This is a genomic window from Nitrincola lacisaponensis (assembly GCF_000691225.1).
Classification (GTDB): Bacteria; Pseudomonadota; Gammaproteobacteria; order Pseudomonadales; family Balneatricaceae; genus Nitrincola; species Nitrincola lacisaponensis.
Genome location: NZ_JMSZ01000030.1, coordinates 1 through 85,250, shown reverse-complemented (window position 1 = coordinate 85,250; position 85,250 = coordinate 1). Strand labels below are relative to the sequence as shown.

The window sequence follows — 85,250 nt, the reverse complement described above, 5'->3', positions numbered from 1 at the left end:
CGTTGGGTGGCCCTTTTTGCTTTTATGCTCCAGTCAGTGTTAAATAGCCAGCTGTTTTCATTAGGTGGATGAGTGCGCATGTATACTGAAGACGATATCAGACGTTTAGCCTGGCAATGCCGCCGTGGAATGCTGGAGCTGGATATCCTGCTAGAGCCTTTTGCCAAAGAGGCTTTCAGAGGGCTGGCATTTGAGGATCAGCAGCGATTTGTTAAGTTGCTATCTTGTGAGGATCAGGATCTGTTCGTTTGGTTTATGGAGAGAGAACAGCCTGAAGATCCAGACTTGCAACGGATTGTGAGGATTATACTTGAACGGGTTCAGCCATCTTGAAATTCTGATAGGTGATTCAAGAGCTCTACTGGTAGCACTGTTTGTACTTCATCTGTCGGCAGTGCTTGCCCTGGCTTTGACTGCTTTGCCATTTTTGCTCTGCATCACTCTCATTCTGCTGATTTTTTACAGCTACTTCTATACCTTATATGATCTGTGGAGTGCTCCCGGGACGATAATAGCAGTGGGCTGTTGCCCAGATCATCGTCACTGGTGGATAACCGATCGTCTTGGACAGCAGTATTCGGTGGAGGCTATCCGTCATTACACGTGTTTGCCATTTTTGCTGATATTGTCTGTAGAAGATGAGCAGGGGCGTCACCATTGGGTGATCATCCCCCGGGATGCGGTTGAGTGGTTCCTGTTTAGACGTTTATCGGTGCTTCTGCTATATCAGCTTCCCTTATCGAATCCGGCCAGGAAAAGTTCGTCGGCGTGATGATGGTGTCAGCCGACTCTGCCGCCTGGGCAGGGAAGTCTTGTGTGAAGTGCAGACCACGGCTTTCTTTGCGTTGCATGGCACAGGTGATGATCAGTTCTGCGACTGTTGCCAGATTACGCAGTTCGATGAGATCTCTGCTGATTTTATAGTTGGAGTAGTATTCAGCGATTTCCTGTTTCAGCAGATGAATACGATGCATGGCGCGTTCAAGTCGTTTGCTGGTGCGTACAATACCCACATAGTCCCACATAAAACGACGTAGTTCGTCCCAGTTATGTGAAATAATAACGTCTTCATCGGAATCTGTGACTTGCGACTCATCCCAGTCAGGTAGTCTGCAGTCAGCTCTGTCCAGTGCATCCAGTGATTGTGCAAGGATGTGTGTTGCAGCTGAACGCCCATAGACGACGCACTCCAGCAGAGAGTTTGATGCCAGACGATTTGCACCATGCAGCCCGGTAAAAGCTGTTTCGCCAATGGCATAGAGACCGGGAATGTCCGTACAGCCCTGCTGATCTGTTACCACGCCACCACAGGTGTAGTGTGCTGCAGGCACGACGGGGATAGGTTCCCGTGTAATGTCGATACCGAAGCCCAGGCAGCGTTCATAAATGGTTGGGAAGTGCTCCTTGATGAAGTCAGCCGGGCGATGCGATATGTCCAGGTAAACGCAATCACACCCGATACGTTTCATTTCATGGTCAATGGCGCGTGCAACAATGTCACGAGGTGCCAGTTCTTCGCGTGAATCAAACTTGTGCATGAAACGAGTACCATCGGGTAAACGCAGTACGCCGCCTTCGCCCCGAACGGCTTCGGTAATCAGAAATGATTTGGCCTTAGGGTGATACAGGCAGGTTGGATGGAACTGATTGAACTCCATATTGGCAACCCGGCAACCAGCACGCCAGGCCATGGCAATGCCATCACCGGTAGTTCCGTCATTGTTGCTGGTGTACAGATAGGCTTTGGATGCTCCACCTGTGGCCAGTACAACAGTCGGCGCTTTGAATGCAATGACATGTCCTGTCTGATGATTGAGTACATAGGCACCGATACAGCGGTTATGTTTCAGTCCCAGCTTGCGTCGAGTGATCAGGTCGATGGCAATGTGGTGCTCGAATATAGTGATATTCGGATGCGCGAGTGCGTTGCGGATCAGGGTTTCATGGACGGCTCTACCGGTTGCATCAGCCGCATGTATAATACGACGATGGGTATGTCCGCCTTCGCGTGTTAAATGGTACCCCTGCTCATCACGAGTAAAGGGGACGCCCTGATCGATAAGCCAGCGAATTGCATCGGGACCATTACGTATAGTGTGCTCTATGGCAGGAGGGCGGCTCAGATAAGCACCCGCAACCCAGGTGTCATGGATATGACTTTCACAGTCATCCTGTGGGTCCAGGACAGCGGCAATACCTCCCTGTGCCAACCAGGTCGAGCCTGCCTGAAGCGTGCTTTTACTGAGCAGGGCTATACGGGCCTTGTCGGCCAGTTGCAGTGCCAGTGTCAGTCCGGCAGCACCGCTGCCGATTACCAGAACATCAAAATGTTGTGCTTCTGTCATTGCTTGTCCTGTTGCCTTGGTTGCACTGTGGTCCATTATGCCTGATACCTTAGTCTTGTGTGAAAAAAATCATCTGCTGTGGAACTTCATCAACACAGTTGAATCGAATGAGTACAGTGAAAAACTGTGACACTGGGGTTGAATGACGGTTAGCTTAACCACATACTGATTTTGAAATGAATGAACAGGTTACATTAACCGGCTTGTAAGGATTCCAAGTGTCTATAGAGAGCCAGGTCAACACTGATCAGCTGCTGGTCGAGCGTGTCCAAGCGGGTGATAAAAGAGCCTTTGATCTGTTGGTGAAAAAGTACCAGCACAAGATCATCGGGCTGATCTCCCGTTATATATACGACCATCATGAAGCAATGGATGTCGCTCAGGAGGCATTTATCAAGGCCTACCGTGCCTTGCCAAATTTTCGGGGTGACAGTGCGTTTTATACCTGGCTATACCGGATCGCGATCAATACGGCGAAAAACCATTTGGTTGCGAGAGGACGGCGTCCACCGGATACGGATGTCGATGCTGAGGATGCGCAGTATTTTGAGTCAGACTCGGACCTGCGAGATATTGAGAACCCTGAAAATGCGCTCTACAAAGATGAGCTGGAACGGGTGATCAACCAGGTACTGGATCGACTGCCGGAAGATTTGCGCGTGGCATTAACCCTTCGTGAGTTTGAAGGGTTAAGTTATGAAGAGATTGCCAAGGTTATGGATTGCCCTGTTGGTACGGTGAGATCCCGTATATTCAGAGCCAGGGAGGCCATTGATAATGAGATCGCACCGCTGCTCAGGAATGACTGAGATGCGCGCAGTAAACGCTGAGGTGACAGCATGAGTGAGCATAAAGAATCGCTATCCGCGCTCATGGATGGTGAAGCAAATGAACTGGAATTGAGACGTCTGCTTAAGCAGACGGAGGACAATAATGAGTTGTCAGACAGCTGGCAGCGTTATCACCTGGCCAGTGCATTGATGAAGCGTGAGCCGGTCAGTTTCCCAAGCCCGGATTTCAGTCAGCGTGTGATGCAGTCTCTGGATCAGGATATGCCGTCTGATGCCGTATCGATGCAATCTGCCGGAGCCGAAGCGGCTAGCCCCGTATCCGGCATGATGAGGTCTTTGATCAGTATGGCAGTGGCAGCCTCTGTGACGGCTGTCGTTATTCTGGGACCTGGCTGGCTGACTCAGGATACGCCAAGGGTACAGACTCCAGCTGTTGCTTCAGCGACTGTTTCTGACTCGATACAGCGTAATCAGCTGGCTCAACCGGTCACCTTTGGTCAGCGTTCACTCAGCTCGAATTATAGCGGTTCGCTGTTTCAGGATGACGATATGATTCGTGCACCTGCAAACATGCAACGCTACATCGATCAGCATTTGGCAATGGTTGAACCGCGCCCGTTACAGTGGGGGTTGGCCTGGTTGCCTGAGGGATATCAGAATATTCGTCATGAATCGACCCGCGCGGGTGAGGTGATGGTGTTTTCCAATGGTCACAAAGCGTTTTCGGTCAGTGTGGAAAAACTGGGCTTGCAGTCCATGCCGGAAGGGGTTACCGATGCGGGTAATTTTATTGCACTGGGAAAAGCGACTGAAGATCGTTTTGTAACAGTGGTGGGTGATATGCCAATCATGGTGGCTGAGCGCATTGCGGCAGCTGTCACTCAGAGTCGTTGATCGCGCATGCTGGAAGAAATTGCAGAGGTGGTTGAGGTGCATCCCGACCACCTGCTGGTTTCCAGTTCCCGATTAAGTGCCTGTCAGTCCTGTCAGGCGAGCCAGGACTGTGGTCAGCGCAAGCTGGCAAGTCTGTTCGGCAATAAGCAGGTGATTGTGCGCATAGAAAACCCGGATCATTGGCCTGTTGAAACAGGGCAGTCGGTGGTGATTGGCTTGCATGAAGGTGCACTGCTCAGGTCATCGTTATTACTCTACTTGTTTCCATTGTTGCTGATGATGCTGGTTGCTCTGCTGGTGAGCTATTTCACCGGAAAGGAGGGCATGGTGATCCTGTCGGGGTTACTGGGGTTGCTGCTTGGTTTTTGGCTGGCACGGATATTTTCTGCACAGCTTTTGTCAAACCCGAAGTATTATCCGGTGCTGTTAAAGGCACACCACTAAACACACAACTAGCGTTGAAAAGGTCTCAGTATGAAAAAAGTACACTTGTCCTTAGGGGGCTTGCTGCTACTGCTGCTGGTCTCTGTGCAGACTTGGGCTCAGCAGCTACCTGATTTCAAGACCCTGGTTCGTGAAACGTCTCCAGCGGTCGTTAACATCAGTACAGTACAAAAAGCGCCTGATGAGGCCAGTGACCCTTTTGGTCAGTTTCGTGGTCCTGGCGGTGAAGAATTACCGGATATCTTCAGGCATTTCTTCCGTGGATTCCCGGAAATATCGCCCTCCCCTCGACGTGGTAATCCCGCACCGCGCTCACTAGGTTCCGGTTTTATTCTTTCTGAAGACGGTTATATACTCACTAATCATCATGTTATCCGTGATGCTGATCAGGTCATTGTGCGTCTCAGTGATCGTCGCGAGCTGGAGGCTGAGGTCATAGGTTCTGACCCTCGCTCAGATGTGGCGCTGTTGAAAGTGGATGCACAAGGTCTCCCAACAGTTAAAACAGGCCGGTCCGCTGATGTTGAGGTAGGTGAATGGGTGCTGGCTATCGGCTCACCATTCGGTTTTGACCACAGTGTTACCGCCGGTATTGTCAGTGCAACGGAGCGTTCGCTGGCAAATGATACCTATGTGCCCTTTATACAAACCGATGTGGCGATTAATCCGGGTAACTCCGGCGGACCGCTGTTTAATCTTGACGGTGAGGTGATCGGTATCAACTCGCAGATCTATACCCGTTCGGGTGGTTTCATGGGGCTGTCTTTCGCAATTCCAATTGATGTTGCCATGGAAGTTGCTGATCAGTTACGAGATACTGGCAGCGTGACGCGGGGCTGGCTGGGCGTTGTCATCCAGGAAGTGAGTCGTGATCTTGCTGAATCATTTGGTCTGGACAAGCCTGCTGGAGCATTGGTGGTCAATGTTATGTCTGACAGTCCTGCGCAGGCAGCCGGCTTGCGTGAAGGTGATGTGATCGTGCGCTTCAATGGCAATGACATTACACTCTCGTCTGATCTGCCTCATCAGGTCGGGCGCATCCGTCCTGGTGAGAAAGCAGACGTTGAAGTGATACGTGATGGCCGCTTGCAGACATTGACTGCGACCATTGGCTTGTTGCCTGATGAAGATCAGTTGGCACGCCGCAGTCGTGGTGAGCCGGATGCTGACCCTGCTGATACGTCGCTGGGATTGGTGGTGACACCCTTGACCCAGGAGCAACGTAGTCGCTGGAATCTCTCTTCAGGTGTGCTGGTGACCCAGGTTAACGAGGGGCCTGGTGCGCGTGCAGGCCTGGTCAATGGCGATGTTATTACCATGCTGAATGGTGAACGCATAGAAACGGTTGATCAGTTTCATCAGGTTGTGCAGGCGCTTCCTGAGGATCGTGCAGTGCCCATGCGAATAGTGCGTCGTGGTAGTGCCATGTTTATTCCTTTACGTCTGAATCCCTGACCATTAACGCCCCGCTTCGTTACCGCAGCAGGGTGTCTTCCCTGCTGCGGAATTGCTTTCCGCTAATGGCTGTAATCACTGGAATAGGGTAGACTACGGCCCCTGTCCGGGCATTTCTGCCCCTTTTGGCAACTGATTTGAGACACTGACACGTGAGTAATCTGGACCACATTCGCAACTTCTCCATTATCGCCCATATCGATCATGGAAAATCCACTTTGGCTGATCGTTTTATCCAGGTTTGTGGTGGCCTGAGCGAACGTGAAATGGCTGAACAGGTTCTCGACTCGATGGATATTGAGCGTGAGCGTGGTATTACCATCAAAGCGCAGAGTGTCACCCTGAACTACACAGCGAAAGACGGTAAAGTCTATCAGCTGAATTTCATTGATACCCCTGGACATGTGGATTTCTCCTATGAAGTTTCGCGTTCTCTGGCAGCCTGTGAAGGTGCGCTGCTGGTGGTGGACGCCGCTCAGGGGGTTGAAGCTCAGTCGGTGGCGAACTGCTACACCGCGATTGAGCAAGGCCTGGAAGTTGTGCCCGTACTGAACAAAATGGACTTGCCACAGGCGGAGCCGGAAAAGGTCAAGCATGAAATAGAAGAAGTCATTGGCATTGATGCCACACATGCAGTGGCCTGTTCGGCGAAAACCGGACTGGGTGTCGATGAAGTGCTGGAAGAGTTAGTGCGTTTGATCCCGCCACCTGAAGGTGACATAGATGCGCCTTTGCAAGCGCTGATTATTGACTCCTGGTTTGATAACTACCTGGGTGTTGTGTCTCTGGTGCGCGTGAAACATGGCCAGCTACGCAAGAAAGACAAGATTCTGGTGAAATCGACCGGCCAGATGCATCTGGTAGACAGCGTCGGTGTATTTACCCCCAAACGCCTGGTAACTGATTCGTTGAAAGCGGGTGAAGTAGGGTTTGTGGTCGCAGGCATCAAGGATATTCATGGTGCTCCGGTCGGCGATACTCTGACGCTGTCAAAAACACCGGATGTTGCCAGTTTGCCTGGTTTCCAGAAAGTACAGCCACAGGTTTATGCTGGCCTCTTTCCAACCAGTGCCGATGACTATGAAGACTTCCGCGAAGCACTGGATAAATTGACCCTCAACGATGCGTCGTTATTTTTTGAGCCTGAAAGCTCTGATGCACTGGGGTTTGGTTTCCGCTGTGGTTTCCTCGGCATGTTGCACATGGAGATCATTCAGGAGCGCCTGGAGCGAGAGTATGATCTTGATCTGGTGACTACTGCACCGACGGTTGTCTATGAAGTAGAACTCAATAGTGGCGAGATTATCCACATTGACAGCCCGTCGAAAATGCCTGACCCAGCCACCATGAAAGAGATGCGTGAGCCTATTGTCCTGGCCAGTATTCTGGTACCACAGGACTATCTCGGTCAGGTAATTGGCTTGTGTGTTGAAAAGCGAGGCGTTCAGAAACATATGCTGTTCGTCGGTAACCAGGTACAGCTGCAGTATGAGTTGCCCATGGCAGAAGTGGTACTGGACTTCTTTGATCGACTGAAGTCTGTCAGCCGTGGTTATGCATCCCTGGAGTACAACTTTATTCGCTTCGATGCAGCCAGGTTGTGTCGTCTTGATATTCTGATTAACGGTGAAAAGGTCGATGCACTGGCGGTTATCCTGCATAAGGATAATGCGCAGTACAAGGGTCGTATGCTTTGTGAAAAGATGAAAGACCTGATCCCGCGTCAGATGTTTGATGTGGCTATTCAGGCTGCGATTGGTGGCAAGATTATTGCCCGTACGACTGTCAAGGCGCTGCGTAAAAACGTACTGGCGAAATGTTACGGTGGTGACGTCAGTCGTAAGAAGAAACTCTTGTCGAAGCAGAAAGAGGGTAAAAAACGCATGAAGCAGGTGGGGCGTGTAGAAATACCCCAGGATGCTTTCCTGGCTGTATTGAAAGTCGATAGCTGAGGCTGATATGGATTTTGATTTTTCATTGGTATTGGTAACGCTGACGGCGGTGACGGGGTTGCTGTGGTTAGTGGATAGTCTGTTTTTTGCGCCGGGCAGGAGAGCCTGCTTGCAGGCGGCTGAAGCAGAAAGTGCAGAACCCTTGCCAGAGTCCACCCGGACTAAAATTTTGCAGCAGCCGGGTTGGGCCGATTTGGGAAAATCAATGTTTCCTGTACTGGCCGTTGTGCTGGTATTGCGTTCCTTCCTGTTTGAGCCTTTCCAGATTCCGTCAGGTTCCATGTTACCTACTTTGCAGATCGGTGACTTTATTCTGGTGAACAAATTTCACTATGGCGTACGTCTTCCGGTAGTAAATACCCGGGTACTGGAAGTGAATGACCCTCAGCGTGGAGAGGTGGCTGTATTTCGCTATCCCAACAACCCTTCGATCAACTATATTAAAAGAGTGATCGGGGTTCCCGGCGATGTGATTAGCTATCACAATAAAACCTTCTATATTAATGGTGAAGCGCTAGAACCTGAATTGTTGGCACGCTTGCCGCCGGTGAATCCGGAAGTGCTGTTGTTGCAGGAAACACTGGGAGAGCATACCTATACAACCTATCAGGATGTAGGGCGTCCATCCCTGTCAGCTCAGTGGGTTGTCCCTGAAGGGCATTACTTCACAGTAGGTGACAATCGCGATAACAGTAATGACAGTCGTTACTGGGGCTTTGTGTCGGAAAACCTGTTGGTGGGTAAGGCGGTTGTTGTCTGGATGCACTGGGATAACTTCTTCAGTCTGCCCGATTTCAGTGTGATGCGTAAAATCAGATAGGAATCTAACCATGGAACATCATGCAAGTCACAGGCAAGCGGGTGCATCTTTCTTTGGTGTGCTGAGCATATTGATCGTTTTGGGTGTTGTCCTGACGGTCGCCTTCAAGCTGTTTACGCCTTACTGGGAGTATCGGACGATCACCTCAGTGGTGAAAGCAACTACGGAAGATCGTGAAGAGCTGGCGCGCCCGATTGCACAGATTCGTACCAATCTGGATCGCCGTTTTCATATCAATCAGGTTTCTTTACCTGACCGGGATGCCTTAACGATCACTGAAGATGCGGGCATGATTTTCTTTAATCTGGATTATGAAGTCAGGGTACCGATGTTTGGTAATGTTGATGCGGTGATCATGTTCCAGGATAGCTACGAAGCCAGAAAGCCTTGAAAAAACCTGTATCTGAGCTGGCCCGGCGTTTAGGGCATGCCTTTAAAGACGAGTCACTGTTTGAGTTGGCACTGACCCATCGTAGTTGTGGAAAGCGAAATAACGAGCGCCTGGAGTTTCTGGGTGATTCAGTGCTCAACTTTGTGATTGCAGCGGATCTCTATCAGCGCTTTCCTGCAGCTCGTGAAGGGCAGTTAAGCCGGTTGAGAGCCTTGATGGTGAAGGGTGAAACGCTGGCCGAAATTGCCCGTGAGTTAGGGTTGGGTGACTATCTTCGACTGGGTTCCGGTGAGCTGAAAAGTGGCGGCTTCCGCCGTGATTCAATTCTGGCCGATGCGGTTGAAGCCATTATCGGAGCCATCTATCTCGATGCCGGTTTGCAGACAGTCGAAGGCTTTGTGCTGGGCTGGTACGAGAAACGTCTGGATGAGTTGGACCTGGACGGCTCAATCAAGGACTCGAAAACCCGCCTGCAAGAATTCCTGCAATCGCGGCGCTTGAATCTGCCGGATTACGAGCTGGTCAGTGTCGAGGGCGAAGCCCATGCGCAGACTTTTAATATTCAGTGCCACACGGTGTTGCTGGACAACCCGACTCAGGGGCAGGGCAACAGCCGCCGTCAGGCCGAACAGAATGCAGCCAAGGCCGCATTGATGCAGTTACGACAGGAGGTAAGCCGTGGCTGAGACAACGCGTTGTGGTTTTGTGGCGATTGTTGGGCGTCCCAATGTTGGCAAATCGACCTTGCTGAATCATATTCTGGGGCAGAAACTCAGTATTACATCACGTAAACCTCAGACGACCCGGCACCAGATACTGGGTATCAAGACAGAAGGTGCGGATCAGGTCATTTATGTCGATACCCCCGGGCTGCATAAAGATGAAAAAGGCAAGGCGCTGAACCGCTTCATGAATCAGGCGGCTTCCGATGCGTTGCGCTATGTGGACCTGGTGGTTTTCCTGGTGGATCGCACCCGCTGGACTGAAGAAGATGAGATCGTACTGGAAAAGCTGCGTTATGTGACCTGCCCGGTGATTCTGGTGGTTAACAAAATTGACCAGTTGAAGCAGAAGCATGAGTTGTTGCCGCAGATCGACGAGCTGGCCAGCAAGCGAGAGTTCGTCGCCATCATGCCGATGTCTGCCAAGCAGGGACATAATGTTGCTGAACTGGAACAGTTGGTGAGTCGTTACTTGCCGGAAGGGCCGCACCATTACCCAGAAGACCAGATTACAGATCGCAGCTCACGCTTTGTGGTTGCTGAAATTGTGCGCGAAAAACTGATGCGCAACCTGGGCGATGAAGTTCCTTACGGGGTAACCGTCGAGATTGAAGCCTTTGAACATGACGGTCAGCTGCTCACAATCAGTGCGTTGATACTGGTTGAACGTGATGGACAAAAGCGCATCGTCATCGGTGATAAAGGCAGTGTATTGAAAACCATAGGTCGTGATGCGCGTATCGATATTGAAAAAATGTTCGAATGCAAAGTCATGCTGAACCTGTGGGTCAAAGTGCGTCGGGGATGGTCGGATGATGAGCGTGCCCTGCGCAGTCTGGGATACAGGCACGAGTAATGTTTCAGCGTGCTGAACAGGCCGCAGCCTTTGTTCTGCATACCCGCCCCTATCGAGAAACCAGCCTTCTGGTAGACCTGTTTACGCTGGAACAGGGGCGTATCAGTGTAGTAGCGCGAGGTGCCCGGCGTTCGGGTTCCTCGCGACGTTTTACACTGCAGCCCTTTCAGGCTTTGCATGTCAGTTGGTCGGGCCGGCATGAACTGAAAAACCTGACTCAGGCAGAGGTGCCTCAAGTCATGGCACCGCCCCAGGGTAATGCGTTGTTATGTGGTCTCTATGCCAATGAATTGCTGCAACGCCTGCTGCCACCTGCTGATCCGCATCCAAGACTTTATCTCTACTATACCTACCTGTTACGCGAGCTGTTGCAGCCAGATGACCTCGAAGGTGCGTTGCGTACTTTCGAGCGACAATTGCTGGAGAGTCTCGGTTATGGCTTGATGCTGGCAACATGCCATGCCAGCCACTATTACCGTTTTGATCCCGAATTAGGTTTGCTGACAGATATCGAACATCCGGACAATTATCCGGGACACTGGCTCTTGGCGATAGCCGAAGACCGTTACGATCAGCCTGAGGTGCGGCGTGCTGCCAAACGGCTGATGCGTGAAGCCTTGTCCGTACTGCTGGGTGGAAAGCCCCTGAAAAGCCGAGAACTTTTTATGAAAACCAGGAGAAGCTCATGAACCATGTCAAGCCAATACTGTTAGGCGTCAATATTGATCATATTGCCACGCTGCGGCAGGCGCGTGGTACCCGTTATCCGGACCCTGTGTATGCAGCTCAGCTGGCTGAAGCAGCCGGAGCGGATGGTATTACTGTTCATCTGCGTGAGGATCGTCGACATATTCAGGAACGGGATATACGTTTGCTGGCAGAGGTGTTGCAAACCCGTATGAATCTGGAAATGGCTCTGACGCCGGAAATGCTGGCATTTGCGCAGGAAATCAATCCGGCACATATCTGTCTGGTACCGGAAAAACGGGAAGAGCTCACCACAGAGGGTGGACTGGATGTCATCACCTATGAAAGCCAGGTCAGCCATTTCTGTCAGGTGCTGAGCGCCAAGGGGGCTGAAGTTTCACTGTTTATTGACCCTGAGCCGGCTCAAATCGATGCAGCCGTGCGTTGTGGCGCGCCTGCGATTGAACTGCATACTGGCGCTTATGCAGACGCAACGTCTCCGGTACAGCTTCAGGCTGAATTGCAGCGTATTCGTACAGCAGCAGCTTATGCTGCAGAGTGTGGACTGATCGTCAATGCAGGGCATGGCTTGCACTACCACAATGTTGATGCGATTGCCGAAATTCCACAGCTGCATGAGCTGAATATTGGTCATGCGCTGATCTCGCATGCGTTGTTTGTGGGTTTGACCGCTGCAGTGAAAGAGATGAAACAGCAGATGCAAACAGCTCGGCAGCAGAGTTTATTGGCGGGGCGGATCAATACGCCATGATTTACGGCCTGGGTGTTGATATTATTCAGATCGTACGCGTGGCCAGAGCACTTGAACGCACTCCGGCCCTGGCGACCCGAATTCTGACACCGGCTGAATATCAGTTGTTTCAGCAAACCCGTGATCCTGTCCGCTTTCTTGCCAAGCGCTTTGCCGCCAAGGAAGCGGTTGTAAAAGCACTGGGTACCGGCATTGGTCAGGGTGTCGGGTGGCAGCAGATGCAGATTGACAAAACGCCTCAGGGAAGGCCCTGTGTGGCCTTGACGGGACATGCACAACAGCTGGCTGAGCAGTTCCAGATTCGAGCCTGGCATCTCTCATACAGTGATGAAAAGGATTACGTGGTGGCTACGGCGATCGCGGAAAGTTGAGACGAACAGCCTGAGCCGTTACCATCCGTAATGCGTAACGCTTCAGCATATTTTATTCCATTGGCACAGGGTTGTAATGATGACAGCACCACACTATCCCACCATTGCAGAATGTATTGGCAATACACCGCTGGTACGGCTGCAGCGAATCAGGGTTCCGAACAACAATACCCTGTTGTGCAAGTTGGAGGGAAATAACCCCGCCGGGTCAGTCAAGGACCGTCCTGCATTGAGCATGATTGAGCTGGCTGAATTGCGTGGTGATATCCATCCTGGAGATGTACTGATCGAGGCTACTTCGGGAAATACCGGTATTGCATTGGCAATGGCGGCGGCGATTAAAGGTTATCCGCTCAAGTTGATCATGCCCGCGAATATGAGTCAGGAGCGCAAGTCTGCCATGTCAGCATATGGCGCGGAGCTGATTGAAGTCAGTAAAGAGCAGGGTATGGAGGGCGCACGAGATCTGGCATTGCGCATGCAGTCAGAAGGGGTTGGCAAGGTACTGGATCAGTTTTCCAATCAGGATAACCCTGAAGCACATTATCGTAGTACCGGGCCTGAACTCTGGCGTCAGACCGCTGGTCAGATCACCCACTTTGTCAGTTCCATGGGGACTACCGGAACCATTATGGGCGTGTCACGCTTTCTGAAAGAGCAAAATCCTGATGTGAAGATTGTCGGGCTTCAGCCTGCTGAAGGGGCGGCAATCCCCGGTATTCGCCGTTGGCCTGAAGCGTATCTGCCGACCATTTTTGAAGCAGCTCGTGTCGATCAGGTGCTGGATATTACCCAGACTGAAGCGGAACAGATGATGCGTCGTCTGGCTCAGGAAGAAGGGATCTTTGCCGGTGTATCTTCGGGTGGCTCGGTGGCGGGTGCCTTGAGACTGGCCGAACAGGTGGAAAATGCAACCATCGTTTGCATCATCTGTGATCGTGGAGATCGTTATCTGTCTACGGGTGTTTTTGATCCACGTTAGAAAGGTCTAAGGAGTTACTCTCTCAATGGTCAAGGTACGTGATGAACACCCCATCCGAGAGGATGGATCTGTCGATCTTGAACTCTGGTTACAGCGTTTGCAGATGCAAACCGATATTGTTGATCTGGAGCCGATTCGCAAGGCCTGTGAAACAGCCCGGCAGGCACAGGAAAAAGCGGCCAATACGGACGGTGATGATTGGGCCAGTGAGCATAAAAACAGTTATCTGATTGGTCTGGAAATGGCCCAGATACTGGCCGAGTTGCAGCAGGATCAGGAGTCGCTGATCGCGGCGATCCTGTATCGTGCTGTGCGGGAAGAAAAGCTCAGCCTGGCCAAGGTGCAGCGTGATTTTGGCAGCACTATTGAAACCCTGATTCAGGGTGTGTTGCAGATGGCGGCGATTGGTAGTCGCAAGAATCCGCGTCATGACTCGGCGGTTCTGGGTGACAGTGAAGGGCAGGTCGATAACCTGCGCAAAATGCTGGTGGCCATGATCGATGACGTGCGTGTTGCACTCATCAAAATCGCTGAGCGTACTTGTGCCATTCGTCGGGTCAAGGATGAAAGCCGCAAGAAACGCTATCTGGTGGCGCGGGAAGTATTTGATATCTATGCCCCGCTGGCTCATCGGCTGGGTATTGGTCATATCAAGTGGGAACTCGAGGACTTGTCCTTTCGTTACCTGAAGCCGAATGATTATAAAAACATTGCCCGTTTGCTGGATGAAAAGCGCCTGGATCGCCAGCTGTTTATCAACGAAGTCGTAGACCAGCTGCGGCACCGTCTTGAAGATGCCAGCATTGCCGGTGATGTACACGGCCGGGCCAAACATATCTACAGCATCTGGCGCAAAATGCAGCGCAAAAATATCGAGTTTAATCAGGTATTTGATGTGCGTGCTGTGCGTATTCTGGTGCCTGAAGTACGTGACTGCTACACCGTTCTGGGTATTGTGCACGGGCTGTGGCGCAATATCCCCAACGAATTTGATGACTACATCGCATCACCCAAGTCGAATGGTTATCGTTCTCTGCACACCGCCGTGTTTGGGCCGGAAGGCAAGGTGCTGGAAATACAGATTCGTACCTTTGAAATGCACGAAGAGGCAGAGCTGGGTGTCTGTGCACACCATCTTTACAAAGGTACTGATGTACGCGCACGTCGTGATGGCTATGAAGAAAAAATATCCTGGCTGCGGCAGGTGCTGGAATGGCATGAAGACCTGGGTGAAAGTGAAGGGCTGCGCGAAATTCTGCGCGGTGATGTCACACAGGATCGTGTCTATGTCTTTACCCCGGATGGTCATGTCATCGATATGCCTTCTGGTTCGACCCCTGTCGATTTCGCTTACCGGGTACATACCGAAGTAGGCCATCGCTGCCGGGGTGCCAAGGTCAATGGCCGTATTGTTTCATTAAACCGGGTGCTGAAAACCGGTGATCAGATCGAGATCCTGACCAGTGGTGAACAACGCCCCAGACGTGATTGGCTGAACGTTAACCTGGGGTATGTCACTACATCGCGTGCCCGTGCCAAGGTTGCCCATTGGTTTAAACAGCAGGCGCGAGACCAGAATGCCGACGCAGGTCGGGATATGCTGGAACGTGAGTTGCGGCGTCTGGCGATTGATCTGCACCAGCTGAACCTGAAAGTCATTACGCAGGCACTTAATTTCAAAACCAGTGAAGACATGTTTGCCGCGATAGGTGCTGGCGACTTGCGTCTGTCTCAATTGCTCAATGAAGCACAGAAGCAGACAGAGCCTGCCCACGAAGAACAAATGGATCTGCAGTTGCAGCCTGCACAACACCGTCATGTCCCTCCCGGACAGGGCGACAGTGTCAGAATACAGGGTGTGGGTAACCTGCTGACCGTCATTGCCAGCTGCTGTAAACCGGTACCGGGTGATCCGATTGTCGGCTTCATTACTCAGGGACGTGGCGTCTCGATTCACCATGAAAACTGCAGTAACCTGCAAACACTTCGTGAAACAGAACCGCGTCGTATCGTCACGGTGGACTGGGATGAGGCGGGTGAAAATACCTATCCGGTCGACATCATGATTGAAGCGTACGACCGGTCCGGGCTGTTGCGTGATGTGATGATGATTATGGCGAATGAAAAGCTGAATATTTTGTCGGCTAATACCCGTACCGATAAAAACAGTAATATTGCCAAAATGTCGCTGACTGTTGAAATCTCGCGTCTGGAACTGCTGGGACGCCTGATGGATAAGCTGAATCAGCTGCCCAACGTGATTGATGTACATCGGGAGCGTGATGGCAAACACTGAACGCTATACACTGGATGACCTGCTCTACCTGATGGCGCGTCTTCGTGGTCCCGGGGGCTGTCCCTGGGATCAACAGCAGACCTTCCAGACAATTGTGCCGCATACTCTCGAAGAGGTGTATGAGGTGATCGATACGCTGGAGCGCGAGGATTGGTCTCATCTCAAGGATGAGCTGGGTGACCTGTTATTCCAGGTGGTGTTTTATGCACGCCTGGCAGAAGAACAGCAGCTGTTTCACTTTTCCGAGATTATCGATCAGCTGGTTACCAAGCTGCTCCGCCGTCATCCTCATGTGTTTCCAACCGGACGACTGCGTGACTCGATGGCAACCACCGAGGCTGCCGTGGCGGATGTCAATCAGCAATGGGAGCGGATCAAACAGCAGGAGCGGGGTGCACGTGAACGTCATTCAGTGATGGATGAAATACCCCAGGCCTTGCCCGCACTCAACCGAGCTGCAAAGCTGCAGAAGCGTGCTGCCAGTGTCGGTTTTGACTGGCCTGATGTCAGTGGTGTGCTGAATAAGCTCGAAGAAGAAATTGCCGAATTGCGAGAGGCGCTGGCTTCAGGGGATCCTGCTGCAATTGAAGATGAAACAGGTGACTTTCTGTTTGCCCAGGTCAATCTGTGTCGCCACCTGAATCTGGATCCGGAACAGGCGCTGCGTGGTGCAAACCGAAAGTTCGAGCGACGTTTTCGTGAGGTTGAAAAACAGGTAGCTGCATCCGGCGCTGACTTCAGTGACTATCGCCTTGAGCAGCTTGATGAGTTTTGGGAACTGGCCAAGAAGGGAGAAGGGGAGCATGAGCGTTAATCTGCATGAGGCGCTGCGTGATGATGTCCGTATGTTGGGTGACAGCCTGGGGCGTACCATTGCGTCGGATCTGGGTGATGACTTCCTGGACCGGGTAGAACAGATTCGCCAGCTGGCGAAAGAGGGACGCAGTGCAGCCAAGCCGGATCATGAGGAGTTACTGGCAGCGATTGAAGCCCTGGATAAAACCGATGTACTGCCGTTGGCACGCGCATTTACCCAGTTCCTGAACCTGGCCAATATCGCCGAGGAACATCATCGGGTCAGACGTCATCTGGATGCTGATGAACAGCATGAGCCGGATGATCTGGCTGTGCTGATAGAGCAGTTGCATCAGCAGTCACACAAAACACCAGAGCAGATTACCGAAGCCCTGACGCAGCTTAAGGTTGATCTGGTACTGACGGCGCATCCGACAGAAGTGAATCGCCGTACCCTGATCCAGAAATATGATGCGATTACCGACTGCCTCAAACGGCTCGACAGACAGGAACCTGTCAGTGAGCGACTGGATCAGTTGATTGCACAAATCTGGTATACAGATGAGATCCGTAAGCAGCGCCCCACGCCGGTGGATGAAGCCAAGTGGGGGTTCGCGGTCATCGAAAACTCGCTGTGGAAGGCAATCCCGCGCTTTTATAAGCGTCTTGATCAAACACTGCAGGCAGGTCTCGGTACCGGGCTGCCGTTGCATTGCTCTCCCGTACGCTTTTCATCCTGGATGGGAGGGGATCGTGATGGTAACCCGAATGTTACCGCGCGAGTAACTGCCGAAGTACTGCAGCTGGCACGCTGGATGGCAGCCGATCTGTTTGTCCAGGATGTGGATGAGTTGCGCAAAGAACTCTCCATGTATCGAGCCAGTGCGGAATTGCGTGCCCAGGTAGGAGATCAGACGGCGGAGCCTTATCGCGCGTTGCTGGGTGATCTGCGTGCCCGGCTGGAGGCAACGCGTGATGGTATTGAGGCACAACTCAAAGGTTATCCCTGTGACAGCAGTCAGTGGCTGCTGGACGATCAGGCACTGCTGGAACCATTAATGCTTTGTCACCGCTCTCTGTGTGAGTGTGGTATGGAGAAAATCGCGGCTGGGCTGTTAGAGGATATTATCCGTCGGGCGGCCTGTTTTGGGCTGGCGCTGGTGAAAATCGATATCCGCCAGAATGCCGAACGTCATACTCAGGTTCTGGATGAACTGTGTGATTTTTATAACCTGGGCAGCTATGCCAACTGGTCTGAAGCGAACAAGCAGACTTTCCTGTTAACCGAGTTACAGTCCAAGCGCCCACTGATACCGCGTGACTGGAAGCCTTCAGCTGAGGTGCAGGAGGTTCTGGATACCTGTCGGGTCACCGCAAATGCCTCCCCCGACTCACTGGGCTCCTATGTGATTTCCATGGCGAGCAAACCTTCCGATGTGTTAGCGGTCATTTTGCTGCTGAAAGAGATGGGTATCGGCTGGAATATGCGCGTGGTACCCCTGTTCGAAACCCTGGCGGATCTGGATGGCGGACCTGACTGTATTGCTGCACTGTTGAGTATTGACTGGTATAAAGCCTATACCGAAGGTCGTCAGGAAGTGATGATCGGTTATTCAGACTCATCCAAGGATGCGGGCCAGTTGGCTGCAGCCTGGGGACAATACCGAGCACAGCAGGCATTAACCCAGGTCTGTCAGCAGCAGGGCATACATCTGACGCTGTTTCATGGCCGCGGGGGTACAGTCGGGCGTGGCGGTGGTCCGAGCCATACGGCTATTCTGTCTCAACCGCCCGGTTCTGTGGCAGGTGCACTGCGTGTCACTGAGCAGGGTGAAATGATACGCTTCAAGTTCGGGGTGCCTGAAATTGCTGTCCGCAATCTGGAGCTCTATACCGGTGCGGTACTTCAGGCTACGCTGTGTCCCGGAGCACCTGCCGAATCCGAGTGGTGTCAGTATATGGACCAGCTGGCGGCGGCTGGCTTGCGAGGCTATCGCTCGGTGGTGCGTGAAGATCCACAGTTCGTACCCTACTTCCGCTCCACAACGCCTGAGCAGGAGTTGGCCAAGCTGCCGCTTGGATCGCGGCCGGCCAAGCGTCGTGTCGATGGCGGAGTGGAAAGCCTGCGTGCAATCCCCTGGATATTTGCCTGGACACAAATCCGGCTGTTACTGCCGGCCTGGCTGGGGTCGGATACGGCGCTGGGTGAAGCGATTGATCGGGGAGAGCTGCAACGTTTACAGCAGCTGTATCGTGACTGGGCGTTTTTCCGAACCAATATCGATATGCTGGAGATGGTGCTGGCCAAGACGGATGTGAGTATTGCCGCATATTACGAAAAACGTCTGACATCGGAAGAGTTGGGTGTGCTGGGAGCCAGCTTGCGGGATCGTTTGCAGCAGACTGTTGCGCTGGTTAAGCAGATTAAACAGGAGTCACAGTTGCTGGAAGATCATCCGATTATCCGTCAGTCGATTGAAGTGCGTAATCCTTATCTGGATCCCTTGCATTTCCTTCAGGTTGAGCTGCTGTATCGTGATCGCAACCAGCCTGATCAGTGTCTGGAGCAGGCGCTGATGGTGACTATGGCAGGTATCTCTGCGGGGATGCGCAACACCGGTTAGTGCTAATGTCGAATTGTGACAGTATCCCCGGTAACGTTACCCTCGGGGACTATTTTTTGTGTGTTCCGGCTCAATGCAGATAGCTGGCGAAAAACTTATTAGAAATCAATCAGGAGTAAACCCTCAATGCGAATCATTCTGCTCGGCGCACCCGGTGCCGGTAAAGGTACCCAGGCCCAGTTTATTACTGAGAAGTTCGGCATTCCGCAGATCTCCACCGGTGATATGCTGCGTGCAGCTGTCAAAGCCGGTACACCACTGGGTGTGCAGGCGAAAAAAGTCATGGATGAGGGTGGTCTGGTGTCGGACGACATTATTATTGGCCTGGTTAAAGAGCGTATTACCGAAGCGGATTGTGCCAAGGGTTTTCTGTTTGACGGTTTTCCGAGAACGCTGCCCCAGGCCGATGCATTGAAAGATGCCGGTGTCAAAATTGATGCGGTGGTTGAGATCGATGTGGATGATGAAGAGATCATCAAGCGAATGAGTGGTCGTCGTGTGCATCCGGGATCAGGACGGACTTACCATGTTATTTTCAACCCGCCCAAGGTAGAAGGCGTGGATGATGTCACAGGTGAGGAACTGGTTCAACGTGCAGATGACCAGGAAGACACCGTACGTCAGCGTCTGAATGTGTATCATGATCAGACCAAGCCGCTGATCAACTATTACAAAGGCTGGGCTGAGCAGGATGCAGCCAATGCACCCACCTATGTCTATGTGGCGGGTGTGGGTAGTGTTGAAGAGATCCGTGACAAGGTGTTTGCCAGCCTTCAGGGCTGATTAACCGGCAGCCCTGCTGTGTCAGGGCTCAATTTATCGGGTCGGTGAACCCATGGCGATGATAAAAGCGCTTGAGTTCACTATCCGATGGGCCGTGACCGGTAAATACCCGCACATAGTTTTCGATACGTGTCATGCGCACATCCAGACTCTCCCGGGTCCGCATGGACACATAGCCTATTTGAGTCAGATAAAGGGTGCGAGCCCGAATGTCCGCTTCCTGTCCGGTATAACCAAAACGCTCGAACAGACTGCGCAATGCGTGTAAACGACGTTGATCAGCCTGATCGATTTCTGTCGCTACCTGCTCGGATTGCAGTGCCCAGTGGCGCATTGCAAACTCGAAAGCATCATCAAACAAATCCGGATCCAGCCAGCAGTCAAACACATTGAGTACAGCTTCACTGACTGATTCAGCATAGGCTTCGGTTTGCTGAATCAGATTGCCAGTATTTTTGTCCTTCCAGCGCTGTACCAGCGCATCCAGCAAGGCTTCCCGATCTTTGAAAAACCAGTAAAAACTGGTACGTGAAAGCCCCAGCTGCTTGGCCAGCGGTTGTATGCGTACAGATTCCACTCCACGCGAAATCAGCATGTCATAGGCAATATCTATCCAGACTTCTGGCGAGCCGCGCCAGCCGGTTTCAGGCATATTCATGTCGCGAAGAATACGGGCTTTGGTCGTTCAAGGCAATCTTGTGTTCATTGATGTACCTATAATTGACACACATGTACATTTTTACTAGTCTGCTGAATATAACAACACACCGGGAGCCTGTCGCCATGTCCAACGATTCACGGTCCAAAGATCCACTGTTGCAACCCTATCAGTTAAAGCATCTGACGTTGAAAAACCGTATCATGACCACGGCGCATGAGCCGGCTTACCCGGAAGATGGTATGCCGAAAGCCAAATACCGTGCCTACCATGCTGAACGGGCAAAAGCGGGTATTGCCCTGACCATGACAGCAGGCTCGGCGACGGTGTCTAAAGACAGCCCTCCGGTGTTCAACAATATTCTGGCCTACAAGGATGAAGTGGTGCCCTATATGCGTGATTTGGCCGATGCTTGCCACGAGCATGGAACGGCCGTCATGATTCAGCTGACCCATTTGGGACGGCGGACCCATTGGGCCAAAGGGGATTGGCTGTCTGTCGTGTCTCCGTCACATCATCGTGAAGCCAGCCATCGGGCTTTTCCGAAAAAAATGGAAGACTGGGATATTGAGCGGATTATCAAAGACTATGCGGATGCTGCCGAGCGCATGCATGCGGCTGGACTGGATGGTATCGAGCTGCAGGCCTATGGGCATCTAATGGATCAGTTCTGGTCACCCTTGACCAATACGCTGGAGGGGCCCTATGGCGGCTCACTGGAAAACCGCCTGCTGTTCACCTTTGATGTATTGCGCGAAATTCGTAAACGTGTGGGTGAGCAGTTTATTGTCGGAATACGTTATACCGCCGATGAACAGCTGCCAGGCGGGATTTCCGTTGAAGACGGCTTGTGGATCTCCGAGCAGTTGAAAGCCAGTGGTATGGTCGATTTCCTCAACGTGATTCGTGGACATATCGATACCGATGCCGGGCTGACGGATGTGATTCCGGTGCAGGGCATGCGTAATGCACCACATCTCGATTTTGCCGGAGAAGTACGAAAACTGACGGGTATGCCGACGTTTCATGCGGCCAAAATCCCGGATATTGCGACGGCACGTTATGCTATCGATTCCGGCAAACTGGATATGGTAGGCCTGACCCGCGCGCACATGGCGGACCCACATATTGTTCGGAAAATTCTGGCCGGTGAGGAAGATCGCATTCGTCCGTGTGTCGGGGCCAATTTTTGCCTGGACCGCATCTATCAGGGCGGGGACGCCTACTGTATTCATAACCCCGCGACCGGACGTGAATTGACCATGCCGCATGATATACCTGCAGCGGCAGAACCCAAAAAAATGTTAATCGTCGGTGCAGGTCCAGCCGGTCTGGAGGCCGCCAGAGTGGGAGCAGAACGGGGGCATCAGGTTACGGTCATGGAGGCTGCTGCCCTGCCGGGCGGACAGGTACGCCTGACTGCGCAGAGTGAGCGTCGTCGGGAGATGATCAGTATTATCGATTGGCGTATGGCTGAGTGCGAGCGTCTCGGGGTGCAATTCCGTTTTAACACCTGGGCAGAAGCCGCGGATGTGCTGGCTGAAGAAGCCGATGTGGTAATTCTGGCCACAGGTGGCTTGCCGCATACGGATGTGCTAAGCCAGGGGAATGAACTGGTGGTATCGACCTGGGATATTATTGCGGGTGATGTGAAACCGGGGCGCAATGTACTGATTTATGATGATGCCGGGGATCATGCTGCGTTGCAGGCAGCCGAGACGATTGCGGCCAGTGGTGCCAAAGTGGAAATCATGACGCCGGATCGCACCTTTGCACCGGAAGTTATGGCGATGAACCTGGTGCCCTATATGCGCAGCTTGCAGGCACAAGAGGTGACCTTCACTGTCACCTATCGTCTGGCGTCTGTGGAACGCCATGAGGGCGGGTTGCTGGCGCGATTGAGCAGCGACTATGGTGGCGTACTCAATACTCGCCATGTTGATCAGGTGGTGGTGAACCACGGAACCCTGCCGCTGGACGAGCTATATTTTGAGCTGAAGCCCCATGCCCTGAATCTGGGAGCTGTGGATTATGATGCGCTGATTGCCGGACAGCCGCAAACAGCGGTTCGCAACCCTGAAGGGCGCTTCCGTCTCTATCGGATTGGGGACGCGGTATCCGCACGTAATACCCATGCGGCTATCTATGACGCGTTGCGACTGGTCAAGGATATTTGATCGGTTGAGTGCCCGGTATTGCCGGGCACTCAGATGTTTTCAGTTTTCTCTTCAGCTTCTGCACTTTCTCTCCTTGCTTGACCCGCACCTGGTCTCGAATAACGCCCGATCCGGAAGACGGATTGCCTATTCAGAATAGGCGGTTTATGCTTCTTTACACTCCAAAAAAATAATAATCAGGAGATCGTACACTGACAGAAATTGCCAGAGAATCTCGCATTAATCGCTTGCCGCGGTTAACGCGCATCAATTACATGCCACGGGTGTTCGGATTTGTTGCGATTTTTGTTGCCATTTCCTGGCTGACGTATGTTCGTGACTGGTCCGCCTGGATCTATTTTTCTGCGGCTGTCTATTTTTTGCTCTATCCCCATGGTGTGTATTGGTTCGACCGTTTACGTGAATCACGCAAGGGGGTCGAAATTCCTGCCATGATGTTCGATGCGTTTATGCTGGCCTTATGGACAGTTGTGATCGAATTTTCCGGCTGGGTCAGCTTTACGTTTCTGGCTGCGGTTATTCTGAACAACACGATGACCGGTGGCTTGTCTCAGTTTATACGTGCGGCTTGCTGTTATGGTGCGGGCCTGCTGGTTGGCGCTTTGTTGTTTGGAACTCACTGGTCACCCGAGGCCCCGCTGGGTATCGAAGTCATGACCATGATTGCACTGCTGGTCTATATTTTTCTTGTTGCCAGAGTACTGTCCATACAGAACCGGCGTCTGTTCTGTACCAAAACAGACGCCGAAAAGAAGAATGTTATTTTTTTAACCATGCTTAAACTGACTGATTTGGGAGATCAATCAGAAACCCTTGAACGCCTGATTGATGAGGCCTTGAAAGTGCTGCAAGGACTTTATCCGAATCAATCCTTTGGATTTGTACTTAAAGATCCAGAGGTGTCTGCCCTGCACTTTGCCGCTTATACCCAGGATCTGGACGAGGAGCAGCGTGACCGTTTGCAGTGCCAGTTGTCTCGGGTGAGTGAGTATTTACCTAAAGGGCATTTTGTGAACATCACAGATCAGGGTAATGATAGTTATGTGTTTCCGTTGAAGCAGCGCTTTGATCGTTTTCAAGGGCTGTTGCTGATTCATGGGCAGAAGCTGCCTGAGGATGAGCGTCAATCGATGAAGTTGCTACTGAAACAGCTCAGTACCACGATTGCCAACAAGTTGCTCTCCCTGGAGTTGAAATCCGCTGCTGAGCGGGATGCGCTAACCGGTATCTATAATCGTGGTCGGTTGGAGCAGGAAATCGCCAAGGCTCAGTTAAGGCTCCGTGATAATGTGAATGCACATTTTAGCGTTATTTTGATCGATCTGATTGGCTTAAAACAGATCAATGATCAATACGGCCATATCGCGGGTGATCAATTGATTTGCAGCGCAGCCGATGCTTTGCGTGCGATCTGCAGAGAAGATGATCGTTTATTTCGATTTGGTGGTGATGAATTTGTCATCCTGTGTATGGATGAAACAGGGCAAGGTGCCAGGGCCCTGATGCAGCGTATCCACGACAACGTCAAGGGGCGGGTGGTATCTTTGCCCACTGATCAAGGTGACACCCTGGCTGTACCTGTTGAACTCAGTGTTGGTCTGGCCTGCTCTGATCAGGTACCGCCGGATGAGGTCCTGAAGTGTGCTGATGAGCGGATGTATGAAGACAAAAAACACTGGTATGCGGAACATGATCGATACCGTTAGATGGGTTCCGATAGCGGGTTACTCGTAGATAATTTCGCCGAGTTGCAGGTGTATGGGTTGAACACCTGCCCAAACCGGCAGTTGCATATCCTCCGGATCATCGACCGGGCCTCCGGTTCTGATTTTGGCGGCAATGTTGCTGAGCGTGAATGCCAGAACGCTGGTGGCTTTGAGTTCCGTCGCATTGGCAGGGCGTGCTTCTTTTGAGCGGCCGCTATGGAACTTTTCCATCAATGCATCCAGTGATGCACACTTTTCTGCTTCATCGGTTACCAGTCTGGCCTTGCCATACAGAATCACACTACGGTAGTTCACCGAATGGTGAAAGGCAGAGCGTGCAAAGACGATCCCATCCAACAGCGTAATCGCAATGCTGCCTTCCGCGCCATTAATCAGCCGCTGAAACAGCCCGTTTTTGGCAGAGCCATGTACATAGAGGGTCTCACCTACCCGCCAGTGCAGTGTGGGCTGAATATAAGATGCCTGTTCATCACCACAGGCAAGGTGGCATACCAAGGCTTCATCAATAATGGCATGAATAACAGCCTGATCATAATTGGCTCGCTTGGGGCCGCGGATAACGCGGTTTCGATCATTGATTGGATAGGTGCTCATGGTCGTGTCCTTTACTGTGGATAAATCTCAGTGTAGGGGGCTAAAATGGGTAGTAAAAGATCCAATTTCTGTAAAATTAATAGGCCCAATATTGACACGCTTGCCTCTGACTCCGTTTAATCCTTTAACCCATCCCGGCTTGCCTCGTTATCGACAGGTGTTTGTCTGGTTGCAGCAAGCCATACTCGCTGCCGAGCTGAAAAGCGGTGAGCAACTACCGGCTACGCGGGAGCTTGCCCATCAGTTGAATGTGTCCCGTAATACGGTGAAAAGCGCCTTTGAGTTGTTACAAGCGGAAGGCTATATTGAAGCCCGTCAGGGGGCCGGCAGCTTTGTGATTGATTTGCCTGCCCATCTGTTGCGGCATGCGCCTGTAACCCACTCAGATGCTTTGGCTCAATCATCGCTACCGGGTTTAAATCACCGCCTGGATGCTTTGCAGGCATTTCGTATACCGGAAACACGTGCCCCTCAGCGTCTACAGCCGGCGGTTCCTGCTTTGGATGCGTTTCCATTACAGCAGTGGAAACGCTGCCTGGGTCAGTCGGTCTCCCGGCATCAGCTTCAGCACACCCCTTTGGCGGGAGATGGGTTGTTGCGAGAGGAACTGGTCATGCATCTGGCGAGCCGTCGGGGTATTCAGGTGGATGCATCACAGCTGCTGATTACTTCAGGTTCGCAGCAAGCCCTGCATCTGGTAGCTGAGTTGCTGTTATGTCCGAATGACAGGGTATTAGTTGAATCGCCAGGTTATCCGGGAACAGCGGCAGTGATGCGAGCAGCCGGTGCGAAGGTTGAATCAATCAGTTGGCAGCTATTACAACAAGGGTTGCCGACTGGGTTGAAGGCAGCGTGTTTGTGTGTGACGCCCTCACGTAATTTTCCATTGGGACACACGCTGACTCTACAGGCTCGGCTGGCGTTACTGAACTGGGCTGAACAGCAAGACTGCTGGATTATTGAAGATGATTTTGACTGCGAGTTTGCCACCGGGCAGCCCATCACAGCCCTCTATGCATTAAGTCGAGAACAGCGGGTGATCTATACCGGGACCTTCAGCCGCACCATGTTTCCAGCGTTGCGCTTGGGCTATCTGGTACTCCCGCCAGCCCTGGTACCGGGCATGCTCAAGTTACGTGGCTATCAGGATGGTGGGCTGACGCGCCTGTCTCAGCATGCGCTTGGTAAATTCATGGCTGAGGGCTATTACAGTCGGCATTTGAAAAAAATGCGCCAGCTTTACCAGCAACGCCGTGAGGCGCTCATCACAGCTATCGCGGCTTCGCCTTTATCTGAATTGCCTGTGATTGATGCAGGTGGCGGTATGCATCTGGTTCAGGCTTTGCCATCGGGTCGTGCGGATCAGGCTCTATGTCAGCGCCTCAATCAGGAGGGCATAGGAGCCCGTCCTTTATCGGCCTACGACCCCTTGAACCAACAGCAGGGGTTAATTCTGGGTTTCAGCGCAGATACGGCCGATCAGATAGACGATGCCGTATCACATCTGGGGTTGGTATATCGTCAAACCTTGTGTTGATAGGGTCTGCTGGACTACTGGCTAAGTGCTGGGTTTTTACAGGCACTGGAGGATGTATATAGTCGCGCAGACGTCTGTATTAGATGTTGCTGTTTGATTTTTGATCAGTTGTTATGCTATAGGTTAGTATTATGGTTGACAAAGTCAGCCGATTTGAGCCATTAGAATAATTACAAAGGCCTATGTCCTCATTAGCAGCTGAACCTTCCCAGGACAACACTGCTGCAAATCAGTCTCTGGTTTCAGCGGTTTTGTTCACTTTCGATCCAGACACCCGGTCCGTACTGGCAACACTGGAGTCCTCTCCGGCTGCGCATAAAATAGACTTACCCATGCTTCAGGCACTTTTGGACGCTCAGGGATATGGTGCGTTTTATACATCTCATTCTGCGATAGACGAACTGATTCTCCAGGCCAGCCAGGGCAATGCGTGCAGTAAAGTCATAGCGTATCAACGAGATGCTGAGCTGGAATGGATGGTCAACCCCGATAAAATGGCCGTGTATCTAACAGTGCTGCCATCTTGTGGCGGTAAAGCAATAACCCGTGACTGGTTGATTGAAGAGCTGCAAGCGCAGGGGATCGATGAAACCTGTGTGGATCAGGCTGCCTTGGATCAGGTGCTGACGGTTGGTCAGGCGGAACGTCTCTGTGTGGCGCGTGGTATTGAACCTGTGTCTGGATTGAATAGCCGGTTTGAAGTGCTTGTTGAAGGCTGTAAAAAGCTGCTTCCGGGCTATTCAGAAGAAGAGCAGGTTGACTTTCATCAGGTGCAGGATTTTATTGTGGTTGAAAGGGGAGAAGTGCTGATGCAGCGCTTGCCGCCTACCGCTGGCGTACCTGGATTGACTGTGCTGGGTGAGGTGTTGCCTGCTGAACCCGGAGAAGTACTGGAGTTCAATACTGATGTGGAAGGTGCAATCGTTGATCCGGATAATCCGGATCAACTAGTCGCCACGGTCAAAGGACATCCTGTACTGCTAGGAAATGGTGTCTTTGTTGACCCAACACTCCGGATTGATTCGATCAACCTTGAGAGTGGCAATATCGATTTTGATGGGTCGGTTGAGGTGAAAGGCGACGTTACCAGTGGCTTTTCGCTCAAGGCAACTGGCGATATTGTGATTCGCGGTATGGTTGAAAAAGCCACCGTGATTGCCGGTCGAAATCTGACTGTTGTTGGCGGTGTGGCAGGAGAGGACCTGGGACGTGATCAGAATAACGAGCTGATTCTCAAGGCACGCCTCAGAGCAGGCGGTAATATCAGAGCTAAATATACCAATCTGGCTTATCTTCGTGCCGGCGGTGATATTATTGTTCGTGAGTTTGTGTTGCAAAGCCACCTGTCTGCCAAGGGAGGCGTCTATCTGACCCAGCCTGGTAGTAAGGGCTGTATTATCGGTGGAAAAATCCTTGCCCGCAGTGAAATAGTTGCCAATTGCCTTGGGAGTGATGCGAATGTTCCGACGCAGGTCCGAGTCGGCAGAGTCAATTGTAAACGCAAGCTGGAAGAGCAGCTTCAGACGGAGTACAGCAATTGCCTTGCTAACTGTGAAAAACTGGAGAAAGTGCTCGCCTCTTCTGAAAGTCCGGAGCATAAAACATCAATCAACGAACAGTTGAGTCTTAAAATTAAGGCTACGCGTCAAGCTTATGTACAGAAGGCCGAACGGATCAAGGCCGTTCAGGCACGACTGAACGGCCGCAAGCAGACGCACTGTGATGCCACAGTGACGGTCAAAATCATGATCTATCCAAACGTCTGCATCGCAATTGATGGGGCAACCTATCACAACCGGGCGTGTAAGGGAGGCTGCTACCTGGTACGCGAAGGCTTGGAGGTTGTTTCACGTTGAGAGTCAACACTAGCCACGCTGATAAGTGCCCACCAGCCGATTGATGCCAAGCAAATAGGGTTCTGTCTGGCTCAGTAGCTCGGCCATACTCAGACCGGCAGGCAGATCCAGCGGGCGGTCCAGTGCCAGTATCCAGAAATAGTAATGATGAGTGCCGTGTCCTTCAGGGGGCATAGGGCCACCATAACCCGACTTGCCGAAGTCATTGCTGCCTGACGTACCTTCAGTCGTGGCTTCTTCCAGATGACGTAAATTGCCGGGCAGGTTGTATAGCACCCAGTGGACAAAACCATAACTGCCTTGTTTTACCAGCGGGGCATCCGGGTCGTGACAGATGATGGCAAAGGCTTGGGTGCCATCGGGAACCTGGTCCCAGGACAAGGCTGGAGAAAGGTCTTCTCCTTCACCTGTATGACGTGCCGGAATAGGACCGCCAGAGGTGAACGCCTGGCTGTTCAGTGTGATACTGGAAAGTGCAAAACCCATAATCTGCTCCTGATAACCGATGAAAACCTAAGAGGTGTTTCAGTATTGTCGCTGCTGCAGGGCTTTTCAAGCCTTGTACAGGATTCTGCTGATGGCAGACTGCCTCCCCGGATCGGTTTTCTGCTAACATAGACCTTTATTTTCAAGAGTCAGGTGTCATGTCTTCAGAGCGGGTGTTTGGGCTTCATGCTGTCGGTTCGGTGTTGCAGCGAGATCCTGCACGGGTCAAAGTGCTGTTTGTTCAGGAAGGGCGGGAAGATGACCGTCTGAACGGTTTGCTGGCAGAGGCCGAGGCGGCGGGAGTCACCGTTCAGCGCAGTGCGCGTAAGCGGCTGGATGCGATGGTGGATGGAGTGCATCAGGGGGTGGTGGCTGAGTGCAAGGCGATCAGCGCAGGTGATGACAGTGATTTGCAGAACATCCTCGCATCGTTGCCTGAAAACCCGCTGTTTCTGGTGCTGGATGGCGTAACTGATCCTCACAACCTGGGTGCTTGTTTGCGGACGGCTGAAGCTGCGGGTGTGCTGGCCGTGATTGCACCAAAAGACAAGTCGGCACCTCTGAACGCGACCGTCAGCAAGGTCGCCTGTGGCGCGGCAGAAATTGTGCCGTATATCCAGGTGACAAACCTGTCGCGTGCCTTGCAGGCGTTGCAGCAGGCAGGTGTCTGGATCACCGGAACGGCGGGGGAAGCTGAGCAAACTCTGTATGACGTTGAGCTGAAGGGCGCGGCGGCATTGGTGATGGGCGCGGAAGGTAAAGGCATGCGCCGCCTCACACGAGAGCATTGTGACCAGCTGATCAAAATTCCCATGCTGGGCAGCATCAGCAGTCTGAATGTTTCAGTCGCAACCGGTGTGTGTCTGTATGAAATGGTGCGTCAGCGCGGACTCTAGCTGCTCTGGAAACAGGGACTGACAGCTATGCTGCCGGTCCCGTCTGTATCGGATTCAGTGAATTTGATGCAGGGTATGCATCGCAATCATCATCTCTTCATCCGTTGGAATGACCCGTAGCATTAATGCGGACGCATCTGTACTGATCTGCAGGGCATGTTTCAGGTTTGCCTCGGCATCCAGTTCTGCACCCAGCCAGCGGCAACGCTCAATGACCCGAGCGCGCACATCGGCATCATTTTCACCGACACCGCCGGTAAAGACGATCTGCTCGACTCCCCCCATAGCTGCTGCCAGTCGACCGGCTTCTTCAGCAATGCGCAGGCAGAACAGGTCAATGGCTTCTTCTGCATGCGGGTGCGCAGCCTTGTGCAGCTCCAGCATTTCTGAACTGATGCCGCCAGAGACGCCATACCAGCCGCTCTCTTTGTACAGCAGCGCCTCAATGGCATCCACATCCATGGCATATTCACGCATCAGATACAGCAGGACGCCCGGATCTATATTGCCGCAGCGACTGCCCATGGGCAGACCTTCAACAGCCGTAAAGCCCATACTGGAAGCGACAGAGCGTTCATCGGCAATGGCACACATGCTGGCCCCTGCGCCCAAATGGCAGACAAGGGTTTTCAGCTGGCTGCTGTCACACTGTTTCAACTGATGCAGAATAAATTCATAAGACAGACCATGAAAGCCATACTTCATCACCCCCTCATCGCTGAGTCGGCGCGGCAGCGCATAGAGGCGCTCCAGACGTGACTGGCTGGCGTGGAACATGGTGTCAAAGCAGCCGACCACCGGCAGTGCTGGCAGCAGTGTCCGAATGGCTTCAATCAGCTTCAGGTTATAGGGCTGGTGCAGCGGCGCCAGCGGGATAAACTGTAACAGCTGGCTGCTGATTTCGTCATCGATCAACACCGGCGCGCTGAAAGCGTTCCCGCCATGGACAATGCGGTGACCGGTTGCCACCAGCTGGTGGTCCGGGTAACGCTGCTGCAGCCAGTTGAGCACTTCATTCAGTGCCGCCTGATGCCGTTGTTCCCGGCCGATATCGTCCATATCCAGTGTGGTTGATGCCAGTGGGGTACCTGCCGCATCAGTGGCACTGAAGCGTACGCCACTGCCGAGCAGATTACCCAGTTTGATAACACAGAGATTCTCCAGTGTGTCCTGATGGACTTGATACAAGCCGCATTTCAGGCTGGAAGAACCCCCGTTAATGGTTAACAGGGTTTTCATGTCAGCTGTCCTGTTCCGGATGGTAGACCATGTGAGATGCCATGGCACAGGAGGCCAGGCGTCCCAGTGTACCTTCGGCACGGCTGGTCAGGATAATGGGCACTTTTGCGCCGACAGCCAGTCCGGCAGACTTAGCGCCTGCAAGATAAATCAACTGCTTGGCAATCATGTTGGCAGACTCAAGGTCGGGTGCCAGCAATATATCGGCTTCGCCTGAAACCGGAGAGTCGATATGCTTGTCAATCGCGGCCTGTAACGAAATGGCGTTATCAAATGCCAGAGGACCATCCAGTATGGCACCTTTGATCTGGCCACGGTCGGCCATTTTGCACAGTGCGGCGGCATCAATCGTGCTTTGCATTGCGGGTTTCACTTTCTCGACAGCGGCCAGAATAGCCACTTTGGGTTTGTGAATGCCCAGCGAGTGACAGAAGTTAATCGCATTCTGCACTATGTCGCGCTTGGTCAGCAGATCGGGTGCCACATTGATGGCGGCATCAGTAATGACCAGAGGTTTATGGTAGTTGGGAATATCGAATACCCACACGTGGCTGAGGCGACGCTCAGTACGTATCCCTTTGGTTTTGTGTATCACCGCTGCCAGCAGCTCCGAGGTACCCAGGCTGCCTTTCATCAGGGCTACGGCTTCGGCACAGCGAACCAGTTGGCACGCACGTTCGGCAGCTTCATGACTGTGCTCGGTGCTGACGATTTCGTAAGGGGACAGATCCACACCTTCGGCTTCAGCTGCCGCACGAATCTTGTGTTCCGGACCAACCAGCAAGGGTTCAATCAGGCCTTGCTCGGCAGCTTCGATGGCTCCCATAAGGCTGTTATGGTCAACCGGGTGAACGACAGCCGTACGAATCGGTGTAGCCTGCCGTGCCTGCTCAATAAAGAACTCCAGCTGATCATGGACCGGTGGACGTTCTTTACGCAGGCTGACAGAGGGGTTTGCATCACTCATGGTCTGACTCCTTGTTAGTCACAGAGCATCATAATAGCAGAGTTTTTGCCATTATGACGCACTGCAGCATAAGAGTCACTTAGTCGTCGATGGCGACCTTGAGAGTATCCTGATAGGGAGGCCAGCCCAAGGGTTTGCCGCCCAGCAAGTGCAGGTGAATATGGTAGACGGTTTGTCCACCATGTCGATTGCAATTAAAGACAGTGCGGTAGCCATCATCAGCAAAGCCATGGTCTGCAGCCAGTTTTGCGGCGACCCAGTGCAGATGTCCAACCACCTCACGATCCTCGACGCTGATATCATTAAGCGTTGCCAGGTGCTGGCGCGGAATGATCAGCGCATGAAAGGGAGCCTGTGGATTAATATCCATAAAGGCCACAGCCAGTTCATCTTCGTAGATCTTGTTGGCCGGAATGTCGCCAGCCACAATTTTGCAAAACAGACAGTCCATGGTTCGCTCCTGTTATTCCGATTGTTGCTCGCGTGCAATCGCCCGGTAACCAATATCGTGACGGAAGAATGCATCCTGCCAGCGGATCTGGTGCACGGCCTGATAGGCACGTTGCTGCGCCTCGCTGACACTCTTGCCCAGGGCTGTGGCGCAAAGCACACGTCCGCCTGCAGTGACCACTTTGCCAGAGACCAAGGCTGTACCGGCATGGAAAATTTTACTGTCACTGTCCAGTTCGACAGGCAGTTCAATTTCGTCGCCTTTACGATAGTCGCCCGGATAGCCACCGGCAGCCATGACGACGCCAACAGCAGGACGAGGATCCCAGTCAGCATCCACCTGATCCAGACGCTGTTCCAGAGCAGCCAGGCACAGATCAGCCAGGCTGGTATTCAGACGCATCATGATAGGCTGGGTTTCCGGATCGCCAAAACGACAATTGTACTCAATCACTTTAGGCTCTCCGGCCGGGCTGATCATCAGTCCTGCATAGAGGAAGCCGGTATAGGGATTGCCTTCTGCCGCCATGCCGCGGACAGTTGGCAGAATCACCTCTTGCATGATGCGATCATGAATCTGCGGTGTAACCACCGGTGCCGGGGAGTAAGCACCCATTCCGCCGGTGTTGGGACCCGTATCCGCATCGCCTACACGTTTATGGTCCTGACTGGTTGCCATGGGCAGCACATGTTCGCCATCGACCATCACGATAAAGGAGGCTTCTTCACCTTCCAGAAACTCTTCGATAACGACCCTGTGTCCGGCATCACCAAAGGCATTGCCTGCCAGCATGTCGCGTACAGCCTCTTCGGCTTCGCTGAGAGTCATGGCGACAATGACGCCTTTCCCGGCTGCCAGACCATCCGCTTTGATCACAATCGGAGCACCCTGTTGACGCAGGTAAGCCAGTGCTGCATCCACATCAGTAAAGTTCTGGTAAGCACCGGTTGGAATCTGGTGGCGTGCCAAAAAGTCCTTGGTAAAGGCTTTTGAACCTTCCAGTTGAGCAGCAGCGGCACTCGGGCCGAATATTTTCAGTCCGGCGGCCTGAAAGGCATCCACCACACCCGCGACCAGCGGTGCTTCAGGGCCCACGATGGTCAGATCGATCGCCTCTTGCCGGGCGAAATGGATCAATCCCTCTGTATCCAGAGCGTCCAGATCCAGGTTGCTGACTTTAGGCTCATGCGCTGTGCCTGCGTTGCCGGGTGCCACATACACCGCGGTGACTTTGGTATCGCGTGCGACAGCCCAGGCCAGCGCATGCTCGCGTCCACCGGAACCGATAATCAGTATCTTCATGCAAACTCCTGGTTTAGTGGCGGAAATGGCGCATACCGGTAAAGACCATGGCCATGCCATGTTCATTCGCTGCGTCGATCACTTCCTGATCGCGCATGGAGCCGCCGGGTTGAATGACTGCGGTAATACCCGCTTCGGCAGCAGAGTCGATGCCATCCCGGAAAGGGAAGAAGGCATCAGATGCCATCACTGAGCCCTTGACCTCCAGGCCTTCATCTGCCGCCTTGATGGCAGCAATACGTGCTGAATAGACGCGACTCATCTGGCCGGCACCAATACCGATCGTCTGGCCATCCCGTGCATAAACAATCGCATTGGACTTAACAAACTTTGCTACTTCCCAGCAGAACAGCAGGTCACGGATTTCCTGCTCGGATGGCTGGCGCTCAGTGACAATTTTCAACTGTGAAACATCAATCATGCCGATATCACGGTCCTGGATCAGCAAGCCGCCATTGACGCGCTTGTAGTCCAGCCCCGCTGCACGTTGCACATCCCACTGACCACACTCGAGCAGGCGTACATTCGGCTTGCTGGCAACTATGTCAGAAGCTTCTGCACTAACGGTGGGGGCGATAATCACTTCAACAAACTGACGGTCTACGATGGCCTGGGCCGTCTTGCCATCCAGTTCGCGGTTGAAAGCAATAATGCCGCCAAACGCAGAGGTTGGGTCTGTCTGGAAGGCCCGGTTGTAAGCCTCCAGCAGGTTGCTTCCAACCGCTACGCCGCACGGGTTGGCATGTTTAACGATAACGCAGGCGGGCTCACGGAAGGGCTTGACACATTCCAGGGCTGCATCTGTGTCCGCAACGTTGTTGTAGGACAGCGCCTTGCCTTGTACCTGTCGTGCTGTTGCCACAGAGGGTTCTGCCGGGTTGGCTTCAACGTAAAAAGCGGCTTTCTGGTGAGGGTTCTCGCCGTAGCGCATCTCTTGCGCCTTGATAAACTGGGTGTTGAAGGTACGCGGGAAGCTGGCAGGCTCCAGATCATCGCCTTCGGTCAGCGTACCCAGATAGTTGGCGATCATGCCGTCATAAGCAGCGGTATGTTCAAAGGCTTTGACCGCCAGATCAAAGCGTGTGGCGTAGCTCAGCCCCTGTTGTGCATCTAGTTCCGCCAGAATACGCGGATAGTCACTGCTGTTAACAACGATGGCTACATCCTTGTGGTTCTTGGCTGCGGAGCGGACCATGGTCGGGCCGCCAATGTCGATGTTTTCAATGGCCATGTCCAGATCGCAGTCAGGCCGGGCAATAGTCTGGGCGAACGGGTAGAGGTTCACCACGACCATATCGATCGGCGCGATGCTGTGAGCCGCCATAACTGCATCATCCTGACCACGGCGTCCGAGGATGCCGCCATGAATTTTCGGGTGCAGGGTTTTGACGCGGCCATCCATCATTTCAGGAAAACCGGTGTGATCAGATACTTCAACAGCGGGGATACCCTGCTCCTGGAGCAGTTTGTAGGTGCCGCCGGTAGAGAGGATTTCAACACCGCGTGCGCTGAGGGCGCGGGCGAAGTCGGTGATGCCGGTTTTATCAGAAACGCTGATCAATGCACGGCGGACTTGGGTGACAGGGAGCTGAGACATAAATTACTCGGACCAGTTTGTGGGTTCAGGAATTACAGGAGACCGTATTGTTTCAGTTTCTTTCGCAGCGTACCGCGATTCAGACCCAGCAATTCAGAAGCTTTGGTCTGATTATCTTTGGTGTAAGCCATGACACTTTCAAATAACGGGGCTTCGATTTCTGACAGCACCATCTGGTACACATCCGTGACCGGCTGGCCATCCAGCTGCTTGAAGTAGCTGGTCATCGACTGGTGCACATTGTCACGCAGTGTCTGTGGTGGCGTGGTTGGTTGTGTGAGGTGGGAGTCTTTCACAATTTTGTTATCCATTGCGTTCATAAACTTAATCCTGATGTCAGGCAGCAGTGCGGCGCTGTTCTGCCAAAAAATCGGCCAGGGCACTGCTCTGTCGTTCTACTGATTCGATTGTATTGAAACTCTTCCGAAAAGCCTGTCCCTGTTCAAAGTGTTGCAGGTACCAGCCAATGTGCTTGCGCGCAATCCGCAACCCGAGCACTTCGCCATAAAAACGGTGAAGTGCCTGCAGGTGTTGTTGCATGATTGTGCTGATTTCATCCTGCGGTGCGGCCGGATGTGTCTGGCCTGTACGCAGGTAGTGGTCGATCTCACGAAATAGCCAGGGGCGTCCCTGGGCGGCACGACCTATCATGACCGCATCTGCACCGGTTTTTCTCAGAACCTGGTGCGCTTTTTCGGGTGAGTCGATATCGCCATTGGCAAATAGCGGAATCTGAATGACATCACGAATCCGTGCGAGGGTGTCATACTCGGCTTCACCACGGTAGCCGTCTGCACGCGTGCGTCCATGAACAGCCAGTGCCTGAATGCCAATGGCTTCAGCCATACGAGCCAGCTCAATACCATTTCGGCTTTCCGGGCACCAGCCAGTACGCATTTTCAGTGTTACTGGCAGATCGACGGCGTTGACCACTGCTTCCAGAATCTCTTTGACCAGCTCGGGTTCTCGCATCAGTGCTGAACCTGCTGCCCGGTTACACACTTTTTTGGCAGGACAACCCATATTGATATCAATAATTTGTGCGCCACGTTCAGCATTCATCCGAGCTGCATCCGCCATCATGGCAGGGTCGGAACCTGCGATTTGTACGGAACGGGGTGTGGCTTCACCGGTATGGTCGAGTCGGAAAGCAGATTTGCGGGTTTTCCAGAAAGCAGTGTCAGATATGACCATTTCGGACACAGCCATCCCTGCGCCCAGCCGTCGGCATAGCTGGCGAAATGGGCGGTCAGTGATGCCAGCCATCGGTGCCAGTATTACCTTGCTATCGATGCTGTAGGGGCCAATCCGGAACATGTCATACCTTACGTGGGTCAGAAAATATCCGATACGCCGTAGCGCATCTTTAAAACAGGGTCATTTCTCGGAAGGGGGACAATGATACCCCTTAAGGCGAAGGGCTCCAAGTCGAATCTGATGATTTTTTGATCTGTTTCAGTGTTCCGGTTCGGGATTGGCGATCCAGTCGATCTCGTAGCCCAGATGTCCCGTGGCTGGACGTTGTATCATCAAACGGATGTTCAGACGTGCACCTGGTTCGATCTGTGTGCTGTCAGAGCCTGGGAGATATTCGACGGGTAGCAGATCCCGTGCTGCCAGAATACGCCCGCTGGAATCGCTGAAGTGAATTCTGAGCTGTGGCAGGCTGACGGGTAGCGAGTGGGTGTTATGCAAGCCGGTCAGGAGCTCCAGAGCGTCATCGGGAGAGTCTAGCTGACGTACCAGCACGTGGGTTGTTTGCAGACCTTTGAGTCCTGACTGGCTTGGGAGTGTACAGTCAAGGTATCGGCAGCTCCACTGATAGACATCTGTCAGCCAGGGATCGCTGGAAAGCTGCGCGCGCTCAAACCAGAGATATTGGCCTGCCAGTAACAATAATGCCAGCACAGAACCACTGAATGCCCAGCCTTCATAACGACGTGAGGGTGGCGGGCGACGATGCAGTTCTGGTGGATCTGCACGCAACTGGCTGAGCAGTGTCAGAGGATCAGCCGGCTGGGGTGGTATGGCTTTAGCTGTTGTTTCCTGACGTTTGGGTTCGGGCTGAACCGGTGAGGTCGCAGGGGAAGAAGGGGGCGTCCGCGGCGTCAAGGGCGGTGTTGCAGGTCGCTGCAAGGCATCGAAAACAGTCAGACATTGACCGCAACGTACCTTGCCATTCGCAATGCGCAGCTGTCCTGGCGTCACACTGTAACGTGCTTTGCAGGCTGGGCATTGAGCGACCTGTTTAGTCATGATGCATTACCGACGTTGGGCTGTAATACGAATCCAGTTATCTTTTGTGGCGACTGCATCCAGATCAAAGTTGGCCGTATAGGCCTGCTGTATTTCGTCTGCCTGATGGTCCAGTAATCCGGATAGCAGCAGTTTACCACCGGGTTTGAGCAGTTTGCTAAACACCGGCTCCAACTGGATTAACGGACCGGCCAGAATGTTGGCAATCAACAGATCTGCCTGGCATTCGGGTACTTCTGGTGGCAAGTACGTGGTCAGGCAAGCGTCGTCCAGCTGGTTGCGTTGAAGGTTGTCACGCGTTGCCAGCAGCGCCTGCGGATCTATATCTACAGCCAGTACCTTTTGGGCGCCCAGTAGCAGTGCAGCAATGCCCAGAATGCCTGAGCCACAGCCATAGTCGATTACCTGCAAGCCTTTCAGCTCTGTGGCATCCAGCCATTCCAGACACAGGGCTGTTGTGGGGTGTGTGCCTGTACCGAATGCCAGTCCCGGGTCGAGTAACAGGTTAACGGCCTGTGGGTCGGGTACTTCGCGCCAGCTTGGGCAGACCCAGAGGCGTTGCCCGAATTGCATCGGATGGTACATGTCCATCCAAGCTCGCTCCCAGTCCTTATCCTCCAGTATCTCTGCATGGATATGAGGAACAGCCTGGCCAGCGGGTAAGAGTTCTGGCGCACGGGCACGGATATGGCTCAGTGTTGTTTCCAGGTCATGTTCGGCGGAAAACAGACCGGTCACGACGGTGGATTGCCACAGTGGCGTGGTGCCAAGATCGGGTTCAAAGATAGGTGTGTCTTCAGCGTCCTGAAAGGTCACTGCAGCACAGCCAGCTTCCAGTAGCAGATCCTCAAAGGCATCGGCTTGTTCAGGGGAGACGGGAATTTTGATCTGCAACCATGACATAATGTTATGTTCCTGACATGAAACAAAAGCCCGCAGGAGCGGGCTTTTCGGGGAAGAAGCGTTCAGCCTGCTCAGAGGCCGAGCTTTTTCTCCAGATAATGAATGTTGACGCCGCCATTGATAAAGTTGGCATCGCGGACAATATCCATATGCAACGGGATATTGGTGCGAATACCATCAATCATGGTCTCATCCAGTGCGTTTTGCATACGCTTCAATGCGGTGGCCCGGTCTTCACCATAACTGATCAACTTGGCGATCAGTGAATCATAGTGAGGAGGTACCGTGTAGCCATCGTAGAGGTGTGAGTCAACGCGAATACCGTTGCCACCCGGTGCATGGAAATGAGATACCTTGCCAGGGCAGGGCAGGAAGGTTTTCGGGTCTTCGGCATTAATACGGCATTCAAATGCATGGCCGCGCAGCTGAATATCTTCCTGCTTGAACGACAGTGGCATGCCAGAGGCAATGCGCAGCTGTTCCTTGACAATATCCACGCCAGTCACCATTTCCGTGACCGGGTGCTCGACCTGAACACGGGTGTTCATTTCGATAAAATAGAACTGCCCGTCTTCATACAGAAACTCGAATGTACCTGCGCCACGGTAGCCGATGTGAATGCAGGCATCCACACAGGCTTTGAAAACAGCCTGGCGTGCGGTTTCATCAATCATGGGTGCTGGCGCTTCTTCAACCACTTTCTGGTGTCGGCGCTGCATTGAGCAGTCACGGTCAAACAGGTGGATGGCATTACCCTGTCCATCGGCCAGTACCTGAATTTCTACGTGACGAGGCTTCTCCAGAAACTTCTCCATGTAGAGGGTATCATCACCAAAGGCGGCGCCGGCTTCTGAACGTGTGACATGAATAGCATTCAGCAGGCTGGCTTCTGAATGTACGACGCGCATACCGCGGCCACCGCCACCGGCAGCTGCTTTGACAATCACCGGATAACCGATGCGCTCAGCAATCGCATACAGCTCAGCATTATCATCCGGTAACGGACCATCAGATCCAGGTACAGTGGGAACACCGGCCTTTTTCATGGCAGCAATGGCCGAGACCTTGTCACCCATCAGGCGGATTACATCCGCAGAAGGTCCGATAAAGGTAAAGCCGGAGCGCTCTACCTGCTCGGCAAAGGCTGCACTTTCTGCCAAAAAGCCGTAACCGGGATGAATACCGATAGAGTCAGTGACTTCTGCCGCGCTGATCAGGGCAGGAATGTTCAGGTAGCTTTTGCCTGAAGGTGCCGGGCCAATACACACAGCCTCGTCCGCAAGACGTACATGCATCAGGTCCCGGTCAGGCTGTGAGTGCACGGCAACGGTACGTATGCCCAGCTCCTTGCATGCCCGCAGAATACGCAGTGCTATTTCACCGCGGTTTGCAATCAGAACTTTATCCAGCATCTTGAAAAGATCCTTGCATCAGTAAATTGATCAGACAATCGTAAACAGGGGCTGATCAAATTCAACCGGCTGTCCGTCTTCAACCAGAATCGCTTCGACGATACCAGCCTTGTCAGCTTCGATCTGGTTCATCATTTTCATGGCTTCGACGATACAGATGACATCACCGACCTTGACAGGCTTGCCGACTTCAACAAAAGCAGGCGAGCTGGGCGATGGTGAGGAGTAGAAGGTGCCAACCATGGGTGAGCGTACGACATGACCACGCGGTGTGGCTTCAGCTTTCTCCGCTTCAACCGGTGCGGCCGCGGGCGCTGCAGCTGGCTGAGGTGCTGGCTGGTAATTCGGTGCGTGATAGACAGGTGCCGCTGCTACCGTACCGCCACGGCTGATGCGAACGGACTCTTCACCTTCTTTAATTTCGATTTCGTTGATGTTCGACTCTTCTAACAGCTCGATGAGTTTTTTAACCTTACGAATGTCCATTCTGTTTAGCTTCTCTGATTGGATTGAGAGTGAAAAAAATCAGCCCTTCAGGTTGTTACAGGCGGCCTGAAGAGCAAAGCGATAGCCATCGGTACCGAGTCCGCAAATGACGCCACGAGCCAGATCCGACAGGTAAGAGTGGTGTCGGAAAGGCTCGCGCGCATGGACGTTGGACAGGTGAATCTCGATAAACGGGATAGCCACACCGGCCAGCGCATCACGCAGTGCAATACTGGTATGCGTAAAAGCCGCCGGATTGATCAGAATATAGTTGACCTGCTCATCGCGGGCCTGATGGATGCGATCAATCAGGGCGTGCTCGGCATTACTCTGGAAACAACTGAGCTCAACGCCAAGTTTCTCAGCCTCTGCGGTGAGCATCGCTTCAATATCCTGCAGCCGCAGGCTGCCATAGATATGGGGTTCACGAGTGCCCAGTAGATTCAGATTTGGACCGTTGATCAGCAGTATTCGAGCCATGATTAAGCCGCGTTCTGTCCTGGTACGATAAAAGTCGTAGTGTGCCTGAAAACCGTCTCTATGTCTATTTCACCAGGCTTAAATTGTCGGATGGCGGCCAGTTAGGCGACGTTCAGTACATTTAACCGGCAAGCTTGCCGATAAATCCCGGCTCAGACTTTCAGACCGTTGACCGGCAGGCGCATTCGTAGCATAGTGCCGAAAGATGTTCAGGCTAGAGAGGCTGCAGATGATTCGGGTAGTGTTCAATCAGAAAGGTGGTGTGGGTAAATCCAGTATTGCAGTCAATCTGGCTGCGATCAGTGCTCACAATGGGTTGAAAACCCTGGTAGTGGATCTGGACCCTCAATGCAACTCAACGCACTATTTACTGGGTGATGATTCAAACCTGCCAGACAGTGATATGCGTGATTTTTTTGAGCAAACACTGGCGTTCCAGTTGAAACCCCATCCGGTGAGCAACTATGTACACCCTACACCCTTTGAAAACCTCTGGTTGATCCCCTCGAATCCGGATTTGACTGATCTGCAATCCAAGCTGGAAAGCAAGCACAAAATTTACAAGCTCAGAGATGCCTTGCAAGAGCTGCGTGAATCCTACGATGTCATCTATATCGATACTCCGCCTGCATTTAATTTCTTTACTTTGTCGGCTCTGGCGGGTGCAGAGCGCTGCCTGATTCCATTTGATTGTGACGAGTTTGCCCGTCAGGCGCTGTACAGTCTGTTGAATAATATTGAAGAAACCCGGGCGGATCATAATGCGGCCCTGACGGTTGAAGGAATCGTTGTGAACCAGTTTCAGCCGCGTGCGAGCCTGCCGCAGCGCATGGTTGCAGAACTGGAAGCGGAGACTGTACCTGTAATGCGGTCGCGTATTTCATCATCGGTGAAAATGAAAGAATCACACAATGAGGCGCGACCACTGATCCATCTGGCGCCTGCACACAAGCTGACGCAGGAGTTCATTGCGCTCTATAACGAGCTGCATGGCGGATAAAAGGGCTGATTAAAGCCCTTTGACGGCGAAAATGCCGGGGGCGTTGCGCCAGTATCCCTTGTAGTCCATGCCGTAACCGAAGATGTAGCGGTCTTCAATTTCCAGGCCGGTAAAGTCGGCTTTGAGTCCGGGGCGGGCCTTGCGGTCGTGACGTTTATCAATCAGCACAGCCGCATAGACTTCGCTGGCGCCTTCATGCCGGCAGTGCTCCATGATTTCCACCAGTGTATGGCCTTCATCCAGTATGTCATCCACTACCAGAACCGGGCGTCCACGAAAGGCAGACATGGGCGGAACCTTCCACTCCAGCGAGTGCCCCGAGGTTGTATTGCGGTAACGTGTGGCGTGCAGGTAGCTGGCTTCCAGTGGAAAATCCAGACGGGTCAGCAGCTGGCCGGTGATCACCAGTCCACCGTTCATGACGCAGAATACAACCGGGTTCTGATCGCCTAAGCGTGCGCTGATGGCAGCCGCCATGCGGCTGATGGCTTGATCCACTTCCTCGGTGCTGAACAGCTGATCTGCTTCCTGATAGACCTGTTTGATTTCTTCCAATTCAACCTGTGACATGCATGAACTCTGTAGAGGGCAGTTGCTAAACGCAGAACAATACTGGTCTGTGGGCCAAAGGGCAACTGATCTGCCGCAAGATAAGGTGTAAATGGATTGAAATACGAGGGGCTTTCCCTAAGAATTGACACATGAGATTGCCCGTGACGGGATTAACTGAGTGCATAGAGAGGTTAGGCATGAGTCTGCATGAGATAAAACACCCATTGATCCAGCATAAACTGGGTCTGATGCGGTCTGTTGACAAGAGTACCCGTGGCTTCAGACAGCTGGCTGCCGAGGTAGGGTGTTTGCTGACTTATGAAGCGACCAAGGATCTGGAGCTGGAGCCCTATGAAATTGAGGGCTGGAATGGCCCGGTGACAGTAAACCGCATCAAGGGCAAAAAAATTACCGTCGTGCCGATCCTGCGCGCAGGGCTGGGCATGCTGGATGGGGTGTTGGAGCTGGTGCCCAGTGCCAAGATTTCAGTTGTGGGCGTCTATCGTGACGAAGAAACGCTGGATCCGGTACCTTATTTCGAGAAACTGGCCAGTGATATTGACTCACGCATGGCACTGATTGTTGATCCGATGTTGGCTACCGGCGGCTCCATGATCGCCACCATCGAGATGCTGAAAAAAGCGGGCTGTAGCAGTATCCGTGCACTGGTTTTGGTGGCAGCGCCGGAAGGGGTTGCCAAGGTGACCGCGGCGCATCCGGATGTGGATATTTTTACAGCCTCGGTGGACTCTCACCTGAATGAGCAGGGTTACATCATTCCTGGGCTTGGCGATGCAGGCGATAAAATTTTTGGCACCCGCTGAATAAAGCGGGATAGACATTGAATCGAGTGGAGAACTCTATGCAGGATGTAACGGCGGGTACCGAAAAAACCTTCCATTGGCGTACCGCACTAGCCGGTTCACAAATGCTGTTTGTGGCCTTTGGTGCGCTGGTGCTGATGCCTCTGTTAACCGGGTTGGATCCGAGTGTGGCGCTGTTTACGGCAGGTGTGGGGACACTGCTGTTTCATCTGATCACAGGGGCCAGCGTACCTATTTTTCTGGCGTCATCTTTTGTATTCATTGCGCCGATTATCTATTCAGTCCAGACCTGGGGCGTACCTGCAACGATGGGGGCATTGTTTGCTGCCGGGATTGCCTATATGTGTCTGGCTGCTTTGGTGCGTCTCAAGGGGCCTGGCTTTTTGCATCGCATACTGCCGCCAGTCGTGACCGGTCCGGTCATTATGGTGATCGGTCTGGGACTCGCGCCGATTGCGGTCAATATGGCGATGGGCAAGGCTGGTGATGGCAGCTTTGAGATTTACCCCTATCAGGACGCAATCATTGTCGCCATGGCGGCATTGATTACGACTGGTGCCGTGGCTGTGTTTGCACACGGTCTGTTTCGGTTGCTGCCAATCCTGTGTGGTGTAGTGGTGGGCTATATCGCTGCCTGGATGATGGGTATGGTGGATCTCTCCACTGTTCGCGATGCACCTGTGTTGGCAATGCCCGCATTCGTGATGCCGGAGTTTCACTGGCAGGCGATACTGTTCATGATTCCGGTGGCAATAGCGCCTGCGATTGAGCACGTGGGTGATATGTTGGCCATCAGTAATGTGACCGGCAAGGACTATGTCAAAAAGCCGGGCCTGCATCGCACCTTGTTTGGTGATGGCGTGGCGACCTCTGCGGCTGCTCTGTTTGGTGGTCCGCCAAACACGACCTATTCTGAAGTGACCGGTGCGGTAATGCTGACCCGTGCCTTCAACCCTGTCATTATGATCTGGGCGGCATGTTTCGCGATTATGCTGGCTTTTGTGGCAAAGTTCGGCATGTTACTGCAAACCATTCCAACGCCGGTCATGGGTGGTATTCTGATTCTGCTGTTTGGTTCGATTGCAGCGGTGGGTATGAATACCCTGATCAAGGCGCGCGTCGATATGGCAGAGCAGCGTAATCTGGTCATTGTGGCGACAGTGCTGGTGTTCGGTATCGGTGGCATGGCGCTGGGCGATGGTGCAATGAGTCTGCAGGGTGTGAGCCTCTGTGGTATTGTCGCGATTGTGCTGAATCTGGTGTTGCCGCAAGCCCGGAAGGATGATGATGATCTGCATGTTGAGCAGGAAGTGGTGGATGATCTGGTCAAGCATGCACGTGATTGAGTGAAACGGCGGGTATCTTCCATAAAAAAAGCCCGCAGTAGCGGGCTTTTTTTTTACAGGCTGGGCCGTTACTTCTTGGCATCAGCCTCATAGGCTGCGGCCGCATCCATAATGGCTTTGCGTGCTGCATCTGCATTTGACCAGCCTTCAACCTTGACCCACTTGCCGACTTCGAGTTTTTTGTAGTTCTCGAAGAAGTGAGCAATGCGGTCCTTGGTCAGTTGGGGCAGGTCTTCAACGTCCTGGATGTCGCCATAGGCTTTGGACAGTTTCTCATGCGGAACCGCAACCAGTTTGGCATCTTCGCCGGCTTCATCGGTCATGTTGAGGATGCCGACAGGACGGCAGCGAACAACTGAACCGACAGCAACCGGGTAGGGAGTGATGACCAGAACATCCAGTGCATCGCCGTCATCTGCCAGGGTGTTGTTAATGTAGCCGTAGTTAGCGGGATAGAACATTGGCGCTGCCATAAAGCGATCAACGAATACGGCATCAGAGTCTTTATCTATCTCATACTTGACCGGCGAGCTTTCAGCCGGGATTTCTATGATGACGTAAATATCGTTCGGCAGATCTTTGCCTGAAGGTACGTTTACAAAGCTCATGGGTAGGTTCCTGTGGTTACAGTTACGGTTAAATGAATTCCGGCGTTGAGGCTATTTTAAAGTCACCACCTGCCCAGGGATATACGACTTAGGGTCAGACAGGTGGTCAATACTCGTGGTGCTCAGCTATCCTGGTGATAGCGCATCAGTGTCTGTACTTCTTCTCGGGAACCGAGTGCAACTGCCACGCGTTGATGGATGTGTTCAGGCTGAATTTCCATAATGCGATCGTAGCAGGTGGTAGAGGCGCCACCTGCCTGTTCAATCAGCATGCTCATCGGGTTGCCTTCGTACATCAGGCGCAGTTTCCCGGGTTGTCCTGGATTACGAGAGTCCCAGGGATAGGAAAACAGACCGCCACGGGTCAGGATGCGGTGTACTTCGGCTACCATTGAGGCAATCCAGCGCATATTGTAGTTCTGTTCCCGCGGGCCATCCGATCCGGCAATCAGGTCGCCGATATAGTCGCGCATGGCAGGTTCCCAGTAGCGCTGGTTGGACATGTTGATGGCAAATTCACGTGTAGTAGAAGGAACAGTGACATCTTCATGTGTCAGCAGGAAATCGCCGGTATGTGCCAGCGTAAACATATTGACGCCGTCACCGGTGGTCAGTGCCAGTACTGCGTGCGGGCCGTAGAGCACATAGCCAGCTGCCAGTTGCTGTGTACCTGGTTGGAGGAACAGGCTGTCACTGTCTTCATGTTCACCGGGAGGAACCTCCAGGATCGAGAAAATGGTGCCGACTGATACATTGATATCAATATTGGATGAGCCGTCCAGCGGGTCAAAGGTGACCAGGAAGCGTCCTTCCGGATTGCCAAATACGGCATGGTCTTCTTCTTCTGACGCCACGCCACGCACCAATGGATTGTCCAGCAATACTTTCTTCAGGACTTCATTGGCAATAATGTCGAGTTTTTTCTGGGTTTCACCCTGAACATTGGTGTTGTCGGAAATACCGAGCACGCCTGACAGTTCACCTTCACGCAGTTGCAGCGCAATTTCTTTACACGCCAGCATCAGCGTGTCGATCAGTTCGATCAGTTCAGAGTCGATTTTTTTGTGCTTGAGAAAATTGCTCAGAAGTTGCATGGCTGGCTCGGTCCCCGGCGTGTGTTACTGGCAGATGTTGGTGTATTCCTTACAACAGAGCCGATTGTACGCGAAAAAAACCGCAAATGCACAAGGATCAGCAGTGAAAAAATGCCATGCTGCGCCTGCGTAAGGGATAAACAGTTGGGGGTAAAGCTGATATGATCTGAATCGTTTGTTTGAGGATGGATTCAAGGTGCATATTCATATATTAGGTATCTGCGGAACCTTCATGGGCTCGTTGGCTATTTTGGCGCGAGAAGCCGGGCATCGGGTCACCGGATCGGATCTGAATGTCTATCCGCCAATGAGTACTCAGCTGGAAGCTGAAGGGATTGAACTGGTGCAGGGCTATGATCCGGCCCAGCTGCAGCCAGCACCGGATCTGGTGATTGTCGGTAATGCCATGTCGCGTGGCAATCCCTGTGTTGAATATGTACTGGAGAAGGGCTTGCCCTATACCTCCGGACCGCAGTGGCTGCACGATCACCTGTTGCCGGGTCGTTGGGTCCTGGCCGTAGCAGGAACGCATGGCAAGACCACCACGGCAACAATGCTGGCCTGGATTCTGGATCAAGCCGGTATGTCTCCGGGGTTTCTGATCGGTGGCGTACCGCAGGGATTTGAGCGTTCCGCACGTTTGGGCGAAACCCCGTTCTTTGTCATAGAAGCGGATGAATATGATACGGCCTTCTTCGACAAGCGCTCCAAGTTTGTGCATTACCAGCCACGTACATTGATCTTCAATAATCTTGAATATGACCATGCTGATATATTTGATGATCTGGCGGCTATTCAGCGCCAGTTTCATCATGTCGTGCGGTTGTTGCCAGCATCGGGTCAGATTATTCGTCCCCAGGGTGTTGCTGCTCTGGATGAAGTGTTGGCCATGGGGTGTTGGAGTGAGCAGCAACTGACCGGCCTGAATGGCCAGGGCGACTGGTCTGCCCGATTGCTACAGGCTGACGGAAGCCAGTTTGAGGTATGGCATCAGGGGCAGTTACTGGGCCAGGTTCAGTGGGCGCTGACAGGCGAGCACAATGTGATGAATGGCTTGAATGCGTTGGTGGCTGCGCGCCATGTTGGTGTATTGCCTGAGCAGTCCATGCAAGCCTTGAGTGGGTTTGCTGGCGTCAAGCGGCGGATGGAGCTGCTCGGCTGTGTAGCGGGCGTGAGTGTCTATGATGATTTTGCGCATCATCCGACAGCGATTGAAACGACCCTCGCCGGGTTGCGAGCCCGTGTTGGTGATGCGCCGATACTGGCAGTGATTGAGCCGCGTTCCAATACGATGCGTTTGGGTATGCATCAGCAGCGTCTGGCTGAGTGTGCCCGTCAGGCTGATCAGGTCTTCTGGTATCAACCGCCAGGCATGGACTGGTCCTTGTCCCGTGTTGTGGCTGACAGCCCGTGTCCGGCATCGGTGACAGATAATCTTGATAACCTGATCAGCCAGCTGGTGCAGCAGGCGCGTCCGGGAATGCACCTTGTTATCATGTCTAATGGTGGTTTCGGTGGTATACATCGCAAGCTGCTGGCTGCTCTGGAGGCGAAAGCGCATGGCGAATAACTTCAGTGGACGTGTCTCGCTGGCACTGACGGGAGCATCAGGCGTGCAGTATGGTCTGCGCCTGCTGGAATGTTTGTTGCGGGCCGATATCCAGGTAATGATGATGATCTCCAAAGCAGCTCAGGTGGTGGTGGCGACAGAGACGGATTTGCCATTGCCCGGCACCCCGGATGCTCAGCAACAGTTTTTACAACAGCACTTTGGTGCTGCGGAGGGCCAGTTGCATGTATTTGGTCGCGAACAGTGGATGGCACCGGTGGCGTCTGGATCAGGTGCCCCCGCGGCCATGGTTGTCTGCCCTTGCAGCACCGGAACCCTGTCGGCCATTGCAACCGGGGCGAGCAATAATTTGATTGAACGTGCCGCGGATGTGGCACTCAAAGAACGGCGCAAGTTGATTCTGGTGCCGCGTGAAGCGCCCTTATCGACAATTCATCTGGAGCATATGTTGTCACTGTCCCGTCAGGGGGTGGTGATTTTACCAGCTGCTCCCGGTTTTTATCATAAGCCAACCTCTGTCGAAGAACTGATTGACTTCGTGGTGGCGCGTATTCTGAATCAGTTGGGTATTGAGCAGCAGCTCATGCCGCGTTGGGGGGAGAGTTTTTTGTCATGATGCGTATATTGGCGCTGGATACATCATCGGATGCCTGTTCTGTTGCCTTGATGCAGGGTGATGCAATTCTGGAGGATTTCCGGATTGAACCGCGTCGTCACACACATCTGTTGTTACCCATGGTCGAGCAGATGCTGGCTGAAGCCGGATTGAGTGTGCAGTCGCTTGATGCCATCGCGTTTGGGCGCGGGCCGGGTTCTTTTGCCGGTATTCGTATAGCGACCGGAGCCGCCCAGGGACTGGCACTGGCGGCTGATTTACCGGTGGTTCCAGTATCGACATTAAGTGCAATCGCCCTCGCGGCCTTCGCAGAACATCCCGGATCACGGGTGTTGTCAGTGCTTGATGCGCGTATGGATGAGGTCTACTGGTCTGTCTGTCAGGCGCGGGGTGAGGGTGTTGAGCTGTTGCAGCCTGAACAGGTCAGTGCACCTCAGGCGGTTGAGTTAGGGACTGCGGGGTTGCCTGTTATTGCCAGAGGAACGGGTGTGCGTTATCTGGATCAATTTCCGCAGGCAACGCAGTTAGCCGTGCAGCACGCGGCAAGTGAGTGTTATCCACATGCGGCCGATATGTTGAAGTTGGCCGCTATCGAGTTGCAGGCGGGCAGGGTGTTTACACCTGAAGCGGCTCAGCCTGTGTATTTGCGTGATCAAGTAGCCTGGAAGAAAAAGGACCAACAATGAACATCAGTGAATGGATTCAGGTCGCCGTTCTGGCGCTGATTCAGGGACTTTCCGAATTTTTGCCGATCTCCAGTTCGGCGCATCTGATTCTCCCAGCCCAGCTATTAAGCTGGGAAGATCAGGGGCTGGCGTTTGATGTCGGGGTTCATCTGGGAACACTTTGTGCTGTTCTGGTGTATTTCCGGCAGGACTTGCAGCAGATGTTTGTTGCCTGGATAGCGTCTATACAGGGGCGTCACAGCCCTAATGGTACCTTGAGCTGGCTGGTGATTCTGGGAACTGTGCCAGCCGTCATTGCCGGAGCCCTCTTTGTGGAGCTGATTGAAACCTGGGGGCGCTCAATACTGGTAATTGCAGGTACGACATTGGTGTTTGCTGCCGTGATGGCCTGGGCTGATCTGAAGCGTACAGAGCGCCGTGATATTACTCATATAGGCGTTAAAGATGCTATCTGGATAGGTCTGGCTCAGGCCATGTCGCTGATTCCCGGTACTTCCCGTTCCGGCGCGACGATTACAGTGGCTCTGATGCTGGGCTTTGACAGAGCCTCGGCAGCGCGTTTTTCATTCCTGCTGTCGATACCTGTCACTCTGGGTGCCTGTGTGATGATGGCGACCCGAATTACATCGGGGCAGAGTGTGTTGCCACTGGAGATGCTGTTGGCTGGCGCTGTGATTGCGGGCATCAGTGCCTGGACATGTATTCATTTGTTTTTAAAATGGATTGCCAGAATTGGTATGATGCCATTTGTAGTCTATCGGCTGGTGCTGGGTGTTATTCTGCTGTTGATCTATTTTAAATTTCCAGTGATGAGTTAACGGGATGTCGGCGTTGATACCGCTTGTCTGTGGCTGGCAGGAGGCATCGGATCAGCCACGTGCAGTTGCCGTTGCTGAGCAACTGGGTGTGCCTGTCGTCTCGCTGGACACGCTGCACACTCTGTCCTGTGCCTATGTGTTGCGTTGTGACTCGGAAGGTTTGGCTCTGCAACCTTGCGGACCTAAAGCGGCAGGCGCAGTCCGTGCAGATTTTGTTGGTGGTGCGGTAGCGCACCGGCGCCAATTTGGTGGCGGGCAAGGGCAGATGATTGCCAAGGCTTGTGGAGTAGCCAAGGGCGTACGTCCACGTATCGCGGATGTGACTGCTGGTCTGGGGCGGGATGCGTTTGTACTGGCGACGCTGGGTTGTGACCTGGAGCTGGTTGAGCGCTCGCCGGTCATACATCTATTGTTGCAGGACGGCTTGCAGCGTGCGGCTCAGTCGGATGAATTACAGCCTATTCTGGCTCGCATGCAGCTGGTCAGGGCTGAAGCCGTTGCCTGGTTGCAGGCAGCGGCATTGCGTCCTGAGCATCAGCGCCCTCAGGTTGTCTATCTTGACCCCATGTTTCCTCATCGTGACAAGTCTGCACTGGTCAAAAAGGAGATGCTGGTGTTCCGTGATCTGGTAGGCGATGACGCCGATGCCGACAGCCTGCTCGATGCCGCATTGGCGGCTGCAGAGTGCCGTGTTGTGGTGAAGCGTCCGCGTAAAGCGCCGACATTAATGCAGCGCAGTCCTTCATATCAATTACAGGGGAAAAGCAGTCGCTTCGATGTCTATGCCCTGAAAAAACTGAGCTGACGCGTATTGGTGTCAGTGCTTCAAGCGGAAATACCCTGTTGCTTCAGCCAGCCTTCGGCACGTTGAATCAGGCTTGTCGGCAGCAGCTTTTCACCGACTCTGAGTACCTGATCCAGAGGTCGGGCCAATAGCAGTCGCTGAGGGTTTCCGCTGAGTACGCCCTGTAACAGCAACTGCTCAGTCATCCCCTCGAAAACGCGCCGATCAGCATATTCAGGTGCAGCATAGCCATACTCTTCATGCAGATGTAATGCCAGTGCTCGAGTGGTATCAAACAGCTCCAGTTCAGTGGTCTGTTGCAGGGCTGTCATAACACGCACCAGCAGGTATTGGCGCAGTAGTACAGGCTCAGCCAGACGTATCAGATGTTCGGCCAGGGGTTGCAGAGGCTGGCCTTCAGTGGCCAGCAGTTGTTGCTTTGACAGGCGCTCGCGAATATGGCGGATCTGGTGCAGATCCTGATCCTGTTCGGGTGATGTCAGGCTGAGTTCAGCGCGGATGTAGGGATAGAGTGCGCGCAGCAGGCGGGTTTGGGTGCTGACCCCGGAACTTGCCAGACGGCGGTAGAAGAGCAGTACCAGACCCGGAAGAATCAACTGATGCATCAGCATGTTACGATAGAAGGTCAGCTCGGCAGCCTGCTCGGCAGAAACGGCCACGGCATTTTGACCGCGACTGATTTGCTGACGTTCGGCGGCAGCGATTACCCAATCCTGCGCGTTTCCGGGTGGAAGGGGTATGCCTTCATCACTGAGCCAGTGTTTCAGTGCTTCCAGTCGTTCCAGCAGCTCGATTTCACGCAGTTGTTGCTGTGGTGCAGACAGCAGCAGACTGGCAATCAGTGACATGGCTGATGGCATGAACGCCTGATTGATACGCTCCATCACCTGCTGGCCCAGCAGGCTGGCAGAATGCTCCCCGGCGATCTGTGCAGCGGATGCTTCTTGTTCCAGACGTACGGGTTGGCCGAAGCCGATGCTGACTTCGCCATAGCGCTGAAACAGAATGCGCAGCGACTTCAGTGTGCCCAGCAGGTTTTCACGTACTTTGCTGCCGCCAGACAGTTCACGTTGATAGCTGCGTCCTTCCACCATCCGGTCATAGCTGATCGAGACCGGAATGAAGGCCATGGGGCGGGAAGGTGACTGTTGCCAGGCATCCAGGGTCATTTTCAATAGTCCGGTTTTGGCGCTGAGTAAGCGCCCGCTACGGCTTCGGCCACCTTCAATGAAGTATTCAATGCTATGTCCACGGTGCAGCATCAGGGTCAGGTATTGTCTGAATACCAGTGCATAGAGCGGGTCATCCCGAAAACTGCGGCGCATGAAAATAGCACCGCCACGGCGCAGTATGGCACCCACTACCGGTATGTTCAGATTGTCTCCGGCCACCACATGCGGAACCATCAGACCATGGCGATACAGCAGCCAGGACAGCAGGATGTAGTCCAGATGGCTGCGGTGGCAGGGCAGGTAAACCAGATTGTGTGTCAGGGCCAGTTGCTGGATCTGGTCCAGCCCTTGCAGGTTAATGCGGCTGAATAGCCGGTTCAGCATGAACTGAATCAGGCGGTTGAGAACACGTGCCGTGCCCGGGTTGAAGTCTGCAACAATGCTGTCGAGTGCATCTGCAACCTGCTGCTCCAGTTTGAGTGGTGAAACCCCTTTCTTCAAGGCTGTCTGGGTAATCGCCTGACCTACTTCAGGTGATGCCAGTACCTGTTGCATCAGTGTTCGGCGATGCGATAAATCAGGGCCGAGGATCGCCTGACGACAGCGTTGAAAGTGGGTTCTGAGTACCCAAAGAGCACGGCGAGCAATTTCACTGTCACTGAGTCCCGGTTGGATAAGGTCGCTGAGTCTTAAAGGCTCATCAATACGCACCAGGGTTGAGCGGCAGTTGAGCAAGAGCTTGGTAAAACGTACCAGGCTGCCACTGTTTGCCCAGCTTTCTGACAGTGCCGACAGGAACAGTGGTTGTGCACTGTTGGGCAGGTGACCGGCCAGAACCATGACGGGTTGCAGTCGTACGGTGCGGTCTGGCTCATTGCGTTGCAGTGCGACCAGGCTTTCGACCTGGTGACGCAGAGTATCAGGATGCTGGTTATCAATGGCAGTGATTTGTTCGGGTTGCCAGTGACTGTGTTCAGTCGTCAGGAGGTTTTCCAGAATCAGGCGATCTGCAGTAAAGGGTTTTTCCAGTACATACACGGTATCTGGCTGGTGGCTGAGCTGGCCACTTCCGGCCACGCGTTTGCGAATCAAATGCTTCAGTAGCAGGCGATACAGGCTCGTTGTGATACTCATACAGCGCTCAATAATGCGGTGGTGGCGGATTGTTATCGTTCAGTACATGACCTTCGCTCAGCTCCTTGATGCGCTGAGTGAGATGATGAATCATGCGTGACATTTTATCCAGCTCCAGTTCCTGGCGTGCCAGAGCATCGCTTAATTGGTCGATGGCCGCTTCCTGGAATGCGACCCGGGATTCAAGGTTTTGCAGTGACTGGGCATCCGACATTGTCAGCAGCTCCTCTGGGTAAACGGTTGAGAAAGTAAACCGGTGCCAGGATCTTGTGTATAACGCGTTGAAAAAAGGCGCAAAATAATATATACCTTGTTTCTTTGGCGGTTTATGGAAGTTGCGTTACAGGAAAGGACCCCTGCCCTGACCGTCATATGACTATAAATAATCTGTTGTGAAAAGTGAAAGAGATAAGATAAATGAGTGGTAATCAATTGATAAAAGCGATCATTTTTGCGGTTGTAGTTGCAGCGGGCGTAGCAGTTGCCCAAATATCCACTGGCAATCTTTGGGTTGTTGTTGCAGTGGCCTTTGTCATTTCCCTGGTGGCGGGTTTTGTGTTGAGTGTGCCAGCGGCCGAAGCGCGTGTCGCAGGATCGAATTCATCAGACGATGAATATCTGGATGATGAAGATGAGGAGATCAACGGGCAGGATGATCGTGAAACCGGAAGCGTGAAGTGGTTTAATGTGTCCAAAGGGTTTGGTTTTATTACCCGCGAAAACGGTGATGATGTCTTTGTACATTTCCGTAATATACGTGGTCGCGGCCACCGTTCTCTGAACGAAGGTCAGCGCGTCAAGTTTTACGTGCGTCAGAGTGATAAAGGCTTGCAGGCTGAGGATGTCTCTATTCTGCGCGCCTGAGACACTTCAGGCTGACTGAATAAACGGCTGCCATTGGCAGCCGTTTTGTTTTTAACCGGTGTCTTGGTTGGCGCTTATCGAGGTGGTGTACAGCGAGGTTGCCGACCTTGTCTGCGTGCCTGCTCATAGGTGTTCATGGCGCCCGGCATAGCATCCTGTAACGTGCGGATACGCGTGTCATGTCCTGGGTGGGTTGACAGAAACTCCACTGGATTACTGCCTGCTTTGGCGCGCATGTTTTCCCAGAGTTGAATGCTTTCACGTGGATCAAAGCCTGCGCGCGCCATCAGATCCAGGCCGATCAGGTCAGCTTCGATTTCATGCTGGCGCGAGAAAGGTAGCAGAATGCCAACCTGTGCACCCACGCCGAGTGCCGCCAGCATCCGTTCGTCTGGACCGCCTTCTGTCGCCAGTGCTGCGCTGGCCAGTGCCAGTCCCATTTGTGTGGCAAAGGTGGCAGAAGCACGCTCGTTGCCGTGACGTGCCTGTACATGTCCTATCTCGTGACCTATCACAGCGGCCAGTCGATCCGGGTTGTCAGCCACGCTCAGCATGCCGCGGTAGACGCCGATTTTTTGTCCCGGCAACGCAAAGGCGTTGGGTGTTTCATCGTCAAATACGACAACTTCCCAGTTATACGGTGTCCCGCTGACAGCAAACAAAGCATCCGAAATGCACTGGACATAGCGTTGTGTGGCTGGGTGGTTGTAGATTTTTTCCTGCTCTTTGATTTGCTGGAAGCTGGCCTGGCCCATGCTGGCCATTTGTGACTCGCTGAACATGGTCAGCTGTGAGCGGCCGGTGGGTGAGGTTGCGCAGCCGGTCAGTAGAGCCAAAGGCAAGAGCAAGGTCAAGGCGCGTACTGTGAAAGAACACCGCAAACCTGAAATGAATCTGGGCATAATTGAGTCCTGGTCCTGAATCTGGAAGTAAGTTCAGTAGGTGATTATCAATATCTTAGCTGACTGTTATCTGAACCGAAACGGTTTGTGAGTCGGATTAAGGGTTTCGGTCCGTGACAGATTGTTCTATTCTAACCGGTTTTAATCCCGCAGGATGGGCGTGTCAGTCATGGTGTTGGTGATCGATAACTACGATAGCTTTACCTGGAATCTGGTACATTATTTACGTGAGTTAGGCCAGTCGGTTGAAGTGGTACGCAATGATGCAGTGACGCTGGACGAAATTGCAGCACGAAAGCCTTCTCATTTACTGATTTCCCCCGGGCCCTGTACGCCCAATGAAGCCGGCATATCTTTGGCAGCGATTCGCGCTTTTGCGGGTAAACTGCCGATTCTGGGAGTCTGCCTGGGGCATCAAAGTATTGGTCAGGCTTTTGGCGGTGTGGTTGTGCGGGCGCGTCAAGTGATGCATGGCAAGACATCCCGTGTTTACCATCGTGGTGAAGGGGTTTTTCAGGGGTTGCCAAATCCGGTTGAGGTAACGCGTTATCACTCTCTGGTGCTGGAGCCAACACAATTACCCGATTGTCTGGAAGTTACGGCCTGGACTGAAAATGAACAGGGGCAGCCAGACGAGGTGATGGCAATACGACACCGGCACTATCCGATTGAGGGTGTGCAGTTTCATCCAGAGGCTATTTTGACGCAGCAAGGGCACGCGTTACTGGCGAATTTTGTGCAGCCATCCCTTGCTGCAGTTTCCTGACAGGAGAGAATCTACAATGCAGATACAAGAAGCACTGAGTTGGGTGGTTGATCACCTGGACCTGAGTCGGGCACAGATGGTCGATGTGATGCGCCAAATTATGACCGGCCAGTGCAATGATGCGCAGATGGGGGCCTTTCTGGTTGCGTTGCGCATGAAAAGCGAGTCCATTGATGAAATTGCCGGTGCAGCGCAAGTGATGCGTGAACTGGCGACTCCGGTACGTCCTAAGGCCACACGGCTGGTCGACATCGTTGGTACAGGTGGTGATGGTGCCAATCTGTTCAATATTTCGTCGGCCTCGGCGTTTGTGGCTTCCGCAGCGGGCGCTCATGTTGCCAAACATGGCAATCGCGCTGTCTCCTCCAGCAGCGGCAGTGCTGACTTGCTGGAGTCCGCAGGTATCAATCTCAATCTAAATGCGGAGCAGGTGGCGGCCTGTATTGATGAGGTGGGAGTCGGCTTTATGTTTGCTCCGGCGCATCATGGTGCGATGCGCCACGCGATAGGTGTGCGCAGAGCGCTGGGCATTCGTACCTTGTTCAACATTCTGGGCCCCATGACCAATCCTGCCGGAGTAAAACATCTGGTAATCGGTGTGTTCAGCAAGCCGCTGTGTCGTCCGATGGCTGAAGTGATGCATCAGTTGGGTGCCGAACATGTTCTGGTTGTGCATGCCGATGATGGTCTGGATGAAATCAGCCTGGCCACCGCAACGCACGTGGCTGAGTTGCGTGACGGGCAGGTGCGTGAGTACAGCATTACGCCAGAGTCACTGGGAGTCGAGAGCCAGAGTCTGATTGGGCTTGAGGTGAAAAACTCGGCAGATTCCCTGAAGTTGATCCAGATGGCGTTTTCAGGGAATGATGAGCCCCTGGCACGCAAGGCGCGTTCCATTATTGCACTGAATGCTGGCGCAGCTATCTGGCTGAGTGGTCAGGCAGAGACACATCAACAGGGCGTTGAACAGGCGCTGGCCAGGATGCAGGATGGCAGTGCACAGCAACAGTTAGAGTCACTGGCTAAATTCAGCCAGCAATTTATTGAGGCGAAGGTATGAGTGATACGCCGACGATTTTAAAAAAGATTATTGCACGCAAGCATGAAGAAGTGCGTGAGCGTTCAGCTCAGGTCAGTCTGGCTGACCTGCAGGCCCGAATTGCCGCACAGCGCGGTGGTGCAACCGATCCGCGTGGATTTGTACAGGCACTGGAGCGCAGTGTTGCCCAGGGGCGTGCGGCGATTATTGCCGAGGCTAAAAAAGCCAGTCCGTCCAAAGGGGTGATTCGGGAATTCTTTGATCCGGCTGAAATCGCACGCAGTTACGCGGCGGCGGGTGCCAGTTGCCTGTCGGTACTGACGGATGTTGACTTCTTCATGGGATCTGACCAGAACCTGCAGTTGGCGCGTGCTGCGTGTGATCTGCCGGTTATCCGTAAAGACTTTATCGTCGATCCCTATCAGATTTATGAAGCACGGGCCTTGGGGGCTGACTGTATTCTGCTGATCGTGGCAGCGCTGTCCGATGCCCAGCTGGCGGATCTGTCTGCTTTGACCCAGGAGTTGGGGATGGATGTATTGGTAGAGGTCCATGGTGCTGATGAGTTGCAGCGGGCGTTACCTTTGAATACCCGTCTGATCGGCATTAATAACCGTGATCTGCACAGTTTTGCCGTGTCGCTTGAAAATACCTTTGAGCTCTTGCCCTCTATTCCGGCAGACCGACTGGTGATCACTGAAAGCGGTATCAATACGCCCGAGGATGTTGCGCAGATGCGCGCGCAGGGTGTGCACAGTTTCCTGGTCGGCGAGGCCTTTATGCGCGCTGAGGATCCGGGTGAGAAATTAAAGGCGCTGTTCGCCTGAGCAGGAGAGACAAATGCAAGCCAGTATTGAGTGGGATGGAGATTTGCGTTTCAAGGGGACCAGCGGCAGTGGCTTTGAGGTCATGATTGACGCTGATCTTCAGCAGGGGCCGCGCCCTATGGAATTGGTACTGCTGGGTCTGGGTGGTTGTACCAGCTATGATGTGGTGCAGATTCTGAAAAAATCACGGCAGCAGGTTACCGGGTGCCGTGCACAGATTACCTCTGAGCGTGCCGAGACAGTACCGGCTGTTTTCACCAAGATACATGTGCACTTTGTGGTGACGGGTGATGACCTGAAACCGGCGCATGTGGAGCGTGCAGTCAAGCTTTCGGCAGAGCAGTATTGCTCTGCTTCGCTGATGCTGGAACGTGGTGGCGTCGAGATTACCCATAGTTTTGAGATCGCCGGATAAATAGCGATATTGCAGGATTGTGGTTATTTGCGGAGTCGCGTATAATCCCGACTCCGTTTTATTTGTTCAACTCCTTGCTTTCTGTCACAAAGGGTGATCTGAGGGCTGCAAAACCGTAAGGAGCAAAAATGCGTCACTATGAAATCGTATTTCTGGTTCATCCGAACCAGAGCGAGCAGGTTCCAGCAATGCTGGAGCGCTACAAAAACCTGATCGAAGGTGCTCAAGGCACAATTCACCGCCTTGAAGACTGGGGTCGTCGTCAGATGGCTTACCCGATCAACAATGCTCACAAAGCACACTATGTTCTGATGAACATCGAATGCAACCAGGAAACCCTGGATGAGCTGGAAAGTCTGTTCCGTTACAACGATGCTGTCCTGCGTAGCATGATTCTGCGTTGTAAAGAAGCCATCACTGAAGTTTCTCCTGTCAAGGCAGCTGAGTCACGCGAAGAGCGCAAGCCTCGCCGTGAAGAGCGCTCTGATCGTCAGTCTCGCGACGAAGAGTCCGCTGATGAGCAAGAGCAGGAAACTGCTGAAGATTAATCTGAATTTACAGGAGAGAGGAAAATGGCACGTTTTTTCCGTCGTCGCAAATTCTGTCGTTTCACTGCAGAAGGCGTCTCCCAGATCGATTACAAGGATCTGGAAACTTTGAAAGCTTACATCACTGAAACCGGCAAGATCGTACCGAGCCGCATCACGGGCACTAAAGCACGTTACCAGCGTCAGCTGGCGACTGCCATCAAGCGCGCTCGTTACATTGCGTTGCTGCCGTACACTGACGGCCACGAGTAAGGTTCGGAGTTAACCGCCGTGCGAGCCTTGGCTGAAACGCTGATGAAGGGTCGCAGTCAGGCGATCATGGTAGTGGTCATTGCTGCCATGTTACCGCTGTTGTACTGGGTCAGTGCAGCAGGGGTGGCTTTGATAACCCTGCGAAAGGGTGTATCAGAAGGTGCAAAGCTGTGGATATGGGCGGTACTGCCCGGATTTTTCTGGATGTTATCCGGAGATCCATCTGCAATTTTGGTGATAACCGGCACCTATGCCCTGGCTGTGTTGCTTCGGCAAACAGTCTCCTGGCAGAAGGTGTTGCTGGCTGTGCTTCCGCTGGGTGTAATGTGCAGTGTTTTACTGGATGTTGGCCTGGCACCGTTATTGGATCAGATAGCGGTAGCTGTACAGCAACTGGCCAGTGAACGTGGTGCCGTGTTGCAGGCCTGGCCTGCTGAACAGGTGCGTAGCTTGTTGCTAGGCGTTGTCAGCGCGTTTCAGGTTGCCAGCATGCTCGGTTGCCTGATGCTGGCGCGGAGTTGGCAAGCATCCCTGTTTAACCCGGGGGGCTTCCAGCAAGAGTTTCATCGGCTCAGGTTGCCTGCGATGGCTGCTGTGGTGCTGGTAGTACTGTTGGTATCCGCCAAAATCACCGGAATGGATCTGTCCCGCTGGTTTGCATTGCTTTTACTGCCCCTGGTTGTGGCGGCATTAGCACTGATACATGGGCTGGTTTCTAAGCGGGGATTGAATAAAGGCTGGTTGATAGCTGTATATCTGTCACTGATCTTTGTCGGTCCCTATATGGTTACATTGCTGGTTATCCTTGCATTGATTGATTCGTTAATGGATCTTCGAGCAAGACTGCCGGCAAGGAATTAAGACACTGCAACGATTGCAGACAAAAGAGGTTTACGAGATGGAAGTTATTCTGCTCGAAAATATTGGTAAATTGGGTAAGCTGGGCGACAAGGTTGCTGTTAAAGGCGGCTACGGACGTAACTACCTGCTGCCTCAGGGTAAAGCGGTTGCTGCGACAGCTGCAAACGTAGCGAAGTTTGAAGAGCGTCGTGCAGAGCTGGAAGCAGCTGCTGCTGCCAAACTGGCTGAAGCTCAGCGTCGTGCAGATGCACTGAACGAGTTTGCTTTGACCATCGTGGGTAAAGCAGGCGAGGAAGGCAAGCTGTTCGGTTCTATCGGAACTCGCGATATCGCTGATGCACTGGTTGCTGCAGGTCACGCGGTTGACAAGAGCGAAGTGCGTCTGCCAGAAGGCACGATCCGTCACGTCGGTCAGTTCGCTGTTGATATTCAGCTGCACCCAGAAGTCATGGTTGGTATCAGCCTGACTGTTGCTGCTGAGTAATTGCTGTTGATAAACACCTGTCCGTTGCTCGGACAGGTGTTTGCTCTGCCGTTTGTCGCTGTACCCCTCCGCGCAATACCGCTAGAATAACCCTTTCTGTTTATATACCCCGGTAGTCTGGCAATGGATTTCGCAGAACAGTCGCGCGATGCGATCGCTCAGGTCAAAACACCTCCCTTTTCGCTGGAAGCAGAGCAGTCAGTGCTCGGTGGACTCATGCTGGATAATCAGGCATGGGATACGGTTTCAGAGATTCTGGTGGATGGACATTTTTATCGTCCTGAACACCGTATGTTGTTTCGTACGCTACAGAAACTGGTTGATGACAACCGGCCTTTCGATGTAATTACACTGTCAGAAGAGCTGGACCGTCTTGGGGAGCTGGACAGTGCGGGTGGTCTGGAGTATCTGGTGGAGTTGGCGAGAAATACGCCCAGTACCAGTAATATTCGTGCCTATGCTGAAATCGTGCGTGACCGGGCTCTGCTGCGGCAGATGATTCAGGTTGCCAATGAAATTGCCGACAATGCGTTTCAGCCGCTAGGGCGTGCTTCGGAAGAAATACTCAACGAAGCTGAGCAGAAAATTTTCCAGATTGCAGAAAACAGACCCAATCAGGGTGGCCCCGAGCCTATCAATCCGTTGCTGAAACGTGCAGTCGAGCGTATCGATCATCTGTTCAATAACGCCGATGCGCTGACCGGGGTGACCACAGGTTTTGATGACCTGGATGCCCGCACGGGTGGTTTGCAGCCGTCTGATCTGGTGATTGTTGCTGCGCGTCCATCGATGGGTAAAACCACCTTTGCCATGAACCTGGTTGAAAATGCCCTGATGGGCACCCAACGCCCGGTGCTGGTGTTCAGTCTGGAGATGCCTGCAGACCAGCTGGTGACTCGTATGCTGTCTTCTTTGGGAAAAATAGACCAGACCCGTGTTCGAAATGGACAGTTACTTGAAGAGGACTGGCCAAAGCTGACCACCGCCGTGAACATGCTGAAAGGCAAGCCACTGTTTATTGATGATACCGCCGGTATCAGTCCCAATGAGATGCGTAGCCGGGCACGCCGGATTGTCCGTGAACAGGGGGATCTGGCGATGATCATGGTCGACTACTTGCAGTTGATGCAGTTGAAAACCGGTAAAACGGAAGGGCGTACGGCTGAGATCTCGGAGATCTCACGTTCACTTAAGGCTCTGGCAAAAGAGATGCAGTGTCCTGTTGTGGCACTGTCTCAGCTTAACCGAAGCCTGGAGAACCGTCCCAATAAGCGCCCGGTCAACTCGGATCTCAGGGAGTCCGGTGCGATTGAGCAGGACGCAGACGTCATCATGTTTATCTATCGGGATGAAGTCTATAACGAAGACAGTCCGGAAAAAGGCGTGGCCGAGATTATTATCGGCAAGCAGCGTAACGGTCCGATCGGTACATCACGTCTGGCCTTTATCGGCAAATACACGCGCTTTGAAAATCTCAGCCACATCCATTATGACTATGCAGATGAGTAGCCGCCTCAGGTTTCTTTGAGCATGCGGTCTTTAAACGCCTCCGGGACGGGCACCACCTTGCGTGCCTGATAATCAAAAAAGACGATGCCGGTTTTCGCGTGGGCAATCTCTTTGGCGTTCTGCTTGTTGGTCAGCAGATAATACAGGTCACAGCCATATTTGTTGAAATCGGCAACGGCGATGGCGATCTGCAGGGTATCCCGATGAAATCCTTCAGCTTTGTAGACGATGGCAGAGTCGGTCATGATGATGCCATAGCCCTCGATATCCAGCTCGGAGTACTGATACTGGTTCAGAAAGCGGATACGGGCTTCATGAATGATGGACAGCATGGCATCGTTACTGAGATGACCGCCATAGTTAATATCGCTGATGCGTACCGGGATCTCTGTGGTGAACAGGTAGTTGTCCGGCATATCGATTTTGATGCGTGGCATAGTGCTTCCTTAAACTCCTCAATCACTGATAAACACAGGGATAATGTCAGTATCCACTGGCTATTATAGTCGTTGCAAGACGCGAATAATTGCAGCGCACAGGAATTTCAGATCAGCCTCACTGATGATGTAAGGCGGCATGATATAGACCAGCTTTCCAAATGGTCGAACCCAGACGCCTTGTTCAACAAACCAGGGTTGTATCTGCTGCAAGCTGACAGGTTGATGCAGCTCGATCACACCAATGCCACCCAGGCAGCGGACGTCAGACACACAGCTCAGCTGGGCAGCGGGCGCCAGTTCTGTCCGCAGTTGCTGTTGCAGCTGTTGAATGCGGCTGTACCAGTCCTGTTCGAGTAGCAGATCAATGCTTTCACAGGCCACCGCGCAGGCCAGCGGATTGGCCATGAAGGTGGGTCCATGCATAAAGCATCCGGCGCCACTGGATGAGATGGTATCGGCCAGATGTGCCTGTGTCAGTGTCGCTGCCAGCGTCATATAACCGCCTGTCAGCGCTTTACCAACACAGAGAATATCCGGTGTAATGCCCGCATGATCACAGGCAAACAACGCACCTGTACGTCCAAACCCTGTCGCGATCTCATCTGCGATCAGCAGCACGTCATACTGGTCGCAGAGGCGGCGAGCGTGGCGCAGATAGTCCGCCGAGTAAAAACGCATGCCCCCTGCACCCTGTACAACCGGTTCCAGTATCAGGGCAGCCACTTCGTGATGATGCTGAGCCAGTGTGTGCTCCAGCGCTGTCAGATCATTTGAATTGATCGCTTCACCCCAGGGGGTCGAAGGGGCGGGCAGAAAGATTTGCTCGGCCAGTGCGCCTTTAAACAGCTGATGCATACCCGTCACCGGATCACAGACTGACATGGCGGCAAAGGTATCGCCATGATAACCGCGGCGCAGGCTGATCAGACGATTTTTCTCAGGGCGCTGTCGGGCTTGCTGATACTGCAGTGCCATTTTGATGGCGACTTCGACACTGACTGAACCGGAATCGGCAAAAAACACCCGATCCAGTCCCCTGGGCGTGATGTCGACCAGACGCTGAGCCAGTTCAACGGCCGGTTCATGCGTGAGGCCACCAAACATGACATGTGCAAAACGTTCCAGCTGTTGCTGAGCGGCCTGATTCAGACGCGGATGATTGTAACCGTGGATCACTGACCACCAGGAGGCCATGCCGTCAATCAGTTGCTGTCCTTCTGCCAGATGTAACCGCACACCTTCGGCACCTGTCACCATAAATACCGGGCTGGGCTGTGTCATGGATGCATAGGGGTGCCAGATATGCTGCTGGTCAAAGCGTAACTGCTGTGCCAGCCGGGTTCCTTCTGGTGATGATGACATACAGGCTTCCTCGTTTAGTCGTTCAGGGTTTCGATATCGAGCACTTCAATTGCGGTGTCCAGCACTTGCCAGCGGACATTGAACTGATGCAACCGAACACCATAGATGCGTGTTGAGTCCTGCTGATAGGCAGGTCGTGGATCACACTGCAGAATTTCGGTGATCTGGGTGGCTAAAGGGAGTTGCAGCTGACGCTCAATGGCATCACAGCGTTGCTGTGCGGTGGCTGAGAAATGTACCGGCAGCTTGAGCGGTTCAGGTGCTGCGCCGAGAGCAAAGCGGGCTTCCGGCAGGCTGTCTGCATAGGGCAGGTATGGCTTGATATCCAGTACGGGAGTGCCATCCAGCAGATCGACGTCAGCGAGTTCAAGGCAGAGGTGCTCTCCTTGTTGCTGGCAGCTCAGCAGTCGGGCCACCGACAGGCCTATCGGGTTGGGTCGAAAGGTGGATCGGGTGGCATACACGCCGAGCCGCTGGTTACCGCCCAGGCGTGGTGGTCGTACTGTCGGGTGCCAGCCCTTGTCCTGTGTGGCGCTGAACACAAAAATGATCCAGATATGGCTGCAGCTTTCCAGACCACGGACACTGTCCGGGTGGCTGTAGGGTGGATGCAGGCGAAGCGTGGCCCGAATGGAATGGGTCAGGCCGGGCTGCCGGGGAATGCCAAATTTTTCCTTATACGGACTTTCGACATAACCAATTGGATCAAAACTGAACACCGGGGCCTCCTGCAACAGGAAAAGAGAGGCGATGATACCCTGCCCGGCGGTTGCTGACAAAACCCGTGTTGATTACACTCCGGGCTGACATGCGTTTCGCCGCCGGGGACTGACCTCGTGATGGCGTTGGAGAGGAGCAAAGTGCATGAAAATTGCCGTATTCTGTGGTTCCAGTACCGGGAACCTGTCCGTATATACCGAAGCGGCCCAGCGTCTGGGGCGTTATCTGGCTGAGCAGCGCATTGCGCTGGTGTATGGCGGTGGAAAGGTGGGGTTGATGGGTGTGGTGGCTGATGCGGTGCTTGAGGCAGGTGGTCAGGTGTATGGCGTGATTCCGGAGTCTCTGGCTTCCAAGGAGTTAGCACATCCGGGGCTGACTGAACTGCAGGTAGTGGCCGATATGCATGAGCGTAAAGCCGCCATGGCAGAGCTGGCGGATGCGTTTGTGGCGATGCCGGGAGGTGCTGGCACTCTGGAAGAGATCTTTGAAGCCTGGACCTGGGCTCAGTTGGGTTATCACACCAAGCCCTGTGCATTCTACAATGTGCAGGGTTTTTATGACCCGCTGTTGCAGATGGTGGATCAGATGTGCAGTGCAGGTTTTCTGAAGCAAATGCATGCGGACATGCTGATTCGTGAAAACAGCCCGGAGGCCCTGCTGACGTCGATCCGCCAGTACCAGCCTCCAAAGCATAAGTGGTCCTGAGGTGTATATCCCCACCCACAGCTCGGTGCCAGTGAATCGTACTGGCTTTTGTGAAGTCCTTTTCTCTCATAGAAATATGCTTCCACGAAAGCTGGTATGATTCACCCGTCTGCACAAAGAATTGCCAGTTTGATTATCAGCGGCATGGACTTTAGTGGATCGATTCGCCGCATCTAAACTATAGGCGTATGGGTCAGTAATTTTGACATCCACAGTTCGCGAGTCCTTTTAATCGTTGTGCTTGGTGCATATCGGCGACAAGGATTGTAGAATCGATTCTTCATCCTCAACTGCGTTTTGCATGTGGGTTGTCAATACAGTAATACCGATAATGCTAAGCTGATCAGAAAAATTAAACCTATGTAATGTGCAATCTTGGCAATATAACGATCAATGGGTCTGATATAGGGTGCTACATCTTTAACTCTAAGATCAAAAAAACCATCAAAATCGGCATGTTCTTGAGCGCGCTTGGTTAATCCCTCTGGTGTATCGCTGAGTAGTGCCCAATAATATGGTATTCGTGTTATCACGATATCCCATTTAAAAGGGCGCTTTAGTCCATCACGTTTCATTTCTCCTTCAATACGTAATACTGAATAAAAGAACATTATTAACAACATTGTGAACCCTATAGCGCCGGAAATACCCAATGAAACTAAGAGAAACCCTTCAGGGATAATCCTCTGAAGAGTTTCTATAAAGCGAGTGTAGATATTCATTTGACTGATTCTGTACCCATGGCTACAACGCTGGAAAAATTATATTGTATAGTTCTTGACCAGCTTTTTTTCCTTGGTTATCACCAATTTTTGCCACTTGATAAACCACATAAACAGCAACACAGCCTAATAATATCCATGCAATTGGGCCTCCAGCCAATGCGCCACCTGCTTTTAGTTTGACTGCGGCAATACTGTGTGGAGATAATAAAATTTTTCCAGTAAGTGATCCGGCAAATCCACCCACAACAAAACCACCCGTCTGCGCAAAAAACTCTTCGGTTCGGTTATCAGCAGAATAGACCTTAGTCGATCGATTCGCCGCATCTAAACTATACGCCATGGGGCCAGTAATTTTGACACCCCAGTTCGCGAGGCCTTTTAATCGTTGCGCTTGGAACATATCGGCGACACGGATTCTAGGGTCAATGTTTCTACCACGACTGCGCTCAGCAAGCAGAATGCCTCGTTGGGGATTACTTAAGGCAGTGCCACGGTTTTTGGCGCGCATCACTGCCGGTGATAAACGCATCATGGTCACCCTGTATTCGGCCGTGAGCTTTTCATAGGCTTGTATGGCGTCACGTCTGGCAAGTGCTTGCCAATGGCTTTTGGGGCCAGCACCAGGCATGTTGTTGGGTACCGGGTTTTGTAAAGCTAATAATGCATTTTCATATCGAACGAGCGCTTCCTGAAAACCATCCAGGCGGCTTGCTGCATGTCTGACTGCATTATTAGATGCGCCAATAAGCCCTATAACGGCTTCAAGGCTGTCTCGTGTCAGGTATTGATCGACAAACGCAGCATCTCGATGCAACTCTTCGCCTTGTGTCTCTACGGCTGACATCAGCCATTCACGCTCTTGGTGTGAACTATGATTAAGTATGTTGACAATCGAAACTGCGTAGGGATCTTTGTCATCAAGAGTATAGGCTTGACCTTTTGATAGCCTACCTGAAGGACTAATTTTATTAAGCGTAGAAAAGCGTTTGATGTTTTCTTCTGAACCTTCGATCAGTTCAGTTACATGACATGAATGGGTGGAGAAATAGATCGTAGGCATCCGTCGTCATCCTTTTCTGTAAATTCCTTGTTGTTCCTTTTTCAGCTACGGCAAGTATCCTAAACGATTCGTTATTCGAATTGAAGTTTCTAAAATGAGATGGTCTTGGGGTTATAGTGATTTCTGGTGTACGAGGAAGTATAAGGACGGTGTATCCTGTTAATTTCAAAAAGAATGTTAATTAACAGGATACGCTGCGGCAAATTTTACCCTCATTACACCGGTAATGGCTTGGGCAAGATAGTCAAAGTCTCTGTTGTTTAGGGTTCACAGAGGCCTCAGATTAACTGCGCAATTGCTACTCCCATGTCGGTCGTGCTGGCCTGGCCGCCCAGATCGGGTGTTCTGGGTCCCTGAACCAGGACGGTTTCGATGGCATGCAGCAGTGCGTCATGAGCGGCTGTCTCACCCAGAAATTTCAGCATCAGGGCGGCTGACCAGATCATCGCAACCGGGTTGGCAATGTTCCGTCCATATATGTCCGGTGCAGAACCATGGACCGGTTCAAATAGTGAAGGGAAGCGTCCTTCAGGGTTGAGGTTGGCTGACGGGGCCAGGCCAATTGTACCGGTACAGGCAGGTCCCAGATCTGAAAGAATGTCACCAAACAGATTGCTGGCGACCACTACATCAAAACGATCCGGTTGCAGTACGAAGCGGGCCGACAGGATGTCGATATGCTGCTTGTCGAGTTGTACATCAGGATAACCGGTTGCTACCTCGTCGGCACGCTCATCCCACCAGGGCATGCTGATTGCGATACCATTGCTCTTGGTTGCCAGTGTCAGGTGCTTGCGTGAGCGTTGCTTAGCGAGTTCAAATGCGTACTTGAGTACCCGGTCCGTACCCAGCCGGGTAAAGACCGATTCCTGAATCACCACCTCGCGCTCAGTGCCTGCAAAGATGCGTCCGCCCAGATTGGTGTATTCACCTTCAGTGTTTTCGCGTACCACCAGGAAGTCGATATCGCCAGCCTTGCGACCTGCCAGGGGGCAGGGGACACCTTCAAACAGGCGCACAGGCCGCAGGTTGATATACTGGTCAAACTCCCGACGAAACTGCAGCAGAGATCCCCAGAGGGAGATATGATCAGGAACGCTATCGGGCCAGCCGACGGCGCCGAAGAGTATGGCATCCATGTCGGCTAGCCGGGTTTTCCAGTCATCCGGCATCATGGTGCCGTGCTGGGTGTAGTAGTCACAGCTGGCCCAGTCGATGTGCGTCATTTCCAACAGAATATCGAATCGTTGGCAAACGGCAGACAGGGCGCGCAATGCCTCCGGCATGACCTCTTTGCCAATGCCGTCTCCGGGGATTACTGCAATCTTGTAGGTTTTGGACATCTGCTGGCTCCTTTCTGTCTTGAGTCTGTATCTGGCTAGTGTAGTTGTGTACGATTTGAGTACAATCCCTGAATAAGTTAAGCGACTGTTTCCATATCATGAATAATCAGCCTTCTAACGACGATTTGAATGTGTTTCGCCAGGTGGCTCTGCGCAGCAGTTTTGCTGCGGCTGCAACTGATCTTGGGGTGTCTGTTGCGTATGTCAGTAAGCGGATACGCACTTTGGAACAGGTCTTGAATACCCAGCTATTGCACCGTACAACCCGCCGGGTCAGCCTCACGGAGCCGGGTGAAAAAGTGTTGCGCTGTGCTGAACGTATTCTTGATGATCTGGAGCAGTTGCAGGAGGCCGTGGCTCAGACCCGGCAGCGTCCCGGTGGCACGCTGCGGGTCAGTTCCAGTTTTGGTTTTGGTCGTTGTCATGTGGCTCCTGCACTGGCCAGTCTGGCCGAGGCGTACCCTGAGCTATCAGTACGTTTCGAAGTGTTTGATCGTCTGGTCGATGTGCCGGGTGAGGGGATTGATCTGGATATCCGTGTCGGTGATGACATCGCCCCGCATCTGATCGCGCGAAAGCTGGCGGATAATCACCGTATTCTCTGTGCTGCACCTGAGTATCTCGCGCAACAGGGCGAGCCTCGTCAGCTCTCAGAGTTGAATCGGCATGAGTGTCTGGTGATCAAAGAGCGAGATCATCCTTTTGGTCTCTGGCGTCTGGTGTCTGCCAAAGGTGAACAGCAGATCCGCGTGCAGGGGCGTTTGTCCAGTAACCATGGTGAGGTGGCATTGCAGTGGGCGCTGCAGGGCAAGGGTATTTTGTTGCGCTCCCGTTGGGATGTGGCGCCACTGATACGTTCCGGACAGTTGCGTCAGGTGTTGTGTGAGTTTTCACAGCCTGCGAGTATCTGGGCGGTGTATCCTCAACGCTTGGCTCAGTCTGCCCGGGTGCGTGCCGCTGTTGAGCATTTGCAGCAGTGGTTTATCCGGCATCCGCCGGGGTAAACCTGGGTGTTCAGGTGTCCGGCAGATAGCCACGTGCCTGAAGCTGGAAAAGTTCGGCATAGCGACCCTGCTGGGCCATTAGTGTCGCATGGTTGCCCTGTTCCAGTACCTCTCCACCACGAAGCAACAGAATCCTGTCGGCCATGCGTACGGTTGAGAATCTGTGTGAAATCAGAATCACCATACGCTGTGTTGCATGGCTGCGGAAATGCTCAAAAACCTGGGCTTCCGCTTCTGCGTCCATTGCCGCGGTGGGTTCGTCCAGCACCAGAATATCAGCCTTTGTGCGCATAAACGCACGTCCCAGCGCTATCTTCTGCCACTGCCCGCCGGAAAGCTCCTGGCCTCCTTTGAACCAGCGCCCTAACTGGGTATGGTAGGCAGCTGGCAGCTGTTGAATAAACGGGTCAGCCAGTCCCAGCTGTCCGGCTTCCTGCCAGCGCACTTCATCATCAAACGCTCCCACATCACCGGCCCCAAGGTTTTCACCGACCAGAAACTGATAGCGCACAAAGTCCTGAAAGATAACACCGATACGCTCACGCAGCCGCGTCGGGCACCAGTCGTTAATATCCAGACCATCCAGCAGAATGCGCCCTTCACTGGGCTGATACAGGCGGGTCAGCAGTTTGATCAGGGTGGTTTTCCCTGAACCGTTTTCACCGACCAGCGCCAGACTCTCACCGGGTTTCAGGTGCAGGTTGATCTGGTGTAGCGCGGGTTTGCTGGCACAGGGATAGGTAAAGCTGACCTGCTCAAAGCGTATGCCATCCTGAGGCAAGGGGCCTGCAGTTGCCTGGCCGGATTCGCTGATGACCGGTTGTTCCAGATATTCATACAGATTCGACAGGTAGAGATTGTCTTCATACATGCCGCTGATTGCAGTCAGGTTGCTGCTGATCGCTGTTTGTCCCTGTTTGAAGACCAATAGATACATGGTCATCTGTCCCAGTGTTATCGCACCCTGAATAGTTTCAATGACAATCCAGGCGTAGGCGGCATAGAACGCGAGAGTGCCCAGCAGTCCTAGAATAAATCCCCAGAGATCGCGGCGGATGATGAGCTTTTTTTCAGCTCCGAACAGAGTGTTGAAGATGGCTTTGTAGCGCTCCAGAAGCAGGGAGCCCAGGCCAAAAAGTTTGACCTCCTTGATAGAGTCTTCGCGTGCCAGCAGTGTTTCCAGATACATTTGCCGACGCAACTCGGGAGATCGCCAGCGTGACAGCTGAAAGGCATCACCGGAGAATTTGGCTTCCGATATAAACACCGGCAGGGCTGCAAGAAACAATACCAGCAGCGCCCAGGGGGAAAACTGTATCAACAGAATTGCAAAGCTGAACAGCGCAATGGCATTTTGCAGCAGGCTGAAGGTTTTGTTGACCAGTGCCAACGGGCGGGTTGAGGCTTCCCGCCGGGCGCGGGTGAGCTTGTCATAGAACTCGGAGTCCTCAAACTGCACCAGTGAGAGGGTTTGAGCTTTTTCCAGAATCATCACATTGACACGCTGCCCCATCAACGCCTTGAGCAGTGATTGCTGAGCGGACAGTCCTCGTCCTGCTGCGGCGATCAGTGTGATGACAATCCCTTCCAGTAGTAACAGCTGCATGACCGGTGTGCAATCGACAGCGCCCTGCTGTTGATAGGTGTCGATGCTGAGCAGTACGCCGTCGACGATCAGCTGTCCCAGGTAAGCGGCAACGGCTGGCAAGACACCGGCAATCAGTGTCAGCAGCATGAGTCCGCAGGTCAGTGGTCGGGAGGTGCTCCAGACCAGCTCAATTGCCCGACGGCTGTACTGGAAAACAGACAGAAAGTCTCTCAGTCGGCCGGATGAAGTGGTCGGCCAATCGGGTCTTGTTGCCAAAGGTTGCTCCTGAATAGTGGGTGTTGCCGGGCAGGCGTGTCAGTTTACTCTATTTCATCCGTTTCTTCAGTGCTGTCCTGGCTTTCTGGCGTACGCGCAATCACCCAGTTATCCACCCGGAGCACCCCTTGGGACTTCAGCAGCCGGGCGATTTCATTCAGTGTGCTGCCCGTGGTCATCACATCGTCGACCAGTGCGACATGGGAGGGCAGTGGTTTGTTGAGGGCAAAGGCACCTTGCAGGTTATGGCGACGCTGGCGGGCGCTCAGTCTGTGTTGTTTGCGGGTATGCCGTATTTTTTGCAGCGCCTGGTACTGGACGGGTATGTTCAGCTGGCGTCCCAGCTGTTCTGCCAGCAGTGCAGCCTGATTATGACCTCGCCGCAATTGATCCCAGGGGTGCATGGGTACGGGTAACAGGCAGTGTGGCAGTGCCTGTTCTGTATCCCTGATCTGTGCCGCCAGCACAGGGGCGAGCCAACCCAGTGTGCGCAGCTGTTGATGGTACTTGATTGCGGGGAGCAATTGGGTCAGGGGAAAGCGGTAATCGAGAGCGACACAGGTGTGATCAAAGGCCGGCTGCAGGCGTTGACAGTCAGGGCAGTCGGCCATCGGACTGGTGCGGGACAGTCCACAGACCGGACAGGGAAACAGACGCCAGGGCAGGTCGGCATGGCAGTCCTCGCAGAGTCCATTCAGTTGTGCAGGCTGCAGGCGGCAGAGCTGGCAGATTTGTTTAAAAAACAACCTAAGGTTAACTTTATTAAAAAACATAAGTTGACAAGTCCTTGTGTCAAATTAGTATCAGCGCCATGGCTCGGGCTACCGGAAAACCGGTATGGCTTGAGCCTTCCAGTTTAGCTCAGCCGTGGGAATGAAGCGATGATACAGGTGAACAGTGTGCGCCATGATTGGTCGGAAGCAGAGATAGCAGCATTATTCGAATTGCCATTCAACGATTTGATGTTTCAGGCGCAGAGTGTTCATCGGCAGTTTTTTGATGCCAATGCGGTGCAGATCAGTACCCTGCTGTCGATTAAGACCGGGGCTTGTCCGGAAGATTGCAAGTATTGTCCACAGAGTATCCATCACGGTGCAGAGCTTGAAGCCGAGAAACTGATGCAGGTTCAAGCCGTCCTGGAGGAAGCCCAGGCGGCACAGGCGGCGGGTGCCAGCCGTTTCTGTATGGGTGCGGCCTGGAAGCACTTGCGTGCCAAGGATATGCCCTATGTACTGCAAATGATTCGAGGGGTCAAGGCGTTGGGTCTGGAAACCTGCATGACGCTGGGTATGTTGAAAGCCGAGCAGGCACAGGAGCTGGCTGAAGCCGGTCTGGATTACTACAACCATAATCTGGATACCTCCGAAGCCTATTATGGTCAGATTATTACCACCCGACGTTATCAGGATCGTCTGGACACCCTGTCACATGTACGGTCTGCCGGTATGAAAGTCTGCTGTGGCGGGATTCTGGGAATGGGGGAGTCCCGTCAGGACCGTATCAGCCTGCTCAAAACACTGGCCTGTTTTCCTGAACATCCGGAGTCAGTGCCGGTTAATCTGCTGGTGCGTGTCGCCGGTACACCACTGGAAGATGCCCCGGACCTGGATCCCTTCGAGTTTATCCGCACCCTGGCGGTGGCTCGCATTCTGATGCCTGCATCGCATCTGCGCTTGTCGGCGGGTCGTACCGATATGAACGAGCAGATGCAGGCGCTGTGTTTTATGGCGGGAGCCAATTCAATCTTTTATGGCGAGCGCCTGTTAACGACGGAAAATCCTCAGGCCGAGGCCGATAAAGCGCTGTTTGCGCGTCTGGGCTTGTACCCTGAAGAGGTCAGTCCGGACCGTCAGCCAACAGAGGCCCAACTGCTGCATCAGATTGAAGCGCAGCAGGATCAGGCCTTCTTTTATGATGCGATGAGTCGCTGATGCAACTGGATCAGTTGTTGCAGCAGCGCTTACAGGCGCGCCGGGAGGCTTCGCTGTATCGACAGCGTGGGTTGACGGATTCCCCTCAGGGACCGGTACGCAAACTGGCAGGGCAAAGTTTTCTGAACTTCAGCAGTAATGACTACCTCGGTCTGGCGGCTGATACGCGGATTGCGGATGCCATGATCCATGCTGTGCGCACTCAGGGAGTCGGCAGTGGTGCATCCCATCTGACCGCTGGGCACACTCAGGCGCATCAGCAACTGGAAGACGCGCTGGCCGTGTTTACCGGTCGCGAGCGGGCGCTGGTGTTTGGTTGTGGTTATATGGCCAATCTGGGGGTGATTACGGCACTGATGGCCGCCGGTGATGCCGTCTTTCAGGATCGCCTCAATCATGCCTCTCTGCTGGATGCCGGGCGGCTGAGCGGGGCACGCTTCAGTCGTTTCGGTCATCTCGATTATGCGCTGCTCGATGCTCAGCTGCATCGCAGTCGTGCCAATCACCAACTGGTTGTCACAGATGGGGTGTTCAGCATGGATGGTGATCAGGCCGATTTGCCTCACCTGGCTGACGTCTGTGATGCACATCAAGCCTGGTTGATGGTCGATGATGCGCATGGCTTTGGTGTGCTGGGAGAACTGGGCGGCGGCTGTGCTGAAGTCAGTGGCCTGCTGCCGGCGCGCGTGCCCATTCTGGTGGGCACACTTGGCAAGGCGTTTGGCACGGCGGGCGCCTTTGTGGCCGGTTCAGAGGCGCTGATTGAAACACTGATCCAGTTTGCGCGCACTTATATCTATACCACCGCCTTGCCCCCGGCTCTGGCTGAAGCCACCTGCTTGAGTCTGCAACTGGTACAGACCGAGCACTGGCGACGCCAGCGACTGGCCGAGCTGATTGCCCAGTTCAGACAAGGCTGTGCCGAGGCAGGACTGCCGTTGATGTCATCGGCAACACCGATTCAGCCGTTGCTGGTTGGAGACAGTCAGCGCGCGTTGCAGGTGAGCGAAGTATTACGACAGCAGGGGATCTGGGTGTCCGCCATTCGTCCACCAACTGTACCGGTTGGCAGTGCACGTTTACGCGTAACCTTGACCGCCAGTCATACGGCAGAACAGGTGAATCAATTATTGCAGGCCCTTACCTCTGCCTGGGAGACGGTCAATGCTGAGTATTGAATCACTGGCAGGGCAAGGTGCTGACCTGGTGTTGGTGTCAGGGTGGGGAAGTGATAGCGGTATTTTTGATCCATTACTGCCGCTGCTGAGCCCGTATTTCAGAGTCCATCGTGTTTTGTGGCAGACATCTGGGTGGCCAGCGGACGATGGACAGTTACGTTATCAACTGCTGAATTGCCTGCGTCGTCAGGCGCCCTCTCGAGCGATCTGGGTTGGCTGGTCTTTAGGCGCCAATCTGGCGCTTACGCTGGCAGACAGCTTTCCGGAAAAAGTGAGTCGTTTGGTGACACTGGCATTTAATCCCTGTTTTGTGCAGCGTGATGACTGGTCCTGTGCCATGCCTCAGACAGAGTTTCTACATTTTCAGCAGAATTTTTTGACCGCGCCGGCAGCGACGCTGAAACGTTTTCAGGCGTTACAGGTGATGGGTTCAGTTGATCGCCGTCAGGTGATAGCGGCACTGCAGTCATCCCCGGCGCATCTACCGCCCGCCAGATTGTCACAGTTACTGCAGCTGCTTGCGGATGATTTGCGCCCGCAGCTTAAGCGTCTGTCTCAGCCTCAACTGCACTGCCTGGGCGCGCAGGATACCCTGGTGCCCTGTGCTTCCTTGTTGGCAGCCTATCCTCACTTGAATCCTCAGGTTGAGCTGCGTTGCTATGCGCAGAGCGCACACCTGCCGTTTCTGTCTGAAGCGTCGCGCTGGTGTGAGGACCTGCGCCAGTGGTGTCAGGCATGAACAGCATGACGCTGGCTGAATATCAGCTCAAACAGCAAGTTGCTGCGAGCTTTAGCCGTGCGGCACCGGATTATGATCGGGTTGCCGAGCTGCAGCGCCAGGTGGCAGATACCTTGCTCAGGCATTTGCCGGCACATGACTACACACGGGTTCTGGATCTGGGGACCGGTACGGGGTATGGATTAACCGCCTTGCGTCAGGCCTATCCCCGGGCTGATCTGATTGCACTGGATATTGCCGAGGGCATGTTAAGGCATACTGCACTCTGCCAGGCACACTTGTCAGTGCACCCTCTCTGTGCAGATGCAGAGTCCTTGCCTTTGGCAGACCAGAGTCTCGATTTGATCTGCAGCAGTTTGGCTGTGCAGTGGTGCCAAGACTATCCGGCACTGTTTTCAGAATGCGCCAGAGTGCTTCGACCTGGTGGAGAGTTGCATCTGGCCACCCTGGGGCCTGAGAGTCTGTGGCAGTTGCGACAGGCCTGGCGTGCAGTCGATGCGGAGCGGCATGTAAATGAATTTGTTGCAGATGCTGTGTTGCTGCAGGCCAGTCAATCGTTGAGATTGCTGCAGCAGCAGACGCAGTGTTATACACTCGAGTATGACAATCTGATGGCGGTTTTGCAGGCATTGAAAACGCTGGGTGCTTCCGTTGTGATCGGGCGGGAAGCGACCGGATTGGGTGGGCGTCGACGTTTACAGGCGTTAGCTCAAGCCTATGCCACCCTGCAATCTGCAGCAGGGCGGTTACCATTAAGTTATCAGGTGTATTATTTTCGCTGGCGTAAGGAGTAAAGCGTGAAGCAGGCTTATTTTGTCACCGCAACAGATACGGATGCCGGAAAAACGCTGGTCACCACTGCGCTCCTGTATCTGGCTGCCCAGCAATCTTTGCAAACGCTGGCGCTCAAACCCTTGGCCGCGGGGTGTGAATCCACTCCTGACGGACTGCGTAATGCGGATGCGCTGAAGTTGCAGCAACAGGCCACAGTGGCTTTGAGCTATGATCAGGTCAATCCGGTTGCTCTGGCAGATCCGATTGCACCACATCTGGCGGCCGGTATGCGTCAGCTGAGTGCCGATCGTTTGGCGGCATATTGTCGAGGTGTCATGTTGCAGAAAGCCGACCTGGTATTTATTGAAGGTGCCGGTGGCTGGCGCGTGCCCCTGAATCCCCGGGAGACCCTGTCGCATCTGGTGCAGATGTTGCAGGTGCCGGTGATACTGGTGGTGGGAATGAAACTGGGCTGCCTGAATCATGCGCTGTTAACCGCTGAAGCGATTGCGCGCGATGGCGTCAGGCTGGCAGGCTGGGTTGCCTGTCAGACCGACCCGGATATGTCGCGTTTTGATGATAATGTCAGCAGTTTGCGTCAGCGTTTGCGAGCGCCATTACTGGGTGTGATTCCCTGGCTGGAAGATCCTCAGCCTGCTCAGGCCGCCCAGTATCTGGATCTCTCTGTGCTGCTGGAGACTGAGAATCCGCATGCGATAAATTGAACAAAATCTGTTCAATTCTGTCTGATATGCTAGACTGATACTTGCAGTCAAAGACTGAGATCAACACAAGATGACAGGTGCTATATGAATATCAACGGTGTCGCTGCACAAACCAGTGGACTGATGAATGTAAATCGAGGTCTGGATAATACCCAGAGAGCTGCGGGTGATATCCAGGGAAGCGGAACGCCTGATCGTCCTGAATTAGCCTCAGGGCGTGGGGTTGACCAGGCTGTCAACCAAGCCGCTGTCAGTCAAAACGAAGCCACAGCCTCTACACAGGTTGTGCGTGAGGTGAATGAAACACTGGGGTCCCTGATCGATACCCGTGCATGAGCCGGGACATACTGCGAGCATTCAGCATGTTTGCAGTGAATCGAGGGCTGTTGTATGCAGATCAATGGCTTTTCCAACCCACTGGGCTACGCGGGAGCTTACAGCTCTGGTCGTACCCTCGAAACCGCTGCTCTGAATGACAGAGTGGTAACCGACAGTGCGTCTGTGTCACTGCAAGGTGATGCGGGGCGTCGAGTCGCTCCTGGCAGTGCCCCTGAAGCCACCACCCCAGAATCTACCGATAATCGTGCTGCCCGTGACCGTCAGGAGGTGGAAGCGGAGCAGCGTGTTGTTCGTGAATTGGCAGCGCGTGACCGTGAGGTGCGACAGCATGAAATGGCGCACCAGATGGCGGGCGGTCAATATACCGGTGCGGTGACTTACACCTTTGAACGTGGACCGGATGGGGTCATGTATGCCGTTGGCGGTGAGGTTCGTATTGATACATCGCCTGTGCCGGGTGATCCTGAAGCTACCTTGCAAAAGGCGGAAACGGTTGAGCGTGCCGCGCTGGCTCCGTCGGATCCCTCACCTCAGGATTTGCGTGTTGCAGCTTCAGCACGTGCCATGGCCGCAGAAGCACGTGCAGAACTCTTGCGTGAACAGCAAGACGCACTGGAATCGGATGACCCTGTTCAAGGTGTAGCCACGTCCGATGAGCTGGAAGCCGATGTGCTGCAGCAGGCTGAAGAGATGGAGCAAGCCAGACGGGCTGAACAGGCGGAACGTGAGCAGCAGGCAGCCGAGGATGAAGCTGCAGAAGCCCAGCAGTTACGTCAGGAAGCACTGGCGGAAGAGCTGCAACAGCGCCGTGAGCGTTCTGCTGAAGCGCTGCGTGAGTTTGCCCGGGATCTGGCTGAAATTCAGGCGCAGTTGCGCGAGTTGAACAAGCGCCTGGTTGAGACTGGCGCACTCAAGGGTGGTAGCCCGGTCGGCAGTTTGCTTGATCGTCAGGTCTGAGTGTCACTGAAAAACCGATCCACCAGCCGGGTGAACAGTGCCGGTTTTTCGGCATGCGGCCAGTGTCCGGCATCCTCAATCACTTTGACATCCGCGTTCGGGAAACGCTGTCTGACCGCGTCTGTGTATTCAGGTTTCAAGTAGTGAGACAGTCCGCCCTTGATAAAACGCGTGGGTCCCGTGAAAGCTGAGCCTTCGGGAGCTGCAGCGATAGCATCATACTCTGATCGCAGGCAGTCCAGATTCATGCGCCAGGCAAACTGACCTTGTTCGTTGCGATACAGGTTTTTCAGCAGAAAAGCTCGCACACCCGCTTCTTCAACCCAGACTTGCAGCTGCTTGTCGGCATCAGCCCGTGAGGTCAGGCTGGTCAGATCAATGCTGAACAAGCCTTTGAAGACCGCTTCATGGTGGGGTGGATAGGATACCGGTGCGATATCAACCAGTAATAATCTGGCAATGCGTTGTGGATAACTCAGCGCCATCTGCATGGCGACCTTGCCGCCCATGGAGTGCCCCATCAGGTTCACCTGAGATAGCTGTAAATCATCCATCAGTTCAATCACATCTTCAGCCATCAGCGGATAGCTCATGTCCATGCTGTGTGGAGAGCGTCCATGGTTGCGCAGATCGACGGCGATAACATCATGATGCTCAGCAAGTGCCTTGATCTGTGCTCCCCAGTTTTCCAGCGTCCCGAACAGTCCATGCAGAATGATCAGTGGAGTACCCTGACCCGTGCGTTGATAATGAAGCTTCATGTGCTTTGACTCATCTCCTGTGGATCCATAACACGGCAGCTCAGCTCGCCGTCCTGCAAACGTGCCGTCAGTTGATCGCCGGGTTTGACCTGTTCAACATGCTGAACCACCTGTCCGCTTGCATCCAGTAACAGGCTGAAGCCGCGCTCCAGTGTTGCCAGCGGGCTGATGGCATTCAGGCGACGTGCCGTTTGCCCCAGGGTATTGCGATGTAATGCCAGCTGGCGCTCTGTGCGTTGCTGCAAATGTTCTGTGAGCCATAACAGACGTTGGCGCTGCAGTTGAAATCTGGGTGTCTGGCGCAGCAAACGCTGGTGTAACTGTTGTACCTGATGATCTTGCTGTTGCAAGTGCTGGCCCAGCAGGCGGGTCAGCGCCATTTCCAGTCGGTCCAGTTGCTGGGTTTGCTGTTGCAGTCGTTCACCCGGGTGCCTCAGACGCTGGCGTTGCTGGTGCAATTGCTGCCTGGCCTGTTGCAACTGCCGTGCAAGCTGGCGTGTTAACGCGGTTTGATACTGCGCCAGTCGTTGCCCTAGCAGATGTTGATCCGGGCTGAGTACCTCTGCAGCTGCAGAAGGGGTGGGCGCACGATAATCCGCAACCAGATCACTGATGGTGGTATCGGTTTCATGTCCGACAGCCGAAACAACAGGGATGGCTGATGCGATAATTGCCTCAGCTACACGCACCTCATTAAAAGGCCAGAGATCTTCCAGAGAACCGCCCCCGCGTCCAATGATCAGTACATCGCACTCAGCATGACGGTTTGCCAGCTGCAGCGCCGAAACCAGCTGGTCAGCCGCTTCGGGTCCCTGCACGGCTGAAGGGTACAGATTCACCGGCAGGCCGGGAAAACGGCGATTCAATACATGCAGAATATCGTGAATCGCGGCGCCGCTGGCTGAGGTGATGACTCCGATCCGGCGAGGATGCGCAGGTAAAGGACGCTTGCGTTCAGCATTAAACCAGCCGCGTTGGTTCAGCTGCTGCTTCAATTGCTCAAATGCTTTTTGCAATTGACCTTCGCCACCGGGCATCATCTGTTCACAGATCAGCTGGAAATCACCGCGTCCTTCATACAGGCTGACTTTGGCGGTGACTATAACCTGATCACCTTCGTTCGGACGAAAGCCAATCAGTTGGGAGCGGTTGCGGAACATGGCACAGCGAACCTGTGCCTGGGCATCCTTCAGAGTAAAGTACCAGTGGCCCGATGCTGGACGGGCAAAATTGCTCAGCTCACCTTCTACCCGAATCCAGGCAAAACTGGCTTCCAGCAGGCGTCGAGCTTCTCGGTTTAATTGACTCACTGACAGAGTCGTATTGGATGCTGTATTCATGGCGCTAATAGTAGTGACTTCAGCGATGGGATAAAACCCCCGGTCTGCAACAGAAGCCTGGTGATCAGATTGAGACAGTCACGGCTTTGGTGTAAAATTACTCGCTTAATTTTCCAAGATAGACAGGCTGGCCGACCATGTTGAGAATCGTTGAAGAAGCGCTCACTTTTGATGATGTACTACTGATTCCCGGGTACTCTGAAGTACTGCCAAAAGACGTTTCCCTTAAAACCCGCCTGACCAAAGGGATTGAGCTGAACATTCCTCTAGTATCTGCGGCGATGGACACGGTCACTGAAGCCCGTCTGGCGATTGCCATGGCGCAGGAAGGCGGCATAGGTATCATCCACAAAAATCTGACGCCGGAACAGCAGGCAGAAGAAGTCCGTCGTGTTAAAAAATATGAATCCGGTGTCGTGTCTGAGCCGGTCACCTGCACGCCGGATACCACTGTGCGTGAAGTATTGCAGTTGGCCCAGCGTCATGGATTCTCAGGTTTTCCGGTCTTGCAGGGCGAGGAGCTGGTCGGTTTGGTCACCAGCCGTGATGTGCGTTTTGAACAGGATCTGGAAGCACGTGTGTCCAGCATCATGACCCCGAAAGAGCGTCTGGTAACTGCCAAAGAAGGGGATGATCCGGCCAGCATCCGCGAACTGTTACGCAAGCATCGTATTGAAAAAATCCTGCTGGTGGATGATCAGTTCCGCCTCACCGGCATGATGACCGTTAAGGATATGAATAAAGCCCAGGCGTTCCCGAACGCAGCCAAAGACGGCAAGGCTCGCCTGATTGTCGGCGCAGCGGTGGGAACCGGTGCTGAAACACCTGCCCGTGTGGAAGCGCTGGTAAATGCCGGGGTTGATCTGATCGTTGTTGATACAGCGCACGGCCACTCCAAAGGGGTTATTGACCGTGTTTCCTGGATCAAGGCCAACTTCCCGCAAGTACAGGTAGTGGGTGGTAACATCGCAACAGCTGAAGCCGCTATCGCACTGGCGAAAGCTGGTGCTGATGGCGTCAAGGTCGGTATCGGTCCTGGTTCCATTTGTACCACACGTATCGTGGCCGGTATCGGTGTACCTCAGATCAGCGCTGTTGCCAATGTCGCAGCTGCACTGAAAGACTATGGTGTACCTCTGATTGCTGATGGTGGTATCCGCTTCTCGGGCGATATTTCCAAAGCGATTGCCGCGGGTGCCTCTGCTGTCATGGTTGGTTCGATGCTGGCTGGTACCGATGAAGCACCCGGTGAAGTCGAACTCTTCCAGGGACGCGCTTTCAAGTCCTACCGTGGAATGGGTTCTCTGGGTGCCATGTCCGGACTGACCGGTTCATCTGACCGTTACTTCCAGGATGCCAAGGCAGGTGTTGAAAAGCTGGTGCCCGAAGGTATTGAAGGTCGCGTACCCTGCAAAGGTCCCATGCACAATGTGGTACACCAGCTGATGGGTGGTTTGCGTGCTTCCATGGGCTACACAGGCTGTGCCACTGTGGATGAAATGCGGACCAAACCTTCCTTCGTTCGGATTACCAATGCCGGTATCACGGAAAGCCATGTCCATGATGTCAGCATCACCAAAGAAGCCCCGAACTATCGGGTCAGTTAATCAGGGTCTATCCCTGGATCAGTGGGGCGGTTGCCGCCCCATTTTTCGTTTTACAGCCGTCTGATCGGGCAACCGCTTTATGAGTGATCAGACCATTTGCCGGAGTGAGCAAAGATGAGCCAAGATATTCACGCGCAACGTATTCTGATTCTGGACTTCGGGTCCCAGTATACGCAGCTGATTGCGCGTCGGGTCAGGGAAATTGGGGTTTACAGTGAAATCCATCCCTGGGACATGACACCGGAGGCGATCCGAGAGTTTGCTCCTAAAGGCATTATTCTGGCGGGTGGACCTGAATCGGTCACAGAACTGGACTCGCCACGTGCACCAGATGCTGTCTTTGAGATGGGCATTCCACTACTGGGTATCTGCTACGGTATGCAGACCATGGCTGAACAACTGGGCGGCAAGGTAGCAACCTCCGACAAGCGCGAGTTTGGTTACGCACGCGTCAAACTGGCAGACAGCCCCAGCCGCTTGCTGGAAGGCATCGAAGACCATATTGCCAACAACGGAGCGCTGTCGCTGGATGTCTGGATGAGCCATGGTGACAAAGTGACAGAGCTGCCGGAAGGCTTCCATGTCATCGCGTCCACTGAATCAGCTCCGATTGCGGCGATGTGTGATCCCAAGCGCAATTTCTACGCCGTACAGTTCCATCCGGAAGTGACGCACACCAAACAGGGTATGCGTGTGCTGGAGCGCTTTGTGCGTGAAATTTCCGGCGCAGAAGCGCTGTGGACAGCACAGAACATTATCGATGATCTGATTGCCAAAGTGCGGGCGCAGGTTGGTGACAACAAAGTGTTGCTGGGCCTCTCCGGTGGTGTCGACTCCTCCGTTGTAGCGGCGCTGTTGCACCGTGCCATCGGTGATCGCCTGACCTGTGTGTTTGTTGACAACGGCCTGTTGCGTAAACATGAAGGCAATCAGGTGATGGAGATGTTTGCCCGCAACATGGGTGTTCGTGTGATCCGTGTTGATGCCGAAGATCGCTTCCTTGGCCGTCTGGCCGGACAGGCAGACCCGGAAGCCAAGCGTAAAATCATCGGTAACACCTTTATCGAAGTTTTCGATGAAGAAGCCCAGACCCTGACCGACTGTCGTTTCCTGGCGCAAGGCACCATTTACCCGGATGTGATCGAATCCGCAGCCTCCAAGACCGGCAAGGCGCATGTGATCAAATCACACCATAACGTAGGTGGTTTGCCGGAAGATATGAAGTTTGAACTGGTCGAGCCACTGCGTGAACTCTTCAAAGATGAAGTGCGCAAGATCGGTCTGGAACTGGGACTGCCGTACGATATGGTCTATCGCCATCCTTTCCCGGGTCCGGGGCTGGGTGTGCGCATCCTGGGTGAAGTGAAAAAAGAGTACGCCGACATCCTGCGTGAAGCCGATGCTATTTTCATCGAGGAACTTCACAAGGCTGACTGGTACCATAAAACCAGCCAGGCATTCGCCGTGTTCCTGCCGGTGAAATCAGTCGGTGTGGTGGGTGATGGCCGTCGTTATGAATACGTCATCGCACTGCGCGCCGTCGAAACCATCGATTTCATGACCGCACGTTGGGCTCATCTGCCTTACGAGCTGCTGGAAACGGTTTCAGGACGTATCATCAATGAAATCGCTCAAGTCTCACGCGTCACTTATGACGTGTCCAGTAAGCCACCTGCGACGATTGAGTGGGAGTGAGCCGGTAAGGCTCTACAACCATGATGTAGAAGACCCACCGAAAGGTGGGTTTTTTATGTTGGAAAGAACGCAAGTTGTTTCGGTACCCTGGTATGGGTATATCCAATGGTGGAGGGCTGCAGAAGTCGAAGCCGGGGTGTTGTCAAGAGAGTCGCTGGTGGATTCACTCTCTGTAGCCATTTCAACGCTATCTAAATCTGTACCGTCGGCTCTAAGAAGTGCTCCTCTCATATTAGCTGGATTATTGGGTCACCTCTGGGTATAACACCAATATGTTCTACTGAGGTGAAGGCGTGGCAATCTTTGATATAGAGAAAGACGAATTACTTCGGCTCTCCGATATGCAGCTAGAAGAGTTGATTGCTCGCCTTGCCGAAGCTGAAGTAGCAGCGCATAGCTATAGCCCCGCATGGGTAAACTGGTCGGGTTCAATCAATGCGCCTGATGGAGGAATTGATATCCATATTCAAGTCCCCGTAGAGCAATTGAGCACTGGATTCCTTACAAGGTCGGATACAATCCTCCAAGCCAAAAAGCATTCGATGCCGAAGAGAGAGATTACAAAGGAAATGCTCTCCGGCAGCCAATTATCACCGACTATATCTGAACAAGCTGCAAAGGGCGGCAGCTACATCATTGTCAGCTTGGCTGATGACTGCTCTCCTATCATGAAGAAAGAGCGCCTCAAAGCTATGCGGGATGCTGTCAATGAGGATCCCAATGGCGGTAATATTCACTTGGATTTCTATGACCGATCAAAGCTGACGCAATGGTTGCGTCAGCATCCATCAATCATGCTATGGGTAAAAGGAAAGCTCGGTCAGGGGCTCTCCGGTTGGCAGCCATATGGCGCATGGAGCAATCCACCACAAGGTGTTGCAGACACTTTCATTTCCGCCCCAGGTGTAACGATCACCCTGCCATCAAGGGGGGAACAGAAACTCTGCATAGAGTATGCCATTCAATCGATGCGCAACCTCATTCGGTCTACTAATAAGGCAGTTCGTATCACTGGTTTGTCTGGTGTTGGGAAGACCAGAATAGTGCAGGCGCTCTTTGATGAAACAGTAGGTGTTGACGCCCTCGACCGAACCATTGCTGTCTATGTCGATGCAGGCGCCAACCCCGATCCTTCTGCTACGGCAATGCTGGACAGGCTTATTGCTGAAGGCCGACGCGCCATCATGATCCTTGATAACTGCCCATCAGAACTGCACTCTTTGCTGGCCAGCAGAATATCCGCTGCAGGCGAAGGAGTGAGCCTGATCACCGTTGAGTATGACATCAAAGATGATAAGCCTCAGACCACTGAGGTGATCCACATTGAGGCAACCGGGCCGGAAGTTGCCGAACAGCTTCTGAACCGTCGTTTCCCTAATCTCGGCCAGAATAATGCTCGCCGGATAGCAGCGTTTGCTGACGGGAATGCGAGGGTGTCCTTGGTAATAGCTGAGAGAGTAGAAAATGGCGAAAGCCTTGCTCACCTTTCTGATGCACAGCTATTTAACCGCTTGTTTGAGCAGCGCAATCGTCCGGATGAAAATCTGAGAGAGCAGGTTGAAATACTGTCATTAGTCTACTCGTTCTCCGTTTCAGACTCTGAAAATAGCCAAAATGAGCTGGAGGTACTGGGCTCGATTTTGGGACACTCACACAGTCAGTTATTTCGATCCGTGCAAAAGCTATTGGGTCGCACATATTGTGCAGAAGAGAGCGCAGTGGAGAGCAATATTACCCCACGCTATTGCGAACAGATTGGCAAAATCGGCACTTGATAGTATTCCAGTAGATCAACTCAGAGCAACCTTTGAAGCTCCAGGTCGTGAACGCCTGTTAATGTCATTCGCTCATAGGCTAGGCCTTTTACACGACCACCCCGTGGCAAAAGAAATTGCTGAAGCCTGGCTACAATCGGATGGGCTGCTAGGACGGGTATTAGTACTGGATGGCATGAAAGCAAGGATGCTGAACTATATCGGCCCAGTTGCACCGGCAGTATTGCTCGACAGGATCGAAGTAGAGATTACTTCACCCGACTTTAATGGTATGAAGCCACGTTACAACTCACAGCGAGTAGTCATTCTCAATTTATTACAGTCTCTGGCATATGAACCAAGCGCTTTTGACCGTTGCGCAAAGCTTCTAATCCGCGTCGCGGACTTCGAAGACGAGAGCAACAACTACGATGCGGTTCGAAATAAGATCACCCATTTTTTCCAGGCATATTTGTCTGGTACACACGCCTCTTTAGATCAGCGTATTGCGATCTGTAGTGGTCAAGTAAA

The 85,250-nt window shown here is 53.2% G+C and carries 86 protein-coding genes and 1 pseudogene; 55 read left to right on the top strand and 32 right to left on the bottom strand.

Going from position 1 to position 85,250, the window contains the following annotated elements:
• Positions 1 to 78 precede the first annotated feature (78 nt).
• The gene (locus ADINL_RS10055) at positions 79 to 333 is read left to right on the top strand and encodes an FAD assembly factor SdhE (protein WP_036547297.1); all 255 of its coding nucleotides are present in this window, start codon (positions 79 to 81) and stop codon (positions 331 to 333) included.
• A gap of 61 nt (positions 334 to 394) precedes the next feature.
• Entirely contained in the window at positions 395 to 772 is a 378-nt protein-coding gene (locus ADINL_RS16860; RefSeq protein ID WP_420835598.1) for a protein YgfX, read from the top strand.
• Here ADINL_RS16860 and nadB read toward each other — a convergent pair.
• Positions 699 to 2,345 (bottom strand): L-aspartate oxidase, encoded by a 1,647-nt coding sequence (nadB, locus tag ADINL_RS10050; protein ID WP_036547338.1) that lies wholly within the window; start codon positions 2,343 to 2,345, stop codon positions 699 to 701. The two genes, ADINL_RS16860 and nadB, sit on opposite strands and share 74 nt — an antisense overlap.
• 218 nt (positions 2,346 to 2,563) lie before the next feature.
• Between nadB and rpoE the strand changes: the two genes are divergently transcribed.
• The 17 genes from rpoE (at position 2,564) to adk (ending at position 19,980) form a co-directional block, all read left to right on the top strand.
• Entirely contained in the window at positions 2,564 to 3,154 is a 591-nt protein-coding gene (rpoE, locus tag ADINL_RS10045; RefSeq protein ID WP_051632712.1) for an RNA polymerase sigma factor RpoE, read from the top strand.
• A 30-nt stretch (positions 3,155 to 3,184) separates the two neighbouring features.
• Positions 3,185 to 4,030, top strand: coding sequence for a MucB/RseB C-terminal domain-containing protein (locus ADINL_RS15995; protein WP_051632711.1), 846 nt, complete (start codon positions 3,185 to 3,187; stop codon positions 4,028 to 4,030).
• Between the two features lie 6 nt (positions 4,031 to 4,036).
• Positions 4,037 to 4,474: a SoxR reducing system RseC family protein gene (locus ADINL_RS10035; RefSeq protein ID WP_036547293.1), complete on the top strand. Its 438-nt coding sequence runs from the start codon at positions 4,037 to 4,039 to the stop codon at positions 4,472 to 4,474.
• Positions 4,475 to 4,504: 30 nt separating this feature from the next.
• Positions 4,505 to 5,929 carry a DegQ family serine endoprotease gene (locus ADINL_RS10030; protein ID WP_036547291.1) on the top strand — a complete coding sequence of 475 codons (1,425 nt, stop codon included), beginning with the start codon at positions 4,505 to 4,507 and terminating at the stop codon, positions 5,927 to 5,929.
• 152 nt (positions 5,930 to 6,081) lie between these two features.
• Positions 6,082 to 7,881, top strand: a complete 1,800-nt coding sequence (lepA, locus tag ADINL_RS10025) for a translation elongation factor 4 (RefSeq protein WP_036547288.1) — start codon at positions 6,082 to 6,084, stop codon at positions 7,879 to 7,881.
• A 7-nt stretch (positions 7,882 to 7,888) separates the two neighbouring features.
• Positions 7,889 to 8,701 (top strand): signal peptidase I, encoded by an 813-nt coding sequence (lepB, locus tag ADINL_RS10020; protein WP_036547285.1) that lies wholly within the window; start codon positions 7,889 to 7,891, stop codon positions 8,699 to 8,701.
• 10 nt (positions 8,702 to 8,711) lie between these two features.
• Positions 8,712 to 9,092, top strand: coding sequence for a DUF4845 domain-containing protein (locus ADINL_RS10015; protein WP_036547283.1), 381 nt, complete (start codon positions 8,712 to 8,714; stop codon positions 9,090 to 9,092).
• Positions 9,089 to 9,778, top strand: a complete 690-nt coding sequence (rnc, locus tag ADINL_RS10010; RefSeq protein WP_036547282.1) for a ribonuclease III — start codon at positions 9,089 to 9,091, stop codon at positions 9,776 to 9,778. The genes ADINL_RS10015 and rnc overlap by 4 nt, the downstream gene beginning before the upstream one ends.
• The gene (gene era / locus ADINL_RS10005; protein ID WP_036547280.1) at positions 9,771 to 10,670 is read left to right on the top strand and encodes a GTPase Era; all 900 of its coding nucleotides are present in this window, start codon (positions 9,771 to 9,773) and stop codon (positions 10,668 to 10,670) included. Before rnc ends, era begins: the two co-directional genes overlap by 8 nt.
• Positions 10,670 to 11,359, top strand: a complete 690-nt coding sequence (recO, locus tag ADINL_RS10000) for a DNA repair protein RecO (RefSeq protein WP_036547277.1) — start codon at positions 10,670 to 10,672, stop codon at positions 11,357 to 11,359. The genes era and recO overlap by 1 nt, the downstream gene beginning before the upstream one ends.
• Positions 11,356 to 12,129, top strand: a complete 774-nt coding sequence (gene pdxJ, locus ADINL_RS09995) for a pyridoxine 5'-phosphate synthase (protein WP_036547274.1) — start codon at positions 11,356 to 11,358, stop codon at positions 12,127 to 12,129. Before recO ends, pdxJ begins: the two co-directional genes overlap by 4 nt.
• Positions 12,126 to 12,500, top strand: coding sequence for a holo-ACP synthase (gene acpS, locus ADINL_RS09990; RefSeq protein ID WP_036547271.1), 375 nt, complete (start codon positions 12,126 to 12,128; stop codon positions 12,498 to 12,500). The genes pdxJ and acpS overlap by 4 nt, the downstream gene beginning before the upstream one ends.
• A 79-nt stretch (positions 12,501 to 12,579) precedes the next feature.
• On the top strand, positions 12,580 to 13,482 hold the full coding sequence (gene cysM, locus ADINL_RS09985; protein ID WP_036547268.1) for a cysteine synthase CysM: 903 nt from the start codon (positions 12,580 to 12,582) through the stop codon (positions 13,480 to 13,482).
• A 25-nt stretch (positions 13,483 to 13,507) separates the two neighbouring features.
• Positions 13,508 to 15,778, top strand: a complete 2,271-nt coding sequence (relA, locus tag ADINL_RS09980; RefSeq protein WP_036547265.1) for a GTP diphosphokinase — start codon at positions 13,508 to 13,510, stop codon at positions 15,776 to 15,778.
• Complete coding sequence (gene mazG, locus ADINL_RS09975; protein ID WP_036547262.1) at positions 15,765 to 16,592, top strand: nucleoside triphosphate pyrophosphohydrolase; 828 nt, start codon at positions 15,765 to 15,767, stop codon at positions 16,590 to 16,592. Before relA ends, mazG begins: the two co-directional genes overlap by 14 nt.
• Positions 16,582 to 19,197: a phosphoenolpyruvate carboxylase gene (gene ppc, locus ADINL_RS09970; protein ID WP_036547259.1), complete on the top strand. Its 2,616-nt coding sequence runs from the start codon at positions 16,582 to 16,584 to the stop codon at positions 19,195 to 19,197. The genes mazG and ppc overlap by 11 nt, the downstream gene beginning before the upstream one ends.
• Positions 19,198 to 19,323: 126 nt before the next feature.
• Entirely contained in the window at positions 19,324 to 19,980 is a 657-nt protein-coding gene (gene adk / locus ADINL_RS09965) for an adenylate kinase (protein WP_036547256.1), read from the top strand.
• Positions 19,981 to 20,008: 28 nt separating this feature from the next.
• Here the strand turns inward: adk and ADINL_RS09960 are convergent, their stop codons facing one another.
• Positions 20,009 to 20,638, bottom strand: coding sequence for a TetR/AcrR family transcriptional regulator (locus ADINL_RS09960; RefSeq protein ID WP_204368229.1), 630 nt, complete (start codon positions 20,636 to 20,638; stop codon positions 20,009 to 20,011).
• 125 nt (positions 20,639 to 20,763) lie between these two features.
• Here ADINL_RS09960 and ADINL_RS09955 point away from each other — a divergent pair, with 125 nt between their 5' ends.
• Together ADINL_RS09955 and ADINL_RS15990 are read left to right on the top strand one after the other, a co-directional pair.
• Complete coding sequence (locus ADINL_RS09955; RefSeq protein WP_036547253.1) at positions 20,764 to 22,815, top strand: NADH:flavin oxidoreductase; 2,052 nt, start codon at positions 20,764 to 20,766, stop codon at positions 22,813 to 22,815.
• A 227-nt stretch (positions 22,816 to 23,042) separates the two neighbouring features.
• Entirely contained in the window at positions 23,043 to 24,521 is a 1,479-nt protein-coding gene (locus ADINL_RS15990) for a sensor domain-containing diguanylate cyclase (RefSeq protein ID WP_152547660.1), read from the top strand.
• 18 nt (positions 24,522 to 24,539) lie between these two features.
• Here ADINL_RS15990 and ADINL_RS09945 read toward each other — a convergent pair whose 3' ends face one another.
• On the bottom strand, positions 24,540 to 25,136 hold the full coding sequence (locus ADINL_RS09945) for a pyridoxamine 5'-phosphate oxidase family protein (protein WP_036547251.1): 597 nt from the start codon (positions 25,134 to 25,136) through the stop codon (positions 24,540 to 24,542).
• 91 nt (positions 25,137 to 25,227) lie between these two features.
• Here ADINL_RS09945 and pdxR point away from each other — a divergent pair, with 91 nt between their 5' ends.
• Positions 25,228 to 26,673, top strand: coding sequence for a MocR-like pyridoxine biosynthesis transcription factor PdxR (gene pdxR / locus ADINL_RS09940; RefSeq protein ID WP_051632709.1), 1,446 nt, complete (start codon positions 25,228 to 25,230; stop codon positions 26,671 to 26,673).
• Positions 26,674 to 26,855: 182 nt separating this feature from the next.
• Entirely contained in the window at positions 26,856 to 28,529 is a 1,674-nt protein-coding gene (locus tag ADINL_RS09935) for a DUF342 domain-containing protein (RefSeq protein WP_084154468.1), read from the top strand.
• A 9-nt stretch (positions 28,530 to 28,538) separates the two neighbouring features.
• Here ADINL_RS09935 and ADINL_RS09930 read toward each other — a convergent pair whose 3' ends face one another.
• A complete protein-coding gene (locus ADINL_RS09930) occupies positions 28,539 to 29,015 on the bottom strand; it encodes a YbhB/YbcL family Raf kinase inhibitor-like protein (protein WP_036547246.1) in 477 nt (158 codons plus the stop codon).
• A 158-nt stretch (positions 29,016 to 29,173) separates the two neighbouring features.
• Between ADINL_RS09930 and rlmB the strand changes: the two genes are divergently transcribed.
• The gene (gene rlmB, locus ADINL_RS09925) at positions 29,174 to 29,911 is read left to right on the top strand and encodes a 23S rRNA (guanosine(2251)-2'-O)-methyltransferase RlmB (protein WP_036547243.1); all 738 of its coding nucleotides are present in this window, start codon (positions 29,174 to 29,176) and stop codon (positions 29,909 to 29,911) included.
• A 54-nt stretch (positions 29,912 to 29,965) separates the two neighbouring features.
• On the opposite strand, the gene ADINL_RS09920 is transcribed toward rlmB, so the two are convergent.
• The 12 genes from ADINL_RS09920 to aroQ form a co-directional block, all read right to left on the bottom strand.
• Positions 29,966 to 31,150: an acetate/propionate family kinase gene (locus tag ADINL_RS09920; protein WP_036547241.1), complete on the bottom strand. Its 1,185-nt coding sequence runs from the start codon at positions 31,148 to 31,150 to the stop codon at positions 29,966 to 29,968.
• 1 nt (position 31,151) lies between these two features.
• The gene (locus ADINL_RS09915; protein WP_036547238.1) at positions 31,152 to 32,117 is read right to left on the bottom strand and encodes a bifunctional enoyl-CoA hydratase/phosphate acetyltransferase; all 966 of its coding nucleotides are present in this window, start codon (positions 32,115 to 32,117) and stop codon (positions 31,152 to 31,154) included.
• 79 nt (positions 32,118 to 32,196) lie between these two features.
• Positions 32,197 to 32,568: a histidine triad nucleotide-binding protein gene (locus tag ADINL_RS09910; protein ID WP_036547236.1), complete on the bottom strand. Its 372-nt coding sequence runs from the start codon at positions 32,566 to 32,568 to the stop codon at positions 32,197 to 32,199.
• A 12-nt stretch (positions 32,569 to 32,580) separates the two neighbouring features.
• Positions 32,581 to 33,870, bottom strand: a complete 1,290-nt coding sequence (purD, locus tag ADINL_RS09905) for a phosphoribosylamine--glycine ligase (protein WP_036547233.1) — start codon at positions 33,868 to 33,870, stop codon at positions 32,581 to 32,583.
• A 13-nt stretch (positions 33,871 to 33,883) separates the two neighbouring features.
• The gene (purH, locus tag ADINL_RS09900) at positions 33,884 to 35,467 is read right to left on the bottom strand and encodes a bifunctional phosphoribosylaminoimidazolecarboxamide formyltransferase/IMP cyclohydrolase (RefSeq protein WP_036547228.1); all 1,584 of its coding nucleotides are present in this window, start codon (positions 35,465 to 35,467) and stop codon (positions 33,884 to 33,886) included.
• Positions 35,468 to 35,499: 32 nt separating this feature from the next.
• On the bottom strand, positions 35,500 to 35,778 hold the full coding sequence (gene fis / locus ADINL_RS09895) for a DNA-binding transcriptional regulator Fis (protein WP_036547323.1): 279 nt from the start codon (positions 35,776 to 35,778) through the stop codon (positions 35,500 to 35,502).
• Positions 35,779 to 35,803: 25 nt separating this feature from the next.
• The gene (gene dusB, locus ADINL_RS09890) at positions 35,804 to 36,784 is read right to left on the bottom strand and encodes a tRNA dihydrouridine synthase DusB (RefSeq protein ID WP_036547225.1); all 981 of its coding nucleotides are present in this window, start codon (positions 36,782 to 36,784) and stop codon (positions 35,804 to 35,806) included.
• A 138-nt stretch (positions 36,785 to 36,922) separates the two neighbouring features.
• Positions 36,923 to 37,723: a DUF3426 domain-containing protein gene (locus ADINL_RS09885; RefSeq protein ID WP_036547222.1), complete on the bottom strand. Its 801-nt coding sequence runs from the start codon at positions 37,721 to 37,723 to the stop codon at positions 36,923 to 36,925.
• Positions 37,724 to 37,729: 6 nt separating this feature from the next.
• Complete coding sequence (prmA, locus tag ADINL_RS09880; RefSeq protein ID WP_036547219.1) at positions 37,730 to 38,626, bottom strand: 50S ribosomal protein L11 methyltransferase; 897 nt, start codon at positions 38,624 to 38,626, stop codon at positions 37,730 to 37,732.
• A 71-nt stretch (positions 38,627 to 38,697) separates the two neighbouring features.
• Positions 38,698 to 40,038: an acetyl-CoA carboxylase biotin carboxylase subunit gene (gene accC, locus ADINL_RS09875; protein ID WP_036547215.1), complete on the bottom strand. Its 1,341-nt coding sequence runs from the start codon at positions 40,036 to 40,038 to the stop codon at positions 38,698 to 38,700.
• A gap of 30 nt (positions 40,039 to 40,068) precedes the next feature.
• A complete protein-coding gene (accB, locus tag ADINL_RS09870) occupies positions 40,069 to 40,524 on the bottom strand; it encodes an acetyl-CoA carboxylase biotin carboxyl carrier protein (RefSeq protein WP_036547213.1) in 456 nt (151 codons plus the stop codon).
• A gap of 39 nt (positions 40,525 to 40,563) precedes the next feature.
• Positions 40,564 to 41,004 (bottom strand): type II 3-dehydroquinate dehydratase, encoded by a 441-nt coding sequence (gene aroQ / locus ADINL_RS09865; RefSeq protein ID WP_036547211.1) that lies wholly within the window; start codon positions 41,002 to 41,004, stop codon positions 40,564 to 40,566.
• 229 nt (positions 41,005 to 41,233) lie between these two features.
• Here aroQ and ADINL_RS09860 point away from each other — a divergent pair, with 229 nt between their 5' ends.
• Positions 41,234 to 42,004, top strand: coding sequence for a ParA family protein (locus ADINL_RS09860; protein ID WP_036547207.1), 771 nt, complete (start codon positions 41,234 to 41,236; stop codon positions 42,002 to 42,004).
• Between the two features lie 9 nt (positions 42,005 to 42,013).
• On the opposite strand, the gene ADINL_RS09855 is transcribed toward ADINL_RS09860, so the two are convergent.
• A complete protein-coding gene (locus ADINL_RS09855) occupies positions 42,014 to 42,574 on the bottom strand; it encodes a hypoxanthine-guanine phosphoribosyltransferase (RefSeq protein ID WP_036547205.1) in 561 nt (186 codons plus the stop codon).
• A gap of 179 nt (positions 42,575 to 42,753) precedes the next feature.
• Here ADINL_RS09855 and upp point away from each other — a divergent pair, with 179 nt between their 5' ends.
• Entirely contained in the window at positions 42,754 to 43,380 is a 627-nt protein-coding gene (gene upp / locus ADINL_RS09850) for a uracil phosphoribosyltransferase (RefSeq protein ID WP_036547202.1), read from the top strand.
• Positions 43,381 to 43,418: 38 nt separating this feature from the next.
• Complete coding sequence (locus ADINL_RS09845; RefSeq protein ID WP_036547199.1) at positions 43,419 to 44,726, top strand: uracil-xanthine permease family protein; 1,308 nt, start codon at positions 43,419 to 43,421, stop codon at positions 44,724 to 44,726.
• Between the two features lie 68 nt (positions 44,727 to 44,794).
• Here the strand turns inward: ADINL_RS09845 and ppa are convergent, their stop codons facing one another.
• Positions 44,795 to 45,334, bottom strand: a complete 540-nt coding sequence (gene ppa, locus ADINL_RS09840; protein WP_036547197.1) for an inorganic diphosphatase — start codon at positions 45,332 to 45,334, stop codon at positions 44,795 to 44,797.
• Between the two features lie 122 nt (positions 45,335 to 45,456).
• Positions 45,457 to 46,428, bottom strand: a complete 972-nt coding sequence (locus ADINL_RS09835) for a class 1 fructose-bisphosphatase (RefSeq protein ID WP_036547195.1) — start codon at positions 46,426 to 46,428, stop codon at positions 45,457 to 45,459.
• Positions 46,429 to 46,624: 196 nt separating this feature from the next.
• Here ADINL_RS09835 and mpl point away from each other — a divergent pair, with 196 nt between their 5' ends.
• From mpl to ADINL_RS09810, 5 genes are read left to right on the top strand one after another with little or no spacing between them, the layout of a single operon-like run.
• Positions 46,625 to 47,998 (top strand): UDP-N-acetylmuramate:L-alanyl-gamma-D-glutamyl-meso-diaminopimelate ligase, encoded by a 1,374-nt coding sequence (mpl, locus tag ADINL_RS09830; RefSeq protein ID WP_036547192.1) that lies wholly within the window; start codon positions 46,625 to 46,627, stop codon positions 47,996 to 47,998.
• On the top strand, positions 47,988 to 48,614 hold the full coding sequence (locus ADINL_RS09825; protein WP_036547189.1) for a flavin prenyltransferase UbiX: 627 nt from the start codon (positions 47,988 to 47,990) through the stop codon (positions 48,612 to 48,614). Before mpl ends, ADINL_RS09825 begins: the two co-directional genes overlap by 11 nt.
• Positions 48,611 to 49,300 (top strand): tRNA (adenosine(37)-N6)-threonylcarbamoyltransferase complex dimerization subunit type 1 TsaB, encoded by a 690-nt coding sequence (tsaB, locus tag ADINL_RS09820; RefSeq protein ID WP_051632708.1) that lies wholly within the window; start codon positions 48,611 to 48,613, stop codon positions 49,298 to 49,300. Before ADINL_RS09825 ends, tsaB begins: the two co-directional genes overlap by 4 nt.
• Complete coding sequence (locus ADINL_RS09815; RefSeq protein WP_036547186.1) at positions 49,297 to 50,118, top strand: undecaprenyl-diphosphate phosphatase; 822 nt, start codon at positions 49,297 to 49,299, stop codon at positions 50,116 to 50,118. Before tsaB ends, ADINL_RS09815 begins: the two co-directional genes overlap by 4 nt.
• A 4-nt stretch (positions 50,119 to 50,122) precedes the next feature.
• The gene (locus tag ADINL_RS09810) at positions 50,123 to 50,923 is read left to right on the top strand and encodes a class I SAM-dependent methyltransferase (protein ID WP_051632707.1); all 801 of its coding nucleotides are present in this window, start codon (positions 50,123 to 50,125) and stop codon (positions 50,921 to 50,923) included.
• Between the two features lie 20 nt (positions 50,924 to 50,943).
• On the opposite strand, the gene ADINL_RS09805 is transcribed toward ADINL_RS09810, so the two are convergent.
• Together ADINL_RS09805 and ADINL_RS09800 are read right to left on the bottom strand one after the other, a co-directional pair.
• Positions 50,944 to 53,229, bottom strand: coding sequence for a 1-acyl-sn-glycerol-3-phosphate acyltransferase (locus ADINL_RS09805; protein WP_036547184.1), 2,286 nt, complete (start codon positions 53,227 to 53,229; stop codon positions 50,944 to 50,946).
• A gap of 7 nt (positions 53,230 to 53,236) precedes the next feature.
• Positions 53,237 to 53,443, bottom strand: coding sequence for a SlyX family protein (locus tag ADINL_RS09800; RefSeq protein ID WP_036547181.1), 207 nt, complete (start codon positions 53,441 to 53,443; stop codon positions 53,237 to 53,239).
• 203 nt (positions 53,444 to 53,646) lie between these two features.
• Between ADINL_RS09800 and ADINL_RS16775 the strand changes: the two genes are divergently transcribed.
• The gene (locus ADINL_RS16775; protein WP_036547177.1) at positions 53,647 to 54,093 is read left to right on the top strand and encodes a cold-shock protein; all 447 of its coding nucleotides are present in this window, start codon (positions 53,647 to 53,649) and stop codon (positions 54,091 to 54,093) included.
• Positions 54,094 to 54,167: 74 nt separating this feature from the next.
• Here ADINL_RS16775 and ADINL_RS09790 read toward each other — a convergent pair whose 3' ends face one another.
• Positions 54,168 to 54,995 (bottom strand): M48 family metallopeptidase, encoded by an 828-nt coding sequence (locus tag ADINL_RS09790; RefSeq protein WP_051632706.1) that lies wholly within the window; start codon positions 54,993 to 54,995, stop codon positions 54,168 to 54,170.
• A 169-nt stretch (positions 54,996 to 55,164) separates the two neighbouring features.
• Between ADINL_RS09790 and ADINL_RS09785 the strand changes: the two genes are divergently transcribed.
• The 9 genes from ADINL_RS09785 (at position 55,165) to dnaB (ending at position 61,696) form a co-directional block, all read left to right on the top strand.
• Entirely contained in the window at positions 55,165 to 55,761 is a 597-nt protein-coding gene (locus ADINL_RS09785) for an anthranilate synthase component II (RefSeq protein WP_036547174.1), read from the top strand.
• A 16-nt stretch (positions 55,762 to 55,777) separates the two neighbouring features.
• A complete protein-coding gene (gene trpD, locus ADINL_RS09780; RefSeq protein ID WP_036547171.1) occupies positions 55,778 to 56,821 on the top strand; it encodes an anthranilate phosphoribosyltransferase in 1,044 nt (347 codons plus the stop codon).
• Positions 56,818 to 57,627, top strand: coding sequence for an indole-3-glycerol phosphate synthase TrpC (gene trpC, locus ADINL_RS09775; protein WP_036547168.1), 810 nt, complete (start codon positions 56,818 to 56,820; stop codon positions 57,625 to 57,627). The genes trpD and trpC overlap by 4 nt, the downstream gene beginning before the upstream one ends.
• 13 nt (positions 57,628 to 57,640) lie before the next feature.
• The gene (locus ADINL_RS09770; RefSeq protein ID WP_036547166.1) at positions 57,641 to 58,042 is read left to right on the top strand and encodes an OsmC family protein; all 402 of its coding nucleotides are present in this window, start codon (positions 57,641 to 57,643) and stop codon (positions 58,040 to 58,042) included.
• A 128-nt stretch (positions 58,043 to 58,170) separates the two neighbouring features.
• The gene (rpsF, locus tag ADINL_RS09765; protein ID WP_036547164.1) at positions 58,171 to 58,590 is read left to right on the top strand and encodes a 30S ribosomal protein S6; all 420 of its coding nucleotides are present in this window, start codon (positions 58,171 to 58,173) and stop codon (positions 58,588 to 58,590) included.
• 24 nt (positions 58,591 to 58,614) lie between these two features.
• A complete protein-coding gene (gene rpsR / locus ADINL_RS09760) occupies positions 58,615 to 58,842 on the top strand; it encodes a 30S ribosomal protein S18 (protein WP_036547161.1) in 228 nt (75 codons plus the stop codon).
• Between the two features lie 18 nt (positions 58,843 to 58,860).
• Positions 58,861 to 59,703, top strand: a complete 843-nt coding sequence (locus ADINL_RS09755; RefSeq protein ID WP_036547160.1) for a hypothetical protein — start codon at positions 58,861 to 58,863, stop codon at positions 59,701 to 59,703.
• A gap of 37 nt (positions 59,704 to 59,740) precedes the next feature.
• The gene (gene rplI / locus ADINL_RS09750) at positions 59,741 to 60,187 is read left to right on the top strand and encodes a 50S ribosomal protein L9 (RefSeq protein WP_036547157.1); all 447 of its coding nucleotides are present in this window, start codon (positions 59,741 to 59,743) and stop codon (positions 60,185 to 60,187) included.
• Between the two features lie 123 nt (positions 60,188 to 60,310).
• Positions 60,311 to 61,696, top strand: a complete 1,386-nt coding sequence (gene dnaB, locus ADINL_RS09745) for a replicative DNA helicase (protein ID WP_036547154.1) — start codon at positions 60,311 to 60,313, stop codon at positions 61,694 to 61,696.
• A 5-nt stretch (positions 61,697 to 61,701) separates the two neighbouring features.
• Here dnaB and ADINL_RS09740 read toward each other — a convergent pair whose 3' ends face one another.
• From ADINL_RS09740 to tsaA, 3 genes are all read right to left on the bottom strand, one after another.
• Complete coding sequence (locus ADINL_RS09740) at positions 61,702 to 62,133, bottom strand: acyl-CoA thioesterase (protein ID WP_036547150.1); 432 nt, start codon at positions 62,131 to 62,133, stop codon at positions 61,702 to 61,704.
• Between the two features lie 63 nt (positions 62,134 to 62,196).
• Positions 62,197 to 63,498 carry an adenosylmethionine--8-amino-7-oxononanoate transaminase gene (gene bioA, locus ADINL_RS09735; protein ID WP_051632705.1) on the bottom strand — a complete coding sequence of 434 codons (1,302 nt, stop codon included), beginning with the start codon at positions 63,496 to 63,498 and terminating at the stop codon, positions 62,197 to 62,199.
• 14 nt (positions 63,499 to 63,512) lie between these two features.
• Positions 63,513 to 64,217 (bottom strand): tRNA (N6-threonylcarbamoyladenosine(37)-N6)-methyltransferase TrmO, encoded by a 705-nt coding sequence (gene tsaA, locus ADINL_RS09730; protein ID WP_036547308.1) that lies wholly within the window; start codon positions 64,215 to 64,217, stop codon positions 63,513 to 63,515.
• Between the two features lie 145 nt (positions 64,218 to 64,362).
• Here tsaA and ADINL_RS09725 point away from each other — a divergent pair, with 145 nt between their 5' ends.
• A complete protein-coding gene (locus tag ADINL_RS09725) occupies positions 64,363 to 64,923 on the top strand; it encodes an LOG family protein (RefSeq protein ID WP_036547147.1) in 561 nt (186 codons plus the stop codon).
• A 311-nt stretch (positions 64,924 to 65,234) separates the two neighbouring features.
• Here the strand turns inward: ADINL_RS09725 and ADINL_RS09720 are convergent, their stop codons facing one another.
• From ADINL_RS09720 to ADINL_RS09710, 3 genes are all read right to left on the bottom strand, one after another.
• Positions 65,235 to 65,645, bottom strand: coding sequence for a hypothetical protein (locus tag ADINL_RS09720; protein ID WP_036547144.1), 411 nt, complete (start codon positions 65,643 to 65,645; stop codon positions 65,235 to 65,237).
• A 22-nt stretch (positions 65,646 to 65,667) separates the two neighbouring features.
• The gene (locus tag ADINL_RS09715; protein ID WP_036547142.1) at positions 65,668 to 66,708 is read right to left on the bottom strand and encodes a hypothetical protein; all 1,041 of its coding nucleotides are present in this window, start codon (positions 66,706 to 66,708) and stop codon (positions 65,668 to 65,670) included.
• Positions 66,709 to 66,986: 278 nt separating this feature from the next.
• Positions 66,987 to 68,051 (bottom strand): tartrate dehydrogenase, encoded by a 1,065-nt coding sequence (locus ADINL_RS09710; protein ID WP_036547140.1) that lies wholly within the window; start codon positions 68,049 to 68,051, stop codon positions 66,987 to 66,989.
• Positions 68,052 to 68,149: 98 nt separating this feature from the next.
• Here ADINL_RS09710 and ADINL_RS09705 point away from each other — a divergent pair, with 98 nt between their 5' ends.
• Entirely contained in the window at positions 68,150 to 69,055 is a 906-nt protein-coding gene (locus tag ADINL_RS09705) for a LysR substrate-binding domain-containing protein (RefSeq protein ID WP_036547137.1), read from the top strand.
• A 10-nt stretch (positions 69,056 to 69,065) separates the two neighbouring features.
• On the opposite strand, the gene ADINL_RS09700 is transcribed toward ADINL_RS09705, so the two are convergent.
• Both ADINL_RS09700 and ADINL_RS15985 read right to left on the bottom strand, forming a co-directional pair.
• Complete coding sequence (locus tag ADINL_RS09700; protein ID WP_036547134.1) at positions 69,066 to 70,919, bottom strand: ABC transporter ATP-binding protein; 1,854 nt, start codon at positions 70,917 to 70,919, stop codon at positions 69,066 to 69,068.
• 44 nt (positions 70,920 to 70,963) lie between these two features.
• Positions 70,964 to 71,665 (bottom strand): ComF family protein, encoded by a 702-nt coding sequence (locus ADINL_RS15985; RefSeq protein WP_161667746.1) that lies wholly within the window; start codon positions 71,663 to 71,665, stop codon positions 70,964 to 70,966.
• Positions 71,666 to 71,800: 135 nt separating this feature from the next.
• Here ADINL_RS15985 and bioB point away from each other — a divergent pair, with 135 nt between their 5' ends.
• From bioB to ADINL_RS15980, 7 genes are all read left to right on the top strand, one after another.
• On the top strand, positions 71,801 to 72,850 hold the full coding sequence (gene bioB / locus ADINL_RS09690) for a biotin synthase BioB (RefSeq protein WP_036547131.1): 1,050 nt from the start codon (positions 71,801 to 71,803) through the stop codon (positions 72,848 to 72,850).
• A complete protein-coding gene (gene bioF / locus ADINL_RS09685) occupies positions 72,850 to 74,028 on the top strand; it encodes an 8-amino-7-oxononanoate synthase (RefSeq protein ID WP_036547128.1) in 1,179 nt (392 codons plus the stop codon). Before bioB ends, bioF begins: the two co-directional genes overlap by 1 nt.
• Positions 74,015 to 74,767: an alpha/beta fold hydrolase gene (locus tag ADINL_RS09680; RefSeq protein ID WP_051632703.1), complete on the top strand. Its 753-nt coding sequence runs from the start codon at positions 74,015 to 74,017 to the stop codon at positions 74,765 to 74,767. Before bioF ends, ADINL_RS09680 begins: the two co-directional genes overlap by 14 nt.
• On the top strand, positions 74,764 to 75,561 hold the full coding sequence (bioC, locus tag ADINL_RS09675; protein WP_036547124.1) for a malonyl-ACP O-methyltransferase BioC: 798 nt from the start codon (positions 74,764 to 74,766) through the stop codon (positions 75,559 to 75,561). The genes ADINL_RS09680 and bioC overlap by 4 nt, the downstream gene beginning before the upstream one ends.
• A 3-nt stretch (positions 75,562 to 75,564) precedes the next feature.
• A complete protein-coding gene (gene bioD, locus ADINL_RS09670; RefSeq protein WP_036547121.1) occupies positions 75,565 to 76,266 on the top strand; it encodes a dethiobiotin synthase in 702 nt (233 codons plus the stop codon).
• 84 nt (positions 76,267 to 76,350) lie between these two features.
• Positions 76,351 to 76,602 (top strand): hypothetical protein, encoded by a 252-nt coding sequence (locus tag ADINL_RS09665; RefSeq protein WP_036547116.1) that lies wholly within the window; start codon positions 76,351 to 76,353, stop codon positions 76,600 to 76,602.
• Between the two features lie 54 nt (positions 76,603 to 76,656).
• Positions 76,657 to 77,562, top strand: a complete 906-nt coding sequence (locus ADINL_RS15980; protein WP_051632702.1) for a putative metalloprotease CJM1_0395 family protein — start codon at positions 76,657 to 76,659, stop codon at positions 77,560 to 77,562.
• Here ADINL_RS15980 and ADINL_RS09655 read toward each other — a convergent pair.
• Both ADINL_RS09655 and xseA read right to left on the bottom strand, forming a co-directional pair.
• Positions 77,553 to 78,323 carry an alpha/beta fold hydrolase gene (locus ADINL_RS09655; protein WP_036547112.1) on the bottom strand — a complete coding sequence of 257 codons (771 nt, stop codon included), beginning with the start codon at positions 78,321 to 78,323 and terminating at the stop codon, positions 77,553 to 77,555. The two genes, ADINL_RS15980 and ADINL_RS09655, sit on opposite strands and share 10 nt — an antisense overlap.
• Positions 78,320 to 79,633, bottom strand: a complete 1,314-nt coding sequence (gene xseA, locus ADINL_RS09650; protein WP_239644367.1) for an exodeoxyribonuclease VII large subunit — start codon at positions 79,631 to 79,633, stop codon at positions 78,320 to 78,322. The genes ADINL_RS09655 and xseA overlap by 4 nt, the downstream gene beginning before the upstream one ends.
• A gap of 167 nt (positions 79,634 to 79,800) precedes the next feature.
• On the opposite strand from xseA, the gene guaB reads away from it, so the two are divergent.
• From guaB to ADINL_RS16575, 4 genes and pseudogenes are all read left to right on the top strand, one after another.
• Positions 79,801 to 81,270, top strand: coding sequence for an IMP dehydrogenase (gene guaB / locus ADINL_RS09645; protein WP_036547106.1), 1,470 nt, complete (start codon positions 79,801 to 79,803; stop codon positions 81,268 to 81,270).
• A 114-nt stretch (positions 81,271 to 81,384) separates the two neighbouring features.
• Entirely contained in the window at positions 81,385 to 82,965 is a 1,581-nt protein-coding gene (gene guaA, locus ADINL_RS09640) for a glutamine-hydrolyzing GMP synthase (protein WP_036547103.1), read from the top strand.
• A 293-nt stretch (positions 82,966 to 83,258) separates the two neighbouring features.
• The gene (locus tag ADINL_RS09635; protein ID WP_204368228.1) at positions 83,259 to 84,740 is read left to right on the top strand and encodes a hypothetical protein; all 1,482 of its coding nucleotides are present in this window, start codon (positions 83,259 to 83,261) and stop codon (positions 84,738 to 84,740) included.
• 103 nt (positions 84,741 to 84,843) lie between these two features.
• Positions 84,844 to 85,250 (top strand): annotated as a pseudogene (locus ADINL_RS16575) (hypothetical protein); the annotation flags it as partial.

Excerpts from the sequence above, each read along its gene's own strand:
- ADINL_RS09805 (WP_036547184.1), bottom strand. The coding sequence starts at position 53,229 with ATGAGTATCACAACGAGCCTGTATCGCCTGCTACTGAAGCATTTGATT.
- ADINL_RS09960 (WP_204368229.1), bottom strand. The coding sequence starts at position 20,638 with ATGAATATGCCTGAAACCGGCTGGCGCGGCTCGCCAGAAGTCTGGATA.
- ADINL_RS09915 (WP_036547238.1), bottom strand. The coding sequence starts at position 32,117 with ATGAGTGATGCAAACCCCTCTGTCAGCCTGCGTAAAGAACGTCCACCG.
- trpC (WP_036547168.1), top strand. The coding sequence starts at position 56,818 with ATGAGTGATACGCCGACGATTTTAAAAAAGATTATTGCACGCAAGCAT.
- prmA (WP_036547219.1), bottom strand. The coding sequence starts at position 38,626 with ATGTCATGGTTGCAGATCAAAATTCCCGTCTCCCCTGAACAAGCCGAT.
- ADINL_RS16775 (WP_036547177.1), top strand. The coding sequence starts at position 53,647 with ATGAGTGGTAATCAATTGATAAAAGCGATCATTTTTGCGGTTGTAGTT.
- cysM (WP_036547268.1), top strand. The coding sequence starts at position 12,580 with ATGACAGCACCACACTATCCCACCATTGCAGAATGTATTGGCAATACA.
- mazG (WP_036547262.1), top strand. The coding sequence starts at position 15,765 with ATGGCAAACACTGAACGCTATACACTGGATGACCTGCTCTACCTGATG.
- pdxJ (WP_036547274.1), top strand. The coding sequence starts at position 11,356 with ATGAACCATGTCAAGCCAATACTGTTAGGCGTCAATATTGATCATATT.
- guaB (WP_036547106.1), top strand. The coding sequence starts at position 79,801 with ATGTTGAGAATCGTTGAAGAAGCGCTCACTTTTGATGATGTACTACTG.
- ADINL_RS09955 (WP_036547253.1), top strand. The coding sequence starts at position 20,764 with ATGTCCAACGATTCACGGTCCAAAGATCCACTGTTGCAACCCTATCAG.
- ADINL_RS09655 (WP_036547112.1), bottom strand. The coding sequence starts at position 78,323 with ATGAAGCTTCATTATCAACGCACGGGTCAGGGTACTCCACTGATCATT.
- ADINL_RS09860 (WP_036547207.1), top strand. The coding sequence starts at position 41,234 with ATGATTCGGGTAGTGTTCAATCAGAAAGGTGGTGTGGGTAAATCCAGT.
- ADINL_RS09740 (WP_036547150.1), bottom strand. The coding sequence starts at position 62,133 with ATGCCACGCATCAAAATCGATATGCCGGACAACTACCTGTTCACCACA.
- relA (WP_036547265.1), top strand. The coding sequence starts at position 13,508 with ATGGTCAAGGTACGTGATGAACACCCCATCCGAGAGGATGGATCTGTC.
- purD (WP_036547233.1), bottom strand. The coding sequence starts at position 33,870 with ATGAAGATACTGATTATCGGTTCCGGTGGACGCGAGCATGCGCTGGCC.
- accB (WP_036547213.1), bottom strand. The coding sequence starts at position 40,524 with ATGGACATTCGTAAGGTTAAAAAACTCATCGAGCTGTTAGAAGAGTCG.
- ADINL_RS10030 (WP_036547291.1), top strand. The coding sequence starts at position 4,505 with ATGAAAAAAGTACACTTGTCCTTAGGGGGCTTGCTGCTACTGCTGCTG.
- acpS (WP_036547271.1), top strand. The coding sequence starts at position 12,126 with ATGATTTACGGCCTGGGTGTTGATATTATTCAGATCGTACGCGTGGCC.
- guaA (WP_036547103.1), top strand. The coding sequence starts at position 81,385 with ATGAGCCAAGATATTCACGCGCAACGTATTCTGATTCTGGACTTCGGG.
- nadB (WP_036547338.1), bottom strand. The coding sequence starts at position 2,345 with ATGACAGAAGCACAACATTTTGATGTTCTGGTAATCGGCAGCGGTGCT.
- ADINL_RS09785 (WP_036547174.1), top strand. The coding sequence starts at position 55,165 with ATGGTGTTGGTGATCGATAACTACGATAGCTTTACCTGGAATCTGGTA.
- ADINL_RS09825 (WP_036547189.1), top strand. The coding sequence starts at position 47,988 with ATGGCGAATAACTTCAGTGGACGTGTCTCGCTGGCACTGACGGGAGCA.
- fis (WP_036547323.1), bottom strand. The coding sequence starts at position 35,778 with ATGGATAACAAAATTGTGAAAGACTCCCACCTCACACAACCAACCACG.
- bioF (WP_036547128.1), top strand. The coding sequence starts at position 72,850 with ATGCAACTGGATCAGTTGTTGCAGCAGCGCTTACAGGCGCGCCGGGAG.
- ADINL_RS09945 (WP_036547251.1), bottom strand. The coding sequence starts at position 25,136 with ATGAGCACCTATCCAATCAATGATCGAAACCGCGTTATCCGCGGCCCC.
- ADINL_RS09815 (WP_036547186.1), top strand. The coding sequence starts at position 49,297 with ATGAACATCAGTGAATGGATTCAGGTCGCCGTTCTGGCGCTGATTCAG.
- recO (WP_036547277.1), top strand. The coding sequence starts at position 10,670 with ATGTTTCAGCGTGCTGAACAGGCCGCAGCCTTTGTTCTGCATACCCGC.
- ADINL_RS09720 (WP_036547144.1), bottom strand. The coding sequence starts at position 65,645 with ATGAATATCTACACTCGCTTTATAGAAACTCTTCAGAGGATTATCCCT.
- trpD (WP_036547171.1), top strand. The coding sequence starts at position 55,778 with ATGCAGATACAAGAAGCACTGAGTTGGGTGGTTGATCACCTGGACCTG.
- ADINL_RS09790 (WP_051632706.1), bottom strand. The coding sequence starts at position 54,995 with ATGCCCAGATTCATTTCAGGTTTGCGGTGTTCTTTCACAGTACGCGCC.
- lepB (WP_036547285.1), top strand. The coding sequence starts at position 7,889 with ATGGATTTTGATTTTTCATTGGTATTGGTAACGCTGACGGCGGTGACG.
- ADINL_RS09770 (WP_036547166.1), top strand. The coding sequence starts at position 57,641 with ATGCAAGCCAGTATTGAGTGGGATGGAGATTTGCGTTTCAAGGGGACC.
- ADINL_RS09935 (WP_084154468.1), top strand. The coding sequence starts at position 26,856 with ATGTCCTCATTAGCAGCTGAACCTTCCCAGGACAACACTGCTGCAAAT.
- adk (WP_036547256.1), top strand. The coding sequence starts at position 19,324 with ATGCGAATCATTCTGCTCGGCGCACCCGGTGCCGGTAAAGGTACCCAG.
- ADINL_RS09930 (WP_036547246.1), bottom strand. The coding sequence starts at position 29,015 with ATGGGTTTTGCACTTTCCAGTATCACACTGAACAGCCAGGCGTTCACC.
- ADINL_RS09800 (WP_036547181.1), bottom strand. The coding sequence starts at position 53,443 with ATGTCGGATGCCCAGTCACTGCAAAACCTTGAATCCCGGGTCGCATTC.
- ADINL_RS09835 (WP_036547195.1), bottom strand. The coding sequence starts at position 46,428 with ATGCAACTTCTGAGCAATTTTCTCAAGCACAAAAAAATCGACTCTGAA.
- dnaB (WP_036547154.1), top strand. The coding sequence starts at position 60,311 with ATGGATTTCGCAGAACAGTCGCGCGATGCGATCGCTCAGGTCAAAACA.
- ADINL_RS09715 (WP_036547142.1), bottom strand. The coding sequence starts at position 66,708 with ATGCCTACGATCTATTTCTCCACCCATTCATGTCATGTAACTGAACTG.
- rplI (WP_036547157.1), top strand. The coding sequence starts at position 59,741 with ATGGAAGTTATTCTGCTCGAAAATATTGGTAAATTGGGTAAGCTGGGC.
- accC (WP_036547215.1), bottom strand. The coding sequence starts at position 40,038 with ATGCTGGATAAAGTTCTGATTGCAAACCGCGGTGAAATAGCACTGCGT.
- ADINL_RS09910 (WP_036547236.1), bottom strand. The coding sequence starts at position 32,568 with ATGGACTGTCTGTTTTGCAAAATTGTGGCTGGCGACATTCCGGCCAAC.
- ADINL_RS09920 (WP_036547241.1), bottom strand. The coding sequence starts at position 31,150 with ATGAAAACCCTGTTAACCATTAACGGGGGTTCTTCCAGCCTGAAATGC.
- ppc (WP_036547259.1), top strand. The coding sequence starts at position 16,582 with ATGAGCGTTAATCTGCATGAGGCGCTGCGTGATGATGTCCGTATGTTG.
- rlmB (WP_036547243.1), top strand. The coding sequence starts at position 29,174 with ATGTCTTCAGAGCGGGTGTTTGGGCTTCATGCTGTCGGTTCGGTGTTG.
- upp (WP_036547202.1), top strand. The coding sequence starts at position 42,754 with ATGAGTCTGCATGAGATAAAACACCCATTGATCCAGCATAAACTGGGT.
- tsaB (WP_051632708.1), top strand. The coding sequence starts at position 48,611 with ATGATGCGTATATTGGCGCTGGATACATCATCGGATGCCTGTTCTGTT.
- ADINL_RS15980 (WP_051632702.1), top strand. The coding sequence starts at position 76,657 with ATGCAGATCAATGGCTTTTCCAACCCACTGGGCTACGCGGGAGCTTAC.
- rpsR (WP_036547161.1), top strand. The coding sequence starts at position 58,615 with ATGGCACGTTTTTTCCGTCGTCGCAAATTCTGTCGTTTCACTGCAGAA.
- ADINL_RS09885 (WP_036547222.1), bottom strand. The coding sequence starts at position 37,723 with ATGACTAAACAGGTCGCTCAATGCCCAGCCTGCAAAGCACGTTACAGT.
- ADINL_RS09710 (WP_036547140.1), bottom strand. The coding sequence starts at position 68,051 with ATGTCCAAAACCTACAAGATTGCAGTAATCCCCGGAGACGGCATTGGC.
- ADINL_RS09845 (WP_036547199.1), top strand. The coding sequence starts at position 43,419 with ATGCAGGATGTAACGGCGGGTACCGAAAAAACCTTCCATTGGCGTACC.
- ADINL_RS15995 (WP_051632711.1), top strand. The coding sequence starts at position 3,185 with ATGAGTGAGCATAAAGAATCGCTATCCGCGCTCATGGATGGTGAAGCA.
- bioC (WP_036547124.1), top strand. The coding sequence starts at position 74,764 with ATGAACAGCATGACGCTGGCTGAATATCAGCTCAAACAGCAAGTTGCT.
- bioB (WP_036547131.1), top strand. The coding sequence starts at position 71,801 with ATGATACAGGTGAACAGTGTGCGCCATGATTGGTCGGAAGCAGAGATA.
- ADINL_RS10015 (WP_036547283.1), top strand. The coding sequence starts at position 8,712 with ATGGAACATCATGCAAGTCACAGGCAAGCGGGTGCATCTTTCTTTGGT.
- ADINL_RS09725 (WP_036547147.1), top strand. The coding sequence starts at position 64,363 with ATGAAAATTGCCGTATTCTGTGGTTCCAGTACCGGGAACCTGTCCGTA.
- ADINL_RS09810 (WP_051632707.1), top strand. The coding sequence starts at position 50,123 with ATGTCGGCGTTGATACCGCTTGTCTGTGGCTGGCAGGAGGCATCGGAT.
- ADINL_RS10035 (WP_036547293.1), top strand. The coding sequence starts at position 4,037 with ATGCTGGAAGAAATTGCAGAGGTGGTTGAGGTGCATCCCGACCACCTG.
- purH (WP_036547228.1), bottom strand. The coding sequence starts at position 35,467 with ATGTCTCAGCTCCCTGTCACCCAAGTCCGCCGTGCATTGATCAGCGTT.
- ADINL_RS10055 (WP_036547297.1), top strand. The coding sequence starts at position 79 with ATGTATACTGAAGACGATATCAGACGTTTAGCCTGGCAATGCCGCCGT.
- ppa (WP_036547197.1), bottom strand. The coding sequence starts at position 45,334 with ATGAGCTTTGTAAACGTACCTTCAGGCAAAGATCTGCCGAACGATATT.
- dusB (WP_036547225.1), bottom strand. The coding sequence starts at position 36,784 with ATGTTCCGGATTGGCCCCTACAGCATCGATAGCAAGGTAATACTGGCA.
- aroQ (WP_036547211.1), bottom strand. The coding sequence starts at position 41,004 with ATGGCTCGAATACTGCTGATCAACGGTCCAAATCTGAATCTACTGGGC.
- ADINL_RS09680 (WP_051632703.1), top strand. The coding sequence starts at position 74,015 with ATGCTGAGTATTGAATCACTGGCAGGGCAAGGTGCTGACCTGGTGTTG.
- ADINL_RS09705 (WP_036547137.1), top strand. The coding sequence starts at position 68,150 with ATGAATAATCAGCCTTCTAACGACGATTTGAATGTGTTTCGCCAGGTG.
- bioA (WP_051632705.1), bottom strand. The coding sequence starts at position 63,498 with ATGTCATCATCACCAGAAGGAACCCGGCTGGCACAGCAGTTACGCTTT.
- ADINL_RS09855 (WP_036547205.1), bottom strand. The coding sequence starts at position 42,574 with ATGTCACAGGTTGAATTGGAAGAAATCAAACAGGTCTATCAGGAAGCA.
- rpsF (WP_036547164.1), top strand. The coding sequence starts at position 58,171 with ATGCGTCACTATGAAATCGTATTTCTGGTTCATCCGAACCAGAGCGAG.
- ADINL_RS09665 (WP_036547116.1), top strand. The coding sequence starts at position 76,351 with ATGAATATCAACGGTGTCGCTGCACAAACCAGTGGACTGATGAATGTA.